The 86,499-nt window shown below is 59.8% G+C and carries 74 protein-coding genes, 2 other RNA genes and 1 pseudogene (1 of these 77 cut by a window edge); 29 read left to right on the top strand and 48 right to left on the bottom strand.

The window, feature by feature from the left end; translation table 11 throughout:
• Nucleotides 1-313: 313 nt before the first annotated feature.
• Both ASC90_RS07190 and ASC90_RS07185 read right to left on the bottom strand, forming a co-directional pair.
• Entirely contained in the window at nucleotides 314-934 is a 621-nt protein-coding gene (locus ASC90_RS07190) for a PAS domain-containing protein (protein WP_244480334.1), read from the bottom strand.
• Between the two features lie 243 nt (nucleotides 935-1,177).
• Nucleotides 1,178-2,089: a thymidylate synthase gene (locus tag ASC90_RS07185; RefSeq protein WP_056537493.1), complete on the bottom strand. Its 912-nt coding sequence runs from the start codon at nucleotides 2,087-2,089 to the stop codon at nucleotides 1,178-1,180.
• A 321-nt stretch (nucleotides 2,090-2,410) separates the two neighbouring features.
• Between ASC90_RS07185 and ssrA the strand changes: the two genes are divergently transcribed.
• The 4 genes from ssrA to ASC90_RS07170 all read left to right on the top strand — a co-directional run bounded on the left by ssrA (nucleotide 2,411) and on the right by ASC90_RS07170 (nucleotide 3,984).
• Nucleotides 2,411-2,780, top strand: a transfer-messenger RNA (tmRNA) gene (ssrA, locus tag ASC90_RS27865).
• A gap of 128 nt (nucleotides 2,781-2,908) precedes the next feature.
• A complete protein-coding gene (locus ASC90_RS07180; protein ID WP_056537490.1) occupies nucleotides 2,909-3,421 on the top strand; it encodes an SspB family protein in 513 nt (170 codons plus the stop codon).
• A 50-nt stretch (nucleotides 3,422-3,471) separates the two neighbouring features.
• Nucleotides 3,472-3,666: a DUF4169 family protein gene (locus tag ASC90_RS07175; protein ID WP_056537487.1), complete on the top strand. Its 195-nt coding sequence runs from the start codon at nucleotides 3,472-3,474 to the stop codon at nucleotides 3,664-3,666.
• 99 nt (nucleotides 3,667-3,765) lie between these two features.
• The gene (locus tag ASC90_RS07170) at nucleotides 3,766-3,984 is read left to right on the top strand and encodes a ribbon-helix-helix domain-containing protein (protein ID WP_056537484.1); all 219 of its coding nucleotides are present in this window, start codon (nucleotides 3,766-3,768) and stop codon (nucleotides 3,982-3,984) included.
• 106 nt (nucleotides 3,985-4,090) lie between these two features.
• Here the strand turns inward: ASC90_RS07170 and ASC90_RS07165 are convergent, their stop codons facing one another.
• Nucleotides 4,091-7,798, bottom strand: coding sequence for an AsmA-like C-terminal region-containing protein (locus ASC90_RS07165; protein ID WP_056537481.1), 3,708 nt, complete (start codon nucleotides 7,796-7,798; stop codon nucleotides 4,091-4,093).
• A 195-nt stretch (nucleotides 7,799-7,993) separates the two neighbouring features.
• Nucleotides 7,994-9,406, bottom strand: coding sequence for an FAD-linked oxidase C-terminal domain-containing protein (locus ASC90_RS07160; RefSeq protein ID WP_056537478.1), 1,413 nt, complete (start codon nucleotides 9,404-9,406; stop codon nucleotides 7,994-7,996).
• 411 nt (nucleotides 9,407-9,817) lie between these two features.
• On the opposite strand from ASC90_RS07160, the gene ASC90_RS07155 reads away from it, so the two are divergent.
• Entirely contained in the window at nucleotides 9,818-10,906 is a 1,089-nt protein-coding gene (locus ASC90_RS07155) for an AbrB family transcriptional regulator (RefSeq protein ID WP_056537475.1), read from the top strand.
• Here ASC90_RS07155 and ASC90_RS07150 read toward each other — a convergent pair.
• Nucleotides 10,866-11,753, bottom strand: coding sequence for an AraC family transcriptional regulator (locus ASC90_RS07150; protein ID WP_056537472.1), 888 nt, complete (start codon nucleotides 11,751-11,753; stop codon nucleotides 10,866-10,868). The genes ASC90_RS07155 and ASC90_RS07150 overlap by 41 nt on opposite strands.
• A gap of 32 nt (nucleotides 11,754-11,785) precedes the next feature.
• On the opposite strand from ASC90_RS07150, the gene ASC90_RS07145 reads away from it, so the two are divergent.
• The gene (locus ASC90_RS07145; protein WP_056537469.1) at nucleotides 11,786-12,193 is read left to right on the top strand and encodes a DUF2000 family protein; all 408 of its coding nucleotides are present in this window, start codon (nucleotides 11,786-11,788) and stop codon (nucleotides 12,191-12,193) included.
• A 49-nt stretch (nucleotides 12,194-12,242) separates the two neighbouring features.
• On the opposite strand, the gene ASC90_RS07140 is transcribed toward ASC90_RS07145, so the two are convergent.
• The 4 genes from ASC90_RS07140 to ASC90_RS07125 all read right to left on the bottom strand — a co-directional run bounded on the left by ASC90_RS07140 (nucleotide 12,243) and on the right by ASC90_RS07125 (nucleotide 18,705).
• Nucleotides 12,243-12,908, bottom strand: a complete 666-nt coding sequence (locus tag ASC90_RS07140) for an OmpA family protein (RefSeq protein ID WP_056537466.1) — start codon at nucleotides 12,906-12,908, stop codon at nucleotides 12,243-12,245.
• 200 nt (nucleotides 12,909-13,108) lie between these two features.
• Nucleotides 13,109-14,104, bottom strand: coding sequence for a flagellin (locus tag ASC90_RS07135; protein WP_056537463.1), 996 nt, complete (start codon nucleotides 14,102-14,104; stop codon nucleotides 13,109-13,111).
• A gap of 249 nt (nucleotides 14,105-14,353) precedes the next feature.
• The gene (locus tag ASC90_RS07130) at nucleotides 14,354-17,509 is read right to left on the bottom strand and encodes an efflux RND transporter permease subunit (RefSeq protein ID WP_056537460.1); all 3,156 of its coding nucleotides are present in this window, start codon (nucleotides 17,507-17,509) and stop codon (nucleotides 14,354-14,356) included.
• Nucleotides 17,509-18,705, bottom strand: a complete 1,197-nt coding sequence (locus tag ASC90_RS07125) for an efflux RND transporter periplasmic adaptor subunit (protein ID WP_056537457.1) — start codon at nucleotides 18,703-18,705, stop codon at nucleotides 17,509-17,511. Before ASC90_RS07125 ends, ASC90_RS07130 begins: the two co-directional genes overlap by 1 nt.
• Before the next feature lie 444 nt (nucleotides 18,706-19,149).
• Between ASC90_RS07125 and ASC90_RS07120 the strand changes: the two genes are divergently transcribed.
• Nucleotides 19,150-19,857 (top strand): DUF1275 family protein, encoded by a 708-nt coding sequence (locus ASC90_RS07120; RefSeq protein WP_056537454.1) that lies wholly within the window; start codon nucleotides 19,150-19,152, stop codon nucleotides 19,855-19,857.
• A 52-nt stretch (nucleotides 19,858-19,909) separates the two neighbouring features.
• A complete protein-coding gene (locus ASC90_RS07115) occupies nucleotides 19,910-22,375 on the top strand; it encodes a UvrD-helicase domain-containing protein (RefSeq protein ID WP_056537452.1) in 2,466 nt (821 codons plus the stop codon).
• 300 nt (nucleotides 22,376-22,675) lie between these two features.
• Here the strand turns inward: ASC90_RS07115 and ASC90_RS07110 are convergent, their stop codons facing one another.
• Nucleotides 22,676-23,023, bottom strand: a complete 348-nt coding sequence (locus ASC90_RS07110; protein ID WP_056537449.1) for a hypothetical protein — start codon at nucleotides 23,021-23,023, stop codon at nucleotides 22,676-22,678.
• 269 nt (nucleotides 23,024-23,292) lie between these two features.
• On the opposite strand from ASC90_RS07110, the gene ASC90_RS07105 reads away from it, so the two are divergent.
• From ASC90_RS07105 to pncA, 5 genes are all read left to right on the top strand, one after another.
• Nucleotides 23,293-24,129: a siderophore-interacting protein gene (locus tag ASC90_RS07105; protein ID WP_056537446.1), complete on the top strand. Its 837-nt coding sequence runs from the start codon at nucleotides 23,293-23,295 to the stop codon at nucleotides 24,127-24,129.
• A 267-nt stretch (nucleotides 24,130-24,396) separates the two neighbouring features.
• Complete coding sequence (locus ASC90_RS07100) at nucleotides 24,397-25,887, top strand: sensor domain-containing diguanylate cyclase (RefSeq protein WP_056537443.1); 1,491 nt, start codon at nucleotides 24,397-24,399, stop codon at nucleotides 25,885-25,887.
• A gap of 141 nt (nucleotides 25,888-26,028) precedes the next feature.
• Nucleotides 26,029-26,865 carry a carbon-nitrogen hydrolase family protein gene (locus ASC90_RS07095; protein ID WP_056537513.1) on the top strand — a complete coding sequence of 279 codons (837 nt, stop codon included), beginning with the start codon at nucleotides 26,029-26,031 and terminating at the stop codon, nucleotides 26,863-26,865.
• Nucleotides 26,866-27,113: 248 nt separating this feature from the next.
• Nucleotides 27,114-28,385 (top strand): sugar MFS transporter, encoded by a 1,272-nt coding sequence (locus ASC90_RS07090; protein WP_244480336.1) that lies wholly within the window; start codon nucleotides 27,114-27,116, stop codon nucleotides 28,383-28,385.
• Nucleotides 28,386-28,490: 105 nt separating this feature from the next.
• Complete coding sequence (gene pncA / locus ASC90_RS07085; protein ID WP_056537437.1) at nucleotides 28,491-29,117, top strand: bifunctional nicotinamidase/pyrazinamidase; 627 nt, start codon at nucleotides 28,491-28,493, stop codon at nucleotides 29,115-29,117.
• On the opposite strand, the gene ASC90_RS07080 is transcribed toward pncA, so the two are convergent.
• Nucleotides 29,118-29,366, bottom strand: a complete 249-nt coding sequence (locus ASC90_RS07080; protein ID WP_056537509.1) for a DUF2164 domain-containing protein — start codon at nucleotides 29,364-29,366, stop codon at nucleotides 29,118-29,120.
• Between the two features lie 132 nt (nucleotides 29,367-29,498).
• On the opposite strand from ASC90_RS07080, the gene ASC90_RS07075 reads away from it, so the two are divergent.
• Nucleotides 29,499-30,215 (top strand): AzlC family ABC transporter permease, encoded by a 717-nt coding sequence (locus ASC90_RS07075; RefSeq protein ID WP_056537434.1) that lies wholly within the window; start codon nucleotides 29,499-29,501, stop codon nucleotides 30,213-30,215.
• A 2-nt stretch (nucleotides 30,216-30,217) separates the two neighbouring features.
• Complete coding sequence (locus ASC90_RS07070; RefSeq protein WP_056537506.1) at nucleotides 30,218-30,526, top strand: AzlD domain-containing protein; 309 nt, start codon at nucleotides 30,218-30,220, stop codon at nucleotides 30,524-30,526.
• A 27-nt stretch (nucleotides 30,527-30,553) separates the two neighbouring features.
• On the opposite strand, the gene ASC90_RS07065 is transcribed toward ASC90_RS07070, so the two are convergent.
• The gene (locus ASC90_RS07065) at nucleotides 30,554-32,389 is read right to left on the bottom strand and encodes an aminopeptidase P family protein (protein WP_056537431.1); all 1,836 of its coding nucleotides are present in this window, start codon (nucleotides 32,387-32,389) and stop codon (nucleotides 30,554-30,556) included.
• Nucleotides 32,390-32,663: 274 nt separating this feature from the next.
• On the opposite strand from ASC90_RS07065, the gene ASC90_RS29260 reads away from it, so the two are divergent.
• Nucleotides 32,664-32,837, top strand: coding sequence for a hypothetical protein (locus tag ASC90_RS29260; RefSeq protein WP_200950860.1), 174 nt, complete (start codon nucleotides 32,664-32,666; stop codon nucleotides 32,835-32,837).
• Between the two features lie 158 nt (nucleotides 32,838-32,995).
• Here ASC90_RS29260 and ASC90_RS07060 read toward each other — a convergent pair whose 3' ends face one another.
• Genes ASC90_RS07060 through ASC90_RS07050 form a run of 3 tightly spaced genes read right to left on the bottom strand, consistent with a single transcriptional unit; the run spans nucleotide 32,996 to nucleotide 35,624 of the window.
• A complete protein-coding gene (locus tag ASC90_RS07060; RefSeq protein WP_056537428.1) occupies nucleotides 32,996-33,874 on the bottom strand; it encodes a 50S ribosomal protein L11 methyltransferase in 879 nt (292 codons plus the stop codon).
• Between the two features lie 15 nt (nucleotides 33,875-33,889).
• Nucleotides 33,890-35,017 carry an NAD(P)/FAD-dependent oxidoreductase gene (locus ASC90_RS07055; protein ID WP_056537425.1) on the bottom strand — a complete coding sequence of 376 codons (1,128 nt, stop codon included), beginning with the start codon at nucleotides 35,015-35,017 and terminating at the stop codon, nucleotides 33,890-33,892.
• Between the two features lie 4 nt (nucleotides 35,018-35,021).
• Nucleotides 35,022-35,624: an SCO family protein gene (locus ASC90_RS07050; protein ID WP_056537421.1), complete on the bottom strand. Its 603-nt coding sequence runs from the start codon at nucleotides 35,622-35,624 to the stop codon at nucleotides 35,022-35,024.
• A 167-nt stretch (nucleotides 35,625-35,791) separates the two neighbouring features.
• Here ASC90_RS07050 and ASC90_RS29695 point away from each other — a divergent pair.
• Nucleotides 35,792-35,964: pseudogene (locus tag ASC90_RS29695) on the top strand (methyl-accepting chemotaxis protein); the annotation flags it as partial.
• A 75-nt stretch (nucleotides 35,965-36,039) separates the two neighbouring features.
• Nucleotides 36,040-36,507, top strand: a complete 468-nt coding sequence (locus ASC90_RS07045; protein WP_056537418.1) for a chemotaxis protein CheW — start codon at nucleotides 36,040-36,042, stop codon at nucleotides 36,505-36,507.
• 78 nt (nucleotides 36,508-36,585) lie between these two features.
• Here ASC90_RS07045 and ASC90_RS07040 read toward each other — a convergent pair whose 3' ends face one another.
• From ASC90_RS07040 to ASC90_RS07030, 3 genes are all read right to left on the bottom strand, one after another.
• Entirely contained in the window at nucleotides 36,586-37,455 is an 870-nt protein-coding gene (locus ASC90_RS07040) for an aldose 1-epimerase family protein (protein WP_056537415.1), read from the bottom strand.
• Between the two features lie 113 nt (nucleotides 37,456-37,568).
• Complete coding sequence (locus ASC90_RS07035) at nucleotides 37,569-38,063, bottom strand: CreA family protein (protein ID WP_056537412.1); 495 nt, start codon at nucleotides 38,061-38,063, stop codon at nucleotides 37,569-37,571.
• Between the two features lie 66 nt (nucleotides 38,064-38,129).
• Nucleotides 38,130-38,720, bottom strand: coding sequence for a 3'-5' exonuclease (locus tag ASC90_RS07030; protein WP_056537409.1), 591 nt, complete (start codon nucleotides 38,718-38,720; stop codon nucleotides 38,130-38,132).
• 271 nt (nucleotides 38,721-38,991) lie between these two features.
• Here ASC90_RS07030 and ASC90_RS07025 point away from each other — a divergent pair, with 271 nt between their 5' ends.
• A complete protein-coding gene (locus ASC90_RS07025) occupies nucleotides 38,992-39,525 on the top strand; it encodes a GNAT family N-acetyltransferase (protein ID WP_056537407.1) in 534 nt (177 codons plus the stop codon).
• Between the two features lie 58 nt (nucleotides 39,526-39,583).
• On the opposite strand, the gene ligA is transcribed toward ASC90_RS07025, so the two are convergent.
• The 8 genes from ligA to ASC90_RS06985 all read right to left on the bottom strand — a co-directional run bounded on the left by ligA (nucleotide 39,584) and on the right by ASC90_RS06985 (nucleotide 50,862).
• Complete coding sequence (gene ligA / locus ASC90_RS07020) at nucleotides 39,584-41,740, bottom strand: NAD-dependent DNA ligase LigA (protein ID WP_056537405.1); 2,157 nt, start codon at nucleotides 41,738-41,740, stop codon at nucleotides 39,584-39,586.
• A gap of 108 nt (nucleotides 41,741-41,848) precedes the next feature.
• A complete protein-coding gene (gene recN, locus ASC90_RS07015; protein WP_056537403.1) occupies nucleotides 41,849-43,522 on the bottom strand; it encodes a DNA repair protein RecN in 1,674 nt (557 codons plus the stop codon).
• Nucleotides 43,523-43,527: 5 nt separating this feature from the next.
• Nucleotides 43,528-44,397, bottom strand: coding sequence for an outer membrane protein assembly factor BamD (locus ASC90_RS07010; RefSeq protein WP_200950859.1), 870 nt, complete (start codon nucleotides 44,395-44,397; stop codon nucleotides 43,528-43,530).
• Nucleotides 44,398-44,672: 275 nt separating this feature from the next.
• Nucleotides 44,673-45,629, bottom strand: a complete 957-nt coding sequence (gene lpxC / locus ASC90_RS07005; protein ID WP_056537397.1) for a UDP-3-O-acyl-N-acetylglucosamine deacetylase — start codon at nucleotides 45,627-45,629, stop codon at nucleotides 44,673-44,675.
• 286 nt (nucleotides 45,630-45,915) lie between these two features.
• Nucleotides 45,916-47,631 (bottom strand): cell division protein FtsZ, encoded by a 1,716-nt coding sequence (gene ftsZ, locus ASC90_RS07000; RefSeq protein ID WP_056537395.1) that lies wholly within the window; start codon nucleotides 47,629-47,631, stop codon nucleotides 45,916-45,918.
• A gap of 56 nt (nucleotides 47,632-47,687) precedes the next feature.
• Complete coding sequence (ftsA, locus tag ASC90_RS06995; RefSeq protein WP_056537393.1) at nucleotides 47,688-49,019, bottom strand: cell division protein FtsA; 1,332 nt, start codon at nucleotides 49,017-49,019, stop codon at nucleotides 47,688-47,690.
• Entirely contained in the window at nucleotides 49,016-49,948 is a 933-nt protein-coding gene (locus ASC90_RS06990; protein ID WP_056537390.1) for a cell division protein FtsQ/DivIB, read from the bottom strand. The genes ftsA and ASC90_RS06990 overlap by 4 nt, the downstream gene beginning before the upstream one ends.
• Nucleotides 49,936-50,862, bottom strand: coding sequence for a D-alanine--D-alanine ligase (locus tag ASC90_RS06985; RefSeq protein WP_056537385.1), 927 nt, complete (start codon nucleotides 50,860-50,862; stop codon nucleotides 49,936-49,938). The genes ASC90_RS06990 and ASC90_RS06985 overlap by 13 nt, the downstream gene beginning before the upstream one ends.
• 417 nt (nucleotides 50,863-51,279) lie before the next feature.
• Between ASC90_RS06985 and ASC90_RS06980 the strand changes: the two genes are divergently transcribed.
• Both ASC90_RS06980 and ASC90_RS06975 read left to right on the top strand, forming a co-directional pair.
• Complete coding sequence (locus tag ASC90_RS06980) at nucleotides 51,280-52,584, top strand: MFS transporter (protein ID WP_056537383.1); 1,305 nt, start codon at nucleotides 51,280-51,282, stop codon at nucleotides 52,582-52,584.
• A gap of 112 nt (nucleotides 52,585-52,696) precedes the next feature.
• A complete protein-coding gene (locus ASC90_RS06975) occupies nucleotides 52,697-53,794 on the top strand; it encodes a metallophosphoesterase (RefSeq protein ID WP_056537381.1) in 1,098 nt (365 codons plus the stop codon).
• Between the two features lie 3 nt (nucleotides 53,795-53,797).
• Here the strand turns inward: ASC90_RS06975 and murB are convergent, their stop codons facing one another.
• The 18 genes from murB to ASC90_RS06885 all read right to left on the bottom strand — a co-directional run bounded on the left by murB (nucleotide 53,798) and on the right by ASC90_RS06885 (nucleotide 73,646).
• Entirely contained in the window at nucleotides 53,798-54,772 is a 975-nt protein-coding gene (gene murB / locus ASC90_RS06970) for a UDP-N-acetylmuramate dehydrogenase (protein ID WP_056537379.1), read from the bottom strand.
• Entirely contained in the window at nucleotides 54,769-56,184 is a 1,416-nt protein-coding gene (murC, locus tag ASC90_RS06965; protein WP_056537377.1) for a UDP-N-acetylmuramate--L-alanine ligase, read from the bottom strand. The genes murB and murC overlap by 4 nt, the downstream gene beginning before the upstream one ends.
• On the bottom strand, nucleotides 56,181-57,305 hold the full coding sequence (gene murG, locus ASC90_RS06960; protein ID WP_056537374.1) for an undecaprenyldiphospho-muramoylpentapeptide beta-N-acetylglucosaminyltransferase: 1,125 nt from the start codon (nucleotides 57,303-57,305) through the stop codon (nucleotides 56,181-56,183). The genes murC and murG overlap by 4 nt, the downstream gene beginning before the upstream one ends.
• 6 nt (nucleotides 57,306-57,311) lie before the next feature.
• Nucleotides 57,312-58,466, bottom strand: coding sequence for a putative lipid II flippase FtsW (gene ftsW / locus ASC90_RS06955; protein WP_056537371.1), 1,155 nt, complete (start codon nucleotides 58,464-58,466; stop codon nucleotides 57,312-57,314).
• Nucleotide 58,467: 1 nt separating this feature from the next.
• Nucleotides 58,468-59,880, bottom strand: a complete 1,413-nt coding sequence (gene murD / locus ASC90_RS06950; RefSeq protein WP_056537368.1) for a UDP-N-acetylmuramoyl-L-alanine--D-glutamate ligase — start codon at nucleotides 59,878-59,880, stop codon at nucleotides 58,468-58,470.
• Between the two features lie 7 nt (nucleotides 59,881-59,887).
• On the bottom strand, nucleotides 59,888-60,988 hold the full coding sequence (gene mraY, locus ASC90_RS06945) for a phospho-N-acetylmuramoyl-pentapeptide-transferase (protein ID WP_056537363.1): 1,101 nt from the start codon (nucleotides 60,986-60,988) through the stop codon (nucleotides 59,888-59,890).
• Between the two features lie 22 nt (nucleotides 60,989-61,010).
• Nucleotides 61,011-62,444 (bottom strand): UDP-N-acetylmuramoylalanyl-D-glutamyl-2,6-diaminopimelate--D-alanyl-D-alanine ligase, encoded by a 1,434-nt coding sequence (locus ASC90_RS06940; RefSeq protein ID WP_056537360.1) that lies wholly within the window; start codon nucleotides 62,442-62,444, stop codon nucleotides 61,011-61,013.
• Entirely contained in the window at nucleotides 62,441-63,901 is a 1,461-nt protein-coding gene (locus ASC90_RS06935; RefSeq protein WP_056537358.1) for a UDP-N-acetylmuramoyl-L-alanyl-D-glutamate--2,6-diaminopimelate ligase, read from the bottom strand. Before ASC90_RS06935 ends, ASC90_RS06940 begins: the two co-directional genes overlap by 4 nt.
• Nucleotides 63,902-63,968: 67 nt before the next feature.
• Nucleotides 63,969-65,720, bottom strand: a complete 1,752-nt coding sequence (locus ASC90_RS06930; RefSeq protein ID WP_056537355.1) for a penicillin-binding protein 2 — start codon at nucleotides 65,718-65,720, stop codon at nucleotides 63,969-63,971.
• 2 nt (nucleotides 65,721-65,722) lie between these two features.
• Nucleotides 65,723-66,130: a hypothetical protein gene (locus tag ASC90_RS06925; protein ID WP_056537353.1), complete on the bottom strand. Its 408-nt coding sequence runs from the start codon at nucleotides 66,128-66,130 to the stop codon at nucleotides 65,723-65,725.
• A gap of 1 nt (nucleotide 66,131) precedes the next feature.
• Entirely contained in the window at nucleotides 66,132-67,157 is a 1,026-nt protein-coding gene (rsmH, locus tag ASC90_RS06920) for a 16S rRNA (cytosine(1402)-N(4))-methyltransferase RsmH (RefSeq protein ID WP_056537352.1), read from the bottom strand.
• Between the two features lie 14 nt (nucleotides 67,158-67,171).
• Nucleotides 67,172-67,612, bottom strand: a complete 441-nt coding sequence (gene mraZ / locus ASC90_RS06915) for a division/cell wall cluster transcriptional repressor MraZ (protein ID WP_056537502.1) — start codon at nucleotides 67,610-67,612, stop codon at nucleotides 67,172-67,174.
• An 842-nt stretch (nucleotides 67,613-68,454) separates the two neighbouring features.
• Nucleotides 68,455-68,850, bottom strand: an RNA gene (gene rnpB / locus ASC90_RS07195) — RNase P RNA component class A.
• 49 nt (nucleotides 68,851-68,899) lie between these two features.
• Entirely contained in the window at nucleotides 68,900-70,096 is a 1,197-nt protein-coding gene (locus ASC90_RS06905; protein ID WP_082519842.1) for an FAD-dependent oxidoreductase, read from the bottom strand.
• A gap of 15 nt (nucleotides 70,097-70,111) precedes the next feature.
• Complete coding sequence (locus ASC90_RS06900; RefSeq protein WP_056537346.1) at nucleotides 70,112-71,299, bottom strand: FAD-dependent oxidoreductase; 1,188 nt, start codon at nucleotides 71,297-71,299, stop codon at nucleotides 70,112-70,114.
• Between the two features lie 99 nt (nucleotides 71,300-71,398).
• Entirely contained in the window at nucleotides 71,399-71,917 is a 519-nt protein-coding gene (locus tag ASC90_RS06895; RefSeq protein WP_056537344.1) for a transglycosylase SLT domain-containing protein, read from the bottom strand.
• A gap of 260 nt (nucleotides 71,918-72,177) precedes the next feature.
• On the bottom strand, nucleotides 72,178-72,942 hold the full coding sequence (locus ASC90_RS06890; RefSeq protein WP_056537342.1) for an N-acetylmuramoyl-L-alanine amidase: 765 nt from the start codon (nucleotides 72,940-72,942) through the stop codon (nucleotides 72,178-72,180).
• Nucleotides 72,939-73,646: a DnaJ family molecular chaperone gene (locus tag ASC90_RS06885; RefSeq protein ID WP_056537340.1), complete on the bottom strand. Its 708-nt coding sequence runs from the start codon at nucleotides 73,644-73,646 to the stop codon at nucleotides 72,939-72,941. Before ASC90_RS06885 ends, ASC90_RS06890 begins: the two co-directional genes overlap by 4 nt.
• 225 nt (nucleotides 73,647-73,871) lie before the next feature.
• Here ASC90_RS06885 and ASC90_RS06880 point away from each other — a divergent pair, with 225 nt between their 5' ends.
• The 4 genes from ASC90_RS06880 (at nucleotide 73,872) to ASC90_RS06865 (ending at nucleotide 77,784) form a co-directional block, all read left to right on the top strand.
• The gene (locus ASC90_RS06880; RefSeq protein WP_056537339.1) at nucleotides 73,872-74,747 is read left to right on the top strand and encodes a DMT family transporter; all 876 of its coding nucleotides are present in this window, start codon (nucleotides 73,872-73,874) and stop codon (nucleotides 74,745-74,747) included.
• An 88-nt stretch (nucleotides 74,748-74,835) separates the two neighbouring features.
• A complete protein-coding gene (locus ASC90_RS06875; RefSeq protein WP_056537337.1) occupies nucleotides 74,836-76,047 on the top strand; it encodes a pyrophosphate--fructose-6-phosphate 1-phosphotransferase in 1,212 nt (403 codons plus the stop codon).
• A gap of 57 nt (nucleotides 76,048-76,104) precedes the next feature.
• Nucleotides 76,105-76,740 carry a LysE family translocator gene (locus ASC90_RS06870; protein ID WP_056537334.1) on the top strand — a complete coding sequence of 212 codons (636 nt, stop codon included), beginning with the start codon at nucleotides 76,105-76,107 and terminating at the stop codon, nucleotides 76,738-76,740.
• Nucleotides 76,741-76,854: 114 nt separating this feature from the next.
• Nucleotides 76,855-77,784, top strand: coding sequence for a lytic transglycosylase domain-containing protein (locus ASC90_RS06865; protein ID WP_056537331.1), 930 nt, complete (start codon nucleotides 76,855-76,857; stop codon nucleotides 77,782-77,784).
• Here the strand turns inward: ASC90_RS06865 and ASC90_RS06860 are convergent, their stop codons facing one another.
• Entirely contained in the window at nucleotides 77,785-79,164 is a 1,380-nt protein-coding gene (locus ASC90_RS06860) for a serine hydrolase (protein ID WP_056537327.1), read from the bottom strand.
• A 176-nt stretch (nucleotides 79,165-79,340) separates the two neighbouring features.
• Here ASC90_RS06860 and ASC90_RS06855 point away from each other — a divergent pair, with 176 nt between their 5' ends.
• From ASC90_RS06855 to ASC90_RS06840, 4 genes are all read left to right on the top strand, one after another.
• The gene (locus tag ASC90_RS06855; RefSeq protein WP_056537325.1) at nucleotides 79,341-80,585 is read left to right on the top strand and encodes a DUF3419 family protein; all 1,245 of its coding nucleotides are present in this window, start codon (nucleotides 79,341-79,343) and stop codon (nucleotides 80,583-80,585) included.
• Nucleotides 80,586-80,626: 41 nt separating this feature from the next.
• On the top strand, nucleotides 80,627-81,244 hold the full coding sequence (locus ASC90_RS06850; protein WP_056537499.1) for a class I SAM-dependent methyltransferase: 618 nt from the start codon (nucleotides 80,627-80,629) through the stop codon (nucleotides 81,242-81,244).
• Between the two features lie 131 nt (nucleotides 81,245-81,375).
• The gene (locus tag ASC90_RS06845; RefSeq protein WP_056537323.1) at nucleotides 81,376-82,173 is read left to right on the top strand and encodes a GH25 family lysozyme; all 798 of its coding nucleotides are present in this window, start codon (nucleotides 81,376-81,378) and stop codon (nucleotides 82,171-82,173) included.
• Between the two features lie 82 nt (nucleotides 82,174-82,255).
• Entirely contained in the window at nucleotides 82,256-83,503 is a 1,248-nt protein-coding gene (locus ASC90_RS06840; protein WP_056537322.1) for a lytic murein transglycosylase, read from the top strand.
• A 503-nt stretch (nucleotides 83,504-84,006) separates the two neighbouring features.
• Here ASC90_RS06840 and metF read toward each other — a convergent pair.
• The 3 genes from metF to ettA all read right to left on the bottom strand — a co-directional run.
• Nucleotides 84,007-84,912, bottom strand: a complete 906-nt coding sequence (gene metF, locus ASC90_RS06835; protein ID WP_056537319.1) for a methylenetetrahydrofolate reductase [NAD(P)H] — start codon at nucleotides 84,910-84,912, stop codon at nucleotides 84,007-84,009.
• Between the two features lies 1 nt (nucleotide 84,913).
• The gene (locus ASC90_RS06830) at nucleotides 84,914-85,939 is read right to left on the bottom strand and encodes a metalloregulator ArsR/SmtB family transcription factor (RefSeq protein ID WP_056537317.1); all 1,026 of its coding nucleotides are present in this window, start codon (nucleotides 85,937-85,939) and stop codon (nucleotides 84,914-84,916) included.
• A gap of 163 nt (nucleotides 85,940-86,102) precedes the next feature.
• On the bottom strand, nucleotides 86,103-86,499 hold the 3' portion of the coding sequence (gene ettA / locus ASC90_RS06825; RefSeq protein WP_056537314.1) for an energy-dependent translational throttle protein EttA. The gene runs 1,253 nt beyond the window's last position; the window shows 397 of its 1,650 coding nt (coding positions 1,254-1,650); the start codon falls outside the window, past its right edge; its stop codon occupies nucleotides 86,103-86,105.

Genomic DNA, 86,499 nt, shown 5'->3' with positions numbered 1-86,499 from the left:
CTGCGCCGAGGCGCGGGGCAGAAACGCGTTGGTACTCCGCCCGGAAAAACAAAATGGGCGGATGAGAAGCTAATGCGGCGAGTTTTTCAACGATATCCGCCATTTGCGGACGTTCGGGATCTCCTCAGGATCGTAAGACCGGGGAGTCAAAGGCCGAGAATGTCTCGGTTCTCTAATCAGTCTACAGACACGTTTAGCCTGCTGCGAATTTGAGCAGGCTAGACGACGTATCGACGAGGGTACGAGGAGAACGCCTGAAAGGATGCCAACGGCGGCCCTGGCGTAACGATGAGCGATGGCGAGCCCATACTTCTTAGTGACTGGCTTGAGCATCGAGGGGCGTCTCGGCGGGAACCACGATTCCAGCGTAGTGGATGGGATTATCTTGTCGGTCCCGAAAGCATCTCCCGAACGCGGAAACCCGAACATAGGAACCATCCGCCGTTTGTGCCCGATAGTGTTGGACCCTCGGGTGCTGAGCGATGATCGCATCACTAATCTGCTTCGCGAGCGTAGCAACGTCGTCAGGATGGACACGGTCGAGATAAGTCTGCACTGGCAGCCCCCGTTCAGTGTCGATTGGGTCGAGACCAAATAGCTCGGCAAGTGCGCCATCTGCGTAAACGAGATCGTTGTTCATATCCCAGGTGAATAGGCCAGTGTCGGGCATTCGTTCACCGGAGATGCGCGTGGCAAAAATGCCCTTCGTGTCCGGCACCATTGGTCCTCCTAGCTGCCGTTTCACCGAGCATGCCTTAGGTGCGACGCTCCCCACAAGTTGCCAATTCAGGCAAGGCCTGACATCCAAATGAATAGCCCCGAGTTTCGTAGACACCCTCGGTAAGATTTTCTGCTGCTTCTCTAACTCGACGCGCGACAGCATCTGACGCACCGCGTCAAGTTTGAAATCGTCGCTGAAATTAGCTTTGCCCATATGGGCCTCCTACCTCAATTTTAGGAAGGAAGGCGTCTACAAATCTACGGGCCATTCAGAATATGTTTTGTTTGGAGCCTATAGTCGGCGTCCGTTGGAAGCAGGTCCGGCCCCCGCCTTTCGAAATCGTTTAACGTCGACCAGCAGGAAGTTCTTCGCTTCAGCAGCCGGTAGCCACACCTGATTGTGGTCCCATCGCACGCGCCCAGCACAACAGGGCCCGCCCCGGCCCTCGGGCAACGATCACACGGCTACAGGCGCTTCGATTGGAGGGTGCGGATCATAACCTTCGACGATGAAGTCTTCGATACGATAGTCATCAATCGATGCTGGTTTTCGAGCGAACGTTAATTTGGGGAACGGTCTCGGCTCCCTCTCGAGCTGTTCTTTCGCCTGTTCGACGTGGTTCAGGTACAGATGCACGTCGCCCCCGGACCAAATGAGTTCCCCTGGTGTTAGGTCAACTTGCTGAGCGACCATCGCAAGGAGCGCGGCCTGTTGGCAGATGTTGAACGGATTGCCTAGTAGATGGTCGCTCGACCGCTGGGTGACCATCAGCGATAGTGTAGGCGCCCCCGAACCGAGGCAAGAGACATAAAACTGATAGACCATATGGCACGGGTGCAGCGCCATATCTGCAAGTTCGCCAACGTTCCATGCATGGAAGATCATCCGCCGACTACTGGGATTGGTTCGAAGAGTCTCTATGATGGTTGCAATCTGGTCGTGCTCAACGCCGTCGTTGTCCGTCCAGCGGCGCCATTGCTTACCATACACAGGCCCAAGGTCGCCCCATTCGTTGGCAAAGCTCTCGTTGCCGAGTACGCGCTCTTCAAAGGCTGCTTGCGAGATATCGTCGCCCGTTTCCTTGCGATATCGAGCAAGCGGCCAGTCGGACCAAATCCTTACATTGGCAGCCAGTAGCGACCTGATGTTTGTCTGCCCGGTCAGAAACCAGAGCATCTCCTTAACCGCGGTTTTCCAATAAACCCGTTTCGTCGTGTAAACGGGAAAGGTCCCGTCGGAAAGATCGAAGCGCATCATGGCTCCGAAGGTAGCCAACGTCCCTACACCCGTACGATCAATTCGACGGTCGCCATGTGTGATGAGATGCGTCATTAAATCGAGATATTGTGTCTCGGGATGTCGGCTCATTCGGGATATCCAATAGGCTTCTTAAGTGAGGTCAATAGGCTTCGCCGACGGTACCGCTACCATATCCTACCAACCCAATTTGCGGTCTTGTTCCAATAGCTTCGTACCAGGGTACGGATTTGCTTCGCGGAAAAGGGTAGTACGCCCAGAGATACGTCCGCCGAACGTTTTCCATCACATGCGTCAAGAGCTCAAGATACTGCTTCATCGTTCGCTGCCGATTCCATTTTGCCTACATTTAAGCGCATCCGCAGGCAAAACCAATCGTGAGCAACTTTTATCCCGGAAAATCTCGGGGCGGATGACGCTAATGCGACGATGCCTCTTCCCATGTCGATCGGAAAACACTATATCAGCCATGCCGGTCTTCGGACCGGATATGGCGATAAATGAGCGGTGAAATAAGCCTATTGGACCCGGGGGCGGTACCCGGCGCCTCCACCAAAAACCGGCGGCCCTGCAATGAGATGGCCGGCTTTTGATGGGGGCGAAACAGGATCGACAAGGGTGTAAAGATCGTCTTTTTGCTCGGCATTGTACCGCCGTTATCGGGCTAAAATTGTAGTTGCAAATGACAACTATGCGGAAGCTCGTCTCGCTGCTTAATTGCGGTGTGACACTTCAAATCAAGTCCTAGTGGTTCGCACCTCTAGGCGGGGTCCGAAGGCACCTGGCAACAGAAGCCTTCACCTTCTCCCCCGCGATCAAATCATGTATGGTTTGAAAAAGCATGACTCGGCTCCGACCTTTCCGAAGGTGCCTCGGCATGTCATATAGCCTCGCGAAAAGACGTAGAACGAACGAAAGACAGGACAAAGCATGGGGCAGGATCACATCCGTTACGACATTCTGGCACAGGACGCTCTGCGCGGAGTAATCCGCAAGGTTTTGTCTGAAGTCGCCGCGACGGGCCGCCTGCCGGGCGAGCATCATTTTTTCATCACCTTTCTCACCGGCGCGCCAGGCGTTCGCATCTCGCAACATCTGAAGTCGAAGTATCCGGAACAGATGACCATCGTCATCCAGCACCAGTTCTGGGAGATGAAGGTTACGGAGACGACCTTCGAGATCGGCCTGTCCTTCTCCGACGTCCCTGAGAAACTGTATATTCCGTTCAACGCCGTCCGCGGTTTCTACGACCCGTCGGTGAATTTCGAACTGGAATTCGACGTGCCGCTCGCCGACAGCGAAGAATTGCCAGCTGCCGAAATCACCGCCTATCCGGTAGCCGCCGAAAAGCCGGAGGAAGATGGCGTGGCCAAGCCCGCCGATGGCGAGGAAAAGAAACCCGGCTCGGTCGTCTCGCTCGATGCGTTCCGCAAGAAGCAGTAATCAACAAAGGGAAGCAGGCTTCCCTTTTTTGTACCGGATCGAGGCCCGCCGTGAGCGCCGAAATCGTCAACCTCCGCCAGTTCAAGAAGAAGCAGCTCCGCTCCGAGAAGGAGAAGCAGGCCGAGCAGAACCGCGTCTCGTTCGGCCGAACCAAAGTCGAGAAGAACCTGACCAAGGCGCTCAACGAAAAAGCAGAGCGCAGCCACGATCAGGGCCGGATCGACAAACGCGATGACGATGAGTGAGCCCGCCATCGGCAGAAAGCGCCGTGCGTCCAGATATTTGGCACGCCTTCCGGAATCATTTTCTCAACCTGTCGAACCAAGGCACGAAGTTCCCCGCCGATGATCCGCAAGCATTCGGCCACACTGCACGGACATCGCACCAGCTTTTCGCTCGAGGATGAATTCTGGAGCGAGTTGAATGCAATGTCGAAGGGACGCGGCATTCCGCTGGCCGCGCTTATCTCCGAGATCGACGACCAGCGCAGCCCGGAAAGCAATCTCTCATCCGCGCTGCGGCTACATGTGCTGGCGTGGCTGAAGTCGAACACCGCCGGCTGAATTTCGTTCATTTTTGGGGCCTCGGACGGGCGGACAGCTTGAAGCAGAAATGTACATGCCTTTCAGCTGTCTCGCTGTGGCTGGGGCGCCCGTGATGTCTCGCTTCTCACTGAGGAATCTGCACACCGGGAAGTCCTGGTACCGTCTCGAAATTGAGGGAATTCTGCGGCGGCACGACGAGCTCCTCCTGTTGACGCCGAGCGGCCTCCGCAGCAACCCTTGCGTCTTCCGCCGCCTTCGCCTTTGCGCGTGCCTCAGCCGCTTCCTTCTCGCGTTGCGCCTGTGCGGCCAGTAGCCTCAGTCGCTCCTCCTCGGCCCGTCGCTGCGCTTCGATGGCAGCAGCCTTTTCACGCTCGGCGTCGTTGAATTTGTAAAGCGCCACCTCGCGCCGCAGCCTCTGCTTCTCGAGTACATTCGACTGCAACCGTTCGACGCGCCGTCGTTCACGCTCGAACGCGCGCAGCGACAGGTAGCCAGTGATATCCGTCACATCCATCGTGCGTCCCGGGGACGCCAGCAAACCTGTGAAATCGAGGCGAACCGCCGGTTCGACACCTGAGAGCACCTCGCCGCCCGGGTTGAGCGCAATATTGAGCGAAGCGTTGATCCGCTCCTGCGGCAAGTCGATCTCGGCATTGCCGGTGAGCTTCGCGTGATCGGTTGCAACACTGACGTTCTGAAGCCGCAGCACGCCGTCGGTCACGTTGAACGGGATTCCAATGGGAGGCAGCTTCGCCTCGCCGTTGTTGAGTAAAGTCTCGACGATCGGGTGAACCTTGCCGGCATTAATCTGGTCCTGCATCGGATCGGTGGCCGCAAGCAACGGGACGAGCATGCCGAGATTGAGGCCACGAACGCTCGTGTCGCCAAGGCGAATCTCGCCGGATCCATTCAGTGAACCCGCAATGTCCTTCATCGATTTCCCGGACGCTTCCGCCGACAGAGACAGGCCGAACTTGCCGTTGGCAACAGGTGCTCCATCCCGTTGCCAGACAACGCCGCCGAGATCCGCATCCGTCAGCGCAAGTTTTGTCTGGAAGAAGCCATTGCCGCCTGCATTGGTGAACAGCAGATTACCGTCCACATGGCCGCCATCCCAGCCGCCTTTGATATCGTTGAGTTGCAGTTCATCGCCCTTGTAGGTCACGTTCGAGGTAAAGTCCGAAATCGCTCCCGACCAGCCCGGCCAGAACTCTTTGGACGAAAGCTTCAGCTTGACGTCGATATCCTTGAAGACAGGCAAGCCAAGAGCGCCACCGGACAGGTCGCCGCTGGTCGCGTCCGTCATCGGGCCGTAGACCGCTTCGCCGAGCCACGCGCCATCGACCTTGGAAAGCGCCATCTCCCCTGCCGCCGTAGTCTTCTCGGCCTTGCGGTCAACTGTCAGCGCGCCGCTGAATTGATTGTCCGCCGCGTTGCCTGCGATGCCGGCGAAATCAATCTTCTCACCATCCACCGTCGCCGTCGTCGTCAGCTTGAAAGGGAGGCCGGTGCCCATTTGCGGCACGGCGATGCCGTTCATCACAAGATAAGGATCGAGGTCGGCACTCTCAAGCGACAGGGCGAGCTGACCGTTCATGAACGTCTGCGGACGAACGTCAACCTTACCGCTTGCGGTAAACGATGTTCGATCCGTCGCGAAGGTCAGCGCCGCATCGGCAGGATCTGTTCCCTCGGCCTGCACCTTGAGTGTCAGCCGACCGTTCGTGTCGGCATCGATAGGCAGCGGATCAAGTCCAGCCTGTCCGAACAGGATGGAAGTCACATTGTTTTCGAGCGTCGCCTCGAGGGTTGTCGTCCCCTTGCCCGTCAACGCCAGGAGATCCGACATGCGATAGTCGAGATTGACGCGACTGCCATTCGCGACCCCCGCAAGCGTCAACGTCAAGCCGTCGCCCTCGTCTCCGCCGAGCGTAAGGACCCCGCGCAGCGCCGTATTGGTGTACCACGCGGCGTTGCGCACAAGCCGATCCATGACAGGATGCTGCGGCAGGCGCTGCTTGAGCATCGCAAAGAACGAACCAGGATCGGCAGACTTGAAAGTGATTTCGCCGGAACCCTTGTAGTCCAGCAGCGATCCCTCGGCGCGGCCCGTCGCAGTCACCTCTGCGCCGGCCAGATTCTTGACGGATAGCTTCTCGATCGCCAGCGCCCCGTCGGCGATCGTAAAACTTGTCTCGACATCTCCCGCCTCGACGCCAAACGCGGTAAACTTGTCTGCCTTGAGCTGCGCCCGGATCCTGTGGTCCAGCACATTGTCGCCGGCATCCTGGCCTGTAAGCAGCCCCGTCAACGCCCGCAACGCATCGAGATCCAACGCATCGCCCGCCAGAGCCACATCCAGCGTCGGCTCTTGGTTGGCGACCGCCTGCCGCTCCAGCCTGCCCTTCAGCGTCGCCTGCCCGACCGCAATCTCGAGATTGTCGAACGTCTGCCGGTCGTGGGTGAGGCTAACATCCGCCGAGAAACCCGCCTCCCGCAATTGCCGGATCGCCGGGTCGACCGAACCGGCAAGCCAGGATGCCAGTCCGGTCGGTTGATTCGATGCGACGGTGATTTGGCCGTCGAACGATGGCTGCCCCTGAAGATTCAGATGTCCCTTGCCCTCGACCTGCGTCCGGCCAGGCAACGTGCCAACGGCATTGTCGATCATCCAGCCTTTTCCGGCAGGTTCGAGATCGAGCTGCACGTCGCGGATCGCCGTGTCGCCGGCCACAATTGCCGGCAGACGGACGCTCGCCTTCCCAGGCACCTGCGGCACGGGTATCTGCGATACGATCTGGATCAGCGTGTTCAACCGCTGGCGGGCCGAGAGACCGGGATCGCGCGCGGTCTTGCCGCCTGCGCCCTGATTGCCGATACGGTTGACATCGATCTGTTGGCCTTCAGCAGTCAGCAGGAACTGGGGCTTGCTTCCCGTGTCGAGCGTTGCCTCGCCGGTCACGACATAGGGATCGTCCACCGCGCCCACCTCCAGGCGATATTCCGGTATGCGGATGCTCTCGTTGGTGAGCTCGAACTTGCCTTTGAGCCGCGGAGGCACATAGGCGTTGTCCGCGTTCTTGGCTTCTCCACGATTCTCGATCGCCGCCGAAATCATCCCTTGGTAGTTCGGCTTGCGATCGACCAGCTTCAACTCGCCATCGAGGTCGACGGTCACCGGTTGCCTGTCAGGCTGCAGCCGTGTCCGCACACGCAGAATACCGTTTTCGTCCAATTGGTTGCTGGCGATGGTGAAGGCCCCATGCTCGCCATCGAGCGCCGCGTCACCGTCGATCCGCCATGGGCCCGCCAGTGATTTTGCCGACATCTCCGCGTTCAGCCCGGTGATGTGGCGCGACCGGCCGGACTGGTCGTCGATGAACCGGATATCGCCACCGGAAACCTCGACATTTTCGAGAACGACAGTGCGCGCCGGTATCTCCGGCTTGCTACCGCGTGTCCAGTCCAGCGTCCCGTCCTTCAGAAGCCTCAGCTTAACCTTCGGATTGACGACACGCATGTCGAAAATCAGTGCCTCGCCGGAAAGAAAAGGGGCGAGTTCCGCATCCATCGAAAACTGTTCGATCTGCACGATCGGCGATCCGTCGAGTTCCTGACCGACGCGGACGTCGTGCAATGTCACCGAGGGAAACGGAAGCAGCCTTGCATCGACCGAACCGTGGACGGTAACCTTCTTCCCGATGATGCGGCTTGCCTGGTCTTCGAAATTCTTTCGGAAATCGGTCCAGTCAATAAAAAGCGGGGCAAGCAGCGCCACGAATAGCGCCACGACGACTACGCCGCCCAAAAAGACGAGGAACCGGCCTACCAAGTCAAATATTCTCCATTCAGCATTCCATTGTGGACACTAGAGCATGATACCAAAAGGTGTGAAGCCGCTTTCCGGCAACAGCACGCTCTATTTCCTTGATTTAGAGACGAATTCTGATCGCTTGCCATCTCCATCCCAGATTGTCTTCCGCATCGGCGCTATCGCCCAGAGACAAGAGCATCAGAATGTTCATTTTCAGGCATGATGAAAAATCTTGCCGGGATTGAAGATGTCGTTCGGATCGAGTGCCTGTTTCACCTGCCGCATGAGATTGACTGCCCCGCCCAGTTCCTCTTCGAGAAACGCCATCTTGCCCTGACCGATCCCGTGCTCGCCGGTGCAAGTTCCGTCCATCGTAAGCGCGCGCGCGTTGAGCCGTCCGACAAACGCCTCGGCTACAGCGATCCCCTCCTCCGTCTTATCGTCGAACAGCAGCAAGACATGGAAATTCCCGTCGCCGGCATGCCCGACGATCATCGCCAGAAGTCCATGCTCCTCGATATCGACCTGCGTCTCGCCGATGCAGTCCGCCAGCCGGGATATAGGCACGCAAACATCGGTCGAAAGCGCGGCCATGTCGGGCGCCAGCGCGCGGGACGCCCAATAGGCGTCATGCCGGGCTTTCCATAGCTTGGTTCGCTCCTCGGCATTCACGGTCCAGAGAAATTCGCCGCCACCACATTCAGCTGCGATCTCCGCAAATTGCGTCGACTGCAAAGGAACGGTTTCATCCGTACCGTGAAATTCGAGGAACAGCGTCGGCTTCTCCTCGTAGCTCAATTTCGAATAGGCATTGCAGGCTCGTATCTGCAATGCATCGAGAAGCTCGATGCGGGCGACAGGAATGCCCATCTGGATCGTCATGATCACTGCGTCACAAGCGGCGCGAACACTCGGAAACGCGCAGACCCCGCCACCAATCTTCTGCGGAATTCCTTGCAGCCGGAGCGTTACGGAGGTCAGGATGCCCAGCGTGCCTTCGGCGCCGACGAAGAGCCGCGTCAGATCGTACCCGGCCGATGATTTGCGGGCGCGCCGGGCGGTGCGGACCTCCTCGCCACTGGCGGTCACCGCCGTCACAGCCAGGACGTTATCCTTCATCGTACCGTAGCGAACGGCGTTGGTGCCGGAAGCCCGCGTCGACGTCATGCCTCCGATCGAAGCATTGGCACCCGGATCGATCGGAAAGAACAAGCCGGTATCGCGGAGATAGGTGTTCAGCTGTTCGCGCGTCACGCCGGGCTCGACGGTGCAGTCAAGATCCTCCGGATTGACTGAAAGAACCCGATCCATCCTGCTGAAATCGATCGAAATACCACCGTTCGGCGCATTGACCTGACCTTCCAGCGACGAGCCGGTTCCGAATCCGATCACCGGCACCCTGTGCTCAGCGCAAATCCTCACTGCCGCCTTCACGTCATCGGCGTTCTCGGCAAACAGCACACCGTCAGGAAGCTGCGCGGGAATATAGGTCGTGGTATGTGTATGCTGGGCGCGAAAAGCTTCGCCGGTCTGGAAACGCTCGCCGAAGCTCTGCTTCAGGATGCCGAGAGCAGCAACAATGCCTGCTTCGTTTCGTTTGCCGGCCTTAGCGTCTTTGAGCGCCATCTCGTTGGTCTCCCCTACCTTCGCCGCCCGAAGGCAGGTTGGTATGAGACAAGAGGCGACGCCTGTCTAGTGCAAGAATCGACGCGAAAGGTCGTTCGCACAAGCGGCAGGTTCAGAGGTGCGAAACCTTCCTGACACCGCCAGAAAAAGCGCAACGCGCAGGCTGCGCGCCGCGCAATCCGCCGATGCGTCACCGACGCTTCCGAGCCATCGCCTCCGTGCGAGGTACGCGACAATGATCGAGTCGTTCGCGGCTGGATTTGGTTGTTGACCCCATACTTTGGTGAAGCCTATATCCGTCGAGCACCGTTCAACCTCCCGCCGGTTTCTTCGCTCAGCCAGCGTCATCACCCCTGTTCGGCTGCACCGGCGACGTTTCGGCTTCGGCCAGGTATTCACGGGAACAAGGCCTTGAACGACTCATCACGCCAGCTTCACAAGGCAAGCCTGCCGCGATGGGGCATACTGCTGTCGATCTCGGCGCTGCTGGTGGTCGGCCTCGAACTCCTGGGATTGCCGGCCTCGCTCCTTATCGGCCCGATGGTAGCCGCGATCATCCTGGCACTGACCGTCGGCCAAGGCTCCCTGCGCGTTCCGCGCTGGCCGCTGCTGTTCGGCCAGGCACTCGTTGGCTTTCTGATGGCGCGCGCCATCACCGTCGACATTCTGCAGACCATGGCAGCGGACGCCCCGCTCTTCCTGGCAATGATCATCGCAGTCATCGTTTTCGCGAGCGTCCTCGGCTGGGTGCTGACCCGATTGCAGGTTCTACCCGGAACGACGGCGGTATGGGGTTCCTCTCCGGGTGCCGCCTCCGCAATGGTCATCATGTCCGAGGAGTATGGCGCGGACGCCCGTCTCGTCGCCTTCATGCAGTATCTTCGCGTCGTCTTCGTTGCCGTCGCCGCTTCTGTAGTCTCGCGCCTTTGGGTCGCAGCCGATGGCGGCGAGCCGCCACCAGTGGTCCTGTTTCCGCCGATCGACTGGCCGGCATTCACAGCAACGGTCTCACTTACCTGCCTTTCGGCCTATGCGGCCGTCCGCTTCCGGATCCAGGGTGGCACCATCATCGTTCCGCTGGTTGTCGGCTCGCTGCTACAGGGCTTCGGCCTATTGACGATCGAACTTCCGATGTGGTTGCTCGCGATCAGCTACGCCCTGATCGGCTGGAGCATAGGCTTGCGTTTCACCCGCGCTATCATCGTGCACGCTGCCCGCGCCCTGCCCCGCGTTGCGGGCTCGATCCTGCTTCTGATGTCGCTGTGTGGGTGCATGGCGGTTGCCCTGCACAGGTTTGCCGGCATCGATCCGCTGACGGCTTATCTTGCCACCAGCCCCGGAGGTGCCGACTCCGTCGCGATCATTGCCGCTTCCAGCAATGTCGACGTGCCCTTTGTGATGGCGATGCAAACCGGCCGTTTCCTTGTGATCCTGTTTACTGGCCCGATGCTCGCGCGTTTCATCGCCCGACGATCGGGGCTGGCGGAAAACCCCGCCTGAGAGCCGCCCACTGGCCTGGCGTCATCCCGTAGGCCTTCTTGAAATGGCGATTGAGATGGCTTTGGTCGGCAAAGCCCGTCGCAGCAGCGACGTCCGACAGTGCCAAGCCCGCGCAGATCATGGCGCGCGCCTGCTGCAGCCGCCGCATCAGGAGATAGCGATGCGGGCTGGTTGCGAACGCGGCGCGGAAATGCCGCGCCAGGGCAAAACGGTCGAGGCCCGTTACCTCCTCAAGTTCGCCGGAGCGGACCGTCCTTGTGGAGTGTGCCTCCAGATAATCTCGTGCCAATCGCGCTCGCCGCCATGCGATATAGCCGAGAGGTCGCTCCGGCGTGCGGGCATGCTGCGCAAGGCGACCTGCTACCCTCACAGTGAAATCCGCAACGAAGAGCTCATCGAGTTCCAGGTCCAGTTCTCCGAGCGCCGCAAGCAACGTTTCGGCGAAAACGGCGTCTGCGATCACGGGTTCGTCGACGAAAGGCAAGCCGACCTTCCCGCGAGTGAGGCATTCAGCCAGCAGTGCCGGCTCCAGATAGAGCATGCGATACTGCAGGCCGTCGTTGGTGCCGGCGCCACCATCGTGTTCCTCGTCCGGATGCAGCACGATCACCTGCCCCGGCATGCTGAAACGTCTCTCGCCCCGGTAGGAAAACGCCTGCACGCCCTTGATCGTCACGCCGAGCGCATAGGTATCGTGACGATGGGGCTCGAATGCGTTGCCGCGAAACTGCGCCTCGATGCGCTCGATGCCGGGATAGGCGGGCGCAGTCGTGATGCCATCTGCACTGTACTCAACGCACAAACGTTCAAGACCTTGGAATGCGGTACTGTCTAGATCCTGGCTCAAAGCAATCTCGAACCCGCATGAGAGAGACTGGCATGTTTGATACCAAAATTGCGATCGTCCTGCGAAACAATCTTGCCTCGTGGCAGAAACTGAATGTCACCGCCTTCCTGATGAGCGGTATTGCCGGCCAGAACCCCGAAATGATCGGTGAGCCCTACCGGGATCGCGACGGCAATCTCTACAACCCGCTCTCCATCCAGCCAATCATCGTGTTGGCGGCGGAAGACGAGGTGATGACGGCTATCCATCGCCGCGCATTGGAGCGCGGTGTCGCGTCATCCCTGTTCATCGAAGAGATGTTTTCGACCGGCCACGATGCGGCCAACCGGGCGGTCTTTGCCGAATATGGGCCTCAGGATGCCAAGGTGGTCGGCATTGCGATTCGAGCGGATAGGAAGCTCGTCGATAAGATCACCAAGGGCGCTGCGATGCATCAATAACGAAAACGGCCGGGATGATCCCGACCGTCTTCTGCCAATTGGCTTTAAATCAACCCTGTGTGACCGGAGCGATCTGGATTTCGACGCGACGGTTCTGTGCGCGACCCGCTTCCGTGGCGTTGGAAGCGATTGGTCGCGATGGGCCGAATCCGACGGCGGACACGCGGCGTGGGTCGATGCCCTGCGTGCCGAGATAGTCTGCAACGGACATCGCGCGGCGCTGCGAGAGATCCTGGTTGTGCTGCAGGCTGCCGGTGGAATCCGTGTGGCCGTTGATGTCGATAAGCGTACGGTTGAACTTGCGCAGAACGATCGCGACGGAGTTCAGCGTCGGATAGAATCCGGACTTCACCGCATCCTGATCGACGCCGAAAGTGATGTTCGACGGCATGTTGAGGATGATGTTGTCACCATTGCGGGTGACGGAAATGCCGGTTCCTTGGAGCTGCGCGCGCAACTCGGATTCCTGCTGGTCCATGTAGTTACCAATGGCGCCGCCCGCGAGCGCGCCGACGCCGGCACCGATCAGCGCTGCATTGCGCCGTCCGACCGGCGAACCGCCGACGGCAAGGCCTGCAAGCGCGCCAACACCCGCGCCCAGGAGCGCGCCGCCTGACGTATTCGACATCTTCTGCTGGCCAGTATAAGGGTCAGTCGTGGTGCAGGCGCTGAGATATGTTGCGGCAATCGCCAGAAGTATGAATTTCTTGATCATGGACAGGCGTATCTCCAGTTCGTACGGTGATGCGAGCAATATTAACGAATACGGCAACAAGATGAAGCAGATAGAGTCCGCTACTGGAAATCGGGCGAAATTCACAGCCAAGCAGCGATAAGTCCACGGCTGTCGCACTTTGGCAGCACAAAGGCGACGCCCGCGAAGATGTCGCCCGCCTTTTCTCTCGTCGGACGCAGCTAGAAATTCTGGAAGAGCTTGCGAACCGTGTCGTAGCTGGCATTGGCAATGTTCAGAGACTGCAGGCCGAGCTGCTGCTGTGTCTGCAATGCAGTGAGCCGGCTCGACTGCTCTTCCATGTCGGCATCGATCAAGCGGCTGATGCCACGCGAATAAGCGTCATCAAGCGACTGCGCGAAATCGCTCTGGATGCTGATCCGTTTTTCCAGCGCACCGAATGCCGAACCCACCGTCGTCATCTGGTTGAGCATCATGTCCACCACCGTGACCATTTCGTTGACCTGGCTCTGCGTGGTGGTGTTGGATACGCCGATCTCAACCTGGCCCGCCGAGTTGCCCGCGCCTTTCACCATCACATAATTCTGTGAGGCTCCTGCTTCTGTCGCGAAGTACTGAGAGGTGAGAACGCCGTACTCCCCTGAGCCTGATGTGCGGTCATCGATCAGATATCGCGCATCCTTTGACGATGTCGCTCCGACCGGGGCGAGGTCGACCTCGTAGTTCAAGGTGCCAACCTCCACGCTCCCATCGGAATAGCGGATGAACGATGCGGGAATTTGGCGTGGTTTCGCGGGATCGTCGCCGTCGCCGATCGCAACCCAATTGTCCCCATTGAAGGTCGCGGACTGGGAAACCGAGCGAAGCTGATCCTTCAGCTGGCTGATATCGGTGTTGATCTTGTCCTTGTCGACGCCGGTCTCCGTTGCGGCCACGAGCTTGGCTTTGATCTGGCTGACAATATCGATGGCGTTGTCAATCGCGCTATAAGCAATGCCCATGGTCGCGGCAGCCAGTCCGAGCGCATCGCGGACGGCCGATTGCGCCTTCTGGTCTGTCTTGATTGTCGAGCTGATTGCCCAATAGGCGCCGTTATCGGACGCCCTTTCCACCCTGAGGCCGGTTGAAACCTGCCTCTGGGTCTTCGTCATGTCACGGCCGATGTCGCGCAATACATACAGCGCGGCGTCCACCGAGGTGCGCCGATAAATAGTCACAGGTACTGAACTCCGAACACAACAATACGCAACTCATACAAATGAACCGGTACCGCGAACATTCATGTCCGGGAGCGCCATACAGCAGCACTGAGCGATCTTCCGAAACGCTGGAGGACCTATCGGTTTCTACCCTAATGATTACCGCTCATGCTTAAGAAACATCTAAAGGTGAGAAGTAATTTATCCTGTTCCGCAATCTCTCATAAACTATAGGCGGCTTCGCTTCTTCCTCGTGGCCACAAATCCTCATTCCGCTGCTTCGAGCCTGCCAGGCTTTGGAACGACGTGCGGGCGCGATGCGTGTGCCATCTCCTCGTGCAGCCGGGCCTCCTCGTGGGCGTGAGGCTTGGCGAAGCGGGCGAGCAGCAGATAGGCGACAGGCGTGATGAAGAGCGTGACCAGCGTCGCAAAGCCCAGGCCGCCGACGATCACCCAACCAAGCGCGACGCGGGCCTCCGCGCCAGCTCCCTGTGCAAAGACGAGAGGAACACCGCCGAGAATGGTTGCGATCATGGTCATCATCACCGGCCGCAGACGAAGCTCGCAGGCCTTCTCGATCGAAGTGCGCACGTCCTCCCCGCGATCCCGGAGCTGGTTGGCAAATTCGACGATCAGGATACCATTCTTGGCCATCACGCCGACCAAAAGCACGAGACCTATCTGGCTATAGATGTTCAAAGTGGATCCGGTGATGATCAGCGCAAAGACCGCGCAGGCCAAGCCGAGCGGCACCGTCGACATGATGATAACCGACGACAGCACGCTTTCGAACTGTGCGGCCAGCACCAGAAAGATGATAACGATAGCAAACCCGAAAGTGAGTACCATGCCGTTGGAATTCTCCTCCAGCGTCGCCGCTTCGGCGAGCGGCATCAATCGCGCACCCGGTGAAAGCAGCGGCTTGGCGATTTCGATAGTCTCGGCCACCGCATCGCCGAGCGACATGCCATCCCTGAGGCCGGCGGTGATCGCAACCGATGCCAGTTGCTGCTCGCGATTGAGCTGCGGCGCAACCGCCCCCTCTGCCAGCGAGGCGATCACCGACATCGGCACGATTTTGCCGTCTCCGGTCTTCAGGAAAACGTTCTCGAGATCGGTTGGATCGTCGAGCGGACGCGTGTTGGAAGTCAGCAGCACAGGATAGGCCTCGCCCTTGACGAAGACGTCGACCACCGAGCGCCCTTCGAGCAGTGACTGCATCGCGGTTGAAAGGCCGGTAATGTCGATGCCAAGATCGGAGGCGCGTTCGCGGTCGATCGAGACCGACACCTGCGCCTGTGTCGGCTCGTTGGCAAGCCGCGGCGTGTCGTAGTGCCCGGTCGCATCCAGCGCCTGCACCAGCTTGATCGCAGACGCCGTCAATGAATCGTAGTCGCTGCCGATCAGCGCCATCTGCAGCCCGTTGCCGGCTCCACGAATTCGCAGGCTGTTCGACTGGATGGCGTTTCCTCGCAGCGCAGGAACCCTCGAAGCCGCCTGGTTGATATCCGTGACGATCGCCGCTTGCGTGCGATGACGCTCCCCCCATGGCGCGAGCGTCAGCACCATGAAGCCGCTGTTGACCTGGCCACCCTGTCCGGAAATCGAAAACACGTTGCGGATATCGCCGCTATCGACGAGCGGCTGCAGATACTCCTCGACGAGCTGCATCTTGTCGCGCGTGTATTCCAGACTGGACCCCTGCGGCGTCGTCAACCGCATCATCACCATCGCTCGGTCTTCATCGGGGGTGAGCTCGCTCCTCACCCCGGTGAAGGCTAGAACCGCCGCGCCAGCAAATATCACGCAAAAGACGATAACGACGAAAGGCGCGTTGAGGCAGCGTTGCAATGCCCATTTGTAGGTGCTCGCAAAGCCATCACCGAAGCGACCGAGTACACCATGATCCTCTCGCATCTCCTTCGTCAGCATGCGCGAGGCAAGCATCGGACAAAGCGTCAACGCAACGATGGATGACAGGCCGACCGAGAAGGCAAGAACGAAACCAAACTCCCGGAAAAGCCCGCCGACCTGGCCCGGCAGGAACGATAGCGGAATGAAGACGGCGGCAAGCGTCGCCGTCGTCGCGATGACGGCAAAAAACACCTCGCGCGTGCCCAGCACGGCGGCCGCCCGCGGCCCCATGCCTTCCGACCGTCGCCGCACGATGTTCTCGAGCACCACGATCGCATCGTCGACGACAAGGCCGGTTGCGAGAACGATTGCAAGCAACGTCAGGATGTTGATCGAAAATCCGACCAGGTAGATGGCTGCCAGGGTGCCGATCAGCGCCACGGGCATGCTGACCGCCGGTATGACCGTTGCACGCCAGTCTCGCAGGAAGAGATAGATCACCGCGGTGACGATCACGGCGGCAAGCACCAGCGCAAGGACGACCTCGTGAATGGCGCCTTGAATGAAGACTGCGTCATCACTGGTGATGGCGATCTTCGTGCCTTCCGGCAACGTCTTCGACAGCTGCTCCACAGCCGCCTTGATACCGTTCGAGATGTTCAGCGTGTTCGACTGGGCCTGGCGGATTACCCCGAGACCTATGCCGGGCACGCCATTCGATCGCAGCGCCGTCTGGCCGTCGCGCGGTCCCAGTGTAATGGTCGCGACGTCGCCCAGCCGGATCCGATCCTGCAGGATCAGGTTGGCGAAGTCCTCAGGCTTCTGCAGGCTCGCTGTCGCCCGAACCACAATGTTCTGTGTCGGGCTTTTCAGCGAACCCGCCGGCACGTCCAGTGCGGAACTCGCTAGCGCTTTTGTCAGATCCCCGACCGTCAGACCACGGCTCGCCAGCTCCCGCTGATCGACATCGACGCGAAAGACCTTTTCCTGGTCGCCATAGCTTTCGATGTCTGCGACGCCATCAACCGAGGCAAGCCGGTCGATCACCTCGTTCTCCACCAAGAGCGTCAGGTCGTCCATGTTGAGCTTGGTCGAGGTTACCGCCAGGCGCATGATCGGTTGCGAATCCGAATCCGCTTTGACGATCTGCGGAGCGTCCGCGTCCTCCGGCAATCGGTCGCTGATACGTCCGATGGCATCCCTGACGTCGTTGGCGGCCACGGCCAGGTCAACGGAATCGGAAAACTCCAGCGTGACCCGGCTCTGCCCGAATTGCGAACTGGATGAAATCGACTTCAGACCACTGACGCGCGCGGCTGCCCCCTCGATAACCTTCGTGAGTTCCTGATCGATCGTCTGCGGTGATGCCCCGTCAAACGTTGTGCGCACGGTCACCACCGGCCGGTCGACATCCGGCAATTCGCGAACCTCGATGCCAAAATAGGCTGCCAGACCGGCAACGATCATCAGCGTGTTGAAGACGAGCGCCAGGATTGGCCGACGCACGAAAAGGGCTGTGAAGGTCTGTTTGCCGGACGCCGGCTTCTCGGGAGTTTCGTTCATGTTCATCAGGTGACGGGCTCCTTGCCGGAGGCTCGGTCACCCGCGGACCGCACCGGTCCGCCCTCGCGCACCCGCTGCAGTCCCTGCGTCACGATCAGGTCGCCGTCCTTGAGATTGCCCTTGACGAGAACATAGTCCGGATTGCGTTGGACGATGCTGACCCGTACCTTCTGCGACTTCTGGTCGATGACTCTCCAGACGAACGACCCCTGCGAATCCCACTGAACCGACTGCGGGTCGACCGCCGGATAGGCGTCGCCATCGAACCGCATGCCGACGCTGAACGACATCCCCGCCCTCAATTCGTCCGAGGCATTGTTGATCCGGGCGCGCATCCGTAGCGTCCGGCTCGCGGCGTCGATGCGGTTGTCGATCGCCTCGACGGCACCCGAAAATACCTGGCCGGGCCGCGCAACCGACATCGCCTCCACCGCCTGGCCCACGGCGACCGAATTCGCGAATCGTTCCGGCACCCAGTAGTCGACCAGGATTTCCGTCCGGTCATCGAGCGTTACGATCGGCGTGGTGGTCGAAACGTTGTCACCGATGTTGATGGGCATGATGCCGACGATACCATCGATCGGCGCCACGATGTTGCGGCGATCGAGATTCAGCTCTGCAGCCTGCAGCTGCAGCCGTGCCCCCTGCTCGGCAATCTCCGAATCGAACACGTCCATTCGCGACACGCTGGACTTGATATTGTGATAGAGGCTGGATTTCTCGACGGCGGATTTCAGCACCACCTCGGCCTGGCCGCGGGCGATGACCTGCTCCTCGCTGTCGAGCTTGGCAAGAATCTGCCCCTTCTTGACCATATCGCCGGACTCTATGAGGATTTCGCGGACGATCCCGCTTGCCTGGGGTGTCACCACAACGGAGCGGATTGCGTCGCCGGTGCCGATCGCGCTGAGCCGATCGTTGACCACCCCCGGCAGGACTGCCTGCGTGACCACCAGGACGGCTCCGTTGCGCCCGCCCCCATTGCCGCTGCGTCTATTCTGCCCCTGATTGCCGCCCTGACCGCTTCCCGCGCCACTCGCCGCATCCTCAGTGTCCCCCGAAATGTCGGCCTTGCCGACCAGACTTTCCGGAACACCCGCATTACGCAGGGTCTCGGTCGCCCCCGGCACAAAGAAAACCCATCCGGCAAAACCGGCACCGATCACGACAAGGCATAGAACAAACTGCTTCCAGAATGGCATTCACGTCTCCAGAGGGACTCGAGGGCGGTCCAGGGTCGATCGAAAGAGCCGCAAGCGGGACAAATCGCCACGCATCTGCGACAATATTGTCTCTTTGCGGATCACCGGCAAGCGAATTGCCCCCTCATTACCGAATTGTAATATCAATCCTGAGTGACCGCCAGAATACAAAACGGTCCTCTAAACGCCTCGCTCCCGAATTTTAACCGGCGACGTCAAATAACGCTTTCGTTTCCTGCCATTGCGCTGTTCTCTGGGTCGATGGCCACCACGCCGCATGGCTTCGAAAAGGATCATATTTATGCCGAAGATCAGGACGAAAGTGGAGCGGACACGGCTTCGAACGGACCCCAAACGCTTTGACATCGATGCACCCGCCTAGATCCCGGTCGCGAAAGCCGGCCTGAACCATCCCTCTGCTGACCGCCACATCGAAAGCCACTCATGCGACGTGCCCTTCCCTTTGCGCTGAGCCTGATCGCCGGCTACGTCGACACCTCCAGCTTTCTGGCGCTCGGCGGCCTTTTCACGGCTCACATCACCGGCAACTTCGTCACATTGGCAGCAGCGCTGGCGCTCGGCACATCCGGCACCACCGCAAAGATTCTTGCATTGCCGGTCTTCTGCGTGACGATCTTCGCGATGCGATACCTCGGCAAGCTTCTTGCACTCAGCGACACCCTCGGCATGAAGGTGTTGCTCGCGTTCGAGCTGCTCTTTCTGGTCGCCGGGTGCGTAGCCGCCATTTCGCTGGCGCCATTCACCGATCCCGATGGTTTTCAGCTCGTTCTGACAGGCATGCTGCTTGTCGTCGCCCTGGCGATCCAGAATGCCGCCCACCGCGTGCATCTGGCGTCCATGCCCCCGACCACCGTGCTGACCGGCACGATCACCCAGATCATGCTCGACCTTGCCGACCTCGTCCACGGCACATCAGACGATTCGGGCGCTGTCGTTCGCCCCAGGCTCGCCCGCATGGCGACCAATGTCGCTGTCTTTGCTGTCGGATGCGGACTGGCGGCCCTGCTGCACGCGCTCGTCGGCATCTGGTGCTTTGCGCTACCGCCGCTGCTGGCACTCGGCTCGCTCTATCTGGCCCTGGACACCCCCACGGCGCAAACCGCTTCAGGGATAGCTACCGGCCGGGAATGAAAGCAGAACATCTTTTCTGGTCTTTCCATCCCGAATCACTACATTACGCGCCATGAGCAATAGTTTCGACGACATTCCCTTCTTCGATGAAGAGCCGGGCGAAGCGCCGCGCAAGCAGCAAGCCCCCGCAGCTCCCGCCGCCGGAGGGATCGCCGCGCGCGCCATGGCCGCTCGCAACGGCGGCAGCCGCCCCGATTACCTCTCCGGCCTGAACCCCGAGCAGACGGAGGCCGTCGAAACGCTCGAAGGTCCGGTGCTTGTGCTTGCGGGTGCCGGAACCGGTAAGACGCGCGTGTTGACCACCCGCATCGCCCATATCCTCAATACCGGCCGCGCCTTCCCCTCGCAGATCCTGGCCGTGACCTTCACCAACAAGGCGGCGCGCGAGATGAAGGACCGCGTCGCCGTTCTCGTCGGCGGCGCGGTCGAAGGCATGCCGTGGCTCGGCACATTCCACTCGATCGGGGTCAAGCTGCTGCGCCGCCACGCCGAACTGGTAAACCTTCGCTCGGATTTCACCATCCTCGACACCGACGACGTAGTTCGCCTCGTCAAGCAGCTGATCCAGGCCGAGGGCCTCGACGACAAACGCTGGCCGCCCAAGCAGTTCGCCGGCATGATCGACACATGGAAGAACAAGGGGTTGGGGCCTGCCGACATTCCAGAAGGCGACGCCCGGGCCTTTGCCAATGGCAAGGGCCGCGAACTCTATTTCGCCTATCAGCAGCGCCTTTCGACGCTGAACGCCTGCGATTTCGGCGATCTGCTGATGCACCCGATCGCCATCTTCCGGAAGAACCCGGACCTGCTCAAGGAGTATCACGGCCGCTTCCGCTATATACTCGTCGACGAGTATCAGGACACCAATACCGCCCAGTACATGTGGTTGCGCCTGCTCGCCCAGCGCCCAAGGGGAGAGTTGCAGAACGTCTGCTGCGTCGGCGACGACGACCAGTCGATCTATGGCTGGCGCGGCGCGGAAGTCGACAACATTCTGCGCTTCGAGAAGGATTTCCCCGGCGCCAAGGTGATCAAGCTGGAGCGTAACTACCGCTCGACCGAACACATTCTGGGCGCCGCCGCCCACTTGATCGCCCACAACGAAGGCCGCCTCGGCAAGACGCTGTTTACCGACCGGAGCAATCCCGACGATGCCAAGGTGCAGGCGCACGCCTCCTGGGATTCCGAGGAGGAAGCCCGCGCGATCGGCGAGGAGATCGAACAACTGCAACGCGGCAAGCACAAGCTGAACGACATGGCGATCCTCGTGCGCGCCTCCTTCCAGATGCGCGAGTTCGAAGACCGTTTCGTAACGCTAGGCCTGAATTACCGCGTCATCGGCGGCCCGCGCTTTTACGAGCGCCTGGAGATCCGCGATGCCATGGCCTATTTCCGGCTCGTCGCCCAGCCTGCGGACGACCTTGCCTTCGAGCGCATCATAAATACGCCGAAGCGCGGCCTCGGCGATACGACCGTGCGCGCCTTGCACGACTATGCCCGGGCCCGCGATATCCCGATGCTGGCGGCCGCAAGCGATATCATCGAGACCGACGAGTTGAAGCCGAAAGCCCGCAAGGCGCTGTTCGACGTGATTCAATCGTTCCGGAGATGGCAGGAAAGGCTTGAAAACACACCACATACCGAACTTGCCGAACAGATCCTCGAAGAATCTGGCTACACCGACATGTGGAAGAACGACAAGTCGGCCGATGCGCCCACCCGCCTCGACAACCTGAAGGAACTCATCCGCTCGATGGAGAGCTTCGAATCGATGCGCGGCTTCCTGGAGCATGTGGCTTTGGTCATGGATGCCGAGCAGAACGAGAACCTCGACGCCGTCTCGATCATGACGCTGCACTCGGCGAAGGGACTGGAATTCGACACCGTCTTCCTGCCCGGTTGGGAAGAGGGCCTTTTCCCGCACCAGCGCTCGCTCGACGAAACCGGCCGCGCCGGTCTCGAGGAAGAACGCCGCCTCGCCTATGTCGGCCTCACCCGCGCCAAGCGCCGCTGCCACATCTGGTTCGTCTCCAACCGCCGCATCCATGGTCTGTGGCAATCGACCATCCCCTCGCGCTTCCTCGACGAACTGCCGGAGGCCCATGTGGCGGTCGCCGAAGTCGAGCAGAGCTACGGAGGTTACGGCCGCGGCGGCTATGGCCAATCGCGCTTCGACAAGGCTGAACCCTTCGCCAACAGCTATTCCACTCCCGGCTGGAAGCGCGCCCAGGCCAACCGCACCGACGCCACCCGCGACAACTGGGGATCGCGCTCCGGCCATGCCGTCGAACGCGTCGGCTATGGCGAAAGCGGCCCGAAGACCCGCACCATCGACGGCGAACTGGTGGCCAAATCCACTGCCACCCAGCCCTCGAAATTCAAGACCGGCGACCGCGTCTTCCACATGAAGTTCGGTAACGGCAACATCAAATCCATCGAAGGCAACAAGCTGACGATCGAATTCGACCGGGCGGGGGAAAAGCGGGTGCTGGATGGGTTCGTGGAGATGGTTTCCTAGCCACAATCACCGCAACCAGCCCGTCTCCCCCTCAAGCCTGCCGGTGTCAGGGCAGTCAAACACGCCAACGTTACCCAGTCGTGACTTCGCAGGGCGCCGCGTTTCCCGCATACTGGCCCTCCCGCACACTCTGGCGCGGGGCTTGAATAGGAGGATGCCAATGAAACGCTACTCACTATCCCTGATCGGAATGTCCCTGGTGCTAGCCATTGTGAGCAACCCCGGCATAGCGCTGGCCTGCAACAAGATCATCGGGACATGATCTGTTGAAGCAATGCATTGAGCGGGCGTGACGCCCGCTCACCCGAGTATCGGCATCTTCCCCAACCCGAGAATATCGTTCAGCAGCGCCAGCCCGATCCCGGCGGCCACGATCCCAAGTCCGATCAGGAACAGCCGACGCGACCGATCATATTTCGCCGCGATCAGCGAGTCGCGTGCCAAAAGGTCGGCAAACACCTTCACCTGTATGGCGATTCCGATCGTCAGCAAGATCATCGGCAGGATGTCGATCCGGCTCCAGTCGTTCGGGTTGGACACCCAACGGCTGATGAAGCTGAGTGAAAAGCCCAGGATGATGCCGGCGGCCGTCAGCGAGCCGTTGCGGAAGGTGGCGTCGATCTTTTCCTCTGGACCGGGCTCGGACATGGTTTTGGCTTTCGGCTGATGTGCTTGCAGAGGAAGGCAGAAATCCACGGAAACGGCAAGAGTGGCAAAAGATTACAAAACCTTCATTTTAAAATCATATTTTTCTTGTCAGCGGCTCACACCACGGTTACGTAAGTGTGACATCTGCTGGGTCCTTGGACGCCGCACGTAAGCGTTAACGTCAACCAACGCGCTGATCGAACCCGAACCGGGGTGCGAGCGGCGCGTACGCGTCTTGCGCATTTTCGGTTCCAATCAAAGGAACTCCGATGACGGCGGAAACCGGCCTCAACACTCCCGACAAGCCCCACCTGATCGAACGCGTCCGCCATGAACTCAGGCGCAGGATACTCACTGTCAGTCGCGTCGAAAAACTGACGCCACAGATGTTGCGGGTGACGCTCACCGGCGCCGACCTGGAAGGCTTCGTCAGCCTCGGCCATGACGACCACGTCAAGGTTCTTATCCCGCGCCCTGGCGAGGACCCCGCTTTCCCGGAAATGGGGCCGGACGGCAAGTTGCTGATCGACCCGGCCAACCGACCGTGGCTGCGCGACTACACGCCCCGCCGCTATGATGCTGCAACCGGCGAACTCGATCTCGATTTCGCGCTCCACGAGGCCGGCCCCGCCACCGAATGGGCGGTCAGCGCCAGGCCCGGCGACAAACTCGGCCTTGGTGGCCCGCGTGGCTCCTTCGTGGTCGCAACCGACTTCGACTGGTACCTGCTGGTCGGCGACGAAACCGCCCTGCCCGCCATTGGCCGCCGCCTCGAGGAGCTGCCCGCGTCAGCCAAGGCTCTGGTCGTCGCCGAAGTGGCCGGCCCCGAGGAGGAACAGGCATTCTTAAGCAAGGCCGAACTGTCGACGCACTGGCTGCATCGCGGCAGCGAACCCGCCGGAAGCACCGACAGGCTCGATCTGGCGCTTCGCGATATTTCCCTGCCCGCCGGCGACGGGTATATCTGGATTGCCTGCGAGACCATCGCCGCCAAGCGGTTGCGCGCCGTCATGGTCGAGGAACGCCAACACCCGAAGGCCTGGATCAAGGCGGCGGGCTATTGGAAGCGCGGTCAGGCCGATTTCCACGAGACACATGGCGACTGAGCCTCCGTTGTGCCTGGCTGCCGCGGCAAACCGCAGCAGCCAACCACGACATGCGGCCGCCTGGACATACCGCCAGCGCAAAGCCGACTGGCGACGCCCGGATGAGACGCCACGCGAGCCTGAGAGGAGTTGGACGTTCGCGACGCATCAGCGCTAGGCAGCCCATCACAGTCGTCAAGCGAAGGTTTACGAATCACCTCTAAAGAACGAAGAGAAAATACGTTCGCATCCGATGCCCGCCCGGTCACCGCCGCGGCAAACCGAGATATGCCCATGACGACCGACACCGATATTTTTGATTTGTCACCCATCGCCATGTGGATCGAGGATTTCAGCGGCGTGCAGGCGCTGTTCGACCGCTGGCGCGCTGAAGGCATCGATGACATCCGAGCCTATTTGCGGGAAGATCTCAGCCGCGTTGCCGCTTGCTCGCAGCAAATCCGGGTGTTGCGCGTAAACCGCAAGACGCTGGAACTTTTCGAGGCAGATGGCCTCAATCACCTCGTCGCCAATCTCGGCCGCGTATTTCGCGACGAGATGCTTGAAAGCCACGTCAGCGAACTGGCGGCTCTTTGGGAAGGCAAGACGGAATTCACCAGCAGCGCGGTAAACTACTCGCTTTCCGGCCGCAGGCTCGACATCCAGCTGCGCGGTTCGGTGCTGCCGGGCTACGAGCAGTCCCTGGGCCGGCTTCTGCTCACGACCGAGGACGTCACGGCGCGTGAGGAAGCGCGACGCAACGAGCGCGAGAACCGCCGCTATGCCGAAGGCATCTTCGAGCATTCCCCGGTGTCGCTCTGGGTCGAGGATTTCAGCCAGATCAAGCTGCTGCTCGAAGACGTTCGCGATCGCGGCATCGACGACTTCCGCGTATTCACCGACGTGCATCCGGAGTTCGTCCGCCAATGCATGAGCGAAATCCGGGTCATCGAAGTCAATCAGGCGACGCTCGACCTCTTCTGTGCGTCCGATCGCCATACGCTCCTCAAGCGCATCGGCGATATCTTCCGCGACGACATGGAGAAGCATTTTCGGGAGCAGCTGATCGAGCTTTGGAACGGGAAGCTTTTCCATCAGCGCGAAGTGATCAACTATGCGCTGGACGGCTCCGAGCGTTTCGTTCTGCTGCAGTTTTCCGTCCTGCCCGGACATGAAGGCGACTGGTCACTGGTGCAGGTGGCGCTCACCGACATCACCGCGCGCAAGAAGGCGGAAGCCTATCTCGAATATCTCGGCAAGCACGACGTACTGACCAAGCTCCACAATCGCGCCTTCTACATGGACGAGCTGAACAGGCTCGAGCGCAAGTCGTTGCGGCCCGTCTCCGCGATCATCATCGACCTCAACGGTCTCAAGGACGCCAATGACCAGCTCGGGCATGACGCCGGCGATGCACTGTTGCGCCGGCTGGGCGAAGTGCTGAACGGCGTGGCCTCGCAGCCGAACCATGCCGCGCGCATCGGCGGCGACGAATTCGCCGTGCTGATGCCGGGCGCGGACAGGCAGGCGGCCGCGACGATGGTGGAAACGGTCGGCGAGCTGCTGAAGATCAACAACCAGTTCTATTCCAGCGCCCCCTTGAGCATTTCCTTGGGTGTGGCGACCAGCGAACCTGGGGAATCCATGGAAGCGATGGTCCGCCGTGCGGATCTTGCCATGTATGAGCAGAAGCGCGCGTACCATGTCAGTCGCAAAGCCGAGGCGGGCGATCAGCAGGACACGACCTCCGGACCTGAAAAATCCGTCTCGGCCGCCTGACCCTTCGACACATCCGCCTCGGGTTCGAGCGATGCAATACGGCAGCATCGGGTGCGATCGCATTTCTGTTTCTCACAATTGAGGGTCACACACCGCTTCGAATCGTGAAGAATGCCCTTCGACGAAGCAGGAGACGAATCGTTGAAAATAGCCGCTGCACAGACGAACGTTTCAGCGTGCGTCTCCGCCAACGGGACTGCCATACGTGGGATGATTGCCGATGCGGCAGCGGAAGAAGTCCGGCTTATCAATTTCTGCGAAGGCGCATTGTCCGGATATGGAAAATTCCAGATCACGAAGCCTGATGATTGGGCGACCTTTGATTGGGCAATTCAGGAAACCGAACTCCGCGCAATAGCTGAACTTTGCAGGCAACTCCGTATCTTTGCCGTTGTAGGAGGAGCGCATCGGCTCTCCGCAGGCTACCCACCGCACAATAGTCTCTACGTCTTTTCCGATGCCGGCACTCTGCTGACGCGCTACGACAAGCGATTTCTGTCAAATTCGGAACTCGGTGGCTGGTACACACCCGGAACAGAACCGGTCACCTTCAAAGTCGACGACTGTGATTTTGGTTGCGCGATCTGCATTGAATCCCAATTCGCCGAGGTCTTCAGCGAATATGAGCGCCTGGGGGTGGATGGGGTTATCTTCTCGTCATATGGCATCGCCACGGACTTTCAGATCGCGCTTCAGGCACATGCAGGCTTGAACTGCATCTGGATCAGCGCAGCCACTCCGGCACAAAAAGCCCATAAAGGGCCTGCCGGTATCATTGGACCGGACGGTAAATGGTCCGCGCGATGCTTCGATTTTCCCGAGCCCGGCTTTGCCACCGCAGTCCTGGATCGAAGCGATCCTGCTTACGATATTCCGATTCAGAAGGCTCGCCCTTGGCGCAGCGAGGCTAGGAAAGGCGAAATCTATCGCACAAGGATGACAAACGATCCCAGGAGCCGGAACAGAAGCGGATATTGAGTTGTCCGGGTTGGGTCTCCGGGAGAGTGTGGATAGCGCTCGCCGCCTCTCTGTAGTTCTGGAATCACAACAAAAATCGTTTGAATACTATCGAAGTTGTCGGCAACGGCATATATTAGGCTTGTGGCTTGCTGCACGCTTTCTCCCAGAGCGCCCCGCCGAGCCGCCGCCGGCCCGTCGGACAAGACGGCTTTCCATGGAAAATACCCGGCGCAAACAATAGCAAGAGGTACAGGAAATTGGCTGGTATCATCACCAACAATGCCGCGACGACACGTCCGGCCTCACCTTCCCCCGTAGTGAACTATCAGTTTGCTCTCGTGGCGCTGACGTCGCTGTTCTTCATGTGGGGCTTCATCACCTGCCTGAACGACATTCTGGTGCCGCACCTGAAGAATGTCTTCCAGCTGAACTACACGCAATCCATGCTGATCCAGTTCTGCTTCTTCGGCGCTTATTTCATAGCGTCTCTGCCAGCTGGCGCACTCGTCAAGCGCATCGGCTACAAGTGGGGCATCGTGCTAGGCCTGGTCATCGCGGCGATCGGCTGCGCGCTTTTCATTCCGGCGGCAAGCTATCGCGTCTACGCACTTTTTCTTGGCGCACTGTTCGTGCTGGCGTGTGGTATCACGCTGCTGCAGGTGGCGGCCAACCCCTATGTGACCGTTCTTGGCCCGCCGGATACGGCCGCAAGCCGCCTCAATCTCACCCAGGCCTTCAATTCGCTCGGCACGACGCTTGCTCCGATGTTCGGCGCATTCCTCATCCTGTCCTCGGCGACTGCTGCCGTTTCGGGCGCAACGCCGGAACAGCTTGACGCCATACGGATTGCAGAGGCGAGCGCGGTGAAGTTCCCCTACATGTTGCTGGCAATCGCGTTTCTACTGCTGGCCGCTGTCTTCGCGGCGCTGAAACTGCCCCAGGTCGAAGGCGACGATGACATCGAGCCGATCGTCGGCGGCGGATCCGCCTGGCGCTACCGGCACCTCGTATTGGGTGCAATCGGCATTTTCCTCTATGTCGGCGCCGAGGTGAGCATTGGCAGCTTCCTGGTCAACTTCATGAGCCAGCCAGATATCGCAGGCTTCTCCGAGGCAGAGGCGGCGCACTACGTCTCCTACTTTTGGGGCGGCGCCATGATCGGGCGCTTCATCGGCTCAATCGCGATGCGCTACATCGATGACGGAAAGGCGCTTGCCTTCAACGCCGTCGTCGTCATCGCCCTGCTGCTGCTCACCGTCTTTTCCGGTGGCCATGTGGCCATGTGGTCGGTTTTGGCGATCGGGCTCTTCAACTCGATCATGTTCCCCACGATCTTCAGCCTGGCGCTCTACGGCCTCGGCAAATACACCAGTCAGGGCTCGGGCATCCTTTGCCTGGCTATCGTCGGCGGCGCGCTGCTTCCTCTCGTGCAAGGTGGTCTCGCCGACACGATCGGCATTCATCTGGCGTTCCTGATGCCGATCATTTGCTATGTCTACATTGCCTTCTACGGCCTGAAGGGCCACCGCCCGACCTGAACTGCGAGTTAGCGCTTCGCCGTCTCCGCGGCGAAGCGTTTCGGCCCTTGCACCTTGCCGTCCACATTGGCATCTTGCGCCGCAACAACAGGTGGAGACGCGTGCATGAAAGCCTTGCTGCTGGTCGATATTCAGAATGGTTTCTGCCCTGGCGGCAATCTTCCGGTTCCTGACGGAGACAAGGTCGTTCCGATAGCGAACGCACTGATCGACAGCGGCAAATACGACCTGATCGTCGCCTCGCAGGACTGGCATCCGGCCGGCCACGGCAGCTTTGCCTCCTCGCATCCGGGCAAGCATCCCTTCGAGCTGGGAGTGCTTTCCGGTAAGCCACAAATGATGTGGCCGGACCACTGCGTTCAGGGGACGCTGGATGCCGAACTTCACCCGGATCTGAGGGCCGCCGAAATCGACCTGATCCTGCAGAAAGGCGAGAACCGGAATGTCGACAGCTATTCCGCCTTCCGCGACAACGAACGCGACGCCATCACCGGGCTTGCCGACTTTCTCGAAGGACAGGGAGTCACCGATCTCGACGTCTGTGGCCTTGCGACCGACTACTGTGTCAGGTTTTCAGCGCTCGATGCACTAGAAATGATGCCGGGTGTGAAGGTACGATTTATCGAGGACGCAAGCCGTGGCATCACGCCGGACGGCATCGCCGAAGCGATCCACGAAATGCGCGAGCATGGCATCGAGGTCATCGACAGCCGCCAGGCAATGTCCGGCTGATCAATCCGTGGCTTGGCGCTGTAGCTGATAGATGTCGTCGGAAAAATCGTCAACTCGCTTGGAAAGCGCTATCTGCGCATCCTCGAGCCCTTGCCTGTAGTAGGCTGTGCCGATTTCCTTGCCAAGGAATTCGAGCACGAACTCCGCTTTGAGAAGACCGATCGGCTGATCGAGTTCGCTGTCGAAATAGTGCTGGATGCGCGCCACCAACGCCGCTTTGTCTTCCTTTGAAAATTCGATCGTCTTCATCATTCCTCGCGTCGGGTGTTCGGCCAGGATTGCACCGTTCAGCGGAATCGATCGGTCAATCAAGGAAATTCGTTTGAACCAGCTACCTCATCACCTTAGAGGGAACTCCAAATTCCAGAAGGATTGTCGCCGATGAGTCGCGCGGATTTTTTCGAAGGCTTGCGCGGCGGCTCCGCCATAGCGCTGGCCTCGGCCCCATTCGGCGCTCTGTTCGGAGCACTTGCAGCCGATCACGGCATGTCGCTCGCCGAGCTGACCTTCATGAGTGCGACGGTCTATGCCGGCGCCAGCCAGATGGTCGGGATTGAACTTTTCGGTCACGATGTGCAGGCATGGCTGATCGTAGCCTCGATTCTTGCCGTCAATTTTCGCCACGTGCTCTATTCGGCCGCCATAGCGCCTTATATCAAGCACTTCTCGGCGATCCAGAAGTTCTTCACCTTCTTCCTGCTGGTCGACCCTCAGTTTGCGGAAACCTTGAAGCGGGGCGAGGCCGGCAAGCCCGTGACCTTCGCCTGGTACCTGGGCTTCGGCATCGTCATTTATGTCCCGTGGGTGATTGTCAGCCTGCTTGGCGGCCTGCTCGGAAGCTACATCGGCGATCCGAAATCCATCGGCCTCGACATCCTGCTGCCGGCGTATTTCCTCGGCATCGTGCTCGATTTCCGGCACCGCGACAATTTCCTGCCGGTGGCCTCCGTCAGTGCGATAGCCTCGGTCATTGCCTATCACTATGTCGGATCTCCCTGGCATGTGAGCCTGGGCGCCGCCGCGGGCATCCTCCTCGCGGCCTTGTTTCCGCCCCCGCCCCACGAACAGGAACTCGAATCCGACCTGCACGAGGTATGACGATGGCGTTCGACCTCCACATGGTTCTCATCATCCTCGCCGCTGCCGTGGCCACCTACGCCACCCGCATCGGCGGCTATATCCTCATCACGACGATGAAGCGGATACCGCCGCGGGTGGAGGCTGCCCTCGCCGCGGTACCGGCAGCCGTTCTGACCACGCTCGTCGCACCGGCCTTTTTCACAGGTGGCTGGGAAACGAAGCTGGCGCTGGTCGTGGCTTTGCTCGTCGGCTTGCGGGTTTCACACACCTGGATGCTGGTCGCCGCCTGGGTCGTCGTCATGGCCTGGCGCCACACCATCGGGGTGTGACGCCGCGTCCGGGCAACAAACTTTGGGTTAGTAGTCCAACGGCAATGTCGCATTCTCCAGCCACGCTTTGACATCGCGATCGTGGATCAACGGCATCAGGGCCTCACGGGTCCGCTCGTGATAATCGTTGAACCAATGCAGTTCGTCATGCGTCAGTAGCTCGGGGATGACGAGGCTACGGTCGATCGGGCAGAAGGTCAGCGTCTCGAAGCCGAGCATCGGCATATCTCCACCATCGATTGCCTCGGCGTCGCGTACATAGATCAGGTTCTCGATCCGGATTCCGAAAGCACCAGGGCGGTAGTAGCCCGGTTCGTTCGAGAGGATCATGCCCGGCAGAAGCTCTTGCGTCGAAAGACGCGAAATACGCTGCGGCCCCTCGTGCACCGAGAGATAGGAGCCAACGCCGTGGCCCGTGCCATGGCCGAAGTCTGCACCCGCCCGCCACAGCGCAATGCGTGCCAGCGGATCGAGATCGCAGCCGCGCGTACCCTTGGGAAAGCGCGCCGTGCTGATCTGTATCATGCCCTTGAGAACCAGCGTGAAGAACCGCCTGTGCTCCTCCGAGACCGTGCCGATTCCGACCGTGCGGGTAATATCCGTGGTGCCGTTTATGTACTGCGCCCCTGAATCGATCAGAAAGAGTTCGCCGGCCTCCAGCTTTCGATTGCTCTCCGTCGTCACCCGATAGTGCATGATGGCGGCATGTTCGCCGGCCCCGGAGATCGTATCGAAGGAGATATCCTTGAGCGGATTCTGCATGCTCTGTCCGACACGCGCGCGTGTCGCCTCAAGCTTCTCCGCCACGTCGATTTCCGTCACAGCACCTGGCTTCGTCTGGGCCAGCCAGCACAAGAATTCCACCATCGCCGCACCGTCCTGAAGATGCGCAGCGGCGGAACCGTTGATTTCCACGACGTTCTTGACCGCCCGCGGCAGCTTGGCCGGGTCGTTGCCTTCGACGACCTGGCCGCCGGATTTCCGGATGATTTCGGCAAGGCCATAGGATGTCAGATCAGGATCGACCAGAATCCTGCCACCATCGCTCGACACTGCCGCCAGCTTGTCGGCAAGCGCCGAGGGCGGCAGTTGCGCGCACATCTGCGCCAGGTAGGCCTCGCTCTCGATGCCCGTCTTGCGCTTGTCCAGAAACAGATCAGCCTTGCCGTCTGCATAGACGAGGGCGCGCGCCAATGGATGCGGTGTATGGGGCACGTCGGCGCCGCGGATGTTGAAGGTCCAGGCGACAGACGACGGATCGGCGATCAGCGCAGCCTTCAGATTTTTCTGGGCGAGATCTGCGGCGATCGTCGCGATCTTCTCGGTGGCCAGTACGCCGGCCTGCGCAATATTCTGGATCGCCATCGCACCCAGCGGCTCTGCCGGCCGATCCGACCACAGCTTGTCCAGTGGATTGTGCGGCAGGATGACGAGCGAACCGCCGATCTCTTCCAACGCCTTTTCCAGACGCCGCACCTCGACACCCGAATGCAGCCAGGGATCAATACCAAGACGCAGGCCTTTGCTTGCGTTCTTGACAAGCCAGACATGCGGCGGTTCGTTGACGAGGTCACCTCCGGTGAAAACCGAACCATCCACCTGTTCGGCAAGCTGGGTGACATAGCGTCCATCGACGAAGACGACAGCCTGCGAACGCGTCACCAGCGTCACACCCGCGGATCCCGTGAATCCGGTCAGCCACGCCAATCTCTCCGCGCATGCCGGCACATATTCGCCATTGAACTCGTCCGCACGCGGAACGAGGAAAGCGTCGATACCCAAGGCATCGAAACTTTCCCGCAGGGCCGTGGCGCGATCGCGGCCGAATTGTGGCGAGGAGGTCACTTCGAAAGACTGGAACATATTCAAAAACCTAGTGTTTGCTACGAATCCGATGGGTGGATCGCCGCCATGTTATCGGAATTTCAAATCCGCGGGAGAAAAACCAGGCTCCAGGCACACGCTCAGGCCGCGCAATATTTAGGCGAAAATGCGGCGACACCAAACAAACTGGCACGCTTTATGCATTCCCTGCATGGCTCCCATGAGCGAAACCCTCTGACTGAAACTTTCGGAATGACTATATACCCGTCATCAAACGGGTTCGAGACGAACCTGAAACGAAAGGAATTTGGAAATGACCGCCTCTCTGTCGCGCTTCGCTTACAGCAGCCCGGTGCAGGCTGGCGAGCGCCAGACCGTGCGTCACGTTCTCGGCTCGCTCCGCCCGCTGAATGGGGACACCCTCAAGCTGATCGGCACCGGCCATAAAGTCACGCGCCACCAGGGCGCAACCAACTACGTGTTCTGAGCAACTCGCCGCTCCGTTCTCCTCCTCCCTCATCGGACTGGCGATCAGAACAAGTAGAACCCGCTCGAGCGCTCCTCCTCCTTCGAGCTCGCGGGTATAGACCGGGAAACCGGTCTGAAGGCGGTGCCATCGGCACCGCCTTTTTTCGTTTACGCGTCTCAGGGGCGATCGAGATGGATTGTCACCCAGCCATTGCGCCAGATCGTCCGGACGTGGCGCAAATGCGCGCCGTTATACGCCGCGAGCACCTTCCAGCGCTGCGTTGCAAGAATGCCGGACAGGATCACGGAGCCGCCTGAAGCCAGGTGGGTGACAAGCTGCGGCGCCATCCTGATCAGAGGTCGCGCGAGAATATTGGCAATTATCAGGTCGAACGGACCGTGCGCGGAGAAGGCAGTCGAATGAAATCCCGGCGCGGTCTCCGTCGAAACGCCGGAGGCGATACCATTGCGGCGGACGTTCTCTGCCGCAACCCGTGTCGCGATTGGATCGATGTCGGTCGCCAGTACCGGAATGTTCTTGAGCTTTCGCACTGCAATGGCGAGCACCCCGCTGCCGGTACCCAGGTCGAGCGCATTGCGCACCCGTCGTGAGCGGACCACGTGATCGATCGTCTCCAGGCAACCTGCCGTCGTGCCGTGGTGGCCTGTCCCGAAAGCCTGCCCCGCATCGATCTCGATGGCGATGTCACCGGAGCGTACCTTGTCCCTGTCATGCGATCCATGAACCAGGAAGCGCCCTGCACGAACCGGCTTCAAACCCTCCAGCGATTTCGCGACCCAGTCGATCTCCGGAATGACTTCCCGTTCAACCTTCGCATCGGGAAAGGCGTGCGTCAGCGCCTCTTCCACACGGCTGCGCACCTCTGCCTCGTCTTCGCGCATCATGTAGACGGACGCTTCCCAGATATCCTTCTTTTCATCGATCTCCGTCGTCGCGATCGCGAAATCTTCTTCGCCGAACACGTCCGACAGCAGATCGAGAATCTGCCCTGCCCGTATTTCGGTGGTTGTCACATAGAGGCGTATTTCACTCACGGGCGGTCTTTCCAGTTATAGCGCGCCATCGATCCATGGCGGTGCCGGCGTATCATATCCCGATACGCCGCGAAGCAATCTGTGTGAAAATGCAGGTAGTCTGAAAAGGGTGGGTATCGCAAGGTTCCTCAGCTTGATAGCCAGCGGATTGCTCATGGTGAACAGGGCCGTGAGCTGACGTGTCTGTTTCAACACGGTCAGGACCGCTGGCATTCGTAGCTGGGTATAATCCGCCTCGCGACCCTCGGCGATCAGCCAAGCTAGCCAGCATGCATCCTCTATGCCGAGGTTCATGCCACGTGCGCCAGCTGGTGAGTGAATATGCGCGGCGTCCCCAGCAAGAAACACGTTTCCTTTTGACATTGTCTCGACGTGGCGGAAGTGAATACGGAAGCTGGTTGCCCAAGTCTGTTCCGCGATAGGCGCCGGGTGGTCGATGCTGCTTTCGAAATCCGGAAGTGTCGAAATATAGCGAACGACATCCCGCTCGACCGGAACCCTGCCGATCATGCCGGGGTCCAGCAGGATCATCTCGACAAAATGCGAATCGATTTCCCGCGTGTAGCGAAAATCGGCAAGGTAGAAGCTGCTTTCGAGTGCCTCGCCTGGGAACGCCACGCCAATCGACTTGCGTACCGTCGAATGAGCGCCGTCTGCGCCAATGACGATATCGAATTCGGCGGTCTCGACTGAGCCATCCGGCTTGCGCAGAGTGACCTGGGGCTTCAAAAGATCTTCAGAGACCGTCTCGACCGTCGTATGCCACTCCGGGACAACTTCATAGTCGGAGAGCTTGCCCAGCAGCAGCCGTTCGGTATGTCCCTGCGCCAAGGCATGAAGCGCACCGTACGGTCCGGGAACCTTGGTAGTGTCCAGAACCGCAAGCCTACGCCGCTTGGCAACGACGCGGAATTGCGCGAGTTGCTGCGCCTCCTGCAAGATGGCGTCGGTGACCCTCGACGGAGCCAGCAAGGCGAGCGTCCGCGCATTGATGCCGAGAGCGCGGCTCTCCAAAAGCGGGACAGTGCCTTCACCGTTGTCTATGATCCGAGGTCGAAATCCGCGTCTGGCGAGTTCCAGCGCAGCCGTGAGACCGGTTGCGCCGGCTCCGGCGACTAGAATCCTGCGATGACCAGGCGCCATGATGTCATCCCTTGCTGACGAGGTTCTCCAGCTTTTTTACCGCCGTATCGGGATTTTCACCATAGGCGATCGTTCCGGCGAACCGCCCGGCAGAATCGAGCAGGAATACCGAGGCCGTGTGATCCATCGTATAATCGCCAGTCGGATTGTTGGCGTCGAGCGGCACCTTCTTGGCGTAGACACGGTAGCCCTTGATCACATCCGCGACCTTATCGGGCGTCCCCGATATGCCGACGATCCGTTTCGAGACATTGGAAACATACTGATTCATCACCTCGGGGGTGTCGCGCTCGGGATCGACGGTTACGAAATAGGCCTGCAGCTTGTCGCCCTTCGGATCGATCTTCTCCAGCCAACCGTTCAACTCGAATAGCGTGGTCGGGCAGACCTCCGGGCAATGGGTAAAGCCGAAGAAAACCGCCGAAGGCTTGCCGCGGAATGCCTGTTCCGTGATGGGCTGTCCATTTTGTGCGACCAGCGTGAATGGCACGCCGAAAGCACCTTCCGAGAGCGCTTCCTTGGTCTTGGTGACATTGAGCGTCAGCCAGCCGAGAATACCGGCCATCAGCAGCACGGCGACCCAGACAGCGATGCGAACAGTCTTCATCAATCAATTCCTTGCAGACAGGTATGGTCCTCTCTGCCTGATACCGCTTTGCACCACCGCACGCAATTCAACACCCGTTTTCGACCCGTGGTCAATTGCCCCACATAGGCAGGTGAAAGAACCTCGACCCACGTCGAAGCCGGTCGTCGCCAAGATGTTTGGGCAACGACGAACATGTTAAACCAATCGTAACCTCTCCACGCGAACAATCGGTCGGACTGAACGGAATCAACACAGTCTTTAGCATCTGGTTCAGCAGTTCAATATCGGCGAGGGCATGAATGCCCGTCCAACGCCGCGGGAAGCAAAAGCGGTCTCGCATCCGGAACCATCTCCCGCATGAAGCCCAATCGGCAATTCGCGGGCGCATTCAGCGGCGCGCTGCCGCCAGAGACAACTGGGAACAATTCTGATCATGAATACCACTGTCATCAACCAGACCGGCTCGCATCTCGAGATCGTCTCCTTCCACCTCGGTGAGCAGGAATTCTGCATCGACATCATGGCGATCCGCGAAATCCGCGGCTGGGCCCCCGTCACCCCGATGCCGCATACCCCGCCTTACGTTCTCGGCCTGATCAACCTGCGCGGCGCAGTTATCCCTGTCATCGACATGGCCTGCCGCCTCGGCATGAAGATGACCGAGCCATCCGAGCGCTCCGCCATCATCGTCACGGATATCGCCGGCAAGTTGGTCGGCCTGCTCGTCGAGCAGGTTTCCGACATGATGACCATCAAGAGCGAAAACCTTCAGCCGGCCCCGGAAATCATCCCGGAAGCCCAGCGCGCATTCTGCCGCGGCATCGTCGCGCTGGAAAAGACCATGGTCTGTTTCCTCAACCTCGACACGGTCATCGCCGACGAACTGGCGCAAGTCGCCTGAGATCATCGAACTCAGAATGTAAGACGCCCGCAACGATCCGTTCCGGGCGTCTCGTCGGCGTCTGATATCAGCTGTCGCCTATTCGGCGATCTCGACGGTGAATGCGAAGCGGGCGACGGCGCCGGGAGCGAGTGTCTGGCTATACGGCCGCTGCGCCAACTCGCTCGAGCCGCCCTTCTCTGCCGCGGTCCCATGCCATGGCTCGATGCAGATAAACGGTGCACCTGGTTTCTGCCACAGCGCCAGATTGGGCAGATTGTCGAAGCTGAAATGCATCGACGACCCACCTTCGACCCCGTAGCGCAGGCCCTTCCCCGCACCTTGAGGAAAGATCATGGCGTCCTTTTCGAACATGCCGTGGCTGAGGACCAGTCGTCCGGCCGTGAAGGGCGATGCAAGTTTCGCAGGCGAAATCAGGCCGCCATCCAGTCTAACCAGATCCGGCTCGCCATGATTGTCGAGCGTGACGACATGGTCCTTTCCGGCGGCGCCCGGCAACGGCCAGACAAAGGCCGGATGAAAGCCGATGCCGAAGGGCAGTGGCCGCTGGTCGCGATTGCTGACCTCCGCCGCGACAGTCAGCGCCCGTCCCTCGACCGCGTGCTCGACCGCCAGCAGGAAATCGAACGGGTAGACCGCCTTCGTTGCCGGCGACGACGCGAGCTCATATCGGCACATCGTCGCGCTGGAGGAAGCAAGAACGAACTCTGTCCGACGGGCGAAGCCATGCTGCCCCATCGGATATCTCTGGCCGTCGATCGCAAGGGTATCGTCGGGTGCCTTGCCGACAATCGGGAACAGAACCGGCGACCGCCCGCCCCAGAACGCCGCATCGCCGCTCCACAGCCAGGAGCGCCCGTCGCTGGTGGTTAATGCCTGCATCTCGGCACCGAGGGAGGAGACATCGACCGTCAGGTATTGGTTCGCGATTCTTGCAAGGCTTGGCATCGGGCATCCTCTTCGATTTGATCCGGCACCGGACCTTATCTTCGCCCGCAACCGATTTCCATCCGCCGCATGACGACAGTTCGGGAACTGCGCAGTGCGAGGTCACACGGTTCCTATTGCGGCTTGCCGTTCGCCCACGTCACGTTCTGCCCGTAGAGCGAAACCGTCGAAATCGCCATCTTCGCGGAACCGTCGGTGACTTGACGGGAATGCGCGAGATAGATCAGCGTGTCGTTCTGCTTGTCGTAGATCCGGTTGACCACAAGCTTCTTCCAGATCAGCGAGATACCGGATTTGAAGACCTCATCCCCACCGCTCGACATCTCTATGTCGCCGATTTCGATCGGACCTGTCTGATGGCAAGAGATCGCGCTGTTCGAGGGATCTTCGAACCAGTTACCATTCTTGACCCGGTCGATAACACTGCGCTCGAAATAGGTGACGTGGCAGGTAACTCCCTTCACTTCAGGGTCGGCCACCGCATCGACGATGATGTCGTTGCCGATCCAGTCGACGCCGACCTTGCCCACCACATCTGCGGATGCGGTCCCGGCAAAGAGGCCAACCAGCACGGCGGCCGAAAGAACGAAATTGTGCTTTGTGAACATGATGATGGCTCCCTAAGGTTTCCCTACTATAACGTAAGTGCGCTCGAAGCCTTTGCAAGGAAACGCTCAGGCCTTACGGCAGGTGCAGGGCTCGTAGCCACCGGCCGTCAAACGGCCGGGCTTCATTCCAATCAAGGCAGGAATGGCGTGAACCGCAGCGGCCCCGATCTGTCTCGCCATCTCGATTGCGGCTTGTGCGCAGACGGCGGCGTCCTCGGCAGCGTTGTGATGCACGAAGCGCAACCCGAGATGCTCGGCAAGCATGTTCAGACGGTGTGACAGGAATTGCGGCCAGATGCGCTGAGACATCTTTAGACTGCAGAGATATGTGAGTTCTGGATACGATTGACGATAGAGATCGAGGCTCGACCGCCACACGCTGAAATCGAACGCTGCGTTGTGCGCGATCATCGTCGCGCCGCAAAAATCGTCGTGGAACTCGTCCATCACCTCGGGAAACTCTGCGGCGTCCTCGACGTGCTCGGGACGGATACCGTGGATGGCGATGTTCATGCCGGAGAAGCGCATGTCCCTGGGACGGATCAGCCGCTCCTCGACGCGCGTCACCCGGCCATCCTCGATCCAGGCAAGGCCGACCGAGCAGGCACTCGCCCGTTGCTCGTTGGCCGTCTCGAAATCAATGGCAATGGTCTTCAAGCAGACACGCTCCGATTCGTTCTATTGAATCAGGGATAGCCGCGCAGCACGCCTTAGGCAAATTTCTCCGCGGCGTTGACATTTGAAAGCCAATGACAAATTCTGTATCAATGATCGGACCTGTGACCATGGCAACGCTTCATATCACCACCACCACCCAGACAGGGTGTGCGGGAGCGATGGTGCGTTAGAAACCGTCCGATCATCCCAAAAACCCTGCCGAGGCGAGCAGGGTTTGGACCGGCTCTCCTTGTAACTCATGGAGAGCGAAATGTCTGATAGTGAAGTCAACGAACCGCCCGCCCGAGCGAGCTTGGGGGACGCTACCGTCCGCGCTGCGCGCCTGTCCGACGCGGAAGCTATAACCGACCTGTTGAATTTGCCGGGATACAGGGCTGGCACCCTGCGGCCGCCCTATCAGACGGTCGAAGAAGTCCGCAGGCGCATGGAGAGTCCGGAGCCTGGTGCGCTCAACCTCGTAGTGACGCTCGGCGATACAATCGTTGCCAACGGCGGCCTCAATCGTTTCGCCGGCCGTCGGCAACACGTCGCGAGCATTGGTATGGGCGTGCATGACGACTTCACCGGGCGCGGTATCGGAAAACTGCTCCTGGGCGCGATGGTCGAGGCCGCCGATGACTGGCTTGATATCAAACGCCTGGAACTCACCGTCTATACGGACAACAGGGTCGCCATCGGCCTCTACGAGAAATTCGGCTTCGAACGGGAGGGATTGCTAAGGGCCTTCGGCTTTCGGGCCGGAGAATATGTTGATGCCTATACGATGGGACGGATAAGACCCTGACGGCAAAGCGCGATCGATGCAACGTCGGCCACCTCACGCCATATCGGACGCGGGGGTCTCAGCCCCCGATCAGAACCAACCACTCGTCCTCGTCCATGGTCTGGATGCCGAGTTCGCGTGCCTTGTCGAGCTTCGAACCTGCGCCGGGACCGGCGACAAGGATATCCGTCTTCTTGGAAACCGACCCGGCAACCTTTGCACCGAGGCTTTCCGCCCTCGCCTTCGCCTCGTCGCGCGTGAACTTCTCAAGCGAACCGGTGAACACCACCGTCTTGCCTGCGACCGGGCTGCCCGACGTTGCCGGCAGCTCGGCCGCCTCTGGCGTCACCTCGGCAAGCAGGCGCGTGATGACCTCGACGTTGCGCGCCTCCTTGTAGAATTCGACGATGGCCCGTGCCACGATCTCGCCGATACCCTCGATGGCATTGAGTTCATTCCAGGCATCACCCGACATGGGTGACGCGTCTTTCATGGCTGCTTCAAAAGCCTCGTAGGTGCCGTAGGCGCGCGCCAGAAGCTTGGCCGTGGTCTCGCCGACATGACGGATGCCGAGCGCATAGATGAAGCGGTGGAGCGCGATGCGGCGGCGCTCGTTGATCGCGGCATAGAGCTTGCCGACGCTGACCTTACCGAAACCGTCGATGTTCTCGAGTTTGGTGAGCGATGACCCGCCCTGCCGCTTCTCCAGTGTGAAGATATCGGGAGCGGTTCTAATCTGCAGCGACGGATCTCCACTTTCGAAGAAGAAGTCAACCTGCTTTGATCCCAGCCCCTCAATGTCGTAGGCGTTGCGCGAAACGAAATGCTTCAGATGTTCCGTTGCCTGTGCCCGGCAGATGAAGCCGCCGGTGCAGCGCGTCACAGCATCCACCTTTCCAGTCTTCTCATTCACCTCCCGAAGGGCATGCGAGCCGCAGACCGGGCAGATCTTGGGGAAGACATAAGGTTTGCTGTTGGGTTCGCGCTTTTCCAGGACGACGTCGACGATCTGCGGAATGACATCCCCTGCCCGTTGCACGATCACCATGTCGCCGATGCGGATATCGCGCCCCTCGCGCAGCGGCTCGCCGCTGTTGCCGATGCCCTTGATGTAGTCTTCATTGTGCAATGTCGCATTGGTGACCACGACCCCCCCGACCGTGATCGGCTCAAGCCGCGCGACGGGCGTCAGCGCCCCGGTGCGTCCGACCTGGATGTCGATGGCTTGCAAGCGCGTGAAAGCCTGTTCCGCGGGGAACTTGTGCGCGGTCGCCCAGCGCGGACTGCGCGAGCGAAAGCCAAGGCGTGCCTGCAGTTCGAGGCTGTCGACCTTGTAGACAACGCCGTCGATATCGTAGTCGAGATCGGGCCGCCCGAAGCCGATCTCGTCGTAATGGGCAAGAATATCGGCAACAGAGTTCAGCCGCTTCATGAGCGGGTTGACCGGAAAACCCCAGTTCTTGAAAACTTGGACCATGCCGAACTGCGTATCGGCAGGCATCTCAGACATTTCGCCCCAAGCGTAAGCGAAGAATTTCAGTTTCCGGCTTGCTGTGATCTTCGAGTCAAGCTGGCGCAGCGACCCGGAGGCGGTATTGCGAGGGTTAACATAGGTTTGCTTGCCCTCCACCTCCATCTGTCTGTTCAGGGCAATGAAGTCACTCTTGGCCATGTAGACTTCGCCGCGCACCTCGACGACGGCGGGCGCGCCCTTGGGCAGCTCGTTTGGTATTTCCTTGATGGTACGGATGTTCGCGGTAACGTTCTCGCCGGTTGTACCGTCGCCGCGTGTGGCGGCGCTGACCATCCTGCCGTTCTCGTAGCGGATCGACATCGAAAGCCCGTCGATCTTCGGTTCGGCCGTGAATGCAATCGACTGGTCCGGGAGGCGCCCGAGGAAGCGGTAGACGCTGTTGACGAAGTCCTGCACGTCGTCCTGCGAGAAAGTGTTGTCGAGCGACAGCATCGGGCGGGCATGCACCACTTGGGCAAACGTCACCGAAGGCGCCGAACCGACGCGTCGCGACGGGCTATCCTCACGGATCAGCTCCGGAAAGCGTGCCTCGATCGCGTCGTTGCGTCTCTTCAGCGCATCGTAATCCGCATCCGAAATCGCCGGCCGATCCTTGCCGTGATAGAGCTCATCGTTGCGAGCGATTTCCCTTGCCAAACACTCAAGCTCGGCGGCGGCTTCTTCGATCGTCAGGAAATCGATGGCTGTTGCTTCGGTCGACATGCTGTCTCGCTCCAGGGAATCTGGAGTCGTTTTTAGAGCAAAATCGGCGGATTGAAAGAGAGGAGGACACCACTTGGTGTCCCTTCTCCCCCGCTGCGCAAAGAGCGATCAGCCGTTGCCGGCGAGCAATCGGGCGGCAGCCGCCCTCGCCTCTTCGGTGACCGACGCGCCGGCCAGCATGCGAGCGATCTCTTCGTTCCGGTCCTTTGGTTCCATGGTGGCAACGCGTGTCGCGATCTTCTCGGAGCCCTCGAACGCCGGTCCCTTCGAGATCAGCAGATGCGTCGCCGCCCGGGCGGCCACCTGCGGCGCATGCGTGACCGAAAGCACCTGCACCCGGTCGGAGAGCCGCTTCAGCCGCTGCCCGATCGCATCCGCGACTGCCCCGCCGACCCCGGTATCGATTTCGTCGAAGACAAGTGTCGGCGCCGAGCCGCGATCCGCGAGCGCCACCTTCAGCGCCAGCAGGAAGCGAGAGAGTTCACCCCCAGATGCGACCTTCATGATCGAACCGGGACGCGTGCCGGGATTGGTCTGGACGTGGAATTCTATAACATCGATGCCCTCTGGAGCGGCTGCCTCCGCATTGGTGGTAATCTCCACCATGAAACGGGCACGCTCGAGCTTCAGGGCAGGCAGTTCCGCCATGACGGCTGATGCCAATGCCTCCGCGGCGTGATGGCGTTTGTCGGACAGCGAGCGCGCTGCTGCATCATAGCTCGCCTTGGCCACCCCGACTTCGGCCTCCAGCTTGGCAAGCTTCTCCTCGCCGGCGTCAAGATCGGCAAGGTCGCTGATCATCCGGACGGCGAGTGCCGGTAGCTCCGTGACCGGAACGGAGTATTTGCGCGAGGCAGCGCGTAGCGCAAACAGCCGTTCCTCGACGCGCTCCAACTCCCTCGGATCGTATTCGGTTTTCCGGAGCGCTGTCTCCACTTCCATCTGAGCGTTGGAAAGCTGGTCGAGGGCAGCGTCGAGAAGCGCTACGGTATCTTCCAACAGTCCCGGCGCCTCGTGGCTCTTGCGCTCCAGCCGACGAACCAGCGAGGCAATATGGGGCACCGGCGAGGCATTGCCATTCAGGAATTCGGAAGCCTCAGCAATGTCGCCGGCGATCCGTTCGGCTTTCATCATTTTCTGGCGACGGTCGGCAAGCTCTTCTTCCTCACCGTCTTGCGGCGAAAGCTTTTCAAGTTCGTCCACGGAGGAGCGGATGTAGTCAGCTTCACGGGCCGCATTCTCCACCTTCTCGCGATGCTTTTTTAGGGTGCGTTCCGTGTCCCGCCACGCACGATAAAGCTGGGAAACGCCGACAACGTCTTCGCTGATCCCTGCAAACGCATCGAGCAGCACCCGATGCGCATGCGTATCGACGAGCGCCCGATCGTCGTGCTGACCGTGAATCTCGACCAGCATCTGCCCGGCTTGGCGCATCAGTTGTACGCTGAGCGGCTGGTCATTGACATAAGCCTTCGTGCGTCCATCGGAAGTCTGGACGCGACGGAAGATGAGATCCCCGTCGTCATCGATGCCGTTTTCGCGAAGCAGCTTGCGGGCGTCATGATCCGGCCCCACGTCGAAGACAGCAGTCACCTGCCCTTTGTCTTCGCCATGGCGTACGAGGCCACCGTCGCCGCGCCCACCAAGCGCGAGCGACAGGCTGTCTAGCAGTATGGATTTGCCTGCACCAGTCTCGCCGGTCAGCACCGAAAGGCCGGTCTCGAAGGCAAGATCCAGCCGCTCGATCAGGACGATATCGCGGATCGAAAGCTGGATCAGCATTGGCCTCAGGAACCGAGCAGGAGTTTCTTGCCTGCCGCGGCGATCCAGGAGCCCGGGTTCTCACGCGGTTCTGTGCCACCACTCTTCAGCAGCTTGTAAGAATCCGCGTACCACTGGCTGTCCGGATAGTTGTGGCCGAGAACGGCCGCAGCAGTCTGTGCTTCTTCCACGATGCCCATTGCGTAATAGGCTTCGACGAGGCGAGCGAGTGCTTCCTCGATCTGGTTCGTGCTCGGATATTTTTCGACGACTGTTCGGAAGCGCGAGATAGCGGCAAGGTATTCCTTGCGCTCCATGTAGTAGCGGCCGATCTGCATTTCCTTGCCGGCGAGCTGGTCACGCGCAAACCGCATCTTCGCCTGCGCGTCGTCGACGTATTCGGAGTCTGGATAGTTGTCGACAACGGCCTGCATGGCCTCGACGGTCTTTGTTGCAGCGCGCTGGTCCTGCGTCACGTCAACGATCTGCTTCGAATAGCTGAGACCGATCAAATACTGCACATACGGTGCATCCTTGGATTTCGGATACTGCGCCATATAGCGATTGCCGGAAGCAAGCGCATCATCCAGGCGATTCTGGCGATACTTGACGAAGGTGCTCATCACCAAGGCCTTGCGTGCCCATTCGGAGAACGGGTTCTCGCGGTCGATGGCATCGAACTTGCGCGATGCCTCCGCCATATTGCCCGCCTTCATGTTGGCGAGGCCCTGATTATAGAGAACATCCGGCGGATCGGTTTCAAGGCCGAGCTTGGTAATATCGATGTCGGGGTCGGACTGGCATCCGGAAATCAAAGCGCCTGCGCCCAGCACCAAGAGCGATGCGAGCAAAGCGCGCGCTGTCTTCATCATACTTTCAGACCCTGCATAACCCATCGGAATAATCCCAACTGCCGCCATCCCTCAACGGCAGCCACGCCTCGCTGGCGTTTTTAGCCACAAATGCATGGCTAGAGCAACGCAATGATGATGCATTAACGCATTTTTGTGGCGACTACGCCCGTAATCAGCAGTTATGCCCAAGGAATGCTGCATACAGTTGGCGCTAAGCACCTGCAGCAAAACAGGTATCAGCTATCGTCCACGCATCATTTCCATAAAGAAACCGCCTCCCGAAGGAGGCGGCCCTGGCCTAAATTAGTCGATGGAGGTCATGCCGACCAGGGAGCAAATTCCGGCGCGTTGACCCGGATGAAATCCCGGGGGGCGACACGCTGGCGGGGCGCAGACGTCTCGACAACTTCATAGGCTGTCGGATCGCTGAGCAACGCCTTGAGAGCATTGGCATTCATCTTGTGGCCGCCGCGGTAGGACCGGTAGCAACCGATAAACGGAGCACCAGCGAGCGCCAGATCGCCAACGGCATCGAGTGCCTTGTGACGAACGAATTCATCCTTCGCATAGCGCAGGCCTTCGACGTTGATAACCGTGTTGTCGTCAGAGATGACAACCGAATTCTCCAGCGAAGAACCGAGAGCATGTCCGGAAGCCCAAAGACGCTCGACGTCGCGCATGAACCCGAAGGTCCGGGCACGCGACAGTTCGGACTTGAATGTCGCAGCCGTCAGGTCGCCTTCCCATTTCTGGCGGCCGATCAGCGGGCAATCGAAATCGATCTCGACTTCGAAGCGCGTGCCGTCATAGGGGCGAAACTCGCTCCAAGACCCGCCGTGCTCGATGCGAACCGGCTTGGTGATCCGGATGTAGCGGCGCTTCACACCAAGCGAAACCAGACCAACCTGCTCAACCGCGTCGATGAAGGGCATCGAACTGCCATCCATGATCGGCATCTCCGACCCATCGACCTCTATTAGGACGTTGTCGAGGCCAAGCGCGTAGACTGCCGCCATGACGTGCTCGATCGTCGCAACGGAGCGCGCGGGAGAAAAGCCGAGAACGGTGCAGAGATCAGTATTGCCGACCTGCGAAGACACAGCGCGGTACTCGGAGACCTCGCCATTTTCATGCATCCGATTGAATACGACACCCGTGTCGGCTTCTGCTGGGTTGAAGGTAATCGAAACGTCGGCACCAGAATGAACACCGATCCCCGAAAGAGTGACCGGACGCGAAACCGTCGTTTGAAAACCCAACATGCCAATAACCATAAATCTTGCCTTTATTCCCCTGGCGATCTGCTAGCGGCCAATATGCCGAAACCATCTGCCAAGGCTTTATTTCATTCCGCCGGAGTCAACCCTAGGGCGCGCAGAGACGGTTCATCGAACCCATACATACGTTCGCCCGCCACCCATTCCAAATCACTGTTTCTTTCGCTTTGTTACGAAAGCATCCCTTTGAAATTACGACATAATCCCAAGCGGATTTTACCCCTTAAAACACGAAGGCCCAGGAGCGAACTCCCGGGCCTCATCGTGGCGATTCTGTGCAGGCTCAGTTCGACTGGCGGCGCAGGAAGGCCGGAATTTCGAGCTGATCGTCTTCCTGCATCATCCGAGCCTGCGGAACGCTGCGGCCTTGTTCGTCGAGGTTTCCGCGACGCGGAGCGTAAAGGCTGGCTTCCGGAGACAGCGGGCGACGCTGCTGCGACGAGGCCGCTGGAGCCGACGTCATTTCCGGTGCGACTTCCTCTTCGCGGCGACCAAGCGAATTGGTGATCCGCTTCAGAAGCCCCATGGGCCCACGCTCTTCATGTGCATGCGAGGCCACGGCTGGCTGCGAGCGATGGTCGATCTCTGCCTGAACTACCGGCGGAAAGTCTTCGACCTTCGGCATGCGAACCGGCTGGGGTGCCATCGGCTGCTGCATCGCTGGCGCGGGCTGCTGCATCACCGGAGCCGGCTGGCTCATGGCCGGTTGGCTCATGACGGGCGCCTGCTGGACCGGTGCGGGACGAATGATGGGAGCGGCTTCCGGAGCTGCAAAGATCTTGCTCTGTGGGCGGAAGGTTTCCTGCGCTGCCGGCTGGTGGACCGGCTGTGCAGCACGAGGAGCGTGGATTTCGAGTTCACGTTCCATTTCCGCTTCGGCCATGCGGATCGTCTGTGCAATCACATCGGCTTTCGGTGCCTGCTGCATGACGGGTGCAGGCTGGACTGCGGCCGGTGCGGGAGCAACGGCCGCCGAAGGACGGATAATCGGCTTCTGGATCTGCTGGAAGTTCTTGCCGGCTGCTTCGTTCATGGCGCGGTCGATGCCGGTTGCGACGACGGAGACGCGGATGATGCCTTCAAGCGATTCATCGAAGGTTGCGCCGAGGATGATGTTCGCATCCGGATCGACTTCTTCGCGGATACGGGTAGCCGCTTCGTCGACTTCGAAGAGTGTCAGGTCGCGACCGCCGGTGATGGAGATCAGCAGGCCCTGTGCGCCCTTCATCGAGGTTTCGTCGAGCAGCGGGTTGGCAATAGCGGCTTCTGCAGCCTGCATCGCGCGGCCCTGGCCGGAAGCCTCGCCGGTACCCATCATTGCGCGGCCCATTTCGCGCATGACCGAACGGACGTCGGCGAAGTCGAGGTTGATGAGACCTTCCTTCACCATCAGGTCGGTGATGCAGGCAACGCCCGAGTAGAGAACTTGGTCGGCCATCGCGAAGGCGTCGGCAAAGGTCGTCTTGTCGTTGGCGATCCGGAACAGGTTCTGGTTCGGAATGACGATCAGGGTATCGACAGACTTCTGCAGTTCCTGGATGCCCGATTCGGCCAGACGCATGCGGCGTCCGCCTTCGAAGTGGAACGGCTTGGTGACGACGCCGACCGTCAGGATGCCCTTGTTGCGGGCGGCCTGCGCGACCACAGGAGCAGCACCGGTGCCGGTACCGCCGCCCATGCCGGCAGTGACGAAGCACATGTGGGTGCCGTTCAGGTGATCGACGATTTCGTCGATGCATTCTTCAGCAGCTGCACGACCGACTTCCGGCTGTGAACCCGCACCAAGACCTTCAGTGACGCTGGCGCCGAGCTGGATGATACGCTCAGCCTTGGTCATCGTCAGGGCCTGCGCGTCCGTGTTGGCGACGACGAAGTCGACGCCCTGGAGGCCTGCGGAAATCATGTTGTTGACAGCGTTGCCGCCGCCACCGCCGACACCGAACACGGTGATGCGCGGCTTCAGCTCTGTGATGTCAGGCTTATGCAGCTTGATAGTCATGGTACCGTTCCTTCTCTTTATGGCCGCATCGCCACGCCGGCCAATTCACTAAATCTCTAGAAGCTTTCCTTCAGCCACTGGCCCATCCGGGCAAAGCGGCTGCTATTTCCCCCAAGCGACATGAGCAGACCGCTCTGTGACGCGTGTGTTTCCATGTCCGCAACCTGCGGATAGATCATCAGGCCGACAGCCGTCGAAAAAGCCGGACCCTTGGCCGCCGTCGGCAGACCCGAAACGCCCATCGGACGACCGATGCGAACGTTGCGGGCAAGGATCTTGCGGGCAACATCGGCAAGGCCGGTCAGCTGGCTTGCGCCGCCTGTCAGCACGACACGCTTACCGACGATCGGGCTGAAGCCCGAGCGCTGGATGCGGTCGCGAATCAATTCCATTGTCTCTTCGATACGGGCGCTGACGATGCGCGACACCAACGCGCGCGGCACCTGTGTCGGAAGATCCCGATCGTCCTCGCCGATCGGCGGGATCGAGATCAGCTCACGCTCATCCGAAGAGTTCGGCATCGCAGAAGCATGTACAACCTTCAGCCGCTCGGCATCCTCGATGCGTGTAGACAGCCCGCGCGCCAGATCGGTGGTAACGTGATGACCACCAAGACCCACCGCATCGGTATGCACCAGCTTACCTTCTGCAAAGACGGAGATCGTGGTCGCGCCACCACCCATGTCGATTGCGGCGCAGCCGAGTTCGACCTCGTCATCGACGAGCGCCGCCAGGCCCGATGCGTAAGGCGTCGCTACGATACCCTCCACCGAGAGATGCGCGCGATTGACGCTGAGCTCGAGATTCTTCAGTGCCGTCCGCTCCGCCGTCACGACATGCATGTCGACACCCAGGACGTCACCGTACATCGACAAGGGATCGCGGATACCCCGCTCGCCGTCGAGGGAAAAACCGGTCGCCAGTGAGTGGAGCACGGCGCGATCCTGACGCAGAGACTGCTGGCAGGCGGCGGACAGGACCTTCTTGAGGTCGTTCAATTCGACTTCCTGACCGCCGAGATCGATCGTCGCAGTGTAGATATCACTGGTGAGACGGCCGGCCGTCAGGTTGACGATGAGACTTTCGACCGTCAGCCCGGCCATGCGCTCGGCGGCATCGACGGCTAGGCGAATCACGCCCTCCAGCGCGTCGAGGTCAGCGATGACGCCGGTCTTGATGCCGCGCGATCGCTGATGGCCGATGCCGATAATTTCGATGTTGTGCGTACGGCCGGGAAGAACCTGACTTTCCTCACGAGGCGTCAGTCGGCCGATCATGCAGACGACCTTTGTCGATCCGATGTCCAGAACCGAAACGATATGCGACCGCTTCGACGAAAGCGGCTTCAGGCGCGGCAATCCGAAATGGGACGAACCGAACATGCTCATATATTTTGCCCCGCCTTCTTCAAATCCTTGGTGCGCTGATCAAGCACAAGCTGCCGACGGGCTATCGCTTCCGGCGTCAACTGAATTGCCGTGCGATCGGTGAGCCTGAGATCGACCGCAGCGATATCGCGATCCAGAAGATCCTGCTCTTTGATGAATTTAGACAGCCGCGCCAGGGCCAGATCGACATCGTCTTCCGGCAGCTTCACCACGACGCTATTGTCCATATGGAGATCCCAGCGACGCCCGGAGACCCAGACATAGGCCTTCACCCGCGCCTTGATATCCGGCCATTTCGCAAACGCAACATCGAGAGACGCTGCAGCTGTCTCGGCACCGCGCCCAACAACCAGCGGCAGTTGCGAGAACTTGTTGTCACGCAACGGAGCGATGATCGCGCCGCCCCTTTCGACGAGCGAAAGCTCCTGGCCATGCTGCCAGATCGCCTCGGCCCGACGCTCCTTGAGCTTCACCTCTATGGTCTTCGGATAGATTTTGCGAACCTCGACACTCTCGACCCAGGGGAGCTTCGCAATACTCTGACGGGCGGCATCGACGTCGAGCGCCACGAGGGATGTCGTGCCATCAAGGCCTAACAACTGCAGGATCTCGATCTCCGAGGTTTCCGCGTTCCCGGACACCTTCACGTCATCAATCGCAAAGCCGGCGGCCGTCGTCGTCGCCTGAGCGACAGCCTCGGTGTGACCACCGAGCGACATGCCGTACAGACCCGTCGCAGCAAAAAATGCGAGAGCAGACGCAGTCCCCGTATGCACAGGGATGTGAATCCGCCCACTGCCGAGACTGACCAGGAAGCGCACCACACGACGCAGCGGGCGCGGCAACACCATCCGCCCGTCACCTTCCGCATAGGAAGGCTCGGCATGATGGCTGGGGCGCCCTATCCTTTTGACCGTCACCGAGAACAAGAAGCGTCCTCCACCATCCAACGAAGAAATTCACCGAACGAATAACCGGCATGACCGGCCATTTCAGGCACCAGAGAGGTTGGAGTCATTCCCGGCTGAGTATTGATTTCCAGCCAGATAATTTCACCATCTTCGGAGAGCCGATCATCGTAACGAAAGTCGGAGCGACTGACCCCACGGCAACCAATTGCTTGATGCGCCCTTAACGACAATGATTGTATTTTTTGGTAAATATTCGGTGAAATTTTTGCCGGGATGACGTGTTTTGAACCACCGGCAACATACTTGGAATCATAATCATAGAAGCTGTGGCCTTGCGGCACGATCTCGGTCACACCCAGCGCCTGATCACCCATGACTCCGCAGGTTAACTCGCGCCCATGGATGTAGCGCTCGACGATAACTTCCTCACCGTAGCGCCACTCGGCGGAACCGATGATCTGAGGCGGGTTCGGCTGATCCTCCTGAACGATCACAACACCGAAGCTGGACCCCTCCCGCACCGGCTTCACGACATAAGGAGGCTTCATCGGATGCTCCGACGGAAAGGCAAATCGATTGACGACCTGAGATTCGGCAATCGGTATGCCGACGGCAGCCGCAACACCCTTTGCCTTGCCTTTGTCCATGGCAAGCGCAGAGGCAAGGACGCCTGAGTGCGTGTAGGGGATCTCGAGATACTCCAGAATACCCTGAATGGTGCCGTCCTCGCCGAACGGGCCATGCAACGCATTGAAGACCACATCCGGACGCAGGGCGGAGAGTTTCGCCGAGACATCGCGATCGACATCGATCCGCGTCACCTGAAAGCCTTCAGCCTCAAGGGCATCAGCGCACGCCTTCCCCGAGGAAAGGCTGACCGGCCTCTCCGAGGAAAATCCGCCCATCAGGACAGCAACGTGCTTGCGACTCATAAATACCCCCAAAAATAACGTTTACTGTGAAATTCGACGCTTGCTCCAAGCTTGTTTCGCTTCGAATCCCGTTCCTTGGAACGCGTCCATTAGTGCAGCACTATGGTTAACGAAGCGTTTACTTTTGTTAACATCCTGCTCCAGAGTCCGTAAAATTCGACGTTAAAAAGACCGCCCGGAGACGCGAAAACCACACACCGGCAAGCCGGTACGTGGATTTCTTGCAAGCTAAGCTATCGGATCAAGCTTCCGCGCCAACCGCCGCTTTCGAAAGCATGCCGCCGGAGTGAACTGCGGACAGAGCCCGCGCCCATATTTGTCCGTTTGTTGCGCATTTTGCATTTGCGCCGAATTAAAATTGCGTTATGAGCCGAAGGCCTTTCAAGGCACCGAAATGCAATCCCGATTGGAATGAAAATGTCTGACGCGATATCCCGAGTATCGCCGACCTCCGCTTCATCGAACAGTGCGCAAGTCAACTCGCCGGCGCGTGTTCTGATCGCGAGCCTCGTCGGCACCACGATCGAGTTCTTTGATTTCTACGTGTATGCGACGGCGGCCGTGCTGGTCTTCCCCACGCTGTTCTTCCCGAACAGCGATGCGACCACCGCGCTTCTCGCCTCCTTTGCCACCTTCTCGATCGCCTTTTTCGCACGCCCGCTTGGCGCCGTGGTCTTCGGCCACTTTGGCGACCGGATCGGCCGCAAGACGACCTTGGTCGCGGCGTTGCTGACCATGGGCATCTCTACCGTCGTTATCGGCCTGCTGCCTTCCTATGAATCAATCGGCGTCCTTGCTCCGCTGTTGCTTGCGCTATGCCGGTTCGGCCAGGGCTTCGGCCTCGGTGGCGAATGGGGTGGCGCGGTTCTGCTCGCGACCGAAAACGCGCCGGAAGGCAAGCGCAGTTGGTACGGCATGTTCCCACAGCTCGGCGCGCCCGTCGGCCTGTTCCTGTCCTCCGGCATCTTCTGGATGCTGCTGCATGTCATGTCGCAGGAGGCGCTTCTAAGCTGGGGTTGGCGCGTACCGTTCATCGCCTCGATCGTCCTGATCGTCATCGGCCTGTGGGTACGTCTCTCCATCACGGAAACGCCGGCATTTCAGAAGGCTATCGACAAGCAGGAGCGTGTTGCGGTTCCGGTGGCTGAATTGTTCCGCAAGCACAAGCGGAGCCTATTCCTGGGTACCTTCGTGGCGCTTGCCACCTTCGTGCTCTTCTACATCGGCTCAGCCTACCTGCTGTCCTACAACGTCAAGGTCCTGAAGATCCCGTTCCTCGACGCCCTTGAAATCCAGATCGTCGGATCTGTTGCATTCGGTATCTTCATCCCGATATCAGGCAAGCTCGCGGAGCGTTTCGGACGGCGCGAGATGCTGATCCTGACCACGGTCCTGATCGGTATCTTCTCGTTCTTCCTGCCGGGACTGATGACCGGAGGCGAAGCCAGCATCCTCGTTTTCGCGATCCTCGCGATGGCCTTGATGGGCATGACCTATGGCCTGATCGGAACGGCACTTGCCGCACCCTTCCCAACTGCAGTCCGCTACACCGGCTCGTCGATCACCTTCAACCTGGCTGGCATCTTCGGCGCCTCGCTTGCCCCCTACATCGCCACTTGGCTGCAGGCGAACTACGGCATGACCTATGTCGGCTACTATCTGGGGATCGCCGCGGTGATCACGCTGATCTGCATCCTGGCATCCGGTCGCGACGAAGTCTAAGCGAGCAATCCATCGCAGCAGACGGCCGCGACGGGCAACCGACGCGGCCGTTTTATTGTTGCCTGCATGTGCGGTGGCCCTATTTCAGATCGTCGTTCAATGGGAGAGGCCAATGTTCACAAGGCGATCGCTGCTGAAGGGTGGATTTGGTGCGGGTGTTACGCTGGCATTGCCTTCGCAGGTCCAGGCAACGCCCCGGCCGGATGTGGATGTCACCTTTCTTGTCATCAATGATGTCCATGCCTGCCGCATTGGTGACGGACTAAGTCCCAGTTGCCTTTCGGAGGGGAAGACGGACACGAACCTGCTGCGCCATATCCGGGCGCTGAACAACATCTCTCGCGCGACCTGGCCGAAAGCAATTGTCGGCAAGGCCACGGGATTCGCTTTGGCAGGCCAGTCGATCGCGAAACCGCAGGGAATCGTTGTCTGCGGCGACGTCACCGATGATGGCGGCGGGCAAGTGGCCGAATTCGCCGAGGGCTCGCAACTTTTGCAGTTCTCTCATCGCTATCAGCAAGGCCAGGGAGCCGATCACGTCCACTTCCCTGTCTACGTTGGCCTCGGCAACCACGATCTTGATCAGGATGGACGCCCACCGCAAATCGACTGGTATCGTGATGAATTGCGCGACTATGTGCAGATGAACCACATGCCGAGCGTCTTCTTCAAGCCTCTTGTCCCCGTCGACAACTACGACAAGGCCTCGGACAATTATTCCTGGAACTGGGGCGGGCTCCATCTCATCCAGGCCCAGAGATATGGCGGCGACGGCACGAAGGGGACCGCGAGCAGTCTCGACTGGATGAAGCGCGACCTCGCTACCTACGCCGCCGATGGCCGGCCCGTCGTCATCTTTCAGCACTACGGATGGGACAAATTTTCGCTGGAGCGGTGGAATCCTGCGCGAAACACATTTACCGAAGATGGCAGCGGCGCGCCACACTGGTGGGGTGATTCAGAACGCGAGGATTTGCTTTCAACCCTCAGCAACTACAATGTTATCGGCATTTTCCACGGCCACGAGCACGACACGCCGATGGCCTACAAGGTCAACAATATCGATATCTTCAAGGCCAGAGCCGCCTATCTGGGCGGCTTCTGCCTTGTCCGGGTGACCAGCGACGAAATGGACGTAGCCATCGGCGACGCGAGCGACGACCATGGCGGGGTGATCTTCACCACCGCTTTCACCAAGCGGATGGGATAGAGTCTAATCGGTCGTTACACCCTGGAATGGCCGAACTTCCCGGCCGGGCATGAAGACGCCGAGGCGCTTGATTTCCCATTCGAGCTTGATGCCGGACCTCTCGAAAACTTCGCGGCGCACCTGCTCGCCGAGATATTCGAGGTCGTAACCGGTTGCCTGCCCGTTGTTGATCATGAAGTTGCAGTGCAGCGAACTCATCTGCGCACCACCGATCACCAAGCCACGGCAGCCTGCTTCGTCGATAAGCGTCCATGCGGAATGGCCGGGCGGATTCTTGAAGGTCGATCCCCCGGTCTTCTCGCGGATTGGCTGCACCGTTTCGCGGTGGTTGCGAACGGCGTCCATGTCAGCCCTAATCTTTGCGCGATCCTCCGGATATCCCTCGAACAGAACCGACGTGAAGATCAGATCGGCGGGAGCGGACGAAAGACGATAGTCGTAGCCCATGTCGGCATTCGAAAGCACATGCCTGTTGCCCTTGCGGTCGACAGCATTGACCTCGATGACGCGTTCACGCGTCTCGGCACCGTTTGCACCGGCATTCATGCGCGCCGCACCACCGATGCTGCCCGGTATGCCGTAGTAGAAATGGAACCCACCAATGCCGTTGTCCATCGCCATCGCGGCCACGTACTTGTCCGGGCAGATCGCACCCGCACGAATGCGATTCGCGCCCGCAAGCTCTACCGAGCCGAAACCCTTCGCCGAAAGACGCAGGACAACGCCGGGAATGCCGCCATCGCGGACAAGGATGTTCGAGCCGACACCAACAACGGTCAGCGGAACCTCTTGCGGAAGCAGCTTCAGAAAACTGATCAGGTCATCTTCATCGTGCGGCTGGAACATCAGCTCCGCAAGGCCACCGGCATGGAACCACGTGACGCGATCCATAGGCGCGTCCGGCGTGATCCTCCCACGGATATCCTTTACACCGTCGCCAAGCGACGCAAGAAGCTTTTCCCCATTCACCTGTTTCATGCAGATATTCCCGAAAGGCTTTCCAGTTGCTTGGGCAGCGCGGCTGCCCAGTATGTGATACTCCCAGCGCCCAACAGAACCACAAAATCGCCCGGCTTTGCAATCTCCGCGACCATTTCAGGCAAAAGCTCGGGGGAAAGCAGGAAGCGCGCATCGCGGTGGCCACCCGATTTGATACGGGAAACAAGCGCTTCCGAGTCCACGCCTTCGATCACATCCTCGCCCGCCGCATACACCGGCGCCAGAAAAATGCTGTCCGCATCGTTGAAGCACGCTGCAAACTCATCGAAAAGCGTGGCCAGTCGCGTATAGCGATGCGGCTGGTGGACGGCGATGACGCGCCCCTTGCAGGCTTCGCGCGCAGCCCTCAGCACGGCCCGGATCTCGACCGGATGGTGGCCGTAGTCATCGAAGATCTGCACGCCGTTCCATTCACCGGTCAGCGTGAAGCGGCGCTTGACGCCACCGAAGGAAGCAAGCCCCCTGGCGATGTCTTCGCTCGACATGCCGAGACGGTTGGCGACGGCGATGGCAGCCGTCGCGTTGGAAATATTGTGACGGCCGGGCATCGGCATGACGAGGTTGTCGAGCTTGATGACTTGGCCCGTGCGACGGCGGCGAATCTCGACATCGAAGATCGAGCGTGCACCGTCGATGCGGACATTCATGAAGCGGACATCTGCCTGCGGGTTCTCGCCATAGGTGATGACCTTGCGGTCCTCGATGCGACCGACCAGCGCCTGCACCTCGGGATGGTCAAGGCACATGACGCCAAAGCCATAGAACGGCACATTCTCGACGAACTGGCGGAATGCCGCGCGAACGGCATCGAAGTTGCCGTAGTGGTCGAGATGCTCGGGATCGATATTGGTGACAACGGCGACATCGGCGGGAAGCTTGAGGAAAGTACCGTCCGACTCGTCGGCTTCAACCACCATCCACTCGCCCTCGCCCATGCGGGCATTTGTGCCGTATGCGTTGATGATGCCACCATTGATAACCGTGGGATCGAGGCCGCCGGCTTCGAGAAGCGTGGCCACCAGCGACGTCGTGGTTGTCTTGCCGTGCGTGCCGCCGATCGCGATCGCATTGCGGAAGCGCATCAGTTCGGCCAGCATCTCTGCCCGGCGCACGACCGGCAGCAGCTTCTCCCGGGCGGCGGCCAGCTCGGGATTGTTGCCCTTGATCGCAGTCGAGACAACGACGACCTCGGCCTCGCCGAGGTTCTCGGCCCTGTGGCCGACGAATACCTCGATGCCCTTGTCGCGCAAGCGTTGGACGTTGGCGCTGTCTGCCTGGTCGGAGCCCTGCACCTTGTGGCCGAGATTGTGCAGCACCTCGGCGATGCCGCTCATGCCGATGCCACCGATGCCGATGAAATGGACGAGGCCGATGGCCTTCGGCATTTTCATACGCGTTTCCCCTTGAAGTCTGCAATTGTACGTCGTGCCGCAATAGCCTCTACCATGTCGGCAAGCAAGTTCGCCGCATCCGGTTTACCCGCCTGCTTAGCGGCGGCGGCCATTCGCGCAAGCTTTTCCGGGTCGTTCATCACCTGGGTCAGGATCGCAGCGATCTTCTCCGGCGAAAGCTCGGCCTGTGCAATGACCTTGGCTCCACCGGTTGCCGCGAGCGCTGCGGCGTTCGCCGCCTGGTCGTGGTCCAACGCATGCGGATAGGGCACAAGCACGGCTGGGCGCCCGATCACGGAAATCTCGGAAACAGTCGACGCGCCCGAGCGGCATATGACGAGATGCGCTGCCGCAAGCCGTTCGGCCATGTCGTTGAAGAACGGGGCGGTTTCCGCCGACATCTTCAATTGAGCGACACAGGAGCTCATCGTCTCCATGTCCTCGTGTCTAACCTGCTGGGTGATGCGCAGGCGGTCGCGAAGCTCTTCGTCCAGCAAGCTGATGGCCGTCGGCATTGCCTTGGAGAAATACTGCGCGCCCTGGCTACCGCCGAATACGACAAGATTGAAAGGCTCGCCCGCATTCGATGGAGAATACGGAACCTTCGCAGCAGCGATGATCGCCGGCCTCACCGGATTGCCCGTTGTCACCGTCTTGTCGGGGAACAGCCCGGTCCCCTCAGGCAGAAATCCACCGGCAATTGCCTGAACTCGGCTCGCCAACGCCTTGTTGGCACGGCCCATTACCGCATTCTGCTCATGGATCATGGCAGGCACGCCGAGACGCGTGGCCGCAAGCAACGGCGGCACCGTCGGATAGCCGCCGAAACCGACGACAACGACTGGCTTCAGCCGCGCGATGAGCGTCTTGGCGGCCCGCATGCCGCTCCAGAGCGTCCATAGCGAACGGCCCACCGCGACCGGGTTCTTCGAGGCGATCGTCGCTGAAGGCACGACATGAATTTCGTCAGCCGGGAATTTTCCCGCATAGCGTTCCGCACGGCTATCCGTGACCAGGTGGACGGAATAGCCGCGCTCCTTAAGCTTGTAGGCCAAAGCCTCCGCCGGGAACACATGGCCTCCGGTTCCGCCGGCGGCAAGCAGGACGATGCCTTTGCTCATGAACTCTTACTCCGCCGGCATGCCATGCGCGACCCGGAAGAGACTCCGGTCCTGCGCACGCTTTTCCGGCCTGTGACGCGTCAGCGCGAGAATGAACCCGGCTGTGACGCAGATCGCGACCATGGACGAACCGCCGTACGAAATCAGCGGCAATGTCATGCCCTTTGCCGGCAGCAGTTCGAGATTGACGCCCACGTTGATGATCGACTGTATGCCGATCTGCAGCACGAGGCCAGCAACGGCAAACCGGTTGAAGTCGTTGCGCTCCTTGTAGGCGTGCGAAAGACCACGCAGCACCAGAACGGAAAACAGCGCCACGAGCGCGATGCAGAAGATAATGCCGAACTCCTCGGCGGCAACGGAGAAGATGAAATCGGTATGCGCGTCTGGAATGATGCGCTTGACGATACCCTCGCCCGGCCCCTGGCCAAACCAGTCGCCACGGATGATGGCTTCGCGCGCGGTATCGATCTGGAAGGTATCCCCCTCGCCGGTCATGAACTTGTCGATACGCAGTGCGACGTGCGGGAACACGTAGTAGGCACTGACGAGACCACCAGCGCCGAGGGCGCCAAGCACAATGATCCAGAGCCAAGGCATGCCGGCCATGAAGAACATCCCGCCCCAGACCGCCGTCGTCAGGATCGTCTGTCCAAGGTCGGGCTGCGCCACGAGAAGCGCCGCCACGATGCCGAAGAGAATGATGGCGAAAAGATTGCCCGGAATTTCAGGCTGCCGCGCATGCTCCGCAAAGAGCCAGGCACAAACCACCACAAACGCAGGCTTCATGAACTCCGACGGCTGGATAGAGATGCCGGCAAGCGTGACCCACCGACGCGATCCCTTGACCTCGATACCGAAAAACAGTGCCAGCAGCATCATCGCCAAAGCGACGATGAGAAGGATGATCGCCGTTCGGCGCACCTGGCGCGGCGTCAGGAAGGACAGTCCGATCATCACGGAAATGGACGGGATCATGAACGCCGCATGGCGCTTGACGAAGTGGAACGGCTCAAGCCCGATGCGCTCCGCAACCGCTGGCGAAGCCGCGAAAGACAACATGAAGCCGATGCCCATCAGCAAGATGAACATCGCCAGGAAAAAGCGGTCGATGGTCCAGAACCAATCGGCCAAAGGCCCACGTTCCGCGCGACTTACCATGTCATTTATCTCCTGTTGCCGAAGCGATCAGCATGGTGATTCCATCGAGCGCTGCCACATGGCTGACAAATGCATCGCCCCTGACTTCAAAGTTCTTATATTGATCGAAGCTTGCGCAAGCCGGGGATAACATCACCGCCAAGGGGCCGCTTTCATCTTTTTCAGCATCCGCGGCCGCGTGCGCGACGGCTTGCTCCAATGTCCCGGAAATTTCGTAGGGCACCGAATCGCCCAGCGTCGCCGCAAACTCCGGCGCGGCCTCGCCGATCAGATAGGCCCTGGCGATATGCGGGAAGAGTGGTGCAAGGGTGGTAATGCCGCCCGCCTTCGGCAAACCACCGGCGATCCAGTAGATACGGTCGTAGCTGGAAAGCGCCGGCGCCGCAGCGTCGGCATTGGTCGCCTTGGAATCGTTGACGAAGACAGCACTGCCACGACGCGCCACCGGCTGCATGCGATGCTTGAGGCCTGGAAATGAGGCAAGCCCGGTACGGATTTCTTCTGGCGACAGGCCAACGGCCAGGCAGGCGGCAACCGCGGCAGCCGCATTCTGCGCATTGTGCCCGCCGCGCAGAGTCTGGATCCCGTCAAGGTCCGCAATCGGCAGCGCGGCCGCTGCAGAGGCCTGAATGAGCTTCGTGCCTTCCGCGTAGATCCCGTCCGCCAGCGGATGGCGGCGGGAAATGCGCATCACCTTGCCGCCGGCCCGCTCGATGCGATCGGCAATCGTTGCGCAATGGCTGTCGTCGACGCCGACAATCGCGATATCGCTGCCGGCGACCAGTCGCTCCTTGATATCGGCATAGTGCTGCATCGTACCGTGGCGATCGAGATGATCCGGTGTGAGGTTGAGCAGAATACCTGCGGTCGGATTGAGCGTCGGCGCCAAATCGATCTGGTAGGACGAGCACTCGACCACGTAAAACCGGCCAGCCTTCGGAGGATCGAGCGTCAGCACGGCGGTTCCGATATTGCCGCCGAGCTGGGTGTCTCGCCCGCTCGACCTGAGGATATGCGCAATCAGCGCCGTCGTGGTCGACTTGCCATTGGTGCCGGTGATTGCGATGAACGGACTATCGGGCGCATGGGCGCGCCGTTCGCGCACGAACAGTTCGACGTCGCCGACGATGTCGACACCGGCCGTCCGTGCCAGGTCGACGGTCCAGTGCGGCTTCGGATGCGTCAGCGGCACGCCTGGCGACAGCACGAATAGTGATTGCACATCCCAGTCGATGGTCCGCAGGTCCGCTGTGTGGATGCCCTCGGTCGCTGCTTTGGAGACGCTATCGGAATTGTCGTCCCACGCCGTCACATCGGCGCCGCCGAGAATCAACGCCCGCGCCGTTGCAACGCCGGAGCCGCCAAGCCCGAACAGCGCGACCTTTTTTCCTGCAAGCGTCGTGACCGGAATCATGACCGTCTCACCGCAGCTTCAGGGTGGAGAGGCCAAGGAGAGCTAGACCCACCGCGATAATCCAGAAGCGGATCACGACCTGGCTTTCGGTCCATCCCTTCTTTTCGAAATGGTGATGGATCGGCGCCATCAGGAACACGCGACGTCCCGTCATCTTGAAGAAACCGACCTGGATGATGACCGACAGCGTTTCTATGACGAACAGGCCACCAATGATCGCCATGACAATCTCGTGCTTGGTGGCCACGGCGACCGTGCCGATCGTCCCCCCGAGCGCCAGCGAACCAGTGTCACCCATGAAGATAGCGGCTGGCGGGGCATTGAACCAGAGAAAGCCAAGGCCCGCGCCGATGACGGCGCCAAGTACGACCGAAAGCTCGCCGGTACCCGGTACGAAGTTGATTTGCAGATAGTTTGCGAAAACGACGTTACCAGCAAGATATGCGATCACGCCGAAAGACGCAGCGGCGATCATGACCGGGACGATCGCGAGGCCATCGAGGCCGTCCGTCAGGTTCACGGCGTTGCCGGCGCTGACAATAACGAAACCGCCGAAGAGGACGAACATGATGCCGAGGTTGATCATGAAGTCCTTGAAGAAGGGGAAGGCGACCGACGAACCGAAGGTGGAGCCTGCGGTGCCCGAGGCAAGGGCGGTCCGCATCATGAAGTAGACCGCGATACCGGCGATCACGAACTCGATGCCGAGGCGAGCCTTGCCCGAGAAACCCTTGTGGCTCTGCTTGCTGACCTTCAGATAGTCATCATAGAAGCCGATCGCGCCGAAGCCGAGCGTCACGAGCAATGTCGCGACGACGTAGACGTTGGAGAGATCAGCCCATAGCAGCGACGAACCGACGATGCCGGCAAGGATCATCAGGCCGCCCATGGTTGGCGTGCCAGCCTTCTTGAAATGTGTTTGCGGGCCGTCGGCGCGGATCGGCTGTCCCTTGCCCTGACGGATGCGCAGGGAATTGATGATCATCGGGCCGAAGAGGAAAACGATCAGCGCGGAAGTGAACAGGGAGGCGCCCGTACGGAAGGTAATATACCTGAACAGATTCAGAAACTTCAGGTGTTCCGACAGTTCGACTAGCCAAATCAGCATTCAGGGCCCCTTGTTTACCCGCTCAAAATTCGCGTTGCGTGTCGGCAAATGGCGGGAACTTGTCAAGGAGCGCGGCGACAATCTTGCCGAAACCGATGCCCAGTGACGATTTTACCATCAGCACGTCGCCAGCCGCGACAGCGTCCAATACGTATTCGATAAGTTCTTCGGTCTTCTCGCGGTGCTCGACCTGCACGCTTTCCGGAAGCGATTCCCTGAGCGCAATCATCTCGGGGCCCGCAAGCCAGACATGTTCTATCCCGGCGTCGAGCAGTGGCCCGACGAGATCCGAATGGACTCTCTGCGCGTAATCGCCCATTTCCAACATATCGCCAAGGACCGCGATGCGGCGGCCGGACCCAGCCGGCACGGCGCTTGCAAGAACCGAGATCGCCGCGCGCATGGATGCGGGATTGGCGTTGTAGCTCTCGTCGATAACGGTGAAGGAGCCATTGTCGATCGCCAACTTGTGGCGGCGCCCCCTGCCCTTTTCCGGTTGAAGCATCGCAAGAGCCGCAATCGCCTGCTGTATGTCCGCCCCGACAATCTTGACGACGCCCAGCGCGGCGAGCGCATTTTCGGCGATGTGACGGCCAGGCGCGCCGAGCGCCACTTCGTTGGTCTCGCCATCGATGGTAATCCAGAGTGTCGAGCTTTGATCCGAGCCGTTGAATTCGGCTAGTCGATATTCCGCCTTGGCATGCTGGCCGAACGAGTGGATATGCTCGATACCGAATGACTGCGCGGTCCGATCGAGAAAGTTGAATTGGTCGTTGTCGCGGTTGAGCACGACATGGCCGCCGGGCATCACGCCTTCGAAGATCTCTGCTTTTGCAGTTGCAATTTCCTTGATGCTCTTGAAGTTGCCGAGGTGCGCCGGCGCGATCGTGGTTATGACTGCCACATGCGGTGAAATCATCTTCACCAGCGGGCGAATTTCGTCCGGATGGTTCATGCCCACTTCGAAGACCCCGAAATAGGTGTCGAGCGGCATGCGGGCGAGCGTCAGCGGCACGCCCCAGTGATTGTTGAAGGAGGCGACGGAAGCGTGGACCTTGCCCGATGGCGACAAAACCCGCCGCAGCATCTCCTTGGTGGTGGTCTTTCCGACTGACCCGGTGACGGCGATGATCTGGGCGCGAGAGCGGGCCCGGGCGGCTAGCCCGAGACGCCCCAGTGCGGCAAGCACGTCATCGACGACGATCATTGGCACGGTCAGGCGTCCCATGGCCGGAAGACGCGACTCGTTGACGATGAGGAGAGCCGCGCCGTTGGCCATCGCCATCGACGCGTAATCATGACCGTCCACGCGATCTCCCTTGATCGCGAAGAAGGCTTCGCCCGGACCGATGGAACGGCTGTCGATGGAAATACCCGTGATACCCTCCGGCAGCGTGCCGAAAGGTCGGCCTGCCATGGCGGCAATCATGTCTTCCGTCGTCCAAAGCCAGTTCACGGTTTCAGCTCCTCCAAAGCCTTGCGCAATTCGGCGTGGTCAGAAAACGGTAGGGTAAGGCTCCCAACCGTCTGCCCTTCCTCGTGTCCCTTGCCAGCGACGATCAGAGTGTCGCCCGATGTCAGCATGCCGACCGCCTCGCGGATCGCCTTGGCGCGATCACCGATCTCCGACGCGCAACCCGCAACCACTAGAATCTCGGCGCGGATCGACGCGGGCTCTTCCGAGCGCGGATTGTCATCGGTGACGATCACGACGTCGGCGAGCCGGCAAGCGATTTCCCCCATAATTGGACGCTTGCCCCGGTCGCGGTCACCGCCGCAACCGAAAACGACGATCACGCGTCCGGTCGTGAATGGACGCACCGACTCCAGCACATTGGCAAGCGCATCCGGCTTGTGTGCGTAGTCGACGTAAGCCAGCGCGCCGTCCTTTGTGTGACCGACCAGCTCGAGGCGACCCGAAGCACCCTGCAGTTTCTCCAGGGCTGCCATGGCAACCTTGGCCGGAACGCCGGTCGACATAGCGAGCCCGGCAGCGACCAATGCGTTGGCTACCTGAAAATCACCGGCAAGCGGAATGTCGACCTCGAAAATCTCGCCGTTGGCATGGATCTCAGCAACCTGCTTGTGCCGGAAGTGCTCGACGCGCTTCAACGTCAGATAGTCACCCTTGCGGCCGACAGTGCGGACCTCGTGGCCAGCGTCTCTGGCTGCCTTCACTGCCTGCTCCGACCATGCATCGTCGGCGAAGATCACCGCAGGCGACCCCTTCGGCAGCAGCGTATCGAACAGCCGCATCTTCGCGGCCATGTAACTCTCTATCGTCGGATGGTAGTCCATGTGGTCGCGGCCGAGATTGGTGAAGGCTGCGGCAGCAAGCGCAACGCCGTCGAGGCGGCATTGGTCGAGACCATGGCTGGAGGCCTCCATCGACGCGTGCGTGACACCCTCGTCTGCCAACTCAGCCAGAAGAGCATGCAGCGAAACGGGATCGGGCGTTGTCAGGGAGCCGTATTCGTTTCGGGTCGGCGAGACGACACCGGTGGTGCCGATCATCGCTGCCGGATACCCGGCATGAGCCCAGATCTGCCGCGTGAAGGAAGCCACGGACGTCTTGCCGGCTGTACCCGTGACAGCGACCATTGTTTCCGGCTGATTTCCATAGAAATGGGAAGCGGCAATCGAGAGGAAGCGGCGCGGTTCTTCAACGACAAGGACGGGAACAGCGGAATCGGCGGCATGAGCGGCGATTGCAACCGCAGCACCGCGCGCTGCCGCATCCGCTATGAAGCCCGCGCCGTCAGCCTTCGTACCGGCGACAGCGACGAATGCCATGCCGGGCGAAATCTTCCTGCTGTCGGAGGAAAGCCCTGCGATATCGAGCGCGCCTATCTCCCCGTCCAGTTGGTCCTTGAGTTCCGGAAACGCGTCCCCGGCGATGTCTCGCAATCTCATCGAATGTACTTTTCTTCTTCGAGCCGCCACGCCCCCATGGCGAATCGGCCTCGACATTCATTCAGACTCAATAAGACACCAACATGGCCGATCCGTCGTCACCGAACTTCGGTTCCACACCGAGGATTGGTGCAGCACGCGCAATGATGTTCTTGACCATCGGCGCGGCTGTGTAGGCGGCGATGTTTTGTCCCTTTTCGCCATTGTGCGGCTCGTCGCAGAATGTCAGCACCATGTACTTCGGGTCGTCCATGGGAAAAGCCGCCAGAAAGGCGTTGAAGTTGAGGTTGGTGGCATAGCGGCCGTTCACCACCTTGTCCGCGGTACCGGTCTTGCCGCCGACTTGAAAGCCGGGCACGTCGGCGTTGCGGCCCGATCCTTTGATGCCGTTGAGCTTGAAGAGGTAACGTACGTCGTCGCTTGTCGATTTCTTGACCACGACCTCGGCGACATCATCGGCCTGTTCCCGCGTCCGTGGCAGAAAAGTCGGCTCTATCAGCTTGCCACCATTGATAAGCGCAGCGCCCGCGACGGCAGTCTGCAACGGCGTGGTCGAGACGCCGTGGCCGAAAGAGATCGTGATCGAGTTGATTTTCTTCCAGACTTTGGGCTGGCTCGGCATTTTCACTTCCGGCAGCTCCGTCTGCATCTTGCTCAGCAGTCCGAGCTTTGTCAGGTAATCCTTCTGCGCCTCCATGCCGACGATATCGATGATGCGGGCGGTGCCGACGTTGGAGGAATACTGGAATACTTCAGGCAGCGTCAGCCAGCGACGCTGGCCGTGAAAGTCGTGGATGGTGAAACCGCCGATACGGATCGGCTGAGTCGCGTCGAAACTGTCGGTCAGCTTGACCTTGCCGGTATCGAGCGCCATCGCCAGCGAGAACGTCTTGAAGGTGGAGCCCATCTCGAACGTGCCGTTCGACATGCGGTTCAGCCAGCCTTCCTTTGCGCCTTCCATGGGATTGTTCGGATCGAAATCGGGAGCCGACGCCATGGCCAGCACTTCGCCGGTATGGATATCGAGAATCACGGCCCCGGCGCCTTTCGCCTCGTAGTTCTTGACAGCGTTGACGACCACGTCGCGCACGATGTTCTGCACGCGGACATCGATCGACAGCCGCACGGGCTCCAGTGGTTGATCGCTTGTCATGCCGACCGAAGCAAGGTCCGCAAGCCCTTGATCGTCGATGTATTTTTCCATGCCGGCGACGCCACGGTTGTCGATGTTGACGTAGCCGAGAATGTGAGCGGCGGTCGCGCCACCGGGGTAGAAACGGCGTTTCTCAGGTCGGAAGCCTATACCGGGAATTCCAAGTGCCAGGATCTGGCTTTGCTGCTTCGGCGTCAGCTGGCGGCGAAGCCAGGCGAAATGCGAGGTGCGGTTCGCAAGCTTCTTGTAGGTGCCCTTCATGTCGAGGTCGGGAAGTACCGTCGAGAGCTTTTCCACGGCGTCGTCTGGATCGACGACCTTGTGGGGTTCGGCAAACAGCGACACGGTACGGATGTCGGTGGCAAGCACTTCGCCATTTCGATCCAGAATATCCGGCCGCGACGCCATGAGGCGATCAGGCGGGAGAATGCTGGAAACGACCTCGGGATCCTTGACAGCGTACTCGACAAGGCGACCACCGATGACGCAATAGACGCCGATAAAACCGACGATCAACAGACCGACGCGGCTCCTGGCCTGCCCCGCCCTCTTCTTTCGCGACCCCTCGATCGGCGCCTTCGCGGAAGGCCCGCCAAAGCGATTGTAAACGCCGGCGGAAAAATGCGCCTGGCTCTTCAACACCATGATGCGTGAAAGGAAAGACATTTCTACTCCACAGATCCGGTTGCCATATCGTCTTCATCCACCGCAGGCTTTAGCGGAGAGGGTTTCTTCGCCTTGCCGCTAGAACCCGCCTTTGCTTCCGTGATATCGGGAACCGGCACCTGCGACTTCAGCATCGGCAGTTCCCTGGAATGCACGAGCGACGTCGACTGCGTCGGCTGCAATTGGAGTTCACTGTTGTAGTTGTTGACGAGACGCTCCAGCCTGTTCGGCTGCGACTGCAGGGCCCAGTCGGCCTTCAGCAGGTCAATCGTATCCTTTTCGAGCTTTATCTCAGCCTCGAGGCGATGAACCTCCTCGAGCTTGAGCTCGGAATGGTGCTTGATCGTGTAGGTGACGGCAGCTGCGGCTGTCATGACACCGACAAGGACAAGATCGAACGTTCTCAGCATTTCACGCTCCGAGCTTTCCAAGACTGGCGAGATTGGGCAATCCGAAGATCGAGAGATCGGCCGGTTCAGCCCGCGCTGCGGTTCGCAGACCGGCGCGCAACTTCGCCGAACGTGCGCGTGGATTAGCCTCGGCCTCCTCGGCGCTGGCTGAAACCATCGGTTTTCCAATCGGCTCGAACGTTGCCGCTCGCTCGTGCGCAATTGGCAGATGGCGCGAACCGGAAGCCTTGCCCGCCCGGTCCGAGAAGAATTTCTTGACGATCCGGTCTTCGAGCGAATGAAAGGTAACGACAACCAATCGACCACCCGGCTTCAACGACCGCTCTGCAGCAAAGAGCGCCTGCGCCAGCTCGCCGAGCTCGTCGTTGACGAAGATGCGCAACGCCTGAAAGACCCGCGTTGCCGGATGGATCTTGTCCTTCATCTTGCGCGGCGTCACCAATTCGATCAGTCCGGCCAGGTCGCGCGTCGTCTCGAAGGGCTTCTCCATGCGACGCTTTTCGATCGCATGCGCAATCCGCGGCGCCTGGCTCTCCTCGCCGAGGAAATGAAAGATGCGAATCAGTTCCGCAACCTTGGCTCGATTGATCACGTCGGCAGCGGAAACACCGGCTGCGGACATCCGCATGTCCAGCGGACCATTCTTCTGGAAAGAGAAACCGCGCTCTGCCTCATCGATCTGCATCGACGATACGCCGATATCAAGCACGACACCGTCGAGACCTTCAGCCGGCGCCTGATCAGCGAGCGAGGAAAACTGCGAATGGACGAGCCGGAGGCGACCGCCGTGTGCTTCGACAAGCCCCTGCCCGGCATCGATGGCGGTGGGATCGCGGTCGAGCGCGACCACATCCGCACCGGCAGAGAGAATGGCCAATGTATAGCCACCTGCACCAAACGTGCCATCGAGAACAAGCTTTCCCCCGGCCGGCTCGAGCGCCGCCAAAACCTCAGCCAGGAGAACCGGAATGTGGCGAACCGGTCCGCCACCGGCATCAGTTGAACCTCCGCCAGGATTCGCCACCATTCCGTACCCTCGTTCTAATTGGAACGCCTGCTTGCCAGCCTGCGTTCCCCTCGCGTCTTTACCTGGGCAACCTGAAATGCATCCGGCTGCCACAGCTGAAAATGATCCGCCCGACCGACGAAAGTCACCTCGTCCGAGATGCCGGTGAAGTCGCGAATGAAATTCGTGACCATCAACCGCCCCTCGGCGTCGAGCTTCATGAAGACCCCGCCCCCGTGGATGAGAAGCGACATCTCGTTCGCACCCGGCGAAAACGGATCCTCCGCTGCAATCTGCCGCTCGAACCTTTCGAGAAGATCCGCGCCGCCGATGCTGATCGCCGGAAACACAAAGTCCTGAAAGCAATAGAGCTCCTGAACATTGCGTTGCGCCAGCACGGAACGAAAGATCGCAGGCACGGATACCCTGCCCTTGGAATCGATCCTGTTGGTCGCATTTGAAAGGAAGCGGCTCATGACACGAAACATCCGTTCCCGAAAGGGCCCGGACGGAAGTCAGATGTCCGAAACCCCGTTTCCCAGGCACAGCTTCGCCAGCCGGATGAACAACACTCCATCCGGCGCCCCAGTACGGGGAAACGCCTCGGCTTTGCGATGAGTGGGCACTAAATTGCCCTTGCGCAGTGCATGAATGGGATAACATGGGACCATATGGGCGTCAATGGGAAACGCCCGTCTCACGATGAGCGCAGTATCGGAAATTTATAAGCTGTTAAGTTTAACAAAGAGTTATGGACGCACGCATCGCGTGGCCAAGCGCGACGTCTCATTGGCCGCTCCAGCTGTGCGAAACAGCAACGAAAGCGCGGGGAAATCGGGGAAAGCGACGTGAAAAGAGATTGCCGGACAGCGTTGAGAATGCCCGCTCATGGGCGAACGACGCCCAGGGCCGGGGCGCAATGGGCAAGCAATCGCGACCTCCCCTCCTTCAGAAGAGGCAAGACCAGCCAATCTTGCTAGAACAACTTGTCATATAGTACAGCAAGGGAGAATTGATTTACGCCCGACCCATCCTATATCAAAAAATGCTTAAATAATAAAACGTGGAGTAATGCTATGACAAACTTCACATTAAAGGGCCTCCTATACGGGCGATTTGAGCCCGAAAAGCGTATTCCGCTCGCGCAGAAGGGCATGACCACCGATATCAGATGCGATTCCTGCGGGAAGATATTCAAGCGCTGGTCTATTCTTGCTCGAAGCAGCACAGTCTGCGAAGAGTGCCTGGCTCAAATGCCCACGGCGCACTGACGTTACTTGCGCACCATGATCGGATACTCGCAGCTCATGCGAGGGAAATCGCCAGTTGGCCTGTAAGCCGGGTTCTGTATGGCTCCGGCCGAAACCGGAACGTGGCAGCCATTCCTCTGGGACAGCGCTCGCACGCTGCCTCACGCAACCCACCCGGATGACTGGCCTGGAAACCAGCCGGACGGCTTGCGCCGACCACGTCATCCCTATTCGGTCTTGCTCCCGGTGGGGTTTACCTTGCCATCGCCGTTGCCGGAGACGCGGTGGGCTCTTACCCCACCCTTTCACCCTTACCTGCCGAGGCAGGCGGTTTGCTTTCTGTGGCACTTTCCCTGAGGTCGCCCTCGCCGGACGTTATCCGGCACCGTGTTTCCGTGGAGCCCGGACTTTCCTCACCCTACCGCCTTTCGGCATTGGTAAAGCGCGGCTGCCCAGCCAACTGGCACGGCTCCCATAACCGAGTGCGCCCATGAATGCCAATGAAATATCCACTCACGGCTGACGGAAATAGGGTTTGAAATCCGTAGCGTAGCCTTGCTCGCTGATTTGCCCTTCGAGAAGAAGTTCGGCACCGAGCCGTCCGATCTCGTCGGAGCTCTTGGCGGCGGTGCCACATCCACCAGTTAGCACGGCAATACGAGAGGAAGAGGTGTAGCCAATCATCGGATAGCCGCTCGGCGTGAATGAGACGACGCATGACCCGCTCGATGTCGAAAGCGGCTTGAGATCCGGGACAATGCGCGAGATCAGCCGGGTGAGATACGCCTGCACACTTTCGCGCCCGTCCGTCTTGAACCAGGCGCGCAACTCCGGCTCATGGCCGAGGCTGAGATCATCGGGATCGCCGCCGATCTTCAAGTAAATCTTGCCGTCGGGATAACGGATCGGCGGCAGCATGTAGAAATCGTCGATGCCTTCGGCTCCATGCGCGATCAGCGACGGCATACTGACAAAAGCGGCGGCTGCGGCCTCGTCGATCTCGTAGAAGGCGATGGTACGCGCATAAACCGTCATATCAACAGGTTGCGGCAACAGATTCTCCGCAATGGAGAATCCGCCCGCCGCCAAAAGAACTTTTTCGGCGCGATAGGTTCGTCCGCCCGATGTCTCGACGGCAGCTGCGCCACCCTCCTCACGAATCGTCACGGCGAAATCGCGGATCACCGATGCACCCGCTCGCTCAGCCGCCACCGACTGGGCACGAACCAGGTTGCGCGGGCTGATATGGCCGGCCCCTGTCGGCTCGTGGACACCCTGGCTACCGTCGGGAAAAGCAAAGAACGGAAAGCCGCTCTTCAGGCCACCATCATCAAGCAGCGTTGTCTCGACGCCGAGCGAAGCTGCCGCCGCAGCCGTTCGTTTGACATAGCTGCTGGCGCCACCCTGGGCAGGGCCGACCACCAAGCAACCGGCAGGCGTGTAGAAGGAGATGCCGCTATCGCGCTCGATCTCGGCATAGCGCGTGATCGAGCGATTGGCGAGCAGTGCCCAGTCGCGGTCGGGATCGATGGTGCGGGTAATCCGTCCTTCGTCATAGTGGCTAGCAAAAACGCCGGAATGCGTCTTCCGATCGGTCGGCTCGTCCGGCCCGATCACCGCGACGCCATCGGTCGACCGCGCCAGATGCCTCGCAGCCGCCGCCCCCATCAGGCCTCGGCCCACCACGATATATCTAAAGTCCGTGTTCACTGCTCGCCCCCATCTCTAGCGGAAAACCGGCGCAAATTCCCTGCCGAAATCCCCGTCGCCCAACCTGCCCCGGGTCATCAGAACGGCACCGAGCCGACCGAGTTCATCCGAGGATTTCGCCGCGACGAAATTGCCACCGGTCAACACCGCAATGCGTGGCGAGTCTGTAAAGCCAGCATAGGGATAGGCAGTCGGCGTGAAGCTCGCAATACAGGGAGCCGCGGTAACGGGGCATCCCGCAAGCGCAGGCATCAGTTCCAAGGCTTTCGCGACGAGCGGATCAAGCTCGGCGGGATCGCCGTCCGAACGAAACCAGGCACCGATATCTTCCAGATTGTCGAAGATACGCGCTTCGGTATCGCCGCCGAGCTTCAGGTAGGTCTTGCCGTCGGGATAGCGCACAGGCGGCAATATGTAGACGTGATCCTCGTCCCGGTCGCCAAAGATGATGCTCGACGGCATGTCGCCGAAAAGCGACAGCTCGCGCTCGCCAAGTTCGTAGAAAACGACGGTGCGGGCGGATACGCGAGTATCGACCGGCGATGGAAGAAGCTGATTGAAGTTCGTGAAGCCGCCGGCAGCAACGAGCACTTTCTCTGCGGTATAGACCCGGTCAGAAACCGTCACCTCGACATGCGTGCCGGCATCCTCCACGCCCGTCACGGTCGCATCGAGGACAGTGGCGCCACCGGCCTCGGCAAGCACCACCTGTGCTTTCACGAGCGCACGGGGATTAACGTGGCCGGCACGGTGCCGCTCGAAATAACCCTTGAAGGATCCGTTCAGTGAAAACTGCGGAAACCGGTCGCTCAGTGCCGCGGGCTCCAGTGTTTCAACGCCGATATTGAGCGTATTGGCAATGTCCAGCGCCCGTCCGAGATACCCTTGCCCGGGGCTCGGGGGTGGCCCGGCGAACAGGCATCCCGCTTCGGTAAAGAAGGAGATGCCGCTTGTCGCCTCGATCTCGGCATATCGGTCAAGAGAGCGGGCAGCGAGTGTCGCCCAGACCAGATTGTCATCGAATGTACGTGTGATGCGAGCCTCGTCGTAGTGGCTTGCAAATACGCCGTCGTGACTTTTGCGCTCAGCAGGTTCACGCGGACCAATGAGCGCAACGCCGTCGATCATGCCGGAAAGATGGCGGGCGGCTGCCGCGCCCATCATTCCGCGTCCAATTATGATCACCTTGAAATCAACCGTCATATGCCACCTCGCTTCGAGGTCACATAGCACGGCCGGCAAGCTGAATCATATTCTCAAGTGCCGCATAGAAAGGATTCAATACCCGGCACTTTTCGTCGATCAGTCAATCATCGCCAGGACTTTGCCGCAGTAGGCCTTGGAGACGGGATTCATGCGCGTCGCTGCGTGTCCGGCATTGTACTTCAGGATGGTATCGCAGGTCCCGCCGCCACCCAGCTCATGGGCCGTCGCCAGATACTTCATGCCGAACTTGATATTCGTCTCGGGGTCGAACAGCCCCTGCTTTGTACCCGCGTAGCCCATCATCTTTGCCGTCGCCGGCTTGATCTGCATCAGTCCAACTTCGCCGGCGCTACCGCGTGCGCTTGGATTGAAATTGCTCTCGACGCGAACGACCGCATGCGCCAGTTCAACCGGAACATTGTACTGGTTTGCGTACTTTACGATGAGAGCAGAATATTTGTTCGTAGCGAAATCCGGCATCGCATAACCGCTGGTCCGGTCAACGGTCTTCAGAGGTATCGTTTGTGCTTTGTTACCCCAGTCGCCCGCAAAGGCGCAATTCATTCCCATCAGCAGCGTGCTTGCGCACACCGCAGCAGCAAAAAACTTTCTCATACAGTCTAATTACTCCGACTCAAAGAACTGCCGGTAGCAGTCAAAACTAACAACCGGTCCGATACCGCTAAAATACACAATGTATTTCGCTGTAATTCTTCTTGTTTCATTTGACGCTCGAAGAAATACATAAACAAGTTCGCGAGCGCCGTTCAGCGGCTCGGGTTAGACCATCGCAATGAGGAGATAATAGGGAAATCATGTGGCAAGCACCCGAACTCCCCAAATCTGGTGGGTTCGGCGACTCACAAAAGTATGACTTATGACGAATAGCGGCGGAGTGCCGAAAGCAGCCGATGCAGTGTGTCGATCGTCGAAAAATCCGCAATTCCGTCGATGCGTGCGGGTCGGAAATGGCGCTGGAAAGCCTCGACTTCCCCGGCCATCTTGTCCGAAAATTCACCCGTGATTTCCGTCGCATAACCATAAAGTGACAGCATGGACTGAAGCGCCTCGACCGGCTGCCCCTTGTCGCCGCGCTGGAAGAACCTGCCGCCAGCAATCGGTGCGGGCTTCACCCAGTGCCCGACACCTGCCGCGTGGAGTTCCCGCCACGGGAACTTTTCGCCCGGATCGACCTTCCGGACGGGCGCCACGTCGGAGTGCCCAAGCACGCGCTCCGGCGCAATTGACCAACGTTCGCCGCAATCGCGACACAATTCGATGACGGCCGCGATCTGCGCTTCGGGATAGTCCGGCAACCCGCCGGGATGACCGGCATTGGCAATCTCGATACCGATCGAGAGCGAGTTTATATCCGTCTCGTTTTGCCACGTGCTCTTGCCGGCATGCCAGGCACGCCGGTGTTCCGGGACGAGCTGAACAATGTCGCCGTTCTCGTGTACGAAATAGTGGCTGGAAACCTGGCTCTCATCTCGACAGAGCCAGTCGAGCGCGCCGTCCGGTGTCGACATTCCGGTATAGTGAAGAAGGATCATGTCGGGCTGCCGCCCGTCCGCACGCTCGCCGTGGTTCGGCGATGGACGCACGCTGGCTCCCCTGTAGTCGGCCTCGAAAGAGGTCATGCGGCCCGGCGTTCCTTCTCGATCTCCTCGTATGCGGCATTAAGCGCCGCCATTCGCTCGTTGGCGATTGCGTGGAACTCCGTCGGCACGCCGCGGGAAATCAGTCGATCAGGGTGATGCTCGCTGACAAGACCATGGTAGCGGCGGCGGATCGTCGTGAAGTCGTCGGAAGGAGAGACGCCGAGTACCTTGTAGGGGTCGCGCCCTAGCGAAACATGGCGTGCGGCGATCCGCTCGAAGCGCTCCTCGTTCATGTGGAATATCTGGCCCACACGCTGCAGAAACGCCATCTCCTTCTCGTGGATAAGCCCGTCGGCCTTGGCGATATGAAAGAGGCCATCAAGAACCTCTTCGAGTACAGGGCAGTTTGCGGCGCACGTCACGCAGAGCGAAGACAGACGTTCCGCATAGGCCTCGTAGCCGGCCACGTCCTGGCGTGCGAGATTGTAGAGACGTGCAACGTTCTTCGCCTGCTCCGGCGGAAACTCGAAAATCTCGCGGAAAGCATCGACCTCGCGCTCGCTGACGACGCCGTCCGCCTTCGCCATCTTTGCCGAGAGTGCGATGATCGCAACCGAGACGGCGACCTTGCGGCGTGTCTCCGGGTCGCCTTCGAAAAGCGTGCGAATGGCCTCAACCACTGCGGAAAGGGCATTCCCGGCCGTGTTGCCAATGGCATTCAACAGTTTTTCCCAGAAGGACATCAAGGTCTCTCATGCTACAAAAAAGATAACCACCTTGACCAAATAACAATTGTCTTTGCAAGCTGGCTATTGGTCTAGGTTTCGAAAAGAGTTTTCACAATTCTGTAATTGTCGCGCCCGCAACCGTCCCTCATCGCTTCTGCGATATGTCGTATCAGGAGAATGAATTGGACAACGCTCGGCTCGTGATGTCAGGGCTCTCGGCAATCATCTACCGGAGCTTCAATGCAAACCACCGACAAATCGCAGATGCTCGGACTCAGCCTGGGCTTCATCGGGGTCGTCATTTTCGGCGGAACCCTGCCGATGACACACATCGCACTCCAAGGATTCTCTCCATATTTTATTACGCTATGTCGGGCGGCGATAGCCTCGATCGTGGCTATTGCCGCCCTCGCTGTCTTCCGCCGCCCATTTCCCAAGAAACACCTTCCTGCCCTTTTCGGGGCCGGCGTTGGTGTCGTGTTCGGCTTTCCCGCATTTTCGTCGATTGCGATGCAGACAATTCCGGCGAGCCACGGCGGCGTCGTCCTCGGCGTGCTGCCGCTCCTCACCTCAATCTTCGCGGCAATCATCGACGGTGAAAGGCCCGGCCCGCTTTTCTGGGCTTGCGGCGTCGCCGGCGCCCTGATCGTCGTCATATTTTCCGTTCGCGGCAGCGGATTCCAATTGGCCGCCGGCGATATCTGGCTCCTTGCCGCCGCCGTTTCCGCCGCCATCGGCTACGTGCTCCTCGCGCGGCTGTCGCGCCATCTGTCGGGCTGGGAGGCGATTTCATGGGCCCTCGTCGTTACCTTCCCGCTTTCGTTGCTCGGCACGCTCATTGTCGCGCCGGGCGGTATTCATGCGCCTGGCGCAACTGAGTACGGCGCGCTTGCCTATCTCAGCCTGATGTCCATGTTTGGCGGCTTCGTCTTCTGGAACGCCGGTCTTGCCATCGGTGGCATCGGCCGCGTGGCACAGGTTCAGCTGCTGCAGACATTCGTGACGCTGGCTATTTCCACAACACTTCTCGGAGAGCATCTCGGCGTTGAAACGATTATATTCGCGCTATTGGTTGCCTTCGTCGTTTGGCTTGGGCGCAGGGCGCGATTTTCATAATATCTACACTTTACACGACCCTTCCCCTGCCGCATCCATGCGTTACGTAGGCAGCACCTTACTGCACCGGTAAAAACAAGGAGGGAACATGCCCAAACAGAAAGTCGCTTTGCTAACGGCCGGAGGCCTTGCACCCTGTCTCTCCTCTGCGGTTGGCGGCCTGATCGAGCGCTACACCGATGTCGCCCCCGATCTCGACATCATTGCCTATCGCTCCGGTTATCAGGGTGTCCTGCTCGGCGACAGCATTAAGATCACCGCAGAGATGCGCGAGAAAGCGCCGCTTCTGCATCGCTACGGCGGCTCGCCGATCGGCAACAGCCGCGTCAAGTTGACAAACGCAGCCGATTGCGTGAAACGCGGCCTCGTCAAGGAGGGCGAGAACCCGTTGCGCGTGGCGGCAGAGCGTCTTGCCAGCGACGGCGTCACGATTCTTCACACGATCGGCGGCGACGATACCAACACCACGGCCGCCGACCTTGCGGCCTACCTCGCGGCCAACAGCTACAACCTGACGGTCGTGGGCTTGCCGAAAACCGTCGACAACGACGTCGTCCCCATCCGTCAGTCGCTTGGTGCATGGACGGCCGCTGAAGTCGGCGCGCACTTCTTCGACAATGTCAGCAACGAGCAGACGGCAGCGCCGCGCACACTCATTATACACGAGGTGATGGGGCGTCACTGCGGCTGGCTGACGGCGGCAACCGCGCGGGCCTATCTCAACCGGACAAAAAACAACGAATACATGCCCGGCATGATGACAAACGCGAAGATGAAAAGCATCGACGCCGTCTACCTGCCGGAGACGGCCTTCGACCTCGCCTCGGAAGCGGCGCGGCTCAAGGAGATCATGGACCGCACCGGTCATGCGACGCTCTTCATCTCGGAAGGCGCGTGCCTCGATGCGATCGTTGCCGAGCGCGAAGCAGCCGGCGATACGATCAAGCGCGATGCCTTTGGCCACGTGAAGATCGACACCATCAACGTAGGCGGCTGGTTCCAGAAGCAGTTCGCAACGCTCGTCAATGCGGAACGGTCGCTGGTCCAGAAGTCCGGCTATTTTGCCCGATCCGCGCCAGCCAACAGCGATGACCTGCGGCTGATCCAGAGCATGACCGACCTTGCCGTAGAAAGCGCGCTGAACAAGGTCTCGGGCGTTACGGGACACGACGAGGCGCACAACGGCAAGCTGCGCACCATCGAATTCCCGCGGATCAAGGGCGGAAAGCCCTTCGACATCTCGACAAAATGGTTCGCCGAAGTGATGGACACGATCGGCCAGAAATACCGGGAAGCATGATTGACTGAGTGCTGATATGGTGTCTTTGCTTACTCCTAACGATTAGGAGGAGATTCCATGTCGCTCGAAGCTTGGCTCGCTTTCGCCGCCGCATCGGCAATCATGCTGGCGATTCCGGGGCCGACTATCTTGCTCGTCGTGTCCTATGCGCTCGGCCATGGAAAGAAGACGGCCCTTGCGACGGTAAGCGGCGTGGCGCTCGGCGACTTCACGGCGATGACAGCGTCCCTCTTCGGATTGGGCGCCGTGCTGGCCGCGTCGGCAACGCTGTTCACGGTCCTGAAATGGGTTGGCGGCGCCTATCTCATCTGGCTCGGCATCAAGCTCTGGCGCGCCCCGATCATTTCCGAGCCGATGGCGGACAACGACAACCTGCCTGAAGAGAAATCGCTGAAAATCTTCCTGCACGCTTATGTCGTCACGGCGCTCAACCCCAAAAGCATCGTTTTCTTCGTCGCCTTCGTGCCTCAGTTCCTCAATCCGGCTCTGCCTTTCTTCGGCCAGATGCTGATCATGGAAGCGACTTTCCTTGTTCTCGCGACCATCAACGCCTCCACATACGCCCTGCTCGCTCATGCCGCGCGAGGCATGATCCGCAAGGCAAGCGTACAGCGCGCGGTCAACCGTACTGGCGGCACCTTGCTGATCGCGGCCGGTGCCGTAACCGCCGGCTATCGACGCATCGCGGCGTAAAGATTTTCACCGGGTTGCCGCAAAGCAACGAATACGTTAATGGGACGAACAGGGCTTAAGGTTTTTGGTAACTTTTGATGCTGCCGGGGCGGCGCATTTCACGAGAGTGAGAGTATGGTAGCGATCGGATTTTCCGGCCTGAAACGCAGTCTCATCGTGTCTACGATGCTCTGTGGCGTTGTCGCCGGATGTTCGAGCGTCGAATACACCTCACAGGCCGAATTGACCGCTGAACAATCCGTGATTCCAATTCCCAAGCCAGGCGAAGACGCCACGCTTGCAGCCGTTCCAGCCGGCGAAGGCGTGCCTGAGATAGCGATGCTTGGCTCCGTCGATCAGACAAATCCCACCCTCACCGCGACCGCTATGCCCGCCGCCGATCTGTCGCAGCAGAATGGGCAGGTCACGATGGCTGCGACCGCCGGTTACGCAACAATCCCGCTCACGCCAGAGATGACGGCAATCCAATCCGTCGTGCCAACACCACGCCCGGGAACGGCAGCGCCTTCGACGCAGCTCGCATTTGCTGCCACGCCCCAGAATGGCGCGGTAGCAGCGTTGTCGGCGATCGACACCACGCCGCACTCGATGATGGACAATGGCTTCGACACCTCCGGCCCGATGGATCCTCCCACCGCGCCGCCGATGTTCAGCGATGACGACGACGATGGCGCTCCGACGGTGGAGAAAAGCGCGATTACCAAGATCATCGACAAATATTCGCGGATCTATCAGGTTCCGGCTTCCCTCCTGCACCGCGTCGTTCATCGCGAAAGCCGCTACAATCCGAAGGCCTATAACAAGCGCGGTTATTTCGGGCTGATGCAAATCAAGTACAATACTGCCAAGTCGATGGGTTACGACGGCGAGCCGGCCGGCCTTTTCGACGCGGAGACCAACGTCAAATATGCCGCCAAATATCTGCGCGGTGCGTGGGTTGTCTCAGACAGCAGCGAAGACGACGCGGTCCGGCTCTACGCCCGTGGCTACTACTACGATGCCAAGCGCAAGGGTCTGACCGACATCGCTCAAGGAAACTATTGACTATTGCTTCTGCAATGCTGCGACAACTTCCCTCACCAGGGTCTGCGGTCGATAGCCCAACCGGCTTGGAGTAAGCCCTAGCCTGACGACGACAAGGTTGGCGGAGGGGACGATCGCCACACTCTGTCCGTCATGCCCTTCCATCCAGAATGTATCCTCCGGAAGTCCGGCCTCGGCGCTCGAATCGCCACCCGGGGCGGCAAGCCATGCTTGAGCCTGGGTATACTTGCCGCCGGACGCCTTGGTCGGCGCCCTCATTGCTGCGACGAAGGACTCGGGCAAGAGCCTCCGCCCCTCCCATACCCCGCCTTGCAACAGGAACTGGCCGAAGCGCGCCCAATCGTGCGCCGTGGCGTAAAGATAGGAGCTTCCGGCGAATGTTCCCCGCGCATCGACTTCGAAGACCGCGCTCGTCATGCCAAGCGGGTCAAACAGCGCCTCCCTGGGATAGGCAAGCGCTGCCTGCCCGCTGCCGAGCCGATCCATCCAGATTTTCGCGATCAACGTCGACGTACCGCTCGAATAGTTGAAACGCTTGCCTGGTAGCGCCTTGACCGGCAGGCCTGACGGCAGCGCCGTCATGTCCGCGTCGAGATAGAGCATCCGTGTCACGTCGGCGACGGTGGCGTAGTCCTCATCGAATGCAAGGCCGCTTTCCATGCCAAGGAGATCCCTGAGCCTGATCGCGGCATGCTCGCCATCCTTCCACTGCGGCAGAAGGCGGGCGTCATCGAAGCCAATCTTGCCCTCCAGCATCAACCGTCCAAGGATCGCAGCATTGACCGTCTTCGTCATCGACCAGCCGATCAACGGCATCTTCGGACCAAAACCATCGCCATAGGCTTCAGCGACGATGCGTCCGTTGTGGACGACAACGACAGCGCGCATCGCGGGACCGATCAAACTCTTGTCTGCCAGCAGCCGCGCAAGCCCATCATCATTGCTGCTCGCCGCGGCATCACCTTCGGGCCAGGTCGCGTTGCTTTGCGACACTGACGTCACTGGCAAATTCTGCACGCTTTTCGTAGCGGCTTCAAAATTCCCATCAGGCACGGCAGTGCAACCGAACCCACCCCGATAGATCGCGTACCCGGGCGCAAACAGGCCAAGGATGCGAGCGGTGACCCGCTTCTCCTCCCGGTCGACAGCCACACGTACCAACCGCAACAACGGGTTGCCCGGCGCCTGGACGTCCTCGTAGAGCACAGCGTCCGGATCGCGCCCGGCAATGAAGACGTTCGAGCAGACCACCTTGGCGGCGTACCCATCGCCGACACGCAGCAATTCCGGTGGACTGGCGTACAGCCAGACTGCACCACCAAAGATTATGACAACAAAGAGTACGGCGATAGTCTTCAGGATACGCGGCACAACTCGCATGTCTTCCCTCCGCCGGAACAGAGAAGCAGGAAACATTGTCATGCGAAAGGTCCGTCAATGGAAACGAGCTTCTCTCCTATTGAATTATGGTGGAAATCCTTACCCACAGGGTGCGTCATCAAACTGTAGCGGCCGCGCGTTACACGCGCTGAACGTTAAACGGGTGAGAGACTCACATGACGGAATTTGCACCGGATGCCGGCTTCCGCAAGAACCGGAAACTCAAGGCAGCGCTTCTCCGCCACAACGCCTTCTCAAAAGATGGCCTCTCGGAGCGTCTTTTCGGATTGCTGTTTTCCGGCCTCGTCTACCCGCAGATCTGGGAAGATCCTGATCTGGACATGGAAGCGATGGAGCTTCAGCCGCATCACCGCGTCGTCACTATCGGCTCAGGTGGCTGCAACATGCTCGCATATCTGTCGAAAGGTCCTGCCTCGATCGATGTGGTTGATCTGAACCCGCATCACATCGCGCTAAACCGCCTCAAGCTGGCGGCATTCCGGCATCTGCCTAGCCACGCCGACTTGGTTCGCTTCCTCGCAATGCCGCGACAGACGTCGAATAGCCTTGCCTTTGATCGGTTCCTGTCTCCACAGCTTGATGACGCAACCCGGAACTACTGGAACGGCCGAAAGTTCGGTCGCCGTCGCGTAACGGTTTTCGATCGCAACATCTACGAGACCGGCCTACTGGGGCGCTTTATCGGTGCAGCGCATCTGCTTGCCCGCCTGCATGGCGTCGATCTCAAGGAAATCACCAAAGCGCGCTCCCTGCGCGAACAGCGGCAGTTCTTCGACGAACGGATCGCGCCGCTTTTCGACAAGCCGGTCGTGCGTTGGATCACTGGCCGGAAGAGCTCGCTCTTCGGCCTCGGCATCCCACCACAGCAATATGACGAACTGGCAAGCCTCGCCGCCGATCAGTCGATCGCGCCGGTGCTCAGACATCGCCTTGAGAAGCTCGCCTGCCATTTCCCGATGCAGGACAATTATTTCGCGTGGCAAGCCTTTGCTCGCCGTTACGCGCGCGCCGACGAAGGCCCGCTTCCGACCTATCTGAAGCCTGATCACTACCAGGCGATCCGCGCCAACGTCGATCGCGTCACCGTTCATCACGCAAGCTTCACCGAACTGCTTGCCCACGAACCGGCGCTCTCGCGTGACCGCTACATCCTTCTCGACGCCCAGGACTGGATGACGGATCAGCAGTTGAACGATCTTTGGGCAGAGATCAGCCGCACAGCCCGCGAGGGTGCTCGCGTCATCTTCCGCACCGCCGCCGAGAAGAGCATCATCGAGGGGCGCCTGTCGCCGGCAATCCGCGACCGCTGGATCTACCTTGAAGAGCGTTCGCTTGAGCTGACGGCCCTGGATCGCTCTGCAATCTATGGCGGCTTTCACATCTACGGGAAGAAAGCGTGAGCGGGGCCGATGCGCGTCCCGCCGACAGCCATGCCGATCTCATGGACGGCATGTATCGCTACCAGCGACACGTCTATGACCTGACGCGCAAATACTACCTCCTCGGCCGCGATCAAACGATCCGCAGCCTCAATGTCCCGACGGGCGGCACCCTTCTGGAAGTCGGTTGCGGAACCGGCCGCAACCTTGTACTCGCCCACCACCACTTTCCGCAGGCTCGGCTGTTCGGTCTCGACATCTCGCAGGAGATGCTGAATTCCGCGCGCAAGACATTCGCGACGAGGGCGACCGCTCCTGATTTCCGGGTTGCAGACGCCACCACCTTCACGCCGAGCCAATTCGGAGTTGGCGGATTTGACCGCATCCTGATTTCCTACGCCCTGTCCATGATCCCCGATTGGGAGCGTGCAGTCGACGCTGCGGTTGCGGCTCTCGCCCCGGGCGGCGAGTTGCATATCGTCGATTTTGGCCAGCAGGAACGCCTGCCGCGTTGGTTCGGCCACTTTCTCAAGGCATGGCTCGCAAAATTTCATGTCACCCCACGGGCAAATTTGCGACCGTTTCTGGAGGCCCAAGCCACTGAAAACGATGCGAGACTGGCATTCGAAACGGTTGGCGGCGGCTACGCCTGGCGAGCGGTCATTGTGACCAAAGCCTGATATTTCGCTTGAAACTAACCGAATTTTTACGTTGATATGAAGAATAGAGGGGACATTCCTCTGCTGGACGCGTCTTTTACGAAGGTCAGGCTGTGGGGCATCAAGATCATTCTGTTCATAACGGAACACCTATGCGCCGGCTCCTGTTTTGCGTTCTGCCGTTGGCTATCATGCTCGCCGGTTGCACATCGTCGGGCTACGATTATCTGGAAACGGCATCGGTAAAGCCGAAGACCCGTTTCAAGGATACCGATCCTCAGGACTTCGGACCCAAACACCCCGAGCGAAATCCGATCCACGGCATCGACGTGTCCAAGTGGCAGGGCGACATCGACTGGAAGACCGTAAAGAGCTCGGGTGTGGCCTTCGCCTTCATCAAGGCGACAGAAGGCAAGGACCGGATTGACGCTCGCTTCAATGAATACTGGCAGCGTGCCGGCGCCGCCGGAATTCCGCACGCCCCCTACCACTTCTACTATTTCTGCTCCACGCCCGATGAACAGGCGGACTGGTTCATCAGCAACGTGCCGAAGCAATCAATGCGCCTGCCGCCGGTGCTTGATGTCGAGTGGAATTCCGAATCGAAGACCTGCCGCTATCGACCGGATCCGGCCACCGTCAGGATCCAGCTCCAGCGCTTCATGGACCGCCTGGAGGCATATTATGGCAAGCGTCCGATTATCTATACATCGGTCGATTTCCATCGCGACAATCTGGTCGGCTATTTCCAGGATTATCATTTCTGGGTCCGCTCCGTCGCCGCGCATCCCGAGGTCACCTATGCCGACCGCCGCTGGGCGTTCTGGCAGTACACATCGACCGGCGTTATTCCCGGCATCAAGGGGCCGACGGACATCAACGTCTTCGCCGGTTCTGAAAAGAACTGGCACAATTGGGTAGCCGCCGTGTCGAAAGGCACGAATTCTTAGTAACGTCCCGTAATCCTTCTTGCTTCCGTCACAATCATTTGAGAAATCGACGGAAACTCCATTGATGACGAGGATCTGAACCATGCAACGCTCGCTCGCAAGCCGCTCGGCACTTGCACTCTTGTTTGCCGCCGGCATCGTATCGGGCGCAGCTGCGCAAACCCCGGCTCCCAATGGTGCAGCCGCTCCGGCTACGGCTTCCTCAACACCTGCCCCGGCATGCGATGGCGACCTGACCGAATTTCTGGCTGGCGTGAAGGCTGAGGCGATCGCCGCCGGCGCAACGGCGGAGGCAGCCGACATGGCGCTTGCGGGCGCACAGATCGATCCGAAGGTCCTGAGCCGCGATCGCGCTCAGGGCGTCTTCAAGCAGACCTTCCTCGAGTTTTCCCAGCGCACCGTCAGCCAGGCACGCCTCGATATCGGTCGCCAGAAGATGAAACAGTTTGCCGACGTCTTTGCGCGCGCCGAACAGGAATTCGGCGTTCCGGCCGGCGTGATTACGGCGTTCTGGGCCATGGAGACCGATTTCGGGGCCGTGCAGGGCGATTTCAACACGCGCAATGCCCTGGTGACGCTTTCCCACGATTGCCGCCGCCCCGAACTCTTCCGCCCGCAGTTGATCGCGCTGATCGAGATGGTTCAGCACGGAGACCTTGATCCGGCGACCAACACTGGCGCCTGGGCAGGCGAGATCGGCCAGGTTCAGATGCTGCCGCGCGATATCATCGCCTATGGCATGGACGGCGACGGCGACGGCCATGTGCGCCTGAAGCAGAGCGGGCCTGATGCCATCCTGACGGCAGCAAAGTTCATCCAGCATCTCGGTTTTCAGAAGGGCCAGCCATGGCTTCAGGAAGTAACCCTTCCCGAAAGCCTGCCTTGGGAGAAGTCTGGCCTGGGTGGTCCCCTCACCGCGGGCGAATGGTTTGCGCTCGGAGTGAAGCCGCGCGACGGCAATACCAGCTTCGCGAACCTGCACGGTGACCTCGTCCTGCCACAGGGCCGCCTCGGACCGACGTTCATCGCCTATCCGAACTTCCAGATCTATCTCGAATGGAACAAATCGTTCATCTACACGACTTCCGCCGCCTACTTCGGAACCCGTCTTTCCGGCGCCGAGCCCTACCTCAAGGGCACGCCTGAACAAGGTCTTTCCAACGATCAGATGAAAGAGCTGCAGACAAAGCTGGATACCCTCGGTCATGATGTCGGGAAGGTAGACGGTATCCTCGGATCAGGAACCCGCGTTGCGATCCAGAAGGAACAGCAGCGGCTCGGCATGCCCGCCGACGGCTGGGCAACCCAGACACTTCTCAACTCACTCTGAGCCCGCATCGGTGTCAGCTATGCAGCCGGGTCTTCGACCCGGCTTTTTGCTTCGGTTTGCGCCGCCTTTTCATGTAGTTCGGCAATGCCTTCATCCCGCCCCAAGTATTGAGACCGGATCGCCGACTTTAACGCGACGTTAAAATCTGTGAATAATTTCCGGGGCAATTTTCGAGAGAAAATTCAGCTACTTGGCACCGCATACCAGTACACCATGTGACATTTTCGCCGCAACGCAGCAAAAAAATCGCTTCCCAAGCGACACATTCACGACATATTATGTGAACGTTAACGCGAGGAGACAGACATGGGACTAACGCAATCCTTGAATGTCCTTTTGGTCAGTGCGGCGTTTGCATTCGTATTGTCAATGCTTTTCATTTGAGCATTGTTGACGTGCAAAGTGGATGGTGCCGAGACTCCTGAGTAGCGAAACTCAATGAAACAGAAAAGCGCATGCCGCGAGGACATGCGCTTTTCTATTTGTGTTGGACATTGTTTAAACTAGGCAGCAGCACCTGTGCCTAAGTTCTTTCCGACCTCGCGCTTGAAGCCGAGATTGGTGAGAACGGCGGAGACAAGCGGCGCGCGGTTCATCGTATAGAGATGAAAATCGGCAAGTCCACGGCGCGCCAGATCCTCGATCTGCTCGGCAGCCACCTCGGCCGCAACCTTCGCCCGCTCCTCCGGTTTGTCGTCGTAACCTGAAAAGCGCTCGTCGAGAAAGCCGGGAATGACGGTGCCGCAAGCGCCTGCGAAACGCTTCAGCTGCGTCAGGTTCAAGATAGGCATGATTCCCGGCACGATCGGAATACTGATGCCTGCTGCCCGCACCTTCTCGAGGTATCGCTCGAAATTGTCGTTGTCGAAAAAGAACTGCGTCAGAGCACGGTCCGCGCCGTTGTCGGCCTTCTGCTTCAGCATGTCGATGTCAGCAGCCGAATCCCGGCTTTCCGGATGTTTTTCCGGATAAGCGGAGACCGAAATCTCGAAATCGCCGATCTCGCGCAATCCCGCAACGAGCGCGGCGGCATTCGCATAGCCGCCCGGATGCGGCTGATACGGTGCACCAACGCCAGCGGGGGCATCACCGCGAAGTGCAACGAAGTGCTTGACGCCAGCCTGCCGGAAGCTGTCGATGACGCTATGGGTTTCGTCCTTGGTCGCTCCCACGCAGGTGAGATGCGATGCGGTGGCAAGCGGCGTATTCGCGAGGAATCGCGAGACCGTCGCGAGCGTCGGCGCCTTGGTCGTGCCTCCTGCGCCATAGGTCACCGAGACAAAGTCAGGATTCCAATCCTGCAACTCGCTGACCGCATGCCACAGCTGGCCCTCCATTTCTTCCGATTTCGGCGGAAAGAATTCGAAGGAAATGCCGATTTTGCGGCGTGCGTCGCTGTTTGGTGCCATGTCATTCTCTCCCGGCAAATGTGGGTATGGCGCTTTCAATTCCGGCCGAGGCCATGAGACGCCTTGGATCACGCGCGAGCCAGACAGTGACCGTAAGCCCTTGCCCGCTCTGATGACCCGGATGAAGATCGACGATCTGCTCGACATCGAGCCCGGCCTTGCGCAGCCAATCAGACATCGACTGGTGCGAGAAGCCGAGACGGACATGGGCATGTTCGTCGCGAAGATATTCCAGCGTGTGCGGAGCCAGATCGATAATGACCAGCCGCCCGCCCGGACGTAGCATACGTGCCGCCTCGCCAATGGCGATATCCGGCTGATCGAAAAAATGCAGAACCTGATGGATCGTGACGACATCGAAATCCTGCGCCTCGAAAGGCAAGTTCAGGATATCGGCTTGCCTAACGGACGCCTTGGTGATCCCCGATTTATCGAGGTTGGCGCGCGCAACGCTCAGCATGTCGCGGCTTGCATCGACGCCGATTGCCCGACGGTAGAGTCCAGACAACAGGTCGAGAATCCGGCCCGTTCCGGTGCCGAGATCCAGCAGCGAGTCGATCGGCTGGTTGCCGAGGAGTCGGATCACCGCCGCATCGACTTCCTCATCGGCCGCGTGCAGCCGACGCAGTTCATCCCATTCCGCTGCGTTGCGGCTAAAGTAAGCCTGAGCTCGTTCAGCACGCTGGAGCTTAACCCCGGCGAGACGCTCGCCGTCTCGCAAAATCACCGGGTCGTTTCCCGAAGCGTGCCTCAACAGACTACGGACGAATGCGACAGACTTTCCGTCCTGGCGGAGCCGGAAATACGCCCAGGCCCCTTCCTGATACCGGTCAATCAGTTCCGCTTCGCCGAGCAGCTTCAGATGGCGGGAGATGCGAGGCTGGGACTGGCCAAGAATTTCTGTAAGATCGGTAACCGTCAGATCGCCGGCATTCAGCAGCGCCAGCAGGCGCAGGCGCGTAGGCTCGCCGGCGGCCCTAAGGACGTCCACCAATTCATCCAACCCAAGCCCGATAGGTTCACCCATACCCGATCCAATCAACATATAAAGATATCTTTATGTGAATTGTTCGAGACTGGCAAGCAGCAATTCCCTTCTCGTACACGAAATTAAGTGAACGAATAGCGACATGGCCACCACAAAAAACCCCGGCGAACCGGGGTTTTGAATGCGACTTTGAAACCCGCGATCAGCGCGTCAAGCGCTTGTACGCCTGGCTGCCAGGGTTGAGGGCGTCGGCACCGAGACGACGAACCTTATCCTGCTCATAGTCCTCGAAGTTGCCTTCGAACCATTCCACATGGCCATCGCCTTCGAAGGCGAGAATATGGGTCGCAAGGCGGTCGAGGAACATGCGATCGTGGCTGATGATGATCGCACAGCCGGCGAAGTTCTCGAGCGCCGTTTCCAACGCGCCCAGCGTTTCAGTGTCGAGGTCGTTGGTTGGTTCGTCGAGCAACAGCACGTTCCCACCGGCCTTCAGCATCTTGGCAAGGTGGACACGGTTACGCTGACCACCGGAGAGATTGCCGACCTTCTGCTGCTGGTCGCCACCCTTGAAGTTGAAGGCGCCACAATAAGCGCGC

The organism is Rhizobium sp. Root1220 (assembly GCF_001426265.1).
Lineage (GTDB): Bacteria > Pseudomonadota > Alphaproteobacteria > Rhizobiales > Rhizobiaceae > Rhizobium.
The sequence above is the reverse complement of the archived record's forward strand: the minus strand, read 5'-3'. Positions and strand labels throughout refer to the sequence as shown.

Excerpts from the sequence above, each read along its gene's own strand:
- ASC90_RS07190 (WP_244480334.1), bottom strand. The coding sequence starts at position 934 with ATGGGCAAAGCTAATTTCAGCGACGATTTCAAACTTGACGCGGTGCGT.
- ASC90_RS07185 (WP_056537493.1), bottom strand. The coding sequence starts at position 2,089 with ATGAGCCGACATCCCGAGACACAATATCTCGATTTAATGACGCATCTC.
- ASC90_RS07180 (WP_056537490.1), top strand. The coding sequence starts at position 2,909 with ATGGGGCAGGATCACATCCGTTACGACATTCTGGCACAGGACGCTCTG.
- ASC90_RS07170 (WP_056537484.1), top strand. The coding sequence starts at position 3,766 with ATGATCCGCAAGCATTCGGCCACACTGCACGGACATCGCACCAGCTTT.
- ASC90_RS07160 (WP_056537478.1), bottom strand. The coding sequence starts at position 9,406 with ATGGCGCTCAAAGACGCTAAGGCCGGCAAACGAAACGAAGCAGGCATT.
- ASC90_RS07145 (WP_056537469.1), top strand. The coding sequence starts at position 11,786 with ATGTTTGATACCAAAATTGCGATCGTCCTGCGAAACAATCTTGCCTCG.
- ASC90_RS07140 (WP_056537466.1), bottom strand. The coding sequence starts at position 12,908 with ATGATCAAGAAATTCATACTTCTGGCGATTGCCGCAACATATCTCAGC.
- ASC90_RS07130 (WP_056537460.1), bottom strand. The coding sequence starts at position 17,509 with ATGAACATGAACGAAACTCCCGAGAAGCCGGCGTCCGGCAAACAGACC.
- ASC90_RS07125 (WP_056537457.1), bottom strand. The coding sequence starts at position 18,705 with ATGCCATTCTGGAAGCAGTTTGTTCTATGCCTTGTCGTGATCGGTGCC.
- ASC90_RS07120 (WP_056537454.1), top strand. The coding sequence starts at position 19,150 with ATGCGACGTGCCCTTCCCTTTGCGCTGAGCCTGATCGCCGGCTACGTC.
- ASC90_RS07115 (WP_056537452.1), top strand. The coding sequence starts at position 19,910 with ATGAGCAATAGTTTCGACGACATTCCCTTCTTCGATGAAGAGCCGGGC.
- ASC90_RS07110 (WP_056537449.1), bottom strand. The coding sequence starts at position 23,023 with ATGTCCGAGCCCGGTCCAGAGGAAAAGATCGACGCCACCTTCCGCAAC.
- ASC90_RS07105 (WP_056537446.1), top strand. The coding sequence starts at position 23,293 with ATGACGGCGGAAACCGGCCTCAACACTCCCGACAAGCCCCACCTGATC.
- ASC90_RS07100 (WP_056537443.1), top strand. The coding sequence starts at position 24,397 with ATGCCCATGACGACCGACACCGATATTTTTGATTTGTCACCCATCGCC.
- pncA (WP_056537437.1), top strand. The coding sequence starts at position 28,491 with ATGAAAGCCTTGCTGCTGGTCGATATTCAGAATGGTTTCTGCCCTGGC.
- ASC90_RS07080 (WP_056537509.1), bottom strand. The coding sequence starts at position 29,366 with ATGAAGACGATCGAATTTTCAAAGGAAGACAAAGCGGCGTTGGTGGCG.
- ASC90_RS07075 (WP_056537434.1), top strand. The coding sequence starts at position 29,499 with ATGAGTCGCGCGGATTTTTTCGAAGGCTTGCGCGGCGGCTCCGCCATA.
- ASC90_RS07070 (WP_056537506.1), top strand. The coding sequence starts at position 30,218 with ATGGCGTTCGACCTCCACATGGTTCTCATCATCCTCGCCGCTGCCGTG.
- ASC90_RS07065 (WP_056537431.1), bottom strand. The coding sequence starts at position 32,389 with ATGTTCCAGTCTTTCGAAGTGACCTCCTCGCCACAATTCGGCCGCGAT.
- ASC90_RS29260 (WP_200950860.1), top strand. The coding sequence starts at position 32,664 with ATGACCGCCTCTCTGTCGCGCTTCGCTTACAGCAGCCCGGTGCAGGCT.
- ASC90_RS07055 (WP_056537425.1), bottom strand. The coding sequence starts at position 35,017 with ATGGCGCCTGGTCATCGCAGGATTCTAGTCGCCGGAGCCGGCGCAACC.
- ASC90_RS07050 (WP_056537421.1), bottom strand. The coding sequence starts at position 35,624 with ATGAAGACTGTTCGCATCGCTGTCTGGGTCGCCGTGCTGCTGATGGCC.
- ASC90_RS07045 (WP_056537418.1), top strand. The coding sequence starts at position 36,040 with ATGAATACCACTGTCATCAACCAGACCGGCTCGCATCTCGAGATCGTC.
- ASC90_RS07040 (WP_056537415.1), bottom strand. The coding sequence starts at position 37,455 with ATGCCAAGCCTTGCAAGAATCGCGAACCAATACCTGACGGTCGATGTC.
- ASC90_RS07035 (WP_056537412.1), bottom strand. The coding sequence starts at position 38,063 with ATGTTCACAAAGCACAATTTCGTTCTTTCGGCCGCCGTGCTGGTTGGC.
- ASC90_RS07025 (WP_056537407.1), top strand. The coding sequence starts at position 38,992 with ATGTCTGATAGTGAAGTCAACGAACCGCCCGCCCGAGCGAGCTTGGGG.
- ligA (WP_056537405.1), bottom strand. The coding sequence starts at position 41,740 with ATGTCGACCGAAGCAACAGCCATCGATTTCCTGACGATCGAAGAAGCC.
- recN (WP_056537403.1), bottom strand. The coding sequence starts at position 43,522 with ATGCTGATCCAGCTTTCGATCCGCGATATCGTCCTGATCGAGCGGCTG.
- ASC90_RS07010 (WP_200950859.1), bottom strand. The coding sequence starts at position 44,397 with ATGGGTTATGCAGGGTCTGAAAGTATGATGAAGACAGCGCGCGCTTTG.
- lpxC (WP_056537397.1), bottom strand. The coding sequence starts at position 45,629 with ATGGTTATTGGCATGTTGGGTTTTCAAACGACGGTTTCGCGTCCGGTC.
- ftsZ (WP_056537395.1), bottom strand. The coding sequence starts at position 47,631 with ATGACTATCAAGCTGCATAAGCCTGACATCACAGAGCTGAAGCCGCGC.
- ftsA (WP_056537393.1), bottom strand. The coding sequence starts at position 49,019 with ATGAGCATGTTCGGTTCGTCCCATTTCGGATTGCCGCGCCTGAAGCCG.
- ASC90_RS06985 (WP_056537385.1), bottom strand. The coding sequence starts at position 50,862 with ATGAGTCGCAAGCACGTTGCTGTCCTGATGGGCGGATTTTCCTCGGAG.
- ASC90_RS06980 (WP_056537383.1), top strand. The coding sequence starts at position 51,280 with ATGTCTGACGCGATATCCCGAGTATCGCCGACCTCCGCTTCATCGAAC.
- ASC90_RS06975 (WP_056537381.1), top strand. The coding sequence starts at position 52,697 with ATGTTCACAAGGCGATCGCTGCTGAAGGGTGGATTTGGTGCGGGTGTT.
- murB (WP_056537379.1), bottom strand. The coding sequence starts at position 54,772 with ATGAAACAGGTGAATGGGGAAAAGCTTCTTGCGTCGCTTGGCGACGGT.
- murC (WP_056537377.1), bottom strand. The coding sequence starts at position 56,184 with ATGAAAATGCCGAAGGCCATCGGCCTCGTCCATTTCATCGGCATCGGT.
- murG (WP_056537374.1), bottom strand. The coding sequence starts at position 57,305 with ATGAGCAAAGGCATCGTCCTGCTTGCCGCCGGCGGAACCGGAGGCCAT.
- ftsW (WP_056537371.1), bottom strand. The coding sequence starts at position 58,466 with ATGGTAAGTCGCGCGGAACGTGGGCCTTTGGCCGATTGGTTCTGGACC.
- murD (WP_056537368.1), bottom strand. The coding sequence starts at position 59,880 with ATGATTCCGGTCACGACGCTTGCAGGAAAAAAGGTCGCGCTGTTCGGG.
- mraY (WP_056537363.1), bottom strand. The coding sequence starts at position 60,988 with ATGCTGATTTGGCTAGTCGAACTGTCGGAACACCTGAAGTTTCTGAAT.
- ASC90_RS06935 (WP_056537358.1), bottom strand. The coding sequence starts at position 63,901 with ATGAGATTGCGAGACATCGCCGGGGACGCGTTTCCGGAACTCAAGGAC.
- ASC90_RS06930 (WP_056537355.1), bottom strand. The coding sequence starts at position 65,720 with ATGTCTTTCCTTTCACGCATCATGGTGTTGAAGAGCCAGGCGCATTTT.
- ASC90_RS06925 (WP_056537353.1), bottom strand. The coding sequence starts at position 66,130 with ATGCTGAGAACGTTCGATCTTGTCCTTGTCGGTGTCATGACAGCCGCA.
- rsmH (WP_056537352.1), bottom strand. The coding sequence starts at position 67,157 with ATGGTGGCGAATCCTGGCGGAGGTTCAACTGATGCCGGTGGCGGACCG.
- mraZ (WP_056537502.1), bottom strand. The coding sequence starts at position 67,612 with ATGAGCCGCTTCCTTTCAAATGCGACCAACAGGATCGATTCCAAGGGC.
- ASC90_RS06900 (WP_056537346.1), bottom strand. The coding sequence starts at position 71,299 with ATGACGGTTGATTTCAAGGTGATCATAATTGGACGCGGAATGATGGGC.
- ASC90_RS06895 (WP_056537344.1), bottom strand. The coding sequence starts at position 71,917 with ATGAGAAAGTTTTTTGCTGCTGCGGTGTGCGCAAGCACGCTGCTGATG.
- ASC90_RS06890 (WP_056537342.1), bottom strand. The coding sequence starts at position 72,942 with ATGACCTCTTTCGAGGCCGACTACAGGGGAGCCAGCGTGCGTCCATCG.
- ASC90_RS06885 (WP_056537340.1), bottom strand. The coding sequence starts at position 73,646 with ATGTCCTTCTGGGAAAAACTGTTGAATGCCATTGGCAACACGGCCGGG.
- ASC90_RS06880 (WP_056537339.1), top strand. The coding sequence starts at position 73,872 with ATGCAAACCACCGACAAATCGCAGATGCTCGGACTCAGCCTGGGCTTC.
- ASC90_RS06875 (WP_056537337.1), top strand. The coding sequence starts at position 74,836 with ATGCCCAAACAGAAAGTCGCTTTGCTAACGGCCGGAGGCCTTGCACCC.
- ASC90_RS06870 (WP_056537334.1), top strand. The coding sequence starts at position 76,105 with ATGTCGCTCGAAGCTTGGCTCGCTTTCGCCGCCGCATCGGCAATCATG.
- ASC90_RS06865 (WP_056537331.1), top strand. The coding sequence starts at position 76,855 with ATGGTAGCGATCGGATTTTCCGGCCTGAAACGCAGTCTCATCGTGTCT.
- ASC90_RS06860 (WP_056537327.1), bottom strand. The coding sequence starts at position 79,164 with ATGCGAGTTGTGCCGCGTATCCTGAAGACTATCGCCGTACTCTTTGTT.
- ASC90_RS06855 (WP_056537325.1), top strand. The coding sequence starts at position 79,341 with ATGACGGAATTTGCACCGGATGCCGGCTTCCGCAAGAACCGGAAACTC.
- ASC90_RS06850 (WP_056537499.1), top strand. The coding sequence starts at position 80,627 with ATGGACGGCATGTATCGCTACCAGCGACACGTCTATGACCTGACGCGC.
- ASC90_RS06845 (WP_056537323.1), top strand. The coding sequence starts at position 81,376 with ATGCGCCGGCTCCTGTTTTGCGTTCTGCCGTTGGCTATCATGCTCGCC.
- ASC90_RS06840 (WP_056537322.1), top strand. The coding sequence starts at position 82,256 with ATGCAACGCTCGCTCGCAAGCCGCTCGGCACTTGCACTCTTGTTTGCC.
- metF (WP_056537319.1), bottom strand. The coding sequence starts at position 84,912 with ATGGCACCAAACAGCGACGCACGCCGCAAAATCGGCATTTCCTTCGAA.
- ASC90_RS06830 (WP_056537317.1), bottom strand. The coding sequence starts at position 85,939 with ATGGGTGAACCTATCGGGCTTGGGTTGGATGAATTGGTGGACGTCCTT.